This window comes from Deltaproteobacteria bacterium (assembly GCA_016874735.1).
In the GTDB taxonomy this organism is placed as follows: domain Bacteria; phylum Bdellovibrionota_B; class Oligoflexia; order Oligoflexales; family CAIYRB01; genus CAIYRB01.
Genome location: VGTI01000010.1, coordinates 1 through 84,803, shown reverse-complemented (window position 1 = coordinate 84,803; position 84,803 = coordinate 1). Strand labels below are relative to the sequence as shown.

The 84,803-nt window shown below is 53.2% G+C and carries 70 protein-coding genes; 41 read left to right on the top strand and 29 right to left on the bottom strand.

The annotated features are described in order from the left end of the window. The first annotated feature begins 167 nt into the window (after nt 1-167). Entirely contained in the window at nt 168-2,351 is a 2,184-nt protein-coding gene (locus tag FJ146_07335) for a hypothetical protein (protein MBM4251768.1), read from the top strand. 332 nt (nt 2,352-2,683) lie between these two features. Here the strand turns inward: FJ146_07335 and FJ146_07330 are convergent, their stop codons facing one another. After that, entirely contained in the window at nt 2,684-3,037 is a 354-nt protein-coding gene (locus tag FJ146_07330; GenBank protein MBM4251767.1) for a hypothetical protein, read from the bottom strand. 3 nt (nt 3,038-3,040) lie between these two features. After that, nucleotides 3,041-3,286 carry a toxin gene (locus FJ146_07325; GenBank protein MBM4251766.1) on the bottom strand — a complete coding sequence of 82 codons (246 nt, stop codon included), beginning with the start codon at nt 3,284-3,286 and terminating at the stop codon, nt 3,041-3,043. A 355-nt stretch (nt 3,287-3,641) separates the two neighbouring features. Here FJ146_07325 and FJ146_07320 point away from each other — a divergent pair, with 355 nt between their 5' ends. The 3 genes from FJ146_07320 to FJ146_07310 all read left to right on the top strand — a co-directional run bounded on the left by FJ146_07320 (nt 3,642) and on the right by FJ146_07310 (nt 8,597). Next, nucleotides 3,642-4,205, top strand: a complete 564-nt coding sequence (locus tag FJ146_07320) for a BspA family leucine-rich repeat surface protein (GenBank protein ID MBM4251765.1) — start codon at nt 3,642-3,644, stop codon at nt 4,203-4,205. A gap of 487 nt (nt 4,206-4,692) precedes the next feature. After that, entirely contained in the window at nt 4,693-5,691 is a 999-nt protein-coding gene (locus FJ146_07315; protein ID MBM4251764.1) for a c-type cytochrome, read from the top strand. A gap of 50 nt (nt 5,692-5,741) precedes the next feature. Beyond that, on the top strand, nt 5,742-8,597 hold the full coding sequence (locus tag FJ146_07310) for a copper oxidase (protein ID MBM4251763.1): 2,856 nt from the start codon (nt 5,742-5,744) through the stop codon (nt 8,595-8,597). Nucleotides 8,598-8,739: 142 nt separating this feature from the next. On the opposite strand, the gene FJ146_07305 is transcribed toward FJ146_07310, so the two are convergent. Continuing rightward, nucleotides 8,740-9,903 (bottom strand): ATP-binding protein, encoded by a 1,164-nt coding sequence (locus tag FJ146_07305; GenBank protein ID MBM4251762.1) that lies wholly within the window; start codon nt 9,901-9,903, stop codon nt 8,740-8,742. A 281-nt stretch (nt 9,904-10,184) separates the two neighbouring features. Between FJ146_07305 and FJ146_07300 the strand changes: the two genes are divergently transcribed. Beyond that, complete coding sequence (locus FJ146_07300) at nt 10,185-11,243, top strand: hypothetical protein (GenBank protein MBM4251761.1); 1,059 nt, start codon at nt 10,185-10,187, stop codon at nt 11,241-11,243. A gap of 40 nt (nt 11,244-11,283) precedes the next feature. Here the strand turns inward: FJ146_07300 and FJ146_07295 are convergent, their stop codons facing one another. Further along, a complete protein-coding gene (locus FJ146_07295; GenBank protein ID MBM4251760.1) occupies nt 11,284-12,000 on the bottom strand; it encodes a hypothetical protein in 717 nt (238 codons plus the stop codon). Nucleotides 12,001-12,074: 74 nt separating this feature from the next. On the opposite strand from FJ146_07295, the gene FJ146_07290 reads away from it, so the two are divergent. Beyond that, nucleotides 12,075-12,881 (top strand): hypothetical protein, encoded by an 807-nt coding sequence (locus FJ146_07290; GenBank protein MBM4251759.1) that lies wholly within the window; start codon nt 12,075-12,077, stop codon nt 12,879-12,881. Nucleotides 12,882-12,893: 12 nt separating this feature from the next. Here the strand turns inward: FJ146_07290 and FJ146_07285 are convergent, their stop codons facing one another. The 3 genes from FJ146_07285 to FJ146_07275 are packed head-to-tail and all read right to left on the bottom strand — an operon-like array spanning nt 12,894 to nt 17,510. Beyond that, nucleotides 12,894-14,882, bottom strand: a complete 1,989-nt coding sequence (locus FJ146_07285) for a ferritin-like domain-containing protein (protein ID MBM4251758.1) — start codon at nt 14,880-14,882, stop codon at nt 12,894-12,896. Nucleotides 14,883-14,911: 29 nt separating this feature from the next. Next, the gene (locus FJ146_07280; GenBank protein MBM4251757.1) at nt 14,912-15,331 is read right to left on the bottom strand and encodes a DUF393 domain-containing protein; all 420 of its coding nucleotides are present in this window, start codon (nt 15,329-15,331) and stop codon (nt 14,912-14,914) included. Nucleotides 15,332-15,353: 22 nt separating this feature from the next. Further along, a complete protein-coding gene (locus tag FJ146_07275) occupies nt 15,354-17,510 on the bottom strand; it encodes a tail-specific protease (GenBank protein ID MBM4251756.1) in 2,157 nt (718 codons plus the stop codon). Between the two features lie 262 nt (nt 17,511-17,772). On the opposite strand from FJ146_07275, the gene FJ146_07270 reads away from it, so the two are divergent. After that, on the top strand, nt 17,773-19,770 hold the full coding sequence (locus tag FJ146_07270; protein MBM4251755.1) for a hypothetical protein: 1,998 nt from the start codon (nt 17,773-17,775) through the stop codon (nt 19,768-19,770). Between the two features lie 16 nt (nt 19,771-19,786). Here FJ146_07270 and FJ146_07265 read toward each other — a convergent pair whose 3' ends face one another. Both FJ146_07265 and FJ146_07260 read right to left on the bottom strand, forming a co-directional pair. Further along, nucleotides 19,787-20,272, bottom strand: coding sequence for a transcriptional repressor (locus FJ146_07265; protein MBM4251754.1), 486 nt, complete (start codon nt 20,270-20,272; stop codon nt 19,787-19,789). Nucleotides 20,273-20,418: 146 nt separating this feature from the next. Continuing rightward, nucleotides 20,419-21,744 (bottom strand): hypothetical protein, encoded by a 1,326-nt coding sequence (locus FJ146_07260; protein MBM4251753.1) that lies wholly within the window; start codon nt 21,742-21,744, stop codon nt 20,419-20,421. A 140-nt stretch (nt 21,745-21,884) separates the two neighbouring features. On the opposite strand from FJ146_07260, the gene FJ146_07255 reads away from it, so the two are divergent. After that, nucleotides 21,885-23,306 (top strand): alpha/beta fold hydrolase, encoded by a 1,422-nt coding sequence (locus FJ146_07255; GenBank protein MBM4251752.1) that lies wholly within the window; start codon nt 21,885-21,887, stop codon nt 23,304-23,306. A gap of 19 nt (nt 23,307-23,325) precedes the next feature. Here FJ146_07255 and pyk read toward each other — a convergent pair whose 3' ends face one another. Together pyk and FJ146_07245 are read right to left on the bottom strand one after the other, a co-directional pair. After that, nucleotides 23,326-24,834, bottom strand: a complete 1,509-nt coding sequence (gene pyk / locus FJ146_07250) for a pyruvate kinase (protein ID MBM4251751.1) — start codon at nt 24,832-24,834, stop codon at nt 23,326-23,328. A gap of 96 nt (nt 24,835-24,930) precedes the next feature. Next, complete coding sequence (locus FJ146_07245; protein ID MBM4251750.1) at nt 24,931-25,590, bottom strand: hypothetical protein; 660 nt, start codon at nt 25,588-25,590, stop codon at nt 24,931-24,933. Between the two features lie 96 nt (nt 25,591-25,686). Here FJ146_07245 and FJ146_07240 point away from each other — a divergent pair, with 96 nt between their 5' ends. From FJ146_07240 to FJ146_07210, 7 genes are all read left to right on the top strand, one after another. Then, nucleotides 25,687-31,344, top strand: a complete 5,658-nt coding sequence (locus tag FJ146_07240; protein ID MBM4251749.1) for a hypothetical protein — start codon at nt 25,687-25,689, stop codon at nt 31,342-31,344. A 95-nt stretch (nt 31,345-31,439) separates the two neighbouring features. After that, nucleotides 31,440-31,661 (top strand): twin-arginine translocase TatA/TatE family subunit, encoded by a 222-nt coding sequence (locus FJ146_07235; GenBank protein ID MBM4251748.1) that lies wholly within the window; start codon nt 31,440-31,442, stop codon nt 31,659-31,661. Nucleotides 31,662-31,694: 33 nt separating this feature from the next. Then, nucleotides 31,695-32,603 (top strand): ArsA family ATPase, encoded by a 909-nt coding sequence (locus FJ146_07230; GenBank protein ID MBM4251747.1) that lies wholly within the window; start codon nt 31,695-31,697, stop codon nt 32,601-32,603. Next, nucleotides 32,600-33,709, top strand: coding sequence for an ArsA family ATPase (locus FJ146_07225; protein MBM4251746.1), 1,110 nt, complete (start codon nt 32,600-32,602; stop codon nt 33,707-33,709). Before FJ146_07230 ends, FJ146_07225 begins: the two co-directional genes overlap by 4 nt. 102 nt (nt 33,710-33,811) lie before the next feature. Then, the gene (locus FJ146_07220; protein MBM4251745.1) at nt 33,812-34,654 is read left to right on the top strand and encodes an ABC transporter permease; all 843 of its coding nucleotides are present in this window, start codon (nt 33,812-33,814) and stop codon (nt 34,652-34,654) included. Nucleotides 34,655-34,657: 3 nt separating this feature from the next. Beyond that, entirely contained in the window at nt 34,658-35,416 is a 759-nt protein-coding gene (locus FJ146_07215) for an ATP-binding cassette domain-containing protein (GenBank protein ID MBM4251744.1), read from the top strand. 121 nt (nt 35,417-35,537) lie between these two features. Next, complete coding sequence (locus tag FJ146_07210; protein MBM4251743.1) at nt 35,538-37,013, top strand: MCE family protein; 1,476 nt, start codon at nt 35,538-35,540, stop codon at nt 37,011-37,013. A gap of 5 nt (nt 37,014-37,018) precedes the next feature. On the opposite strand, the gene FJ146_07205 is transcribed toward FJ146_07210, so the two are convergent. From FJ146_07205 to FJ146_07195, 3 genes are all read right to left on the bottom strand, one after another. Then, nucleotides 37,019-37,681, bottom strand: a complete 663-nt coding sequence (locus FJ146_07205) for a fumarylacetoacetate hydrolase family protein (GenBank protein MBM4251742.1) — start codon at nt 37,679-37,681, stop codon at nt 37,019-37,021. A 70-nt stretch (nt 37,682-37,751) separates the two neighbouring features. Then, the gene (locus FJ146_07200) at nt 37,752-38,285 is read right to left on the bottom strand and encodes a hypothetical protein (GenBank protein ID MBM4251741.1); all 534 of its coding nucleotides are present in this window, start codon (nt 38,283-38,285) and stop codon (nt 37,752-37,754) included. Between the two features lie 48 nt (nt 38,286-38,333). Further along, on the bottom strand, nt 38,334-39,989 hold the full coding sequence (locus tag FJ146_07195; protein ID MBM4251740.1) for a hypothetical protein: 1,656 nt from the start codon (nt 39,987-39,989) through the stop codon (nt 38,334-38,336). Nucleotides 39,990-39,993: 4 nt separating this feature from the next. Between FJ146_07195 and FJ146_07190 the strand changes: the two genes are divergently transcribed. After that, nucleotides 39,994-40,848 (top strand): lipocalin family protein, encoded by an 855-nt coding sequence (locus tag FJ146_07190; protein ID MBM4251739.1) that lies wholly within the window; start codon nt 39,994-39,996, stop codon nt 40,846-40,848. On the opposite strand, the gene FJ146_07185 is transcribed toward FJ146_07190, so the two are convergent. Together FJ146_07185 and FJ146_07180 are read right to left on the bottom strand one after the other, a co-directional pair. Then, nucleotides 40,845-41,702, bottom strand: coding sequence for an NAD-dependent epimerase/dehydratase family protein (locus FJ146_07185; GenBank protein ID MBM4251738.1), 858 nt, complete (start codon nt 41,700-41,702; stop codon nt 40,845-40,847). The genes FJ146_07190 and FJ146_07185 overlap by 4 nt on opposite strands. Nucleotides 41,703-41,741: 39 nt before the next feature. Next, entirely contained in the window at nt 41,742-42,851 is a 1,110-nt protein-coding gene (locus FJ146_07180; GenBank protein MBM4251737.1) for a diguanylate cyclase, read from the bottom strand. Between the two features lie 365 nt (nt 42,852-43,216). Here FJ146_07180 and FJ146_07175 point away from each other — a divergent pair, with 365 nt between their 5' ends. Together FJ146_07175 and FJ146_07170 are read left to right on the top strand one after the other, a co-directional pair. Next, nucleotides 43,217-45,310: a PBP1A family penicillin-binding protein gene (locus tag FJ146_07175; protein MBM4251736.1), complete on the top strand. Its 2,094-nt coding sequence runs from the start codon at nt 43,217-43,219 to the stop codon at nt 45,308-45,310. Next, a complete protein-coding gene (locus FJ146_07170; protein MBM4251735.1) occupies nt 45,294-46,970 on the top strand; it encodes a hypothetical protein in 1,677 nt (558 codons plus the stop codon). Before FJ146_07175 ends, FJ146_07170 begins: the two co-directional genes overlap by 17 nt. 17 nt (nt 46,971-46,987) lie before the next feature. Here the strand turns inward: FJ146_07170 and FJ146_07165 are convergent, their stop codons facing one another. From FJ146_07165 to FJ146_07155, 3 genes are read right to left on the bottom strand one after another with little or no spacing between them, the layout of a single operon-like run. After that, entirely contained in the window at nt 46,988-47,692 is a 705-nt protein-coding gene (locus tag FJ146_07165) for a methyltransferase (protein ID MBM4251734.1), read from the bottom strand. A 23-nt stretch (nt 47,693-47,715) separates the two neighbouring features. Then, the gene (locus FJ146_07160; GenBank protein MBM4251733.1) at nt 47,716-48,570 is read right to left on the bottom strand and encodes a glutamate racemase; all 855 of its coding nucleotides are present in this window, start codon (nt 48,568-48,570) and stop codon (nt 47,716-47,718) included. Continuing rightward, entirely contained in the window at nt 48,567-49,433 is an 867-nt protein-coding gene (locus FJ146_07155) for a hypothetical protein (protein ID MBM4251732.1), read from the bottom strand. The genes FJ146_07160 and FJ146_07155 overlap by 4 nt, the downstream gene beginning before the upstream one ends. Before the next feature lie 26 nt (nt 49,434-49,459). Here FJ146_07155 and FJ146_07150 point away from each other — a divergent pair, with 26 nt between their 5' ends. The 11 genes from FJ146_07150 to FJ146_07100 all read left to right on the top strand — a co-directional run bounded on the left by FJ146_07150 (nt 49,460) and on the right by FJ146_07100 (nt 57,905). Next, nucleotides 49,460-50,569 carry a hypothetical protein gene (locus tag FJ146_07150; GenBank protein ID MBM4251731.1) on the top strand — a complete coding sequence of 370 codons (1,110 nt, stop codon included), beginning with the start codon at nt 49,460-49,462 and terminating at the stop codon, nt 50,567-50,569. Continuing rightward, on the top strand, nt 50,562-51,497 hold the full coding sequence (locus tag FJ146_07145) for a thiamine-monophosphate kinase (protein ID MBM4251730.1): 936 nt from the start codon (nt 50,562-50,564) through the stop codon (nt 51,495-51,497). Before FJ146_07150 ends, FJ146_07145 begins: the two co-directional genes overlap by 8 nt. Beyond that, the gene (locus FJ146_07140; protein MBM4251729.1) at nt 51,479-52,024 is read left to right on the top strand and encodes a fasciclin domain-containing protein; all 546 of its coding nucleotides are present in this window, start codon (nt 51,479-51,481) and stop codon (nt 52,022-52,024) included. The genes FJ146_07145 and FJ146_07140 overlap by 19 nt, the downstream gene beginning before the upstream one ends. Nucleotides 52,025-52,040: 16 nt before the next feature. Further along, nucleotides 52,041-52,298 (top strand): hypothetical protein, encoded by a 258-nt coding sequence (locus FJ146_07135; protein MBM4251728.1) that lies wholly within the window; start codon nt 52,041-52,043, stop codon nt 52,296-52,298. A 108-nt stretch (nt 52,299-52,406) separates the two neighbouring features. Then, the gene (locus tag FJ146_07130) at nt 52,407-52,958 is read left to right on the top strand and encodes a hypothetical protein (protein ID MBM4251727.1); all 552 of its coding nucleotides are present in this window, start codon (nt 52,407-52,409) and stop codon (nt 52,956-52,958) included. A 9-nt stretch (nt 52,959-52,967) separates the two neighbouring features. Next, a complete protein-coding gene (locus tag FJ146_07125) occupies nt 52,968-53,744 on the top strand; it encodes a hypothetical protein (protein MBM4251726.1) in 777 nt (258 codons plus the stop codon). Next, the gene (locus tag FJ146_07120; protein ID MBM4251725.1) at nt 53,698-54,357 is read left to right on the top strand and encodes a serine/threonine-protein phosphatase; all 660 of its coding nucleotides are present in this window, start codon (nt 53,698-53,700) and stop codon (nt 54,355-54,357) included. The genes FJ146_07125 and FJ146_07120 overlap by 47 nt, the downstream gene beginning before the upstream one ends. Before the next feature lie 111 nt (nt 54,358-54,468). Further along, nucleotides 54,469-54,930 carry an ATP-dependent zinc protease gene (locus tag FJ146_07115; GenBank protein ID MBM4251724.1) on the top strand — a complete coding sequence of 154 codons (462 nt, stop codon included), beginning with the start codon at nt 54,469-54,471 and terminating at the stop codon, nt 54,928-54,930. Continuing rightward, entirely contained in the window at nt 54,927-55,835 is a 909-nt protein-coding gene (rimK, locus tag FJ146_07110) for a 30S ribosomal protein S6--L-glutamate ligase (protein MBM4251723.1), read from the top strand. Before FJ146_07115 ends, rimK begins: the two co-directional genes overlap by 4 nt. Nucleotides 55,836-55,861: 26 nt before the next feature. Then, complete coding sequence (locus FJ146_07105) at nt 55,862-57,151, top strand: MFS transporter (protein MBM4251722.1); 1,290 nt, start codon at nt 55,862-55,864, stop codon at nt 57,149-57,151. Between the two features lie 76 nt (nt 57,152-57,227). Next, on the top strand, nt 57,228-57,905 hold the full coding sequence (locus FJ146_07100; GenBank protein MBM4251721.1) for a hypothetical protein: 678 nt from the start codon (nt 57,228-57,230) through the stop codon (nt 57,903-57,905). On the opposite strand, the gene FJ146_07095 is transcribed toward FJ146_07100, so the two are convergent. Beyond that, complete coding sequence (locus tag FJ146_07095; protein MBM4251720.1) at nt 57,886-65,076, bottom strand: hypothetical protein; 7,191 nt, start codon at nt 65,074-65,076, stop codon at nt 57,886-57,888. The genes FJ146_07100 and FJ146_07095 overlap by 20 nt on opposite strands. A 274-nt stretch (nt 65,077-65,350) precedes the next feature. On the opposite strand from FJ146_07095, the gene FJ146_07090 reads away from it, so the two are divergent. Next, on the top strand, nt 65,351-66,178 hold the full coding sequence (locus FJ146_07090) for a leucine-rich repeat domain-containing protein (GenBank protein MBM4251719.1): 828 nt from the start codon (nt 65,351-65,353) through the stop codon (nt 66,176-66,178). 20 nt (nt 66,179-66,198) lie between these two features. After that, nucleotides 66,199-67,212 carry a hypothetical protein gene (locus FJ146_07085; GenBank protein ID MBM4251718.1) on the top strand — a complete coding sequence of 338 codons (1,014 nt, stop codon included), beginning with the start codon at nt 66,199-66,201 and terminating at the stop codon, nt 67,210-67,212. A gap of 29 nt (nt 67,213-67,241) precedes the next feature. Here FJ146_07085 and FJ146_07080 read toward each other — a convergent pair whose 3' ends face one another. After that, a complete protein-coding gene (locus FJ146_07080; protein MBM4251717.1) occupies nt 67,242-67,727 on the bottom strand; it encodes a peptidylprolyl isomerase in 486 nt (161 codons plus the stop codon). Between the two features lie 245 nt (nt 67,728-67,972). Here FJ146_07080 and FJ146_07075 point away from each other — a divergent pair, with 245 nt between their 5' ends. The 8 genes from FJ146_07075 (at nt 67,973) to FJ146_07040 (ending at nt 74,615) form a co-directional block, all read left to right on the top strand. Next, the gene (locus FJ146_07075; protein MBM4251716.1) at nt 67,973-68,773 is read left to right on the top strand and encodes an rRNA methyltransferase; all 801 of its coding nucleotides are present in this window, start codon (nt 67,973-67,975) and stop codon (nt 68,771-68,773) included. Further along, entirely contained in the window at nt 68,770-69,699 is a 930-nt protein-coding gene (locus FJ146_07070; protein MBM4251715.1) for a hypothetical protein, read from the top strand. Before FJ146_07075 ends, FJ146_07070 begins: the two co-directional genes overlap by 4 nt. 76 nt (nt 69,700-69,775) lie before the next feature. Then, nucleotides 69,776-71,038: a hypothetical protein gene (locus FJ146_07065; GenBank protein MBM4251714.1), complete on the top strand. Its 1,263-nt coding sequence runs from the start codon at nt 69,776-69,778 to the stop codon at nt 71,036-71,038. 30 nt (nt 71,039-71,068) lie between these two features. After that, nucleotides 71,069-73,048, top strand: coding sequence for a hypothetical protein (locus FJ146_07060; protein MBM4251713.1), 1,980 nt, complete (start codon nt 71,069-71,071; stop codon nt 73,046-73,048). A gap of 32 nt (nt 73,049-73,080) precedes the next feature. Further along, complete coding sequence (locus tag FJ146_07055; GenBank protein ID MBM4251712.1) at nt 73,081-73,527, top strand: hypothetical protein; 447 nt, start codon at nt 73,081-73,083, stop codon at nt 73,525-73,527. Nucleotides 73,528-73,541: 14 nt separating this feature from the next. After that, a complete protein-coding gene (locus tag FJ146_07050; GenBank protein ID MBM4251711.1) occupies nt 73,542-73,925 on the top strand; it encodes a hypothetical protein in 384 nt (127 codons plus the stop codon). Next, entirely contained in the window at nt 73,922-74,281 is a 360-nt protein-coding gene (locus FJ146_07045) for a hypothetical protein (GenBank protein ID MBM4251710.1), read from the top strand. Before FJ146_07050 ends, FJ146_07045 begins: the two co-directional genes overlap by 4 nt. A 4-nt stretch (nt 74,282-74,285) precedes the next feature. After that, complete coding sequence (locus tag FJ146_07040) at nt 74,286-74,615, top strand: hypothetical protein (protein MBM4251709.1); 330 nt, start codon at nt 74,286-74,288, stop codon at nt 74,613-74,615. 237 nt (nt 74,616-74,852) lie between these two features. Here the strand turns inward: FJ146_07040 and FJ146_07035 are convergent, their stop codons facing one another. The 8 genes from FJ146_07035 to FJ146_07000 all read right to left on the bottom strand — a co-directional run bounded on the left by FJ146_07035 (nt 74,853) and on the right by FJ146_07000 (nt 82,283). Beyond that, nucleotides 74,853-75,236: a CoA-binding protein gene (locus tag FJ146_07035; protein MBM4251708.1), complete on the bottom strand. Its 384-nt coding sequence runs from the start codon at nt 75,234-75,236 to the stop codon at nt 74,853-74,855. A gap of 34 nt (nt 75,237-75,270) precedes the next feature. Continuing rightward, nucleotides 75,271-75,711, bottom strand: a complete 441-nt coding sequence (trxC, locus tag FJ146_07030; GenBank protein MBM4251707.1) for a thioredoxin TrxC — start codon at nt 75,709-75,711, stop codon at nt 75,271-75,273. Nucleotides 75,712-75,775: 64 nt separating this feature from the next. Beyond that, entirely contained in the window at nt 75,776-77,023 is a 1,248-nt protein-coding gene (locus tag FJ146_07025; protein ID MBM4251706.1) for a DUF1704 domain-containing protein, read from the bottom strand. After that, nucleotides 77,020-77,787 carry an amino acid ABC transporter ATP-binding protein gene (locus tag FJ146_07020; protein MBM4251705.1) on the bottom strand — a complete coding sequence of 256 codons (768 nt, stop codon included), beginning with the start codon at nt 77,785-77,787 and terminating at the stop codon, nt 77,020-77,022. Before FJ146_07020 ends, FJ146_07025 begins: the two co-directional genes overlap by 4 nt. 65 nt (nt 77,788-77,852) lie before the next feature. Further along, the gene (locus tag FJ146_07015; GenBank protein ID MBM4251704.1) at nt 77,853-78,461 is read right to left on the bottom strand and encodes an amino acid ABC transporter permease; all 609 of its coding nucleotides are present in this window, start codon (nt 78,459-78,461) and stop codon (nt 77,853-77,855) included. A 68-nt stretch (nt 78,462-78,529) separates the two neighbouring features. Next, the gene (locus FJ146_07010) at nt 78,530-79,318 is read right to left on the bottom strand and encodes an amino acid ABC transporter substrate-binding protein (GenBank protein ID MBM4251703.1); all 789 of its coding nucleotides are present in this window, start codon (nt 79,316-79,318) and stop codon (nt 78,530-78,532) included. Nucleotides 79,319-79,395: 77 nt separating this feature from the next. Then, nucleotides 79,396-81,375, bottom strand: a complete 1,980-nt coding sequence (locus tag FJ146_07005; protein ID MBM4251702.1) for a HEAT repeat domain-containing protein — start codon at nt 81,373-81,375, stop codon at nt 79,396-79,398. A 26-nt stretch (nt 81,376-81,401) separates the two neighbouring features. Beyond that, nucleotides 81,402-82,283, bottom strand: coding sequence for a type II and III secretion system protein (locus FJ146_07000; GenBank protein MBM4251701.1), 882 nt, complete (start codon nt 82,281-82,283; stop codon nt 81,402-81,404). 313 nt (nt 82,284-82,596) lie between these two features. Between FJ146_07000 and FJ146_06995 the strand changes: the two genes are divergently transcribed. Next, complete coding sequence (locus FJ146_06995; GenBank protein MBM4251700.1) at nt 82,597-83,409, top strand: hypothetical protein; 813 nt, start codon at nt 82,597-82,599, stop codon at nt 83,407-83,409. An 18-nt stretch (nt 83,410-83,427) separates the two neighbouring features. Further along, nucleotides 83,428-84,459 (top strand): trypsin-like serine protease, encoded by a 1,032-nt coding sequence (locus FJ146_06990; GenBank protein MBM4251699.1) that lies wholly within the window; start codon nt 83,428-83,430, stop codon nt 84,457-84,459. Nucleotides 84,460-84,803: the final 344 nt, after the last annotated feature.

The window sequence follows — 84,803 nt, the reverse complement described above, 5'->3', positions numbered from 1 at the left end:
TCTTTCGATTGGAACAACGGGAACATTCAATACACAACTGCGACCTGTGGCAACTTCGCTTTTACAAATATGCAGGAAGGCGCCAGCTACACACTGATCGTGAAATCAACCACACAGGGTACCTGCGTATTCACACAGACGGGGTTAACATTTAGGAGTCAAAGTGCATTGACGACTGCTACGGGTACTTACTCCATCTTCAACTTTATCGTCGCTGGTGGCGACGTCTTCGTACAGATCAAACGGGGGTTCTAATCGTGAAAAATATATTGTTTATATGTTTTTCACTATTTTCGAACCTAGCATTAGGCTTTGGTAGCGATCAATTCTTCGCAGGTGGATTGGAAATTCCGTCTTTCTCGCTAGCTGGCACATCAGGAAGCCTGAGTGCATTGGCAATTGATTCCGCGGGTAATCTCTACGCAGGAGGAAGTTTTACCAGCGCAGGAAGCATTGCAGTCAATAATGTTGCCAAGTGGAACGGCAGCTCCTGGTCAGCTTTGGGTTCGGGGTTGAATGGATCCGTTTACGCCCTCGCCGTCGATTCCGGTGGTAATCTTTACGCAGGTGGGAATTTTACTAGCGCAGGAGGCGTTGCTGCCAACTATGTTGCCAAGTGGAACGGCAGCACCTGGTCAACCTTGGGTTCGGGAATGAGTGGATACGTCTCCGCCCTCGCCTTCGATTCCTCGGGTAATCTCTACGCAGGAGGGAATTTTACTAGTGCAGGCGGTGTTGCTACCAAATATGTTGCCAAGTGGAACGGTAGCGCCTGGTCAGCCTTGGGTGCGGGCACTGGTGGCACCTACGCTAACGTCTACGCCCTCGCCATCGATTCCTCGGGTAATCTGTACGCAGCGGGGAATTTTACTGCGGCAGGCGGTGTTGCTGTCAACTATGTTGCCAAGTGGAACGGCAGCACTTGGTCAGCCTTAGGTTCGGGAATGGATAGTCCCCCACTCGCCCTTGCCCTCGACTCCTCGGACAATCTCTACGCAGGGGGGGCTTTTACCACTGCAGGAGGCGTTGCTGCCAACTATGTTGCCAAGTGGAACGGCAGCTCCTGGTCAGCCCTGGGTTCGGGAATGAGTAATTACGTCAGAGCTATCGCCGTCGATTCCTCGGGTAACCTCTACGCAGGGGGAAGTTTTACTTACGCTGGAGGCGTTGCCGCAAGAGTTGCCAAGTGGAATGGCAGCGCCTGGTCAGCCTTGGGTTCGGTTATGTCTAGTAACGTCCTCGCCCTCGGCTTCGATTCCTCGGGTAATCTATACGCAGGGGGGGATCTTACCAGTGCAGGAGGCATTGCTGCCAATTCTGTTGCCAAGTGGAACGGCAGCATTTGGTCAGCCCTGGGAATGGGAATGAATGGTGCCATCAGTGCCCTCACCTTAGATTCCTTGGGTAATCTCTACGCAGGGGGAAGTTTTACCAGCGCTGCAGGTGTTGCTGCCAGCTATGTTGCCAAGTGGAACGGCAGCACCTTAGCAGCCTTGGGTTCAGGAATGGATTATAACGTCTACGCCCTCGCCTGCAATTCCTCGGGTAATCTCTATGCAGGGGGATATTTTTCTACCGCAGGAGGCGTTTCTGCCAATTCTATTGCCAAGTGGAACGGCAGCGCCTGGTCAGACTTGGGTGCGGGAATGGGAATGTTTGGTTCCGTCAGTGCTCTCGCCTTCGATTCCTTGGGTAATCTTTATGCAGGGGGAAGTTTTACCAGCGCAGGGGGCATTGCAGTTAATAATGTTGCCAAGTGGAACGGCAGCGCCTGGTCAGCCTTGGGTGCGGGATTGAATGGATCCGTTTACGCCGTCGCCGTCGATTCCTCGGGCAATCTCTACGCAGGTGGAAATTTTACTAGCGCAGGAGGCGTTGCTGCCAACCTTGTTGCCAAGTGGAACGGCAGCACTTGGTCAGCCTTGGGTTCAGGAATGAATGGTGCCGTCAGATCCCTCGCCGTCGATTCCGCGGGTAACTTATACGCAGGGGGAGATTTCACTAGCGCAGGAGGCTCTGCTGCCAACTATGTTGCCAAATGGAACGGCAGCACTTGGTCAGCCTTAGGTTCGGGCATGAGTGGATACGTCTCCGCCCTCGCCTTCGATTCCTCAGGTCAGCTCTATGTAGGGGGGGATTTTACCAACGCAGGCGGCGTTGCTGCCAACAGGATTGCCAAGTGGAACGGCAGCGCCTGGTCCGCCTTGGGTTCGGGAATGAATAGGTTCGTCAATGCCCTCGCGTTCGATTCCTCGGGTAATCTCTTCGCAGGTGGTTACTTTGACCAAGCTGATAACATGGTGCGCCCCTTTATAGCGACCTGGCTGGCGTTAACGAAGACCTGGCTTTAAGAAATGGAGCGGGACTGTGCTGATCCAGCGTGGAGACGATTTTTCAAGATCACTGTGATAACCCATTTCAAGACCTTCGCTTCTAACACAGCGTATGTGGCACCCACAAGTCACACACAACAACGCGGGTTGGAGACACGGTGATGGAGACGATGGGGACAACTGCGGTGCTCGAAGTACAGACTAATGGGAACAAATCTTGGGTCATGAGTGCTTAGTATAGAAATTTTACTGCAGACCCGAATATCCGTCACCGAAGGTGGCAACGTGGGAATAGCTGTTCTTATCCACATTTAAGACGGCTGCTCAAGGTAAGCGGCACTAATCGGATATCAGCTATTACTAGCCTTGCGCTTTACAAAAATGCCTGCATCCACCATTTTCTTGACTTCCTGACTATTGATAAGTTGTCCCGTCACATAAAGATGAATGATGTGGTTAATAAGCGTTTGGTATGGCATTCCAGCCTGTTCGGCCATGATGCAAATAGCCTCAAGATCGTCTTCTCTCATCCGGATATTTGCCCGAGCAATTTTTAGCTCTCGTAACTTAGTCTTGGCGGCTACTCGCACTTTTTTTTGCTTTGCTGCCGAAGGACGCTTTAACTTTTTGTAGTCAATAGCATCCTCGATACTTTGCTCATAAGCATCAAGTTCGTTTTTCTTGAGTTTTTGATTCTTAACCATTAACTACCTCTTATACTTTCTGGATGGGAATACGGTGATGAGCCAATAAACTTCACCGCGAACTTCGTAGGGTATGACATGAGGGTAGCCATTAATTTCCACCACAAAAATTCTTTGGCCAGCATGCCCCGGATTACGGTCATCGAACATAAGTGGGTTGCTGGCTAGCGCCTCAACCACCTCCTCAAAACTTGGACGTCCTCGAGCAACGAGTTCGCGGTTTTTCTTTTTGTCCCATCGGAATTTCAAGCTAATTATCCACCGTGTACCAAAAATGGCCGATGACGCTGTATCAGTGTACAACGTACACAAAATTTACGATTATGTACACACAACTTTGAAGTGACGGCAGTTACCGGCACCAGGGATAAGGCAGGAAGTAGGACACGTCGGCACCGGCGACGCTCGACCCTACGAGTAACGTATTGTGCTGGTCACAAAAGGCATACCAGCAAAAGGTGTGGCGCACGCCATTTACCGTCATGTTGAGCTGTGTACCATCCCATTCCCATAGGGCATTGGGAGTAAATACTGATTTGACGGACATTCCCGAGTTTTTGCAATGTTTGCCGCGGGGATACCTTAGACCGAGAAGGTACGTAATATGTCAGGCATGTTCGGCTCGGCCGTAAACTTTAATCAGAATCTGAACAGTTGGAACACCCAGCTAGTTAGTAATATGTCCTCCATGTTCGACCGTGCCTACAATTTCAACGGCAACATCACGACTTGGAACACAGCTAATGTAACTTATATGAACTCAATGTTCTACGCCGCAAGGAACTTTAACCAAAACATCAACAACTGGAACACATCTAAAGTCACCAATACAGCTGCCATGTTCGTAGCCGCTACGATATTTAATCAGAGCCTTAACTCCTGGGACACGCGCCTCATCACCAATATGAGCTCCATGTTCGTAAACTCTTACTTATTTAACAGCAACCTAGCGAACTGGAACACTAGCCGCGTCACCACGACCCAAAATATGTTTGGCCTCGCCTTCTTATTCAACCAGGATATATCAAGCTGGGATACGCACTCGGTCACAGATATGAGCAATACGTTTAATGCCGGCACCAGTGTCTACACAGCCGCCAGCGCGTCTGCACGGGCCACACTCACCGGTGCAAAAGGCTGGACCATCACTGACGGTGGGACAATTTGAAATCCGTTTTGCGTAGATCCTAAACGCGGCACGGACCGGAACCCATAAATTCATGATTTTATCAGTTCCTTTCGTCACTTTAGTTCGCCGGGACTGACCAGCGCACATGCAAAATATCTAGCCAAAATCACTGCCTATATATAGACCCGGCGCGTCCAACTTGTAGACACCCCCTGGCCACCAACTAGTCACTGCGATGTAAACTTATGTGTTCCGGGTGGGTTAGCGACATCAAGCACCCGGCTCACAAACCATTAAGTTGTTTACAGGCTATGCGCTAGTACGTTCCAAGTCATACGCCGGCGAGCATGCCCGACCAAACAATACTCCATTGATTACTTAAACCTACCAAGCCCCTAATCCTGTGCCAGGACGTTGGAATGCGCCTTGCTTTATAGAACATATAGTTTCTTAAAAAAGGAACTAATTAGCTCCACCTGACCTGAACTGAACTAACTCCTACGCGAAAGGCTTGCCCATGAATCCGATGTCCCGTTTCCGCCCCTCACTCAAGTCCCTTAGCATCATCGCCGCACTACTAACAGCATCCGTGGCCGGTAGCGTCTCGCTAGCACGCATGGCAACGATGCGCCTAGCGACAACTAGTCCAGGTAACGACACCCAAAAGTTTATAGGTGCATCATACTTCCCCAATGTCGCGCTGACGAATCAGGATGGAGTGACCAGACACTTCTTCGACGACATGGTTGCGGGCAAGGTTGTCTTAATTAATTTTGTTTACACGACATGCAAACTATCGTGTCCCCTTGAGACAGCACGCCTCCGCAAAGTTTACGACCTTTTAAAGGATCGTATGGGTAAAGACATCTACTTTTACTCCATATCCATTGATCCTGACAACGACACTCCAGAGGTCCTTAAATCCTACCGTCAGCGTTTTAAAATCGGCGAGGGCTGGGACTTTCTCACAGGTGACGAGGAATCTGTGACACTGTTGCAGAAGAAGCTCGGCCTTTTTGTCGATCAGCTGAACCCCGCGTCAAAGGACTCTAAAGAAGGTCACAGCCTCAACTTGATTGTCGGCAATCAAGCAACCGGCCAATGGATTAAACGGTCTCATCTCGAGAACGCGCAGATTTTAGCCACGATCTTGCAACAACTGCATCCCCGTCAGGCACAGCCACTAGACCTGGCTAGTTACAGTAAAGCACCAGTGAAACTGACCGCGGTAAGTCCGGGCGAAAAACTGTTCTACAGTCGTTGTGCTGACTGCCACACCATAGGTCAGGGTGACAGTATCGGTCCCGATCTAAAAGACGTCTCGAAAAAGCGTGATGGCGCCTGGCTCAGACGCTGGATCAATGAGCCCGACGTCATGCTCCACGAAAAGGACCCAGTCGCCACGGAGTTACTAACTCGGTTCAACGGCATCAATATGCCGAATCTCAAGCTAGACGACGGCGCCATTGAGCAAATAATTCAATTCATTGACAGCGAAAGCAGCAGTGCTGCTCAGACCCGATAGACGCTGAGTTGTTCCCCTAAACCTGAATTTCCATGCAGAGGAGAAAAGACATGAAAACGAAACGACACCATCACAAATCCTGGCTCTTAGCCCTAATCACAACCCTTATCACCGGAGGCCTACTAAGTACAAACGCTCGCAGCGCGACAAATCTCGTCTTAAACTTGATTTGTCCCGGTGCGGAACCAGGCACCTGTGTGGCCTCCTTTACCGGCGGCTTTCTCACTGAGGCGCTAAAATTTCCAGTCGCTGCGAATCCGACAGATAAGTCACGTCTGACTGCAGGCGCCATCGGTGGCGACGCTGTCGATCTAGACGATGGATTTCACATCTACGAGGCCGCTATCGAAGGTGGAGCTACAGGGACCAGAGCCGACGTATCCCAGTCGCTGAAGTCGGGCACTCTGACGGGTGAGAATAGCTTCGACATCCCATCTGGGGGGTCTCCTAGTCCTCTCTTTGGTGCTCAGCCATTTACACAAAAGATGCTGAGGTTCGAGGAATTTGGCACAGAGGCCTTACAAGGATCAACGGCGACGAGCCAATTACCGCAGCCAGTGGCCACAACAAATCCAGGCAACCCCGAGCTTGGTCCAGTCGCCACGCAGAGTGTTCCAAGTGGCGCTGAGCTTGATAGCTTCCTTGGCACTGCGGGGCTCTACCCCTTTCCCTCGAGACTTGCCAATACCAACGCCCCCAATCCCTGGTGGAACCTCATCTGCGGTTACCTAGGTCGGACTGACTGCACCAAGGCCGGCCCCATCGAGGGGCGCCCCGAGGGTGATGGTTGGGCGCATCAACGGTGGAACGAGTTCTTCCCGGTTAAATCGTTTAAGACGGCGCAGGCTGGCGCTAGGGTCAACCTAGGCCTCCGTGACAAAAAACAAATGCACGGTTACGCCACCGGCGAATTTGCACCTGGCGGTCTCTACCATAACACCACAGGCCTAGCTGGTTTTAACGGCACAACGGCGGGCATTCGTCCGCAAATCCATCCGCTGATGCCCGTGCAAAACTATAAGAGTCTGTGGACTTTTGACGGCACGTTCCCACTCAAACTGTTGATGGTCCGCTACGGCGAACCGGTCTTGATGCGCCACTATAACGCTCTGCCCATCGACGTGTCGGCTAATGCCGGATTTGGTCTGCACACCCTATCTACGCATGAGCACAATGGTCATAACCCGGCCGAAAGCGACGGCTACGCAGGTGCCTTCTTCTTCCCGGGACAATTTTTTGACTACAGATGGCCGATCGCGCTAGCGGGACACGACACTATCAACCGTGATGCTACTGAGCCTCTTGCCGCCACGCCATGCAAAAAGGGTGAGATCATGCGGGTCCAGCGCAAGACGGGAGCACAGCTAGTTAGCTGTGACGTCAGCAAGGACCCCAAGGGCCTCCTGGGAACCATCCGCGTCCGCGGCGATTACCGTGAGACTATGTCCACGCATTGGTTTCACGATCACATGATCGACTTCACCTCGCAGAATGTCTACAAAGGCAACGCTGCCATGATGAACTACTACAGTGCCATCGACCGCGGCAACGAAAAGATCAACGACGGGGTAAACTTACGTCTGCCTAGTGGCTCCGGACTGCCATGGGGCAACCGTGACTACGACATCAACCTCGTCATTGGCGACAAAGCCTGGGATCGCGAGGGACAGTTATGGATGAACCCATTCAATGTGGACGGATTCCTCGGTGACAATCTATTGACCAATTTCCAGTATAAGCCACGATTCGAAGTTAGGGCGCGCCGCTATCGCTTCCGTATCCTCAATGGATCGGTGGCACGATACCTGAAGTTGGCGTTAGTTCGCGAAGTTCGCGGCACCAGCGGCGCCCTCAAGGGACCTGCCGGTAGCACTGTGTCCTACGAACGTGTGCCTTTTCACCTCGTGGCCAATGACGGCAATATCATGGAACATGCTGTAGCTCTCGATGGCACCTTGGGAACCGAACGGGGCGTTCTGCCCACACAGTCGATCGCTGAGCGCTATGACATTGTCGTCGACTTTGGCAAAAATAATATCCGCCCCGGTGATAAGCTCTATTTCGTAAACTTACTCGAGCATAAGAGTGGCCGCCGCCCGGAGAAGTACATCCCACTAGCTTCTGTACTGAATCAAAGGTACAAGGCAGTGCGCACGGCAACTAGGTGGCGTGACGGCGATCCCACAGTAGGTACATTCCTGCGCCTCGACGTGGTAGCCTGCAAGTCACCGACAGGCGTGACCACAGCTTGTGACGATCTCAGTATGGATCCAGCAAACTACGTCGCTGGTAACCGCAACGGACTGCGTGGCACTTCGCTCAAGATGTTGCCCATGCCCACCTTCACTGCACAAGAACTAGCAACTGCACGCCATCGTACTTTCGACTTTGCTCGCTCTTCAGGCACGGACGCAGCGCCGTGGACAGTCAAAACTGACGGTGCTTCCGCTTATATTGCAGATACACGCCGCATCTCGGCTGCGTCTAATCTCGGCGACCTGACTGATAATGGACAGGCTCGTGTTGAGATCTGGCACATCAAAGGTGGTGTTGGTGGTTGGAGCCATCCCGTCCATGTCCACTTTGAGGAGGGTAAAATACTGGACCGCGACGGCAAACGACCGCCAGTCTGGGAGCAGTTTGCACGCAAAGACATGTTCCGCATTGGTCACGAAGTGGACTCCTCGTCAGAAGTAAACGTTGCCTACCGGTTCCGTGAATTCTCAGGATCCTACGTCGAGCACTGCCACAACACCACCCACGAAGACCACGCTATGCTTGTACGCTGGGATCTGGAAAAGCCGGGTCAAGTGCTCCTCATGCCAAGCCCCATACCAACCTGGGACGGCGTAGGTTATGTCGATTCAGTCGCCGAAGCCACCTTCCGTACTGGTCAGGCCAAATAGTGTCCCGTCAAAGTGGTGGGGTTATGCTCCACCACTTGTTTCTCAAAATCAATATCCACGCTGATGTAGTTGTTCCAATAGAGGTCCCTGATCAGATGATAATCTTAGATTGTCCTACCATCAGCCATTACAGATTACTATCTCAAGAGAGCGTACCAGCCAGGATCTCCTGTATACCTTGCTGCCAAGGCAGGCAGTGGACGCCGTCAATGATTTTACAGATTGGATCCCGCGATATGAGTAACGACACTGAGTTTTTGAAGGATCCAGAAAGTTTGCGGAGAGCTTCAACATGCCCTTCGTGAGCCATGTCTGTGCTCTTAATTTCAACAAGAAAGGTTTTCATGCCGTTGCGCTCGATGATCAAATCAATTTCCATTTTCTCATCGATTCGCAGGAAGGACAGACGGAAGGATCGCTCGGCATACTTCAAAAGACGAAAAACTTCGTTCACAATAAACGATTCGAATAGCGACCCATATTCAAATGACTGCGGTCGTGCGGGATCATCAACAGTGCCCGCCAATGCCCGGCGCACACCTGTATCAAACCAGTAGAATTTAGGTGTCCTTTTCTGTCTCTTACGTATCGCCGTATCATATGGCTGGAGGCTGAATCCAAGCAGAGTTTCCTCCAGAATCGAGTAATAGTTGGAGACAATTTTCGGATCTACCAGGATATCGCGACCGATGTTGGTGAAACTTGTCACCTTCGTATCCTGACTTGCAGCGATTTCGAGAAAACGCCGAAACGGCGGCAGTTTGCGAATCAATTGTTCGACAAGAATTTCTTCCTTCAAATAGGTTTCAGCATAAGCTTTAAGAAAAAGCACTTTATCGCGGTGTGATGAAAATGAAAAAACCTTGGGCAAAGTTCCGTATGATAATGCGTCGCCCAGATCAAACTGGTCACCTATTTCCACGTGAGTCAGTGTAAATAGGTTAAACATGAAAGCTCGGCCGGCAAGCATATTGCTTGCGTTGCGTTTTAATTTTCGGGCACTCGATCCCGTGAGAACGAATTTCTGGCCCGTTGACTCGATCAGACGATGCACCTCGTCTAATAGCGCTGGAACCTTCTGAATCTCGTCGATGATGATCCATTGTTTCTTTTGCTTAGCAACGATGTCTGCCAATCGACTTGGTCTTGCCTCGAGCGCTGCCAGATCGACGTGACTGAGTAGATCGATTTGATGGGAGTCGATGTTGCTGAAGGACTGCTGCAGAAAGGTGGTCTTACCGGTGCCACGCGCCCCGAGTAGAAAAAAGCTCTGTGATTTAGATATGTTAATAATTCTCGTGAACATGATTCAAAATTATCGTCGAAATTTGAATCACAGTCAATCTTTGCATGATCTTGAGCAGACCGAAATAAATTCTTATTAAAATCAAATGGTTATATAAATTAGAGGACGACTTGCCCAGGCTGTAGTTAGCGCAGACCCGCTTGCATTGCCGTGAGGCATGCAAGCCTAGGGAATCCCGTTCGATTAGGGATGGGAGGACGTCAATTATTTCGTCATATTATAGAAAATCATCAAGTTTCCAAACGACTCCGCCGATCAGATGTGCAAGACAGGAGGTACCGATGCAAAAGCAAGAGACTTTGGCACCTGAGCCTGTGGCGCACCCAAGCTGGCGCTACCTGATCAGCACCGTTACGAAAGTGGCGATTACGAAAGTGACGATCGGCACCTTGGTGACCATGTTGCCGTTAACTACAATCAGCTGCGGTAATCCAGAGTCTTTTAATGCACTGAGTGCGGCGCAAGCCGCAAAAGCTCCGGAACAAGATAAAAAGGGGGCCACTGCCACCGATACCGCCGAGGACGCCACAGCAACACCGCCGCAAAGCGTAGCCGGACTGTATTTACTGTCTTGTGGTGACTATATCCCCGGCCCATCTGACAAAGATAAGAGTCCGTCCATAGGTTGCGATATCACCGATGATAAGGGCGGAGCGGTCAGTCTGAGCCACATGGAAGAGAAGCGATGGATCGTCAAAAATGCACAGGGTAAAGAACTCAAGCCTCTGATCGACGATACAGAAAGCGGCAGTATAACCGGCAAGAATGGCCGGTTCAGAATTCACGCCAAACACAACTCAGGCAGCCCCGACGACGTCAAGACCGTCGTATTCCACTACAGTATGAAAGGCGGACCCGCGGCAACACTAACATATACATTCAACGACCAACCCACGCAGTTGGCATTATCTGGATCGTGGGGTGTGAAGCGCATTGTCGTCAATCCTGCTGCAAGCACTGCCACAGTAAAAAACCCGGTGGTAGACGCTGGCAAGCTGGAGATCAAATTTAAAGCGGGGAGCTCGAACGCCTTCACGGCTGTTGTGACTGGGGATCGCCCTTTCTCGCTCGATTACGATGGTTATAATAGTTTCTGGACCGGATTAATCTCTAAATCAGCTGCTGTTGGCACCCAGATATTCGCTGGTTCGATTGAAGCGAATGCAAGTAGCGCTCAAGCATTACCTAACCCTTCGCAAAAGGTCCTACCGATCGATCTAAATCCGAGCCCTGGTTTAGAGATCATACGCAACGCAGACGGCACGATTGCCTCACTGCGCATGACCGTCATGCAGCCCAGTTACGGCGAAACCAGGTGGGAATTCATCAGGGCACAGTAACTGGACGGATGCGCACGCAGATTTGTCGGAAACGCGCCCTTCATTTGCATGCTAATTCCAAGAGCTCTTTCGTCAACTGAGAGCTCTCGTAAATATCACCATGCGAGGGGACCAGGAGCTTCGGGTTATATTCTTTAAAGAAATGACGAAGCCATGCGACGTAGCGATGTTTATCATCAATAGCTATCCACCCAAACATACGCGACACCTTGAGACCTGGGTAAGTGTTTACCATGCGAAAGAATTTATCGAGCAAAAACTTTTTACCTGGTCTCATATTGAAAAAGCAGTCGCAAACGGCCAGGATGCTCGGATTTTCACCATTAGTCTCGGTATGAATCCAAACCTCGCCTTGTTTCAGCCCTTCGGGAAAAGCCATATGAAGACCTTTGGGTAACACATCTTGCAACTCAATGACATCGGTAAACGATAGACTGGTTACTTTTTCCAATCGTGGTATTGCCCGCTCATGGGCGTACAACTTGGCAGATGGATACCTTCGGAGGAATGGTTTGAGACCTAAATTATGATAGTAATTGGGAGCTAGGAGTGCTGTTACTGGTCCAAAACTGTCTAGCGTAGCCATAGATATCTCATCCACATCAGGCACAGGACTCACGACGACGATCCCACCGTCCTTCAATTTAATGGCCAGCATCCTGAGGTCAAAAAAGGTTGCACTGCTGCTAGACCAAGTCCAGACATCTGGAGCATGACTAACCCGCAACCAACGACGGTCATCGTTCCAAGACATCATCGAGCTCCAAAAATACCAGTTTAGTAAACGTAAATCTGATTGTGATATCATATCAAAAAAATCTAGGACCTCCCATGATGCCAAGCCTCAAGCACCTACTACTTTTGACGCTAGCCACAACCGGCTGTAGACCCACCGCCCCCAAAGAGCCAGTAAGCCAGCCCATGGGCCTATTCGGCGTCGCATGTGCGCGCATGGAGACTGTGCGCTTTGAGTCTACCGACGACGATCGTCTCGCTCTCGTCGATACGCCGCCAAAGTCACGCATGCGCATCGACATAAGCGCTCAAGACTTGGCCAACGCCAAGTCCCTTTCTTGCAAGAAGGATGGGTTATGCGAGGCAATCTTAAATCGCCCAGTCTCCTTTGACGAGACCGTACCGGTTGCACTAAACACAAAGATTAGGCTTGCCTACGAACAAAAGCCCGACAAGGACGGCGACATTTGCTTGCGTGATATCAAAGTGGGCGGTCAGATCAGTCCTATGGCTCACTGCCTAGGCAAGCTGGTTTATGCCAATATTGATGTTGGGGTGAATGTCACACAGAATATCGACAAAGATACTAAAGATAGCTCATTTAGTGCCAAGCCTTACTGTAAAGCCAGCGTAGGATGCAATACACCATTTTTGTCGATTGGCATGAGTGCCGACGACAAGGGCATCGGGTTTAATGGCATCCTTTCGACAAAGGGTCTAACGGACAATCGTTTTTTGAAAAAGGTCTTTCCAACTAAAATTGCCAGCTCTAAAGTAAGCTACAAAGAACTCCCGGCTGCCATTCAGAAGTTGAAAGCGACTGTCGCCGTTGTAGCTGACGCCATCAAGGACCCAGACTTTACCTGGGACCAAATCGCTGAGAGCTGTGATCCCCGAACCTAGCGGACACAAGACTCAGACGATCTCGATCAATGTCAAGACAGCGCGAGCCGTCGCAGGATCATTGGTCGCAACGACTCCGCGCTCGATCAGTCCGTGCTTTAACAAGAGGGGATGACGCTCCTCTTTAGCCCGTAAAAAGGCGGGAAAGTCCGCGAATCCCTCTCGTTTGATTTGACTCAAAGTCCAGTGACGCCAATGCCCCCGAGCCTTGCGGTGCACACGCCTATCGAGCTCAAGAGCGATCCGGCCCATAGTATAGCGCGCGTTGATTTCGACGAGTGGTCGCAGCTTTATCCCGGCCGCATCCTCGTATAAAAAAGCATCGATACCGGCGGGTCCAAGGTAACCAGCCTGAGATAGCGCTTCGGCCACGCTTAACCCAATACGCTCCAGGGTCTCGGGCACGCCCAGCTCATGATAGGCCCGCACGGCTAAAGGGTCTAAGCCAGCGTGTTTGACACCAAGCACGTGCCCTAGGTAAGCACCACGCTGATCGGTGAGAAATCGCGTGATACCGAGCACCACTCCGCCGCTCTCTTGAACGTCGATCTGCACACTATAGTCGGCGATGCGCTTAACCCAAGACTCCACTACCAAGGAGCCTTGTTGCTTTAGGATACGCTCTGCCCAGACTAATTGCTTTCCTTCGATCTGATGACCCGAACGCACGCGCTGCATGTGGCGCCCCGAGCAACCAAGCGGCGCCTTGATCACAACATCACCGCGAGCACTCATTGCCGCGACCAGTTCACTCAGTCCGTCCACACTGTGACATACGCCCCCGCCGACCTCATCTACACCCAGCTTTTGCGCTAAGGACTTGGCCCAAGACTTGTTGAATACCGATGGCGGTGCTGTGACGGGTTGCTGCTGCCACTCCACGCCCAATGCTTTAGCTTCCCGCAGCGCCGCCGGACTCTGCCCCCACGGGTGCCAACGCTCAAAGAGGCGTCCTTTCAGTGCGTCGCGTTCCGATGGCGTGACAAACTGCGGGACGACAAAGCCGCAGCTTAAGAGCCGCTCCAATGTACTTGGCGATGGACGTTCAGCGACTAATACACAGTCGTCGTCCCCAGCTAAAAACTGCATCAGCGAGGCAAGATCATGCTGCCATGCCTCGATGGATTTTGGCGCTGTGTAGGAACCACCGAAGGCTAGCTCTTCTTCGACCTCCGGATTAAACCAGAAGAGCCGCGGTGGGCGCCCCTTCGAATGCCGGTAGAGACCTAACTCCCTCACAAATTCCGCCGATAGTCCGGCAGCCCGGCGCGCCTCAGACTGCAACTCCTGACCCTTAGCTCTGGCCGGTGTAAGCGGCAGCGGCAAAATGCGCTTATATGCCTGCCAATCCGACTCACCGGGATCACGCCATTGGTTGAACCACTTGACCCCGTGACCTACGTGACCAATCTCCTCGCGGTAGACTAGGTCCATCAGTGCAGCCGTTTCTTGATCACCCACTTTTTGAAACGCACGGAGAAAATACTGCGCAAAATCAAGATTGGCCTGCTCGAAGGTTAGGGCCATTTGCGTGACAAATACCAGCGGTGACGGTGTGGGTGCCATCACATCCCAGAAATAACTGTTAACGGGCACAGCACCGAAGGGGACACCGAGCTCACTCATCCGCTGCAGATAACGCCGCAGATGCGACTGCTCCTCCCGCATGACGCCGGCAATACCGCGGCGAAAAGCCGCAGGAGCGTCGGGGAATCTGAGGAGCGCCAGCGCCATAAGCTCTAAGGCCAGGAGCTCATGATTGGCAAAAAAATGAAGCACGATCCCACGTTGATCGTCACGCTCCATCTGGCTCAGCGTCGGAAAGGCCACTTTCTCCCTGCTGCGCTTAGCCAGCCAGCTGATAGCCGGATCTCGTCCCGGTGCGCGCGGCACGTTGCCGGGAGCTCCAGGCGCCTCATCCGTCAACACTTGAGGGCAAAGGAGCTTGGCTCCGAGGTCGGGCCCATGCAAGATGACCTCAGCCCAGTCACGCAGCTCCATCGGCAATAAGATCCAATATAGTCCCTAGGTTACTTGGAATCTGGCGACTTCCGTGCGGGGACCTGACAACGACCGTCGCTGTCACATTGCGGCTTAAAACCAGAAAAGGTCGGCCGTATGCGAGCAAATATCTGGTAGCCTATATCAGCCAGCGGCTTAAATGGCCACAACGCAGTCCACGACATCACCCACCCTAGTCCCGCGGCACGGTACATAGCCCTGATCGTGTCCATGCCACGAATGACATTGCCGCGTGCATCGATGGCATGGAGCGACCCTACGCACTGGGCCATGGTGAGGTTGAAGTCCTCGGCCCTAAATTCTGGCGCGGCGATATCCACGAGCCCAAGACGCCCCTGCCGGTCAAAACGCTTTAGCAAGTCCACCTCACGGCGACACACCGGACAGAGGCTGTCGTAGAGCACGGTGACTTCAGGCTGCGCAGTCATGGAGAAACCTCTACCTAAATCTTTATGGGTGAGCCTTTACGGTGTCACTCGGCTTCTTGTCTTCGGCAACGGTAACCTTATCGAGTTCAGGCAGTGAAACCTTAGCCAACGGCTTCTTGTTTAAAAGCTGCACGTAATCCGCAGCGACGCGCAGGGTCTCCTGCAGCATGAAGTCCTCACTTAGAGGCAACTTCTCAACGTCCTCGTCAGCCTCGGGATCCACTTTCTTAGCTTTCTTGTCGTCTTTTTTACGGTCTTTTTTATCCTGATCAGCTTTAGCTAATTTCTTGTCCTTCTCGGCCTCTTTGGCCTTAGCCTCGGCAGCAGCTTTACTTTCAGGCGTCTCCTCTTTGAGGCTCACCCGCGACCGCGCCTCTTCGCTGGTTTTGTACTCTTTAATCGCAGCGAACACCTTTTCAAATCCCTTGTCCTTCTGCACACGGTCCTTGCTGGAATCCCGGAGCTGCTTGACCATGTCCGAGGTCACCATCGAAAAATTGCGGAAGTCGGTAGCATTGATCTTTTCCCACGGCAGTGCATAGTCGTAGTGCTTCTCGCCAATTTCGTACTCGTCCATCACATCGGGGAGAATGATATCCGACTCGACGCCCTTGAGCTGCGTGCTTGATCCCGAGGGCCGATAAAATTTACTGATCGTGACTTTAACGGCACCAAGCTTATCGTCGATGTCGTTGAGATTCTGGACCGTACCCTTACCAAAAGTATGCGCATCGCCAACAATTAAGCCACGACCGTAGTCCTGAATGGCACCAGCAAAGATCTCGCTGGCACTGGCCGACTGCCGGTTGATCATCACGACTAGCGGACCATTGAAGACCTTACCCACGGAATCGCGCTGGACAAAGATGGACCCCTGTGTGTCTTTGATCTGCACAACAGGGCCTTTATCTACGAAGAAGCCCGCAATGTCGATCGATTCGTCAAGACTGCCGCCGCCATTAGAGCGCAGATCGACGACGATAGCGTCGACGTTCGCTTTTTTAAGTTTGGTAATCTCACCCAGCATGTCGACGGACGAACTCTTGTAGCCCTTCTCGTGATTCTGGCGTCCCTCGAAATCCATATAAAAGCTGGGCAGATCGATAACACCAACCTTGACCGTCCGCTCCGTCGCACCCTCTTTGAGCGATACCGGGAACACACTGGACTTCGCCGCGCGGTCTTTAAGCTGAATCTGTGCTCTGATGATCGGCACGACGACTTGCGTCGTTTTGCCGCCTTCTTCACGTACCAGCGTTAAGCGCACCTCCGTGGCTCGCGCGCCGCGGATCAGCTTGACGACTTCGCGTAAATCCATGTCGATGACATCGACTGGCGGCTCTTCCCCTTGCGCTACAGCGATAATCTTATCGTCAACCTTAACCTTCCCGGTGTTAGCGGCAGCACCGCCGGGTACCAGGCTCTGGATCGTCGTGAAGCCGTCCTCACTCCGGAGCACCGCACCTATACCCTCTAGAGAGAGGCGTGTGGAAATGCGGAAGTCCTCAAGCGTCTCGGTCGACATGTACTCAGAGTGCGGGTCGAGCGCTAAAGAAAATGAGTTTAGGAAGATGTTAAACATGTCATCCGATGACAACTCATTCTGGCGCTTTTCAGCCAAAGCATAGCGTTTGTGGAGTTTCTCGCGCGCTTTGTCCAGATCCTTCAAGGTGCCTTTGAGCTGCAAGAGCTGAAACTTAACACGCTCGCGCCAACGACTCGAAATCTCGTCGGTCGTCGCCGCATAATCAAGCTTCTTGCGATCGATCAGCATGTACTCGTCGACTTTGAAGTCGTGCTTGGCGTTGATCCAGTCTTTAATAACCTTTTGGCGCTCGGCAAAGCGTTTAGCAAAAAGTTTCGACACCTCGTCGACCGCGGCACAGTCGGCGTCCATGACCATGTCGTCGAGCTTAGTCGCGAACTTTTCCTCAAACTGCTTAATGTCAGATTTCAGGAAGTACACCTTACCCGGATCCCAGGCCTTGACGAAATTATCGAGCGTGCGGCGGCTTAGCTCGTCGTCAAACTCGTGATACGAGTAGTGCATCTTCAGGTAAACACCGACCAGTTGACGGACCTGTGGACAATTGAGCGCAAAGGAGTCACTCGCGAGACCCACAAAGGCTCCTACCACTAAAGCGCTCCACTGCCCGATACGCATAAACTTAGACGGCATGATCCGCACTCCTCAATCTTTGGAATCCCCACATCCACGAACCCGTACCCTCGGCTCGTCGTCACAGGTAGCCCCGGACTTGAGTCCGGAGCCTGCAAAGTATTGCATAAAAGCATTGATTTAACGAGTAAAACCGAGGGCCTACAGAGATACGACTAGCCAGCAAGCGGGTCTGAGCCTGCTACCCTTCGGTCGGTATTCTCAGCCCCGCACTTAACATTTTATACGTTAATGCCGATTAAGGCTCGAGGGAGGACATACTGTGAGTGCCAAAGTTAAGAGACAGCGCCTCTATTGGCTTAGCGCGCAAACGACGGCCGGCCTGCAGGACCGTGCCGATCTCCTGGCCACCAAGGGTTACGAGGTCAGCTTCTACCGCAGCGTCGAAGAACTTTACTCTTCGTTGGCACGCCGCCGCGCGGGGGTCGTCATCCTGAGCGACGACTTTGGCGACAAAGAGACCGAAGCTATCATCCGCTCCCTGATGAACACGCCGGAAATCGAAGGTGCCCGGATGGTGTTCGTCCGCTATGGGCACAACGAGTCCCTCAATACGCTAGCAGCCTGCGCCAACTTCCGTGACATCATCCCTGCCGAAATGGAGTCTAAGGAGTGGCTCAGCCGCTTCATCTTTGCCACCGGCGGCTCGCCCATCCCCTACGTGCAACCTGCAGGTCAGGTCACCCTCAACAACATCAGCGCCCTGCACTTACCAGCACGGATCACGCGCGTTAGCGACAGTCAGATTTACTTCGAATCACGCATCCGCCCACCGGTCGGTGCGACGATGCAACTCCGGGGACCCCTGGCGGCAGCGGGCGGACTCAACAGCATCAGCTTGACGGTGGTCGAGAATCAACGTCGTAACTTACTCTACCGTTTTTCCGACGGTGTCGTGGCCACTTGGCAAGTACCCAGTGCGGCTAAAGAGCGCTTCAGTGATCTGCTCACCCAGCTTAGTCAAGTCGATACCGGGCCTAAGTGCCGCGTGCTTTTAGCCGCCCAGTCGGCCAACGTGCGCTCGAAGGCTCTCAGTATTTTTCAAGGCAACCGCTTCGAAATTTCGGCCGCCATCCGCAAGCAGGGCATCATCGATTCGGCACGCTTTTTCACCCCGGATCTGGTGATCATCGAGAGCGACCTGGTACGTGAAGGGGCCGGCCAGCGCTTTCGTGAACTGATGGAAAGCTTGAGCGACGAGGCGACCGTCATGATCATCGGCATGCTGCCCGAATTTGCCAGTATCCAGGCAAGTTGGCCGCGACGCCATCTCATGTATGACACGGATCTGCCGTCTGATTTAGCCGTCAAAATCGCCAACCGTTACCTGCGCTCCAGCCCGGAATCTGTGGACACCAGCACGGAAAGAGTGGCATCCATTCCGAAGAAACACCCTTTCTCCCTAGCTGAAGTCAGTTTTCCCGTCCGACTGCACAGAATTCATTCCCAGGCCGTGCAGATTGCCATGCCTTTCCCGGTCGGTAACTTCGCCCTGGCCAGGCTCGAAACCCCCCTCCTGACGCGGACGCTCGGACGTAATCCCTACTTTAAGGTGACCGCCACCCACGAGGACACCCACCCGGGAGCAGCGCCCTTTAACCACCTGGCGGAGGGGTACTTTTCCGACCTGCGCACCGTCGAACAACGCCCCCTGGCTGACGCCTTGGTGCAGTTGGTGACGGCAAGCCTCAACCGGTTTGACCAACGCCCTGGTCTGGCCGGCGCTACGAGAGGGGGCTTTGCCGGACGGACTCCCGAGCTAGGCAGCGTCCGCCTCGTTGCCAACGTCCCGGGCCCCGCCGCGGGTCGCCTTCCACCACCAAGTTTTGATGGTAACTTGGCCGTGGCCATGTCGGTCGCTGACCAAAGGACCCTGAGCCTAGCCGTATCCGAGCACCAGGAAGCCATCGAGGGTATGCCTGCCGTCTCCCTCCCCTTGGATTTGCATGGGGAACTGGCCGATGTCGAGACGCCAGGCGCCGCCTCCAAGACGGAGCTTCCTACAACCCCCGTCAAAGACGCTGCCGCCGCCCAGGCGACACAAGCCGTGACGGACGACGACTTCAAGCCGCCAGTCGCCCGCAAGCCGCGCGTGCAATCGGCTCCGGTCGATATGAGTTCCGCGATCCGCGGCGCCCTGATTGCCCTGGTCACAGGCTATCTCCTGTTTAGCCTAGTACAATGGGCGCAGTCGCACGTCAGTAAATCGGGATCCAACTTTTCTAATCAACTAGAACGTTTCTCCCGCCCACAGGAGTGAGCGTGCAATTTCAGACTCAGTTACCAGGCCGTCGCTCGCAAGTTTGCCTTTGGCAGTGACCGAACAGGTCCAGCCTGTGACTGGTCAGCTTAAACTTATGCGCGGCGGCCACCTTCTCCTGCAGGCGTTCAATCTCATCGTTGGCAAATTCGATGACCACGCCACAATCAAGGCAGATCAGGTGATCATGGTGGCCTCCAGGCTGGGCAATCTCGTAGACGAAGCGCCCCTCACTGAACTGCTTTTGCTCCACTAATTTGGCCTCAACCAGCAGATTGAGCGTCCGATAGACCGTAGCTAGCCCAACATCGAGCCCCGCAGCCCGCGCCGCGGCATGGAGCTCCTCGGCCGAGACATGGGTGGCGGTGCCAAGAAAGACATCGATCAAGGCCTGACGCTGCTTGGTCTGCTTCAAGTTTTTACGCGCCAAGTATCTCTTGAGCTCATCTACGAACCAGCGGCGGGCGTCAATCGGAGCTGTAGCTGCTTTAGATTCTTTCATGTCCGTCCTAATTCGTGAAAAGGCCTGCCCAAATTCAGCATGGATCACCAACCAAGGTCAACTAAGAATCCCGGCGACGGCCTGCCTTTGGTGAGGCGCAGCTGTCGCCGGGACGGTGGAGCAGTGCTCCAGAGTAGCTAGAGAGGTTAGAAGCTAGAGATAAAGGAGAAGTTCGAGGTGCTCGATGCTGGAGCATGCGACAGCGGCGTGACCGCTGCGGAAACCTGCGAGACCACCGTTTTGGGGGCCTTGCTAGCATCGAACGTCAGGCTGTCCTCGCTGTCGATGAGCGCATCGGCTTCACCCTTAAAGTCGACGTTTGCAGCACGACGACGTAGGATCCAACCGACAAGCAGGAGGAAGAGGCCCGTACCACCGGCAATAAGGTGATTCTTGTAGAGGTCAAAGCGCGTCGGTGCCTGACCTTTGACTTGAATCGACACCATGCTGTCCCAGGCCGCTGCGTAGGCAGGGTCTTTTTCAGCGCCGAATTGGCTTGCCAGGTCGGTGTAGGTGAGGAGGAACTGCTTGTCTTTGCCCGAGACTAAGATGTGCATCTGCATCATCGGGAATTCACGGACAGTCATCGTCGAGTAAACAAGGAGACCGTCGTTGTTACCGTGGAAGTTGAAGAACTTGTGCTCACCCACTTTAAAGTCGCTTAGCGAGCCGTCACTGCCAAATTTACTCATCAATTCAGCTTTAAGCTCGGTGGCGCGCTTTTCGTCTATCGGTGAGGCTTTATGAATCGCCGCAATGGTGATGTTGCGCTGATACTTGGTCTCCCCAGGCTGCGCGTTGGCTACCGCAGGTTCACGCATGATCACAGACAAGGAACCATTCTGCGTCTGCACTTCCCAGCCTTTGGGGGGAGTGATCGACATGCCTAAGTTATCTAAATTCAGGGGACTACCATCGGCAACGGTCGCACCAGGGGTCGTCGTCGCCACAGGTGCTACGGCAGCGGGGGACGTGGTCTCTTGGGTGGCTACTTCAGGCTTGGCGTTGCTTTCCGGGTTCTTGGCTTCGGTCAGAGTTTTTTCGGGAGCTTGTTCGGGTACTTTTTCCGAAACTTTTTCAGGAGCCGTTGCCGGGGCTTCTTCAGCTACGACAGCTTTCTTGGCATGTTTGCGGCTCTTCTTTTTCGCTAACCGGTGACGTTTGGCTTTGGCCTTCTTGGCTGGTTTTGCGTCCTGAGACGCGCCGCCAGCTGCCTCGTCACTCGAGGCGCCGACCGAGTCGGTGCCTTCATTGGTAGCGACTTCAGCTTCAGTGCCAAACATGTCGCTATCGGCAGTCGTAGCGCCTTCAACATCGCTACCACCGACTTCGTCACTTGCGGTTACAGGTGATTCAAAACTGGACGATGCATCTTCCTGGCTCAGCGCAACCTGCGAGCTGAACCAACTGACGGCTCCTATCATGGCTGTGGGAATGAGGTGACGGACGAGAGGACTCGAGAGGTTCAACAAGGATTAACTCCAAAATCAAGGGGGTGCTCAAGGGATTCTCAGGGGATACAGGTGACAGCAGGAAAGGGGAATGTAGGGAGTCTCTTAACTGAAATCGGTGGGGGACACCGATAACCCGTTTATACAAAAACCATAAAATAATGTCAAATTTTAATGTTAAAAATTTAAATTTTAATAAAATATCCAGTCATTACAGCCCACCATACCCACCTTTTTTGACCGTGCAGCCTTCGGGGTTCTATAATTTTAAAAAGACCTCAACAAGGATGGTGACGGTGAACTTCCCGAAGTATTTTAGCGCCTTATCACTAATAGTCTTGAGTGCCACCACCGCCTGTAGGCCCATTCTGAGAGATCCCGTCAGTGCCGCTAAGTCCGACGATGCCACTGAGGCGCTTGAGGCAGCCTGGAACGACTATTTTGTCACCAATTTTGCCAAGCATTACCCCTACGAGGTGCAGGAAAACTGCCGGCCGGTATTCGCCAAAGCCTCACGTGACGTCCCCTATAAGGGAACAGCCATCTTCTTTCATGGCTACACGGCCTGCACGCAGCAGTTCTACGAAATGCGCGATAACCTGAATGCCCGCGGGTTTCATGTCTTAATCCCAACGCTTCCTGGACAAGGACGCGCCCCCGCGCAAGTCTCCGGTGATACGCCGGAGAGCCGGGCTCGCTACCATGAGTTCATCCCGCGGATCGAAAAGGACGGGGACGAAGTCTACCGTGACTTTGTCAATGCCATGAACGACATCGTACGCAAAGCACCCGGCGAACGTATGATCGGTGGACTGTCGGTCGGAGGGGCCCTGGCACTCGGTGCCGTCCTGCAAGCCCCAGGGCTCTACCAACGGGCATTACTACTCGCGCCGTTTTTCACCGTACCACCGGATAACTTCTGGCGCCCGGTGGAACCTGAGAACGATGGACTTAGGGCACGTTGGGGAGCCTTTTATGCCAACGCTAAATTAAAGATCGAAGGCGATCTCCGTCGCGCCATGATCACCCAAAAGACCGACTGGATTCCCAAAGACAAGCAAGAGCTGCGCTGGGGCAACGGCTGCTACAAACAAAATACCAATGGGCGTGCTGGCATCTGTGACACCACCTTGTTCCATATTGCCGCCGTGGTCAAATACAGCGACAGCATCCGCGCCCTTGCTAATAAAAAGGCGAATACGCGCAACTCAGTGGCACCGCAGACACAGATTCAAATCGCGACAGTTGAATTCGATGATGGCTCGGACACGCGGGCAACTAAAGGCGTTTACAAATCCGTACAAGATAACTTCAAGTTCAAGATGGACATGTGCTTTTACCGCGGGGTGCCGCATTCGTTCCTCTCCCGCTACGACCATCCCGGCATGGACATGACATGGCTGCCGCACTTCTACGACCGGGCTAACAAATTTTTCGTCGACGGCGAATTCTTCGACATCGACGGCGTCAGCAAGGAACTCATCAGAGACCCAGGTCTAATCGTACAGGCTGTAGGTGCCACCTTTCCTAAAAAAGATGGCAACGAAAACGCTGACGACTACTATCCATTATGTCGCAAGTGATACCAAAGGCCGAGCGGCACTAGGGAATCCGATTGATCTTGATCATGTTAGTCGGCTTCATATGGTTGATCGGAATACCGGCGGTGATGACAATTAAATCGCCGGTCTTAACCATACCCAGGCTCTTCAGTAACTGGGGTAAGTCTTGCAGCAGCACATCCGTATTGTAGAACAACGGATTCTGCATCGCATAGACGCCCCACACGTTGACCAAGCGCTGAACCACGTCGCGCCGCGGACTCATCGCAATCACGGGAGTATGTGGCCGCCACTTGGCAATGGATCTAGCGATCGCACCGGTAAGACTCAGACACACGATAGCTTTGGCATTCAACTCGTCAGCAGCTTCGCAAGCGGCACGCGCAATGGCCTCGTGCTCCTCCCAATGATCTTGCTGACCCAGAAAATTAGTTTGGTAACGCACCGGGCGCTTGAGCGTCCAGCCCTCGACCTCGTTGATGATGCCAGCCATCGTGCGTACGCACTGAACAGGATATTTACCGCTGGCCACCTCACCCGACAGCATCAGGCAATCAGCACCGTCGAGCACGCCGTTAGCAACGTCGGCCACCTCAGCCAAGGTCGCCTCAGGGTTTTCAATCATGGACTCAAGCATCTGTGTTGCGATGATCACCGGCTTGGCAAAACGAGCGGCAGATTCGATGATCCGCTTTTGAAAGCCCGGCACGCGCTCGACACTACCCTCAACGCCGAGGTCGCCACGCGCCACCATGAGACCATCGGAAACCTTACAAATTTCGTCTATCTCATCAATCGCCGATAACTTTTCAATTTTAGCGACAACCGGGATATCAGAGCCGAGGGCGGCAATCATCTTCTTGACCTGCAGGATGTCCTCAGGGCGCTGGACAAAAGACAAGGCCACAAAATCGACACCGTGACTGACACCAAAGAGCAAGTCACGGCTATCCTTTTCCGTCAGAGCTGGCAGCGACAGCTTAGCCTCGGGGAAGTTGACACCCTTGCGGCTCTTAAGCGTCCCACCGTCCAGGCAACTCACGATCACATTGGTGCCCTCGATCTTCTCGATCTTGAACGCCAAGAGTCCGTCGTCCATCAAAACCCGCTGCCCCACCTGCACATCGTGCACCAGCTCCCGGTAATCAATAGGTATGATCTCCGGCGTCGTCTGCTCGACACCGTAGGCTAGCGTATAGGTCTGACCCGAGACGACTTCAATCTTGTCACCCAAGATTTTACCTGTCCGAATCTTGGGACCCTGCAAGTCTTGGAGCAGAGAAACATGGCGCCCGCATTCACGCGAGATACGGCGCACCATCTCGATATTTTTACGATGAGTGTCGTGGGTGCCATGAGAAAAGTTGAGGCGTGCGATGTCCAGGCCAGCCTCGATCAATTCGCGGAGCGTCTGCTCGTTAGACGATGCTGGACCCAGAGTACCGACTATCTTGCAGTGCCGCACAGTGCGATGGTCACCTTTCAGGTCGCTCAAACCGACAGTATCAGGAACAAATCGTGGCGTCGTGGTATGGCCTAGCTCGCTCATAAACCCTCTCACAAACAGAATCAACGGGAGTGAACTGGAGTCATCCGGTCCGGACCACCATGGGTGACGGTCGTGACACACCCCAGCATACAGGCCTCACGGTATTTTGAAACCATGATATACAGCAATAATTCCGATAAATATGAAGGCCGTCGCTATAGCCAGCCGCAAAGACGCCAAAAGGCGCGGTTGCACGCTCTCGCGGCCACGGCGCACGAGACGCATCAGAAGCCAGAACCAAATGCCGTCGCCTAGCCCGATCCCCAGGAGAAAAGGCGCCAACTGCCACCCGACGACGGCCACGCCGGTTTGCCGCTCAATCTGATTGATGGCAAACACCCAAAAGGCCAAAAAGCCGGGATTTGCTCCGCACATGAGACTGCCAAGAAGAAACTCACTGAGAGGGCGGCCCGACGTCGTTTGCAGATCCCCGGTGATGGGGCCTGGGGATCGCCGCATGCGTTGCAGGATGCTCAAACCTCCCATCACGACGAGAAAGATGCCACCAGCAATGCTGAGCCATCCGGCAATAGGGCCTTCGTCAAAAAAGGCGTGGTAGCCCCACGCGGCCAAGACGGCATGCGCCCCGTCTGCCATGATGACACCGAGTAGATAGGACGTCAGGGCCACCTGACGACGGTCAAGGATCCGGTCGGTCACCCACAAGTTAATCGCCCCAAGCGGTGCTGACGAACAAAATCCGGCCACAGTGGCCAGCGAAGTCAGCATCATGGCCCCCGCAGCTGCGCTTGGCATGCACCCCCCTTAATGACTAAGTTTTCAAGGATAACAGATGTTTGGCATGCCTAACAGGGGGCTGGCGGCAATTCTTGCCGATAAAGTTTTGCCGCCTTGAGACCGAAACAACACGAGGACGCAAGGACCAATGAATTTGGCCAGGCAGCCAACGCCCTAGAGGAAGGCCTAAAATTGTCAAACAACACCCACAGATTAGTCGGTAAGCGTATCGCTGACCGCTACTGCATTACCGGTGAGATCGGTAAGGGCGGCATGGGTGTCGTTTTCAAAGCAATACCCTTCGACGACCCGTCTCACTCGGTGGCCATTAAGGTGATCCAGCGCTCGGGCAAACTGGGCTACGACGATCTCATGCGCTTCCAAAAAGAAGCCTCACTCATGAGTCAGTTGCATCACCCGAACATCGTGGTGTTCCACGAACTTGGTCTTTTCGGGCGCGATCCCGACGACGAGGACGACTTCGGTGCTGGCTACTACATAGTGATGGAGATTGCCGACGGAGCCAACCTCAAGCAAAGCCTGGCTAGAGATGGACGTAAGGATTTGGCCTACTTTTTCCAAGTGGGCCTGCAAGTGTCGACCGCGCTTGATTATACGCACGGTAAAAACATCATCCATCGCGACATCAAGCCTCACAACATCATCGTCGGCCAAGCGTGGCGCGACCAAAGGGGCGTGCTCGTCAAAGTGCTCGACTTCGGTATCGCCCAGTTGGCCGAAGCCATGAACACGGGCCGTGACAGTGACGGGAAAAACTTCGAAGAAGCAGCCGGTACGCCCCTCTACATGGCCCCAGAACAAACGTCGCTCATGCAAGCACCCGTCGATCACCGCGTCGATCTGTACTCGCTCGGTTGCGTGCTTTACGAGCTACTCGCGGGTAAACCGCCCTTTACGGCCAGTACGCGCGATAAGCTCGAGAAGCAACACGTGTTCGCCGAACCCGAACCGCTGACGGTCGTGCGCCCCGACGTCCCGGTGCAGATCGAGCGCATTGTCCACAAATTATTGGCCAAGCACCCGAACGACCGCTACCAAACCGCGTTCGCGCTACACGCCGATCTGATCCGCGCCAAGACCCTTTTCGAAAAGGGTAAGGGCATCAGTACCATTTCGTTCCCTCTTGGTCTGCGCGACCGATTCCAAGCCGTGTCAGCGCAGTTAACTATGGTTGGCCGCGACCGCGAACTCACCACGCTAATTAGTGAATACGATGGTGTTGCCAAAGACAAGGGTCGGAGTCGTCTCACTCTGGTCCGCGGGCCTGCAGGTATAGGCAAATCACGCCTCATGACAGAATTTCAGGCCCATTTGATCCGGCGCAAAGTGCGCTTTGTCAGTGGCCAATTTTCACAACATGAAAATGCCCTACCTTTCAATGCTCTGGCTAATGCCTTCAACGAATATCTGCACCGCGTGCTGAAGAACCACCCGCACGAGGCCGAAGAGCTACGCCGGCGTATCAAGACTACTTTAGGACCGGAAGCCCACCGTATTGCAGAAATCGTCCCAGGACTTAAACCCTATCTGGTTGGTGTCGCTGACAATGAAAACGACAACAATTCCAGTAATCAGGATCTGACGACCAATCCCGACGCATTCGCGACGTTTGCCAAGGCGTTTTCTGATTTCACTAAGTGCCTTGGTACCGACAATCAACCGATTGTATTCCTCTTTCACGATCTTCATTGGGCTGATGACAAAAGTCTGGATCTCATCGACTCGTTCTTTTCAAACGCCAATTCCCTGCGCTTTTATCTAGTCGTCAGCCAGCGCACTGGTATGCATCGCGTCAATGCCAGGTTCGTTCACTTTATCGAGAAATTCCGCAAGCTCAAGCGGCGCTTCAGTGAGATAGAGCTCGACCGCGTCAGTGCTGACAGTATCCGCGGCATCGTCAGCAACATGCTATCATCCCCCGAGAGTGTCAGCGACGAGCTGGTGGAGTATCTGGACGAGCAGTGCAAGGGCAACCCCATGCACCTGGTCGAACTCACGCGAACTTTGGTTGCACGCGACTTAATTTACCCTAGGTCGCAAGCTGGACTTTGGGAATACGACGTCAACACACTGCGCAGCGCCTCGCTGCCCTTAAATACGATTGACCTCATTCTCAGTCGTATTCAGGAGTACGGCGAATTCGAGCGGCACGTGCTCGGCATTGCCGCCACTGTGGGTTTAACCTTTCAGTTTGAAATCCTCCTGGTCGATGGTCGCGGCCAAAGTGTATCGGTGATGAAAGCTGTTCAGAGGGCCATGGATGACGGCCTCGTCGTGCGCATCACGGACGATCCGGAACTGCGCCACCTCGGCAAAACCTTCATGTTTGCCCACAAGAAGGCGCGCGACGCCATCTACGACGGGATCGAGCCAGAAACGCGCCGTAAGCTCCACAAGGCCATTGGCGAGAAGATTGAGGCCTCGGTACCCAATCCATCGGAAAAAATTCTCTTCGCTCTGGCTCACCACTTTAATTCAACCCTGAATCAAGGAGTGACCGAAGACCAGGGCGTAGCTGAGCGCTGCCTGAAATACGATAACTTAGCTGGTTCGGCCGCCTACCGCAGCGGATCTTGGCAGACAGCAGAACGCTACTATGAGAACGCCTGGCGCATCATGAATCAGTGGAAGGATGACATCTCCACTGCCGAGGAGCGCGCCCAAGTGCAGGAAACTTTGGCAGACTTAGCGGCAGTACAAAAGCGACATGGTCACGCACTTGCAGTTTATAGGGAGCTGCTCGGTCAACCACTAAGCCGCGACATCTACGCGGGTGTTGCATACAAAGTCGTCTACTTCCAGCTGGTTGGCGGTGTACTCAGCGAGACTGGAAAACTCATCGAGGCCACGCTCCGGCTGATACGGCAGCAGGTGCCCCGCGTCAATGTCTTTGCAATGGCGCGCCTTGTGATGTCGCTGATCACAGACCTTATGCCCATCAAATGGCAGAAAAAACGCATGCAGGCGATTCTGCGCTTTGCTCATCAACGCCGCAAAGAGGACGGTGATGTGCAGGACCGCAAATATCCTGCGATCAGACTCTTTATGATCGGGGCGCAACTTTATATGCGCGATCATAAACGCATGGCCCTGCTCTACCATGATGCGGCCTTACGCCTGGCGCTATCAGGACAGAGTAGCGCCGCTAGTGCTATAAAGATCGTCGCAGAACGTGCAGCGATACTCGGATATATCGGTTCGACACGGACTGCTTATCGGTTTCTCGACTTCGCTATGGAACTAGCGCGCAATGCTAACGAGGTCAGCGTCTATGGTTACGTCGCGTTACTGCGCGCCATGACTCTTGATTATATGAAGGGCCGCCATGAAGAGGTCAGTGCCAATCTCAAAGAAGCCATGGGCACCCTGCGACCTAACGAAGATCGGCTCATGTATGGACTCGGCCTCACATTCAAGGTGTTCCGAGAATTAATGAAATGTAATTTTGAAGCGGTCCTGCGCTACAGTATGCAGCTACCTGACGTTATTCCGACGCGCAACTGGTTATCACCCCGCTGCATATCATTTATGCTTTATGGCTTTTTGCTTCAGGGCTCACGGGACAGTATCGTCCGTCATGGACAGTCGTTTTTAAAGCGACGCCAACGGGTTTCTAGTCGGAGCCAAGATCCATTTATCAACATCATCCTGACGATAGTCTCGTTTGCGCGCGGCGAAACCGATCGCGTTCGTGATTATTACTTGATGTCGATGAATGATTTCAGTAGTGGCAACCGTGACAGTTTCCTCCTACCGTTTGAAGAAGACTTTATCGGTCTCTTTGCCTTCACCGTACCCATACTTTATGAACAGGAATATGGGCGCGCCCTCATGCGCAGCGCTGAGATGCATGTGTTACTCATGCGGCTCCGTAGCAGAATCTTAAGGATAAAGGGCCAAAATCGGCCTATCCCGCTGTTGCTTCGGGCAAGACTAGGTGAACTGACGGGCGAACCGAAAAACGTCCGCATGTTATACGATCTGTCTCTGAAAACGTCACAAAACAATAATTTGATCCAAGTTCTTGGCTATCTTTGGTTTGGTACGCATTTAGTTGAGCACGTCAACACCAAAAAAGTTGATTATTTGCGACGTGCACTCACAATCGCTCATAAGTCTGGTCTCACGACTATGGTTGAATATATCGCCAAACTCATGGAGAAGAAGCAGATTAACTTCCGCGATATTGATCCACGGCGCACTGTTAAATCCACCGCAGCAGAGGCAGCGACCCCACGAGATAATTTGAAGAGCCGGTTGTGTGCCGTTAATCTCAATCATCTGTGTGATGCTTTGGCATCGCGCACGCCACTCCTAGAGTCCTTAGCCGTCAGTACATCGCTCCTTTCAAAACACTATTCCTTTGCCCAGACCTTTTGCATCGTTACCGACCAAGCTGGACAAGCCCGGATCATTCACACGACTGCTAGTGGTCGCCCGCCTGAAGAGTTACTTGCTTATATCGAACCTTACTTAAACATTCGGTCGACATTATTTTTGCCCCTTACTGATGCTCCCTGGTCTAAAAATAATAATGATGATGATTTACCTGCGCTGCCACCTCCTCCGCGTGCACAAGACCCACAGATGGAACTTGGTGAGAGCACTCTCGGCAGTACGCCCCGTCTTAGTTCCGAGGATGACGAGGACTTCGAGGACTCGACCACGGTGATCATGGGCGCCGCTGGTGGGCGCAATTTCCGCGACCATACAGGGACGAGTAATTTTACGCGCACAAGACGCGCCACTAACGCTGGTGAGCCAGCCGCCCGGCGACGCACCGGCCCTGCTATGCGCATGAGCGCCCTGGTGCCACTGCGTTCGAACAACGGAAGTATTGGACTATTTTTTGTCGAAGACATCGCTCTCGGTCGCGATACTACCTCGTGCCGCATGGAACTCGATCAATTTGGTGCTCAGCTCGCACTGCTGTTTGAACGCCAGCTACCAGCACGTCTAACCAATGCATCTACTCGCAACACGGTTGGCACAGAGCGCATCGAGTATGCCTCGGCGACTATCAGCCTTGAACCAGTCCCTTGGTTGAGGGTATGGAACCACGGCCGCCTCAGGACGCAACGCGAAACTTCATGGTATCTGGGTCTCAATTTCGGTCCTAATAATTACGTGATTGCCTACTGTATGATTGCCGGCAGTGAAAATCTGCGTGACCACGTGGGCTCTATGATTTGGCATCACCTGATGGTGGTGCGCGCGATCTCGGTCGCCTCCGGACGAAACCGGTTTGAGGCTTCCGAGCTCCGCGAGGAGTTTTCCCTGCTCCTTGCGTCAATGCCCAATGCCGATCAGCTCGAGGGCATTACCTTAGCCTTCACGATATTTAATCGCGAAACCAAGACCGCCGCTAGTGGCCATTTCGGCTCGGCGCGACCTTTTGTCATCGGCACGGACAATGCCGTGTCACCGCAGAACGAAGTCGTCCTAACCTACGCACAAGGTCGCGACCTGCGGTACTGGGACATCAGTGCTAGCTTGAATGGACCGCACACGTACATTTTGAGCTACGACACAAGCAAGCTCGATGCCACACTTGAGGACGCCGCACAGCGCCGCGTTGCCAGCAATGTGGGACAGATTCAAACCGTTGATGAGCTCCACAGACTGCTCACCAGCGTGGTGATAGAGGCCAATCTTCCGCGCTACTACCTTGCGGCGGTCATGATCGAACACCGTGATGAGGAGCAACTCCCCCCGGAGCTCCCCTACCCCCCGCTTGATAAGGCTGAATGATGAATTGTTTCAGACGCTTACTTGGATTTTTTACGGTTTCACAGGAACGCAATTACGCGTATATTAGCCAGCACTGGTCCTAATAGGAGATAGCTATGCCCTTACTTGGAATTCCGTCTTTTTGGGAGCTCGTCATCATCTTTGCGGTCGTGTTTCTGCTGTTCGGTGGTAAAAAACTACCAGAACTCGGTGGAGCCATCGGTGAGAGCATCAAAAACTTCAAAAAGGGGCTTAAGGACGATGAGCCTGCCAAGAAGATTGCCGACAACACGCCACCGTCCAATCCAAATGACAAAGATCAGCCGCCGCAAGCTTGAGGGAGTCGCCTTTTAGCTGAGCTGAACCCGTTCATGGTGCCCGAGTTAACCATGCTTGAGCCGTCTGATCTATTTAGTCGCAAATTGCTACTGGTCACCGGCAAGGGTGGTATCGGCAAGACGCTGCTTACGGCTGCTCTTGGTCAGTTAGCGGCATCCCAGGGTAAGCGCGTACTGCTTGTCGAATATGTCGCCTGTGATCAGCTAGCCCCACTCTTTGGGGGGCAGCTACCTGGACATACGGAACGGACCGTGGCCCCCAGGATTGACTGCGTCAATATCGATCCGACGGAAAATTTTCGCGAGTACGTCACCAAATATTTGAAGCAAAAACGCCTCTACGACACGATTTTTAGTCACCGCGTCGTCAAAAGCTTCATTAACACGGTGCCGGGCCTGGCCGAGCTCATGCTGCTCGGACGCCTTTTCTATCACTGTGAACTGCAAGAGGCACGCCCCTACGACCTTGTGATTCTAGATGCATTTGCGTCTGGGCATTTTTTAAGCCTGATGACCACACCGGACGCCATACGCGACACCTCCATTGGCGGTCCTCTCAATAAAGAAACGGAGCGTGTCCGTAATTTTCTTCAGGATGCATCCAAGTGCGCGACAGTGTTCGTCACCATTCCCGAGCCCCTTGTCGTCAGCGAAACGCTCGACTTCCTACCGCTGCTGCGCGAGAAGTCCCCATCCAAGGTTGCGGCTTTAGTCGTTAATCGGATGCCACCTGACATCATGGGATTGCCCATGGAGGGACCGGCAACCGCCTACTTGCGACGCGCGCACACCGTCGCACAGGAAGCCCTGGCTACTCTCAAATCAGGCATTGCGGACACCAAACTACCACTCTGGACCCTACCCGAATTAGGTTTCGTCCCCACGCCATTACCGGGCGACTTTGCCGCCAGATTTTTCAGCCGGCACGGAGGCGAGCCGTGACCGAGCCTCTCCAGCTCCAAGCTGACACCACCAGCCCGCTCGCTGGTCTTATCGCCCCCAGTCGGATTATAGTCATGCTGGGCTCAGGCGGTGTGGGAAAGACGACAACGAGCATCATGACTGCCCTCATGGCTGCGCAGATGGGCCGTCGCGTTGCCCTTTTGAGTATCGACCCTGCGCGACGCCTTGCTGCGGCGCTTGGTATCCCGCTCAGTGATCGTCTACGACCAATTCTGATGCCGCCCGATGTGCGGCTACCTGGTAGCGTGGATGCCGCTATCTTGGATCAAAAGGCCGTATTTGATGCCATGGTCTCTAAGCACGCCCCGTCGATGGAGACAGCTGAGCGGATACTTGCTCATCCGGTTTACCAGGCCGCCTCAACCAATCTGGCAGGGCCTCTGGAGTATATGGCACTCGCTAAACTCGAAGAGCTTGCTAACAATCCCGACTATGACCTCCTTGTCCTGGACACGCCGCCTGATACCCAAGCCTTGGATTTTCTCACAAGACCAAATGTGCTTGCAGGCTTTATGGAAAATCGGGTGATAACCTGGTTGATTCGGCCATTTATCGCAGCAAGTCATTTTGGGCTGAGTCGCCTGTTCTCAGCCGGCGAGCGCATGATGGGCGGTATTGCCAAAGTCACAGGTATTAGCGCCCTCCAGAATATGGGTGAATTCCTACTGCTCATTCAGGAGGTTATTCAAGGCTTTCACAAATCTGGCGAGCACATTGTCGAGATGCTACATCGGGAGAGCACTGCTTTTACTCTCGTGACCGCTCCTACCGAAGCTGCGGTGCGCTCCTCGCGCGGCATCGTCGAAGAACTAGATAAGTCTTCGTATCTGCTAAAAGCAGTTATCTTTAACAGATGTTTACCAAAGCCGGTGATAGAGCAGGCACAGCTCCTAGCTACGCAACACCCCGCCTTAGCCATGCTGAGCGATCGCGCCAACGGCGAGCTACGTCTGATCAGTAACCTAAGAGAAGCCATAAACAAAAAATTACCAAATGTCGTTTACTCAAGTTTAGACGACGATCCTCAACCAATTGGCAATCTCAAAGCGATTCTAAGCCTTGGCGCTCGCCTGCAGAGACACTGACAAACATCTAGCGTCAAGGTACAATAGAGAAAAATAAGCCTTCCCCTCTCGCACGATACCACCTATCACTAATACACTGTAAATCTTTTGCACTGACCATGAGTGACTCCGTTCACTACGAGGCAGCCAAGCTTGACTGAGATCACACGCATTCAGATTCAGTTGCTACCCGTCCGGGTGCTAGAAACTTTTGGATCGTCTCTCATTAGCACAGGACGTGGCTTCTATGCGTTTGGTAAATATTTTCTTGAAACTGTCAGGTGGTGCTTCAAGCCACCTTATCGTTGGTCTCTCGTTTTTGCCCAAATGGAATTCATTGGCAACCAATCCCTCGTCGTATTGATTGGCGGCGCCTTTGCCATTGGTGCTGTTTTTGGACTCCAAATTGGCTCAGTATTTCGTGTCTTCCAGGCTGAAAGCATGCTAGGCGCCATCACAACTAAAGCACTCTGCGAGGAGATGGCGCCCTTTGTCACGACAGTCTTGATCACTGGTCGAGCCGGCGCAGCGATGACTGCTGAAATTGCCACCATGCGGGTCAATGAGCAAATCGATGCCATGGAGGCGATGGCGGTAGATCCTATAAGCTATCTCGTGATGCCGCGCTTCATTGCCGGTATGTTCGTCATGCCACTACTTTGTGCCGTTTGCATATTTGTCGGCGTCATTGGTTCCTACTCTGTCGGGAACCTTTTATTTGATATAGACGAGGGTACCTTCGTCGCGAAGATAGCCCAGCTGGTTGAACCCAAGGATTTATGGCGCGGCATCAGTAAGGCCTTTGCATTTTCTACGCTGGTCACCACGGTCTGCTGTCATTTTGGACTTACGGCGTCGGGCGGCGCTCGTGGCGTTGGCGAAGCAACGACCAAGGCTGTCGTTTCGTCCCTTCTGGCGACACTGTTTGTCGATGTCATTATGACCTACTTTCAAGTGATGTGGTGACCCATGACGCCCATCATTGAATTCAAAGATGTCACAAAAACATTCGGCAAGAGCCGTGTGCTTAATCATTTGAATTTAGCGATACCTCGCGGGCGCATCAACTTCATCATCGGTAAATCCGGTGAAGGCAAATCGGTAACCATCAAACACATCATGGGTCTTTTGAAACCCGATAGCGGACAAATCTTTGTCGATGGCGAAGATATCACTAAGTACGATATCGATCAGTTGCGCGAGTACCGCAAGAATTTCGGCATGCTCTTTCAAAATGCAGCTTTATTCGACAGCATCTCAGTGGGCGAGAATGTCTTATTCCCCCTAGCCGAACATAAGCGTCAAAAAATGAGTGTCATGCTCGACCGCGTTGAGGAGGTCCTGACACAGGTTGGGCTCCCTAATATGCAGCACAAATATCCTGCCGAGCTTTCTACCGGTCAACGTAAACGCGTTGGTTTAGCACGGGCGCTTGTAACCAAACCGCGCGTCATTCTCTACGATGAACCGACCACTGGCATGGACCCACTCGTATCAGAAATGATCGATCAGTTGATCGTCCAGCTCAGTCGGGAGGAAAAAGATCTCACGTCTATCGTCATCTCTCATGATCTGAAGGCGGCCCTGGCTACTGGCGAGAACCTCATGTTCCTTTACAAGGGCAAGCTAGCACTTCATGGCTCAGCCGCGGATTTTAAAACGTCCTCTGATCTGGTTGTGCGGCAGTTTTTTTCCGGCAAGGTCGAGGGACCTATGGAATTTCTTTGACCTCTTCTCTTCTTAACCAAATCTCAATCATCAATTTAAATAACCCAATTATAAAGTATTCCTATTTGATTCCGATGGTTTTTCTGAGACGCTAATAGTTAGACATGAGGCAGACACCGTCATGCTAAAACAGCTCGGTTCAGAGTTAAGAGTGGGTATCTTTGCTATCGTCGCATTGATAGCACTGGGATACATGTTCTTTGTTTTGAGCCCCGAGACCTTTCAGAACCGCGCTTATGTCCCCTACTACTCTAATCTCGAAAACGCTGCCGGCATCGTACCAAAAACTCAGGTAAAAACTGCAGGTGTGACGGTCGGTAAAGTGAAATCCGTGAGACTCGAAGACGGTAAGACACGTGTGGAATTTGAAGTCGATCGCAATCTCAAAATTACCGATGGTTCGAAAATCGAGATCCGCAGCGTTGGGCTACTCGGCGATAAACATCTGGAGATTTTACGGCCAGCGGTTGATACGGAGCTACTACCTCCTGGATCCCTTGTTCCGCAATCAAAGCAGGGCAAAGATCTTGAGAGTATGATCACGGTGTTGAGTGATATCTCGGTGGATATCAAACAAATTACTGGCAGCATGGCTGGCGTCATAGGTGGTGACAAGGGCCAACGCTCGATACAAAAAATACTCGATAACATCGAGGCCATGAGTGACGACTTCCGGGTAACCTCAAATGTGATCCGACGCGTAGTTGGTGACAGGGAAAAAGACTTTGGATCGATCGTCTCTGACGTGCGTGATACTTTGCGCGACCTACGCGAGGCGTCAAGAGTTGTTCGCGGCATAGCTAGCGAGGAAAATCGTGACCGCATCAATCACGTGCTCGCTCAGTTTGACCAGGTGATGGGCGATGTTCAAGGGTCCGTTCGAAACATTAACCTCATCGCGGAAAAAGTCGAAAAAGGCGAGGGCACCGTCGGCAAACTCATAAATGACGACGAAATGATCGAGGATCTTCAGGGCGCTATTAAAGACATGCGGCGTATCCTTGCTCCTGCCACCAAACTGACCATAGATGTGGACGTCCGTGGCGAGGTTAGACGCGACAAAACCACCCAGTACTGGGCCAATATCCTACTCCGAACCCGCCCAGATCGCTATTATCTAGTTGGATTGAGTGACCGTCGCTTTGACACCAAAGATCGCCGCGAGACCGTGATTACCGGATCCAACGGCGAGACCAGGACTATTGAGAGCGAGCGCAAACAGAGCGCCCTGCGCTTTGATCTGCAGATTGCCAAGCGCTGGTATTGGCTCACACTGCGTGGCGGTCTCTTTCAAACCACTGGTGGCGCTGGCGTCGATGCCCACTTCTTCAACGACAACTTGAAGCTCACTACGGAGGTCTTTGACATCGATCCCAACGACAGCTCCGTCCGGAAGAATGCTCTCGTCAAAGTATGGGCAAGCGCCCTCTTCTACAACCACATCTACGCCATGGCTGGGCTTAACGACATCACGCAGGTCGATCCCAAGACAGGCAAGCAAAGAAGCCTGCTCGAAAGCTCTTTCTTCGGTGGTGGACTCACCTATAACGACGAAGACTTACGGGCAGTATTTGGCACTGTCGCTCTGATGCGGTAAGAGACCTAGAGTTGACCAGCAAACTTAAGATGAAGTTGGCCGAACTCGAGGACGAAGCTGTCACCGCGACGGATAGGACCCACCCCGGCGGGTGTCCCAGTGTAGACGATGTCACCCGCATTTAGCGGTTGAGACGACGCAAGATGGGTTAAAAGCTGCGGCACATCGTTCAGCATCAACCGGGTGTCACCGCTCTGCCTCGGCGTGCCCGCCACCGATAAGGAAAACTCGATATGATTCGGATCAGTGAATCGATTCTTAGGGACAAACGGGGACAGCACACCAGAGCCGGCAAAGCTCTTGGCCTCGGTCCACGGCAGTCCTTTGGCCTTGAGTTGATTCTGCACTTCACGCCTAGTCAAATCTAGTCCCAGTCCGAGGGCGGAGACCACCTCCCAACCAGCACCACCGTGCAGCGGTACATGAGCACCCACCAGTATCACCAGCTCAGCCTCGTGATGGAAACTCTCATCACTATGAGCCATGGGGACCGGATCTAAGCCGCGCAAACTTGCAGTTGATTTCAGAAAGACCACCGGAGACGATGGCACCTCGTTGCCCAACTCCCGCGCATGCTCAGCATAGTTGCGACCTATGCAATAGACGTTGCGCACCGCATGGCGTCGGTCACTATCAACAAAGGTGAGTTCAAATCCTTCTATTGCCATAGCTACGAGTCCTCGCCATAGGGTTCCGGGCGACAACTCATACTAGCGCCGACGCGGCGCCAAAGACTAGTTAAAAACTGAGTGCCAAATGCCGAATCCCAAGGTCTTCGTCTCGCTCGTCCCCTGATGGAGAGCTCGCCATCGCCGTACTACCGTCTGGACGGACGAGAAGGAAGATCGTGGCCTTATCCAGCGGTAAACTTGCGCCGCAAAAAACCGCCCGCACATCTGTTGCCAATGTGGCCGTCCCTGCCCCACATCGGGTGTCTTTGACGGCGGCAGCTAAATCAGTCGATTTGTAGCGAGCCACAGCCGTCCCGTCAGCACCTGGGCCCAGCAGCACCAGCTCGAAGTCTTCGTCAAACGAGAGGTTACGCCCTCCGACTGATAGCTGGAGGGTTGCATGGGGATAAGTCTCGTCCATCGGTCTCACGGCGTCTGCTTTAACGGGATAGACGACCACAGTGACACCGACGGGGAAATCGATCTTCCCTATACGTCCACCACAGGCAAAAGCACCGGCCACGACACACAGCACGGTCAACCAACTCATGGTCCTGTGTGACTTGGGAGGTTGTGCATTTTGTGAGGTCAGTTCGCTCATATGGTACCTTTTGTTATTTCAATCGCCTCAGTTCTTGATCGGGATTGCTTATTGTTGCCCCGAGAACACAAATTCGCGCGTCTTGCTAAACACTAAAACACCGGCCTCCGAAGGTTTCACCTGAATCCGCACCTCATCGAATGCTCCTGATTTACAACCTTCGGTTTGCGACAAGTCGATGTCGACACCAGCATCCGGCACATTTGCGATGGGCTGCAGCGGCACTTCCGCTGTGCCTTTCGTGGTGCACGCCACAGCCAGCGTTAAACCCTTCCACACCGCCGGTGTCCCCGGTAGTTCCTTCCACTTGAGGCGCGGAAACTTGATGGCTTTCCCAGCTTGAAACCCAGAGGCTTTGGTGAGATCCAGAGTTCGTGATTCTTCACGAGCAGCAGACATGGAGCCGGTGAAGTCTGTGTACATGTATGCGTCGCCATCGACTTCTTTAATTTTGGTGATGTTTATCCCTTTGGTCCGGTCTTTGGGCTCTTTCATGCTGAACATGTACAATGCGGATTTGCCGTTGGCTGTGCCGCGATGCAGACCCAGAACGCGACCATCGTTTAGCGAGCTGAGTGGTCCTATCTTCTGGGGCACACCTGTCGCTACATCTACCGGCAAAGTCACCGTTGAAGCTACATCGCCGCATGTGGGTAAGTCTTTGAAACAGCGATCGTTAGTGACATGTATGACGCCACTAGTGTAGAGCGACACAAACACGTTGCCCGACAAGGGCTCGTGAGCCATGGTGTAGACGCGAGCTGACGAGTCGTTAACGATATCCCCGTTGGTAGTGATCCCCATGGCATAGGAGCCACCCGCCTCTCCTAACTTTTGAAAGTTGAACCCATTAGCAGCGTTCGCTGGTCCGGTCATTTTATGACCCGCGTTCGGCGGTGACACCACCGTCATAGTGGTGCCCTTACTCGTCAAATCCACACCTATCAGGCCACCGCCCGTCGATACGCTCTTTGAGTAAAAATAGTTTCTCTTCGGGTCATAGGCACAGCTGTAGCCCCAGTCGCCGCCCTCGTTGACAGCCAGTATTTGCTGCTTGCTCGTATCTACTAAACCAGGTTTGGTAATATCGATCGGTGCTCGGTAGAATTTTCGTTTGTAACCGTTCTCTGCGGTATAGGACGCGCCAAGGTAATCGATGCCATTAATGGTGTAAACGATCACGCAAATACGACTAGCGTATGTTGCTGGCGGCCCTTCAGTCCCAGTCTTCCTGATTGCATCGTCACTTGTCAGGGTGTTTAGGTCGACTGCTACGGTTGCCTTGCCACCCTCTGTAATGTTTCGCGGTACGTAGTATATTTTTCCAGTCGTTGCATCTGCGCCCGCCGTCGTCCCAACGAACAAACCGTACTTTGTCGCAAAGGTACGGTGACCACCAGGACCGAGTCCCGAAAATGTGACCATCGGGTAATCTTTCTGTGCATCGAGCGAAATCTTGTAACCTATACCAGCTGAGTTCACCACCCATGCTGCGTTTTCGCTCTGAGACGTACTGAGCGCCTCGGCGAGACTAAAGGTCGGCGGCGCACCGAACGCGCCGTCCGTGCCACCGGCGCCCTTATCTCCTCCACCACCACCTGCAGTTGCGGAGCCGTTGGAATCGGCTTTCTTGGTCGCGGTCTGGGACAGGAATTTAGCCTTATTACAGGCAGTTAAGGTGCTACAGACGGCAAGGGCCAACACCCCAATGCCCCGTATCAGGCCGCGCCACTCATTTGCGAATTTGCCGCTATTTACCATCGATTCAGCCCTTTATACACCAACCTCATGCTCTAGCACGGTCAGGGACTTTCCTCTGGAGACGCGCCGCAGGAGCCACATCTATCTTGTCGGATTAGATTGCCAAAAACTTAAGTCACCGCAAATATCTCGATATTTATCAGAGTGTTGCATAACTTCTTTGACCCGCAAAATAATAATTGTTTGGTACAACCAGACACAAACGCTCGTTTTTCGTGGTATACGGTGGGGGTGCAAACAACAAAGGAGCACCCTCATGATCGCCAATCGCGCCATTCGTCAGATCCTCGCTATGTGTTTTGCCACCGTGACATCCACTGCCATGGCTCAAGACAAAATCGACGCCATGACCGTGCCGTACGTCGACCTGGACCGCTTCATGGGCCCTTGGTATGTCCAAGGACACACCCCCTTAGTGATCGATGACCATTCATCCAATCAGATTGAAAGCTATGAGTTGAAAGAAGACGGCACCATCGCCACTACATTTACTTTTGAGCGGTTTGGCCGGACCATCACTCTCAATCCCAAGGGCTGGGTCGCCAACAAGGACACCAACGCCCATTGGAAGATGCAGTTCCTATGGCCGCTATCAAGCGACTACCTCATCGTCCGACTTGATCCCGATTACGGCACCACTGTGATCAGCGTACCTGGTAAAAATCTGATTTGGATCATGTCCCGGTCGGCGACTATGAGCGACGAGTCCTATCAGGCAATCGTCGAAGATTTGGCTGGCGACGGTTATTCAGTCGAAAAAATCCGTCGCGTACCGCAAAAGACAGCGGACGCGGCAACCTAGGGAAGCGACGGTGCCACGGCCGACGTCTCTGGTAGCAGTGTTGCATACCCCTCACGGAATGTTGGGTAAATGAATTGGTAGCCATAGCTGAGCAAACGCTGGCTACTGACTCTTTTGTTGCCACGTAGAAAGTGACTCTCTTCAGTATCATCAATAGTCTTAATTGCCACACCGAGCCTATCTGCTAGCCACTGCGCCACGGTCGCACGTGTGGCTGACTCGGTATCTACGCCGTTGAAGACAGATGGTGGGTGCTCTAATCCAGAGCAGAACTTGAGGACCCTAGCCGCATCGTCGCGGTGGATCCGATTTGTATAGGCGCTCGATGCAGGATTCACTACCAGAGCGCCAGATTGCACGGCCCTTATAAAACTGACCCGACCTGGGCCATAAATCCCTCCGAAACGCACGCTTGTATCCCCCGGCCGTAATAAAGACTCGCCCTGGGCGATGGTCCTTGCTGTCGGGCTTGTAGGATCCGTGGGGGTATCCTCGGTGACGACTTCGCCCAAGCTCTGCCCGTAGACGGAGGTGCTTGAAGTCAATAGGAGACGTGAACCATAAGCCCCAGTGCGCTCCATGAGGTTTAAAAAACGCTGTAAGCCATGCCCATAAATTTTGGTGTAGGCATCCACACTGGCATCATCCGGCGCTGCACAGTAAAAAATTCGGTCCAGCGACCTCGGTAACTTGGACAAATCACCGTCAACCAAATCCAGAGCTATGTCTGTCACCCTCGTTACATTCGCGGCGCCGGAACGCGATAGGGCAAAAACCTCATGGTCGGAATCCTCAACCAGGAGTTCAGCCAATCGGCGCCCTACGTAGCCACAACCAACAATAAGTATACGCATGAGCCACGCTCCAGATAACCGATCAAGGCCCCACTAGTATCATTCTCCGACGATTTTAGCGAGTCTAGGTCGTAGTGAAATATCGTCTTGGTGACCACCGTCCATCATGACACCATCGTCGCGCCACTGACTGCCACGGCGCGCAAGACGGCGCGCAAGCTCCATATCGAGATTGACAGGGTAAGTGAGCACCATGGCACTGACACGATTACGCCCGAGGTTTTTGCTACGGTAGAGCATTAAATCGGCTGCTTTAATCAAATCCTGCGGATTACCTCTAAATCCCTTGTCCACCCAGGCTAACCCTATACTAACGGTCAAATTGATGCTGTAACCATCGCAATGGAAGGTTTGCTTACTCAACGTCTCTCTGACTGTCTCAGCCTGAAATTTTGCCGCTTCGAAATCATTTGCTGTCAGCGCCATAATGAATTCATCGCCACCGAATCTGGCCAAAATATCCTTATCTTTAAATATCCCTGACTGACGTAGCCGTCCGCCAACTTCACTGATTACGTAACTACCAACCAGATGGTTTGTTTCATCGTTCACTGATTTGAAGCGATCTAAATCCATCATCATAATTGCAGCAGGGGTGGCACCCATCTGACATGACGCCATCAGATCACTGTACTTTCCGTCAAAGCCCCGCATGTTACTCAGACCTGTCAATTCGTCCGTCAACGACTGTTGCTCGAGCCGATGATTGGCGTGGCGTAGGCGATCCGTCATCGATTTCAGTCTAAGTACACTCATGATCCTAGCTACCACCTCGGCACTCGTGTAGCCCGACCTCAAATAGTCGTCTGCCCCAGCCTCGAGGCAGATCACACTGCGCGCGGCATCGTCGGTATCTTTGGTACTGGCAAAGATGATACCGGTGTGTCTCGTTTCTTCGGTTGCTCTGATTGCACGAATAATTTCCATCCCAGCATGGAAAAAATCCGACCCTTGCATAAACACCAAATCGGGGTGCTCTCGTTTGAAAGCTAGCATAGCTTCGGCAACTCCACTGGCCACGCTGATACGCATCCCGCCGGGATGTCTGGTCTGTTTGATAGTGGTAATAGCAGCGCCGCGTCCAGCGGTGTCAGGGTCTACTACCAAGACATGCATGGCTCTGAAACTTGTTTGCGCCTGCCAGTTCACCGATTCATTCTCCTCTAGGTCAGCCTGATCGTCTCTCTACGGCAATTCCTACACTGCCGCTGTTGCCGGGCTATCGGAACAAATTCATATAAGTTTACCTGAATGTTTTTTTAAACAATAAAACACCGATATAATTTAAAAAAAGCCTGCACCCAAAGGACCATACTTTGGCCACCCACCAAAATCCGGCAACTTCCGGAATCGATTTCGGGCACTGCATGTGCTGCTATTTCCTCGTCAGATCAGGCAGGTACCCCTCGCGCAAGGGAGGACTCAAGATCGAGCCGCAGGCTGCCGATGAAGCGTATACAAATAGAAGTATCATCCTCGGCCGCGTTTAAGACGTCGGAATCATTTCAGGAGATATGGCCCCCCAAATGTCGTGGCGCACTAAACAATTTATAAATAGATCGAGACTGTGGCACTCCGTCATGCGGATCACTGCCGCTGTGTCGACGACCGTTTTTATTGGTATATTGGTCGGTACGTACCTTTGGTTAGATACGTTGCAGGTTTTCGATATCAAGGACGATCAAGTCTCGACGATTGTCGAGTACAAGGGTCAGGATAATACGCTTATTTTGGCCCGCAACGGCGAGAAGATTGGCGAACTGTTCAGTAAGTATCACGTACATGTTCCCTATAAAAAAATACCCAAGGGCATGGTCGATGCCGTCATCGCCATTGAAGACCGAAGCTTCTGGCAGCATCACGGATTCGATCCCAAGGGGATACTCCGGGCCACGATGGTGCGCCTTAAGGGTGGGAACAGCCATCAAGGGGCGAGTACGCTGACGCAGCAAGTTGTGCGGAATTTCCTCCTCTCCAATGAAAGGTCGCTTCAACGCAAGATCCAGGAGATCGGACTTGCTGTGCAACTGGAAAAACGCCTGAGCAAAGAGCGTATTCTTGAAATTTATTTGAACACGATGTTTTTAGGCAACGGAGCCTACGGTGTCGGAGCTGCCGCACAACGTTATTTCGGCAGAGATTTGGCCGATCTAGACGTGCACGAATACGCGCTGATTGCCGGTTTGTTCCAATCACCGAGTCGGTTCAATCCTGCGCGTTATCCGGAACGAGCAAAAAAGCGGCAACTCCAGGTGTTGAGCGCCATGGTTCAGGCGCGGATGATTAACCAGCGTGACATGAATCAGCTTGGTAGAGCTCAACTCATTTACAAAGAATACCATCCAATTAACGAGGAGTTCGCACCTTACTTCATCGATTTTGTCCGCGAAGAAGCGCAGAAACTCATTCCGGGCCGTAATACGATAAACGGACAAGGTTTGAGGATCCATACGACCCTCGATATCGAACTACAGCGCCTTGCAGAGCGCGGCCTTGCCTCATCAGGCAAGATCCTTGACGACGCGGCGAAGAAAGTCGGGGTTGTCACTTTAAAGGACGGCACACCAAGCAAAGCGAGGCTCGAGGCGTCTTTACTATCGGTAGATCCCACAACCGGCGAAATTCTAGCGATGGTAGGGGGCCGCAACTACTCCCAGAGCAAATTTAACCGCACCACTCAGGCACTCCGTTCGCCGGGATCAGCTTTCAAACCGGTCGTCTATGCTGAAGCATTGACGCAAGGATTTAAGTGGAGTGACGTCATTTTCGTGTCGCCCATCACCATAGATAGCTACCGACCACGCACACCAGACGAAGATTTTGGCAAGGAGACCACGTTACTTCGTGCATTTTATCGTTCGATGAACACGCCCACGATCGAGATCGGTCAAAAAATCGGCCTGGCTCCGGTGACTACGCTCGCCAAGCAGCTTGGGATTCGCTCACCGCTCAAAGATGAGTTTGGGACGATGCTCGGGAGTTCCGATGTAACGATGATGGATTTATCGAGGATGTATGCAACTTTTGCCAATTATGGTAGGTTAGTGGAACACATCGCCATTACGAAAATTACCACTCGCGACGGTAAAGTGCTCTACGCTGCACCTAAAGTCGCAGCGCGTAGCTCTGCGCCTCTCACGCCGCAGATCGCCTTTCTCATGACTGAGGGTATGCGGACAGTACTGCAGTTTGGTACTGGTTTTACCGCCGGGCACCTAGCCAATTTCGCCGTGGGTAAGACGGGGACCTCAAATGAATCCACGGATAACTGGTTTTGCGGCTATGCGTCGAATATTTCTACCGTTGTTTGGGTCGGCACAGACGAGCATGTGCGCATTTCCGGCAACGTTACAGGCGGCAAATTGGCACTGCCAATTTGGGAAAAGTTCATGTCCAGTGCCTTTAAAGTGAGGCCTCCGAGCTACATAAGTCCGCCGGACAATGTCGTAGCAGCAGTAGTCAATCCCCATTTCGGGACCCGCACGGATAGTGGTGTTAGAATGTACTTCATTAAGGGTAACGAGCCTCCAGCTGAATCAGCCAGCGCAGCGCTGGAGGCACTGTCGGCAACAAGTGCTGCAGGATATCGCGATGTATTTAGAAACTAGAGCTAATGCTAAAACTTGGTACCGCACCATCTTAGCCGTTGCGATCAGCTTGGGTCTAACGGCCTGCATCACCAGTTCACGCCGTGCATCCGCCTCAAGGCGCCCAGCTACCAGCGGCTCGGAGATCGCTATTGAACGTCCGTACGGCCTCCCCCCTGGAGCACCAGGAACAGGAACCATACCCGGCATGGAGCTTAGTGCTGATCAGAAATGGCCTGCTCCATCCGCACCCAACACCGCTGCCAACGGAATCCAAGCTGAAATTGCGCGTTGCCGCGAAATAGTCCAAAGATTTTCCCCACCCTATAAAGAGCTCTACGATGCTCTGAAGTCACAGAATCTTATGGGTTTAAAGATTGCGAGCGAGAAACTGGCATTTGCTTCGGCCGCGACTTGTGACCAAGCTCCTGCAAGGCAGGACCTCGTGCAGAGCGCCCTAACCACTATCAACACCCATTCTGGCCGCATCGGTCTCATTCTCCCGCTCACGGGTCCAAATGCTAAGTTATCCAACTACGTCATCAGTGGGATGCGTGCGTCGTTTCGCGATGCCGGTAAATCTTTCGAGCAAGAAGTCATCCTAAAGGATAGCGGTGGCAGCACGGCAGGCATGATCCGCGGACTTGCCGAATTGATCGTTAGGGATCAAGTGGGAGTCGTCATTGGCGGCTTCAACCATAGCGAAGCCGAAATACTGGCCAAATGGAGCGACAAGTTATTTTTGCCAGTGGTCCTTCTAAATCGTGACCGTGACCTCACGAAGGCATCCCGCTATGCGTTCATGGTTTACCCTGATGAACTGCGCCTTGCTGATGCCTTGGTGCAAGGCATGGCTGAGAGACGCCTGAAACGTGTTGCTATCCTAAAACCGACCTCGGGCAAAGCTGATAAAGTGGTCGAATACTTCAAACAAAGTATGGTAGCTGCCGGCGGCGAAATAGTCACCGAACTGCCTTATACGCAGGGTAGCTTCGAAACCATGCAAGAAGCGGCCTTCAAGCTCTTCAAGATGAGCATGACGGGGCGTGAAGAAGAATTCAAAGCTACCTATAAGAAAATTCAAGAAGAGGCCGAGGCGAACGGCGAGGCATTTAATCCTAAGATGGTTTACCTAAAGCCTATCACAGATTTTGATGCCGTATTTATTCCGGACGATTTTCGCACGATTCGCTATTTCATCAAGATCTTCCGCTATAATCGCGTTGAACGACTCACCATGATCGGCAATCACGAGTGGCGTTCACCAGCATTGATTGAGCCTTACGATGACTTCCTAAGCGGCAGTATCTTTGCTGATTTTATTGGGAGTTATGCCAAAATACCGCCGTCAATTCCTGCTCCTATGCTGAATAATCAGTATTTTGTCGATCCACAAAGCGTGGCTTCGATAGACTTCCAGCTTGTCGGGTTCCGTAGTGCGCAGGTGGCGAGAGCTGCCATCAACCAACAGGCCGGCCGCCGCCAGATCGCTACAGCCATGGCCAAGGTAACGACTGATCAGGTAGGCTTCCCCGGCAATGTACGCCTGTTCGACGACACGCGACATGCAGCTTGGCCAACCTACCTCTTCACGATCCGCAAGCAGGGTCTTTTTCTCGAATCCAGTAACCCCAAGGGGTTGTCGTTTGGTAGTCCAGCGCCTGGCGCGCGGCGTGGCTGAATCAGGCACTCGATGCTTCATTTAGGTTGGTTGCTACGTTTGATGCGATACACCGTACCAGGCACGTCGCGCCCTCGACTCTTATCAACCTCGATCTGCGTCATCTCAAAAACAAACCCACTTTTGCTCAGTGCGCGGCGAAAGGCCTCGCTATGCGCTCTATTTTGATCAGCAACGAGCACTGTACCCTGAGGCGCCAACATCGCGTCAAAACTGGCTACTAAAGGCTCGACGTTACGTGCCTCATAGGTAAGGTCCGAAGCCAAGATGACTTCAAAAGTCTGGCCGAGCGGGGTACGCCAGTCGACAAGTTCCGTCTTTAAGGTGGTGAATCCATTTAGAGCCGCATTAGCCTCGACAAACTTAAGTGCCGTTGCATCGTAGTCAGTAAAGAGCACTTGTAATCCGCGCTTCAGACCCGCGAGTCCAGGTAACCCTAGCCCACAACCAAGCTCTATCGCTTGAGTGCCAGCTGGCCACTGATGTTTCAGCACCTCCTCTGTAAGGTACTTTGCCACCGGCCATAATGTTGCCCAGTAAGGCATATATTCATCGTCTGCATAGGCATCGGCAACAGCCGCCAGGTCGAGTAGGCGCTCTGGCACCGCTGGCCGCATGAGTTTGAAAGATTCCGTACCACAACGGAATTCCTCGACAGTGACAGGACCAATGTCGGCCTCCGTTACGGCTGCCATTTTGTAATTTGTCTTTTGCTTAGTCATAGCCTGCTTGATCGTTTTAAAACTTATGCCCTGAGGGGCAGATGTTCAATGTTGGTGAATCCATATGGTAGCAGCGCCGGAAGCAGCGCTTCCGTGTCGGCCAAACTTGTGGCCAGGAACAGATGATCGCTTGCCTCTGTAGCCCGCTCTTGCGTCGTGGCTGTAGCCCCAAGTACATGGGTGACGCGCGCCGCTACTGGCGCACCAGAGTCAATCCATGCCACCGGCCACGGTGCGGCCGCCTTCAGTTCATCAATGAGCAAGGGAAAATGGGTGCAACCCAGAACCACCGCATCCACTTTTTGTGAAGGCCCTGATGCGGTGCCTGCGCAGTTGAAGAGTGGCATAATTTCAGCACGCACATCATCCAACGCCACACTCTGACCGCGCAGCTTGCGCTCAGCCAGCTCGACCAAGCGCCGCGAGCCGACGCACACCACTGCGGTATGAGCAGCGTGCTTACTAATGAGTTCCCTGGTGTATGCTCCGGCGATCGTCGTCGGTGTGGCTAAAATACCTATGCACCCGGTTTTCGTCGTTGCTGCGGCGGGTTTTACCGCAGGTACTACACCCACAAAAGGGACGGAAAACTGCTCACGCAATGCCGTTAGAGCTGCTGTACTGGCGGTGTTACACGCAATCACAACGACATCAAGATGCGCTCTCTGGAGCATCGACCGCACAGTTGCCGCGGTTAATTTAATGACCTCTTCACGACTGCGCGTACCATAAGGAAAGTGAGCATTATCTGCCGCATAAGTGAATTGAGCCTGGGGCACCTGTGATTTCACCGCCGCCAGGATACTGAGGCCACCGACTCCAGAATCAAAGACACCGATCCGCGGCGACACTTGTGTTTGCCCAGCGTGCAAGGTCAACGCCCTCGAACCCGACCACCTAGCGTTCCACTGCGGGCCACCAGACGGGCTGGCTTAGCGGAAACCGCTGGGTTAGCTTTAGGCCGCACCACAGGCCTTGGCGGCGGTACTAAAGCGATGTGGCGGAGTATCCGCACCACTTTACCGCTCACCCGGCTTAGGTCTGCATCGCGTAACACCTCAACGCCCCCCACTTCGCCGTGTTTGAAGGACCGATTGACATGAATGACATCACCTCTGGCAGGACCAGTCCTAGCAAGAAGCAACACGACATGACTGTGCTGCAGCAGCAGATCTCCCGGCAGGGCCTTATGCAAATCACGCCCGATATCGACTAGATTTAGCGCCCTAAGTGCCTGACGCGGCATGTGGCGCAGCTTTTCTGTAGCCATATAGGGATAGCGGAGTCCAGCGTCATTCATGATACGGTGCACAAAATGACTGCAATCCATGCCGCACTGCTCACAGGCCGTGCAAACTGCCGCACTGCGCGCTGACGGCAGGTGCGAGGTCTCCTCCCGGCAGGCGCGACACTGCTCACATTGCTGCCGCGCTCCAATGGTGTCACCGCCCCACACGTAAGGTACGTAGGTGAGCTCGCCCATTCTTTCAGCTGCACGCAGTAGACCGAGCCGTAAACTCTCAATTTTGTCGTTAGCATTGGGAACGACAGCAGGAGATTGCACCTCTGCTGCCCTGTCCACTACCGAAGCCAAGTTAGGTAAGGGCTCGCGCTTGCTCGAGCTGGTGACCACTGCCCCGGGCTCGGCACCATAGGCCTGCGGGCAACCAGCGGCGAACATCGCCGTGACCACCAAGAGACCTGCTGTTTGAACGATGCCGCGAACCAGACCTGACCTCAAAATCGAGACTCACAGGGAGTCAATATATGACTCATAAACATTATTATGCCCCTGATATCATGACTAAGGACTCATTGGAAACCCAAGGATTCCGTTTTAAAGACTTTATCCCCTGTATTCAGTCATTTAAGATGGAGTTAAGACGGGCGAATAAGCGCTCCCAAGGAGCTTCCTACGGGCAAATCATGAACACGCAGGCCGAACCACACACGCAACCTCATCAAACTTGGGTCACTCGTTTTGCCCCAAGCCCGACGGGTTTTTTACACCTAGGCCACGTAGCATCTCTGATTTTCGTGAGCGGCGTAGCAAAGGCGCTGCAAGCCAGGGTGATCTTGCGGATGGAAGATCACGACCGGGGACGCTGCCGCCCTGAATTTGAACTTGCAACGTTTGAGGACTTAGCATGGCTCGGCTATCGCTTTGACAACCAGGAATTCAACCCTCACGATCCATCCCCTTACAGGCAGAGCGACAATCTAAAAGTCTACGAACGCGCACTGCGACAACTGGATAGCAGTGGACTCATTTATGGCTGCAAATGTTCGCGCCTCGCGATCACCAAACGCACGGGCCAAGTGGGCGGCGACGAGCTCCACTACGACGGCCATTGCCGCAACCTGGGACTACCATACGACGCTCCCGATTCTGGGGTACGGCTACGTCTCAATGATAGCCGCGAGCAATTTTTTGATGCTAATTTAGGCCCACAGTTGCAGTTTCCAATGCAGCAATGTGGGGATCTCCTCCTGCGCGACCGGCACGGTTACTACACCTATAACTTTGCCGTAGTCGTCGATGACCTCCGGCAGGGCATCAATCTCGTGGTCCGTGGTAACGATGTACTACACGCCACAGGGCGTCAGATGTATTTGGCGCGCCATCTCGGACAAAATGTCAGCAATACTTATTTCCATCACAGGCTGCTAGTCGATGCGGCTGGCGCTAAACTAAGCAAACGCACATTCGCCGCAGCAATTGCCAAGCGCCGCAGCGCCGGAGAAGAGCCAGGGCAACTACTAGGTGATGCCGCTTTTGCGATGGGATTAATTACGACGCCAAGATCTATCACTTGGGACGAGTTAAACACACTCATCGTGTTCCCTCATTTGCTCAAGGAGCATCGCCATGGCTGAGTTCGATTTCATTCGTTGGCTTGCCCAAAAGTTGGCAACGTCCCATCCGAGTAACGATGCGCTACTCATTCCCCCTGGTGACGACACGGCGCTGCTGCCGCCTCACACAAGCGGGGTGCTGTTTGCCGCCGATATGCTAATGGACGGTGTCCATTTTGACCTGGCCTCGACCTTACCTAAACTGATCGGCCGTAAAGCACTTGCCGTTAATTTGAGCGATATCGCCGCAATGGCAGGACGACCCAGCAGTGTGACGGTTTGTTTAGCGCTGCCTAAATCGCTTCCGGAGAGAGGGGGCGAGACCTTAGCGCGTGAACTCATGAGCGGTATGCTACCTCTGGCGAGTGAGTATGATGTAGCTATTGCTGGAGGCGACACCAACTCTTGGAACGGCCCCCTCGTCATCAGCGTCGCTATCACAGGTGTGCCACACCATGACGGAAGCGTCCTCAGGAGCGGTACTAATTTAGGCGACTGGATCTTCGTGACGGGTGAGCTAGGTGGTAGCATTACCGGTAAGCACCTGAGCTTCACGCCCCGCATCAACGAAGCCTCAATGCTCCACGAAAAGTACGGCCTTACAGCTATGCTAGATTTGAGCGACGGGCTCGGCTCGGACCTCCGTCATATACTTGATGCGAGCGGGTTTGGCGCCACGCTGGATCCAAGTCGCATTCCCATCAGTGCAGCAGCGCGTCAAGCCGCCAAAAAAAGCGGTAAAGATCCACTCCATCACGCCCTAGGCGACGGCGAAGACTTTGAGTTATGTTTTACACTGCCGCCAGAAAAAGGTGCTATGCTGCTAGCACAACAGCCATTTGCCCCGAATCTACTCGTCCACCATATTGGGACCATCACGCAAAAGCGTGGTTTATATTGGTCTGATGGTACGGAAGTCACCACGATGGGCTGGGTACATGGATTTTGAGGGAGACGCACGTGAAGTCACTACATCAAATATCAACGCTCGCCATCGCAATCTTAGCTTTATTTTCGCCGTTTGCTGGCGCCAATGCCTCGTCCGCGGCTTTGGCAGACGACTCTAACGCGCTGGCACCGACGGTCTTAGACCTGATCAGCGTTGATCCCAAGCTCTTGACGTTTAAAAAGGCATTGGACCGCACGGGAATTAGCCGGGATCTCATGCAAGGCACCAACGTCACGGTATTCGCACCGACAAACGCGGCATTCGACGAATGGCCTGCCGATGAACTTGCGAAACTCTTTGCGCAACCAGCAGCTCTCAGTTCCCTGGTTGAAATTCATTTGGTCGACGGCTATGTCACCTTAAGCGATCTTGAATCACGCCAATATCTCATCACCCGTCTCGGGCGGCTCGTATCCGTGATGCATGATACCCCGTACATCCTGATCAATGATGCGAGGGTTGTCGGCGGGGATTTAAGAGGCGTCAACGGTTTAGTTCACATCATAGATACGGTGCTAGAGCCTTAATGGAGTTTTTTGGCAGATGACATTCATCCCTAAATTCATACGCCCCATCTTAGCTGTTGCTGTTTCCGTGTTCAGCACGCAAGGCTATGCACAGCTTCCCCCAATTATGAATCCCCCCAATGCCCAGTGGTATCTTTGGACCTGTTACGGTAAATCGGCAGCCAACAATCAAGATGTGATTTGTGGCCAAGCTTACGGATACAACGATTACTGGGCACGCTATGCTTGCGGGGCGACGTTTTCTGATGTGCGCTGCTGGCCCACCTCCCTATAATTACTGGTAAATATTTATTTGTTTTCCAGAGCCTCAAGGTTTGCGGTGGGTTAGCCGAAAACATTCCCAGTTGGTACAAAACGGTACCAGCTTGGAGGCCAACCTTTCATGACTGCACCGAATGAACTTTTGCGCCAAGTCTTGCGCAATGTGTCCTTCTGCCATGCGCTCCCTGCCGGTGCGCTGGAACCGCAGCTCATGCAGCAGGTCACTGAGATCACAGGACTCGACAAAGAACTGATTATACGCCTAGGCCGTCTCGTTGCCACCAATGGCAGCTTACTCCCCGTGCAACTACTGATTAAAAACGGCCATATCCCCAAGGCCCCCGGGCTACGCTACCGCATCCGGGTTCATTCTAAACTTGGCGGTATTGGGTTTACTAAACAAGCTGCTCGCCAAGGGCTGACTTTAGTCGTCGCCTCGCATCGAGGACGGATCACTTTAACCATGGCAGTTAGTCTGAGTCGCGCAACCAGCGACCTTAGTAATGAGCAGAGAATGGCGCGCGTCAAATGGGTCTGGGTGATCGAAACGCCCCAGCAACGGCAGGTGAGGCGCCACAGTATTGTCATTGGTGGATCGGCGCCCAGTGGTCGCAAAACTGCTCAGAAAAAACTTCATCCACGGCTGTCTTGGCATCCACAATTAAGAACATGAATCCGTTACATGATCACTAAAATCCGATTTAAGATAAAAAATATTTTATTTAGGCAAGATCTTGATGATCTGTCCAATGAGCAAATCGTTTATCTCAACCAGCATCGAGAACGTGAATTAGCAAGGGGTGTGGGATACTACAATAAGCTTGGCCTTTTTGGATATGTGTTAGGCACAGCCGCCGTTTATTTTGTTGGTCATCCTAAGCTCAAACTAATTGCCATGCTTTGGACCTCAACCCTTGCACTCGAGTGCCTCATTTGGATCTTCGCAGAGCGATTCGTAAAACCCCACAAACGTGAACTCATGGTGACGCTACGGGGATCTTTTATAATCATATCTTGCCTTGTGTGCTGCGCCTCCTTTTTCGACTCTGTGTTCAAAGATCCTCAGTTTACTCCAGACTATTACGTCATGGCAGGATTGATCCTTGAAATTATCGGCTGGGGGATTGGGGCGGCTACGTTGCTTTACGGTCATCTGGTCGTCATGTTTTTATGTGTACTACCCTTAATCACTCTCCTGCCCTCTGTCAGCGAACGATCGAGTAATCAAGTTGGATTGTTTATACTGGCACTTCTACCAAACGTTTGTATCGGGGGTTATTTTTTCGTTGAAACAAAAATACGACGTAGGCTCGCTCTCGTGGAATTCAACGCTCAGCAACTCTCGATGCAAAACGAGTTGTTGAAGCGCCAGACTATTGAGCGTGAACTCGAAATTGCGCGCGCCGTCCAGGATGCCTTTCAGTCACCGGTTGGAACCAAAAAAATCCGGAAATCATGAGATTGATTTTTTCCATGTCCCTTACGGCATTTTGGGCGGTGACTGGCTGGCGGAACGTGAACTGCCTGACGGACGCCAGGTAGTGGTAGTTGCCGATGTCACCGGCAAAGGAATTCCTGCCGCCATGGTCGTCCAATGTGTCCAGTCACTCTGGGCAGCAAGCTTGGCGGAACCACAGTTTGATGCGGACAAGTGGTTGCAGAGTTTAAATCAAGCGCTGTGCACGTTAGGCCGTACCCAGGGTACTCACTCGGTATCCATGGGGGTCATGGTACTCGCAGGAAGCCACTGTACTTACTTCTCCGCTGGGCATGTGCCGATGTACTTCGCCCGCGACATCCACGATCACCGAAGTATTGTACCCATCAATGCGCGCGGCTCAGTGCTTGGCCTAGATCCCTTAGTGACGTTCCAGCCCGAAATCATTGCCTTACCAGTCGGAGAGCCGTACATTCTGATGCTCGGCACCGATGGGATCTTGGATTGGCAGACACGGCGCAGCGGTCGCGCGGTGCAGCGTATCATCCGCGGAGCTCTCGATGAAGGTATGAGCGCAATCGCCAAACATCCTGTCAGCGACGACAAGATTATGATCATCATCCGCGCTGCTTGAAGCCGGCAAAAATTGCCGGATTTCAACAGGTCTGGATTTGGATAAACTAGGACAGAGTCCCCTTCCTACCCATTCTCCCGAGGCCCCCTCGTGACCGAGGTTGAAAGTAAAATTAAAGCCTTAAAGGTGGTCGGCTGGCGCGAGTACGTTGGCCTACCTGATCTAGGGTTGGGACTAGTCAAAGCCAAGGTGGACACTGGCGCCAGGACTTCGGCGCTTCATGCCATAAATATCAGATATACAGTTAAGGCAGGGAAAACATGGGTGAAATTTGATGTTCACCCGCTTCAAAGGACGACGAAACAGGTTGTCGTATGTGAGGCTCCCTTGATAGAGGAACGGTTCGTTCGGGATTCCGGTGGCAAGACTTCGCTCCGTCCAGTGATCGAGACCACAGTCGTGATCAAGGGGCGGGCTATATGCGTCGAACTGACTCTGATTGCACGCAGCTCGATGGGCTTTCGCATGTTAATCGGACGGCAAGCGCTGCGTGGCCATTTCATGGTGGATGCAGGAAGGTCGTACCTGGGCGGCAGAAAGAAGTTACTGAGAACTAAGGCAAAGGCAACATGAAGATCGCTGTACTTTCACGCAAACCCTCTCTCTACTCGACCACCCGCCTTGTTGAGGCGGCCCGTGACCGTGGCCATTCGGTGGAAGTGATCGACTATCTGCGCTGCTTTATGAATATCACCTCGCATAAGCCGCAAATATTCTTCAAAGGGCGATCATTAGCTGATTTCGATGCCGTGATTCCGAGAATCGGCGCCTCGCACACCTTTTACGGCACCGCTGTTGTGCGTCAATTTGAAATGATGGGTACCTACACGCTTAATCGATCCCTTGCCATATCACGCTCGCGCGACAAACTGCGCAGCCTTCAGATTATGGCCAAGCAGGGTATCGGTCTGCCGGTCACGGGCTGCGCCCACTCCACGCGCGACGTAGATGGTCTGATTAACTCGGTCGGCGGCGCTCCTTTAGTAGTGAAGCTACTGGAAGGCACGCAGGGCATCGGTGTGGTACTTGCAGAAAACCGGAACGCGGCAGAAAGTGTCATAGAGGCTTTCCGTGGCCTAAAAGCAAATATCATCGTGCAGGAGTTTATCAAAGAGGCGCGGGGCAACGACATTCGCTGCTTTGTGATTGGTGACAAAGTGTTTGCCGCCATGATGCGTAAAGCTCCCGAGGGCGAGTTTAGATCAAACCTCCATCGCGGTGGCGTCGCCACGCGCGTCAAAATCACACCAGCCGAGCGTGCTACTGCAGTTAAGGCAGCGAAGGCCATGGGCTTGCAGGTTGCTGGTGTCGACATTCTCCGCTCGGCTCATGGCCCCGTCGTGATGGAAGTCAACTCGTCCCCGGGCCTTGAGGGTATCGAGAAATCGACGCAAAAGGACGTAGCCGGAGCGATTATCGATTTCATCGAAAAACACCGTGGTCTTAAACAAAAGAAAATGGATCGCAATTTGGGTTGATGAACCTCACACGATAAACCTCACCTTTGACCAGCAAAACCACCAACATCAGCACGTCCAGCAAGAAGAACATGGTGCTCAGCTGCGCCGATGGCAGCGCCTATAGCATGATGGTGGGCTGCGGTGAGACCTATATCGCTGCCTTTGCTTTGGCGGTTGGTCTCGGTCAGGTGACTGCTGGCCTGGTTGGTACTGTGCCCCTACTGATCGGCGGCCTACTCCAGCTTATGGGGCCAAGGGGGGCCGTATGGTGCGGCTCCTATCGCCGCTGGGTGGTTGGATGCGCCTTACTGCAAGGTCTGGCCTTTCTGCCCCTAGCCTACGGGGCATGGCACGCCAACATCAGTGTTTACACGCTGTTTGCTACCTGCGCCGTCTACTGGGGCTTCGGCATGGCTGCGGGCCCGGCCTGGAATAGTTGGATTGACCGTTTAATACCCAAAGATGCTCTGAGACCATTCTTTACCGTACGCGCGCGGCTGACGCAGCTGGCAGCGTTCCTGGCTTTCCTCGGTGCAGGATATGTGCTGGTTGCTTTTCAAACTAAGGGTGAGACGCTGACAGGTTTTGCGACTCTATTCGTCACCGCAACCGGGTGGCGCCTTCTGTCTTGCCTCTGTCTTGGGCTGCAAAGTGATACGCCACTGCGCACCAACGCTGGACCTAAACCAAATTTCATCATCATTGCGCGACGCCTTTACACGGCCCAATCAAGTCGCTTCCTGGTGTTTCTACTGGCATCACAAGTCGGTGTCCATATCGGCGGCGCCTTTTTTGCCTCCTATATGCTGGCCGAAGCGGGCTTTCCCTACTACCAGTACGTGGCCTTGGTCGGGATGTGCTACCTCGCCAAAATCGTTACGCTACCCATACTTTCGACGCAGATTCATCGCTTCGGCTCCTACCGCAGTTTAGTTGTTGCTGCCTTGGGTATCTCTCCCCTACCACTCACTTGGTTGCTGGCCCCGCAGTTTCCCGTGCTCCTTGTTATTCAGTTTTTCGCCGGAGTCGCATGGGCAGCTTTCGAGTTAGCATCGACCCTGCTGATTTTTGAGCGGATAGCTGGCGAGGAGCGCCTATCGATGCTGACCGTCTTCAATTTGCTGAACGCCGCCGCCGTTGTCACCGGCTCCCTTATCGGTGGCGCCGGCATCAAACTACTACCGACGGCCTATGCTTACCCAATAATATTCGCCGTATCCACCGTCGCTAGATTTGCTGCCGGTGCGCTTCTATGGCGACCGCGCCGTATGCACCTAGCCGTGCAATCTACCGATGCCACCGCGGCGGAAAAGCCCGCGGCGCGCGCTGCTTGAGCTCGCGGTTAGCGGTGATTTACGCTATAACCAAACTAGTAGTGAGCGGTGCAGACGCAGAGGAGCAGCAATGGGGATGCAGGTTGCAAGAGCCGTAGTTGGGGTTGAGGGCGCCGCAGTAAAATATGCGATGACACGACCCGGTGAGAGCACGCCTGCCTATGAGGCGCAAGCACGCTCAGGACTGATTGATGGCATCGGTAGCATGACCACGAGATATGTTCAGGGGACGCGTTTGGCCGGCGTTGAGACTTGGACCTACGTGCCTAAACTTTTGACCACTGTGAGCTACCAGTGCGAGAACTTTCTCACTGGTGAGTTTAGTGAGGTCAAAGTCATCGGACGCAAGGCTAAGGTCATCTATCGCCCGGATGCCAGTGAGGAGCAGAGTACTAAAGAGATCGATTGGGGTGAGACCACTTTTGCCGGCAATGCCTTACCCGTGTTTATCGTCAAGCATTGGGACCAGATTAAATCTGGGGCATCGATCGATTTCAGTCTCTACGTACCATTTCGGCTAGAGGCCATTGGCTTTAAGTTGACACCGCAATTTGGCAGCGCCCCGCACACGATCAAGGTGCAAGCGGAGGCGCGTAACTGGCTCATTCGACAGTTCGCGCCGACCATCACATTTACTTTTGTCGACGGCCCCGAGCCGGTCATGACGGCTTATGAAGGTCCCGCGCAGCTGGCCATAAATGGGGACAAGCTAGCGCGGGTCAAGATTGACTTCACTACCGCCCAAGACCGGTAAACAGTCTGACGGCTCGTGCATCGCCATCATTGGAATAAACATGTCCGGACCAAGGATCAATAGCAAGACGGCCAAATTCAAATTCAGCGTCAGCTGGTGCCAATGGGCCAATAGGGGTACCGAGCGCCCAAGTGTTGGATGGGCCGTTACCACCTGCGCCAGTTCCGGCTAGCCAGTAGGCGTGGCCAAGGGCCCTACTATTGCTACACGGAGCGTAGGCCGTCTGATTGCATATCACCCAAATGCGCGGGTTGAGTGCTGTTTGTACCAGGACATCACCGGAGTTAGTTACGGCAATGCCGCTAGGTTTCCCCAGGTCTACGCTATTCTTGGTGGTGTTATCGCCTAGATTGGTGTCCGAACCTCCCGAACCGGCCCACCGATAGAGCGAGCCTGCGGTTGAGCCCGAGCAATTGCCAGTGTCATTCAGACACAGCAACCTAATGCGGTTGGCCCCGTGATCTGCGAGTACTAAATTGCCGTCAGGTAGTCGCGCCATTTGCGAGATTTTTCCGATGGCAACGTTAGTTGCTGTGCCGTCGGTGCCGTCGTCAACTATCCCTGTCCCTGCAACGTGATAAAGGGTCCCGCTGCTGCGTCCACCGCCACAGGCTCCGTTAGTGTTGAAACATGCGAGGTATACCTTATTATTCTGAATGTCGTAGACGAACACGTTGCCGTTGGTATCTGTGACTAGCGGGCCCGGTTTACCTACTGAACTCGCCAAAGAGCCACTGATATCACCAGAACTACTGGCAAGTCCCGTGGTCGACCCATTACCAATTAAGCGGTAAACGGTATCCTGAGTGTTTGCTGCCGTGCAATGGACACCCCCCGTTGCCGTGCAGATGATGTAAACATAGCTACTACCGCCCGTAGCAACGAGTAGGTTACCGCCTGGCTCGAAGGCGAGCGAAGTCATCGGTGGCAAATTGGCTGATGCGCGGGTGGTCCCGTCACCTTGGAAACTCGCTGCCAGAGCACCGGACCCAGCAAAAAGCATGCGATGACCTCGAGGCGCACCTATGCACGGCGCAACATCATTACGGAGACACTGCACATAGATCCGTCGCCTTTCGGGATCACCAATAAACAAATTACCATTACTATCGACTGCCGTTGAGAATTGACGGCTGTATAGCGGCGTATTGATACCACGCTCAGATGGTTGGTCCATCGGGGCCATCATGCCAGACCCAGCAAGCACATAGGACTTAAAGCTCGTCTTGGCATCGCACGCCCTACTCGAATCAAAACATAGTGCCCGCAGTTTTTGCCGTTGCTTATCAGCCAGTATGACGTTGCCACTATTATCTACGGCCATCCCGGCTATGGTTCCAACTTGGGTCGCAGCGATGTCGACACCATTTGCGCTGTCTCCATCACCACTGAGACCAACTGGTGCAATGGAGAATGTCGCTTTGTTTTTGCAGGATTCGCTCGCATAGGTAGACTGGCAAACCGCACGCAACGACTTGTTTAAGGAATCGTAAACGTAGAGATTATTGCCGCGGTCAAAGTAGAGGTACTCTGGTTTCCCTACCGCACCAGCACCAGTCGCAGTGCCGTCGCCAGCAAATTTAAGTAGGGTTCCAGGCCCTTTACCCACGCAGGGATGTCCGGTGGCATACCAATTACCTGAGCCGCAGACCACGAGCAACTTGAAGTACGAGGTGTCTCCGATATAGATAGCATCACCCTCACCTACGGCTAGGCCGGCGACGTTACCGATAGGTGCCGTTTCTGCAGGAGTCCCCTGAGATGCGGAGCTGACGGAGTCACCGACGGTGCCGGTGCCTGCTAACCCGTAAATGCGTCCGCCTGATCGTCCAGTTTGACTACACACAGGCCCCATGGTGCCTTGGCACCTAACAAAGACCCTGGGCTGCCCCGCCTGCGCAAATATGACGTTGCCGTTAAAATCCACAGCCAGCTGCGTAACATCCCCGATAGGGGTCGCTGTTGCCTCAACATCAAGTGTAGGCACACCGCTGCTACCATTGCCGGCCACTAAGACCAAGGACCCTTTGGCCTGATTGACACACACGCCAGCTCCAGGTATCACAACGTTACACACCGCTAGAATTTGGTGGTAGCCACTGTCAGCGATGTAGATGTTGTAATACTGATCGACGTAAAGAGCACTAACCTCACCGATCGCTTGCCATGGATTCCAAGGTGCCTGAGGGCGCCAAGCGGTTGAGTTACCCGGAATCATTTTCCCGTCTGCTCCCGCTAATGTATAGACCCGCTTGACCATCCGACCACGGCAATAAGGCACCTCTGAAGTGTCTTGACACCAGACATTCACGGTACCGTCGCTAGAGGCGAAAATGGTGTTACCAAATCTATCGGACGTCACTGCAGTAGGCGCGCCGATATGGATTTTTTCTAGTTCTTCGCCAATAAATCTATTGCGTCCTAAAATCTTATGGTGAGTCGAAACGCCCACATTAAGGGAAGCATCTCGCACGCTGTAGCTGGCTTCGGACGGACCGATAAGCGCTTTAATGCGGACCGCGATACTAAATAAGGTGTCGGTTATGAAGTCGGCAGCCTGGGTGTTTTCATAAAAGGATCGACCCGACTCATTGAGATTGAAGGCGGCATAACTTGTACCGATTCCCGTATAAGAATTAAAATATGACAACTGAGCGTTAGCCGATTCTTTGTGGGGTTGGATACTGTACGCCACGGCGGAAGTCCCAGATGCGTGTCCAGAGTAAGGCGCTGTCAAAAACAGGTCTTGCAGGCCAGCAAAATGGCTGCGAATCCGTTGCGCGGTTGTGCTCCCCTTCGATAGGTACCCCGATCCGACTAAACCTTGCGTCCTGACGAGCACCGTGTAGAAGTACTGCTTGGTAAACTCGGCTTGTTCGTGGACGAAAGAATTGGAGTCACTAATCCTATGGACATGTCCCCACTTGGTGTCTTGACCAGGGGCGATATTGTCAAAGTCTGACGGCATCTCGGTGGACGGTGGATTTTCACTCACGAGATACATGTATTCGAGGCTGCCGGTAAACGTGCTTGCTACGTTCACAACAATACGCTCATCTTGACTATCATCGGTGGTCACAGTTAAGTTTTCCCACACGCGGATTGCTAGCTCAATCGGTGGATGATTCCCCGCAGATAGCGTGGGAGTGATCGTGTATGTGGTGAGTCCTTTGGCCTTGGAGGCTGTACCGGTAATCGCACAAGTAGTGGTATTGAAACTCAATCCATCTGGAAGAGTTCCATTAAACGCGCAGCTTGCGATAGAACCACCTGTCACTGTAGGCGTTAAGTTTACGGACTGCCCGACGCTGTAGGACCGCATGCGATTGCCATAACCAATCGTGGCCCCAGGCGTGGATCCCACTGTGACTTGGCCAGTGGTGCCACCCGCAAAGAAGTCAGGCTGCCCGTAGATGGTCCGGTAGGCATAAACTTTATAGGAGTAGTTGTCGCCAAGTGTTAGACCCGTGTGAGTGACACTATTGGTGACCGGATTACCGACGTGGATATCGCCAGCCGCAGTAGTCGGCGCAGGTGTGATGGAACTAAAGTCACTCAAATTCGTCTGCACAGGGCCATCTTTGCGCGCAAGAACCACGTAACCGTCAGCTCCATCAGCAGCCGGCCACGATATGCTTACTGCCGTTGAGGTCGTGGATGTCGCGGTAATGCTTAGGGGACCGTCCACGCTGAGCACGAGATCGAGCGGCGTATAGTTGCCTGCACCTGTTGGTGTGATCGTGTAATTGCGCAAGCCTGACGGTACCGTCGCAGCACCGGTGATTTTGCAGTCGTTCTGTAGAGTCAGGCCCGTTGGAAGCAGTGGGGATGATGTACAACCACTCAGCGTGGTAGCCGAGAAGAACACAGGCTGTTTGTTAACCGTCTCACCGACATTGAGTCTCAGTTCTCTTGGCTGATAATAGCCAAAAACCGTGGGAATACCCACATTCACCATATGACGCCAACCTACGGCAATATAATTGTAAGACGCATCATAGGCCATGACTTGGTAGTTGTAGTTTGATCCTTGGGTCAAGCCACCATGAGTCACGGACAACGTAGTTCCGCTAGCATTTACCGTTGCAACGATGATATCGGCTGGGTCCCGTAGTGTTGCCGCCGTGACTTGTTCACCATTTTGCGGAAAGGTGCGCACGTTGGATCCCTGATGAGCCAAAACTATGTAGCCCGTGGCACCCTCAACCGGCGACCAAGATAGCGACACGCTGCTGTTCGTAACGCTTTCCGTCAGGTTGATGCCAAACATGGAACTCAAATAGACTTTAACTGGCTTGCCGATCGCAGCAGAACCTGGATAAACGGTGAGTTCACGAGCAGAAAACGGTGCCGTAATGGTCCCCGAAATTTTACAGTCACTGGCTAAAGTCAGCTCGGCCGGTAACTCGCCAACCTTAACGCAGGTCGAGGGTTGGGGACTCCCGTGATAATCCGGGACCATATCTTGATACTGCCCCACAATGAAAAGGCCGTGCTGTCCATTCTGGTAATCGAAAGCATAGGTATAAAAATTTGCTCCGATCAGCACTTTAGATGTGCTTTGCGATACGCCACCAACTTTGACATCAACAGCATATTTGGTGGCGGTGGTATTGGCTGCCAAGGAACCGCTGATCTCGCAGGTTGAAGTATTTAACTGGAGACTGGCAGGCAGAGAGGGAGACACAGAGCAGACTGCGCCTGGCGGCAACGTGGCAACTGTCTTGATACTAACGCTTTTGGGAGCCCCCGTAATCCCGTCGTAGCGGTACTCGGGACTGTCGTAAATGGAAAACGCGGGCACTAAGGTCAATGTGATATTGACGGGAGTACCGAGAGCAGCGCCCTTTTTAGGGGTGATGACGTAGGGCAACCTGTACTTAAAGCCATACTTTGGTCCGTCGTCTCCGCCCACTGACGGCATCGCAGGGGTACCGTCCAAATTGAGAACGCTCAGGCCCTGAGGATGGAAGTCACTAGCCTGAGCGAAGTCGATGGTCCCAGAGATGGAGCAATTCGGACCGAGTGTAATGCCAGGCGGCATCGGTTGGCTGGAGGCACACGAATCAAAGGCGCCTCCGAGAATTTGGGGGACTACCGTAAAGGGTGCGGCCTCACCTAGAAATTCATAATCGGTCTGCGCATAGGCTACCGAGGGTGCATCTGAGATCACTTTGATGGTGATGGCCGCAGGCAAACCACCGCTGGGGGTCATGGTATATTTCTGCGCCGGCGCAAGAGCTAATGGTGTGCCGGATAGAGTACAGTCCTGCGACAGCACCAGGCCGTATGGAAGTGGTGGGCTGACAGAGCAGTTGGTAAATGTCCCCGTTTTTGTCGGGACCAATGTGGACATCACCGCATTGATCGGCAGGGTTAGCTCGCTCACGGAGTACTTGACTGTCGGAGGTACCACGGCAGCAACCTGGGCATTAACAGCAGCGAGCTCACTTGCACTGAATGTGCTTGTGGCCTGCAGGCTACCAACTGTCGCGGCAGCCGCTTGAGACGAGCTATTGATCGCGGCGACAGCAGCATTCTCGTCGGCTTTGCCTGCAGACGTTAATGCTGTTAGTCCGGCCGTGACGCCACTCATCACGTTGCTCACTAGGTTAGCTATATTGCTGGCACCACTCACGTTTAGCGAGTCGATACCCTTTACCGCACTCGAAACTACCTTTTGTGAAGCTGTCGACAGGGCGTCGCCACTAAACCCTGCGGTGGCAAGAGCTGAAGTTGCGCTAGTCGTAATCGCCTTCAGTGTATCAGCGCTAGACTGTGCGTCCTGGGCGATGCCGAGACTGCCGAGGTTGGCCATAGTGGAGCTGATCACAGACCCCATGACGCTCGTCTTGGTCGACTCTGAACCAAGGTTAGCCAAAGCCTCCACAGATTTGCCAACTACGTTGGTCACGGCAGTGGACTTCTCGGCGTTGCTCAGCGCTGCTGAACTAGCCAAAGACGCCATAGTCCCGGCGATGATACTCTCTGTGGCCGCTGCTGACACGACAGCATCACTCGACACGGCGCTTAGGCCCGTTATGGCGCCTGCAGCCAGTGCCGCGGCGCCAGACGTAACGAGTGTGTTACCGAGGCCGGATTGTTCGCTGACAGTTTGCACTGCAGCGACGCTCGCAGCGGCAATAGACTTCACCGCTGGTCCGAGGTATGCGCTCTCAATTTTGGCCGCGGACAGCGCTTCGACGGCGCTCGTTGAAATTTCTTTCATCGTGCCGACTAGAGTAGCCTGATCTAAACTCTTAAAGACGCTCAGCGATTCGACACTGGCCGCCGCAAGTGATCCGGCGAGCGTTACAGTGGCACTCGCGTCTAGACCAGTCGCGGTGATCGAGGCCACCGCACCTTCTGTTGCTCCAGCGACTGCTGCAGCCACGTTTTCGGCTGGGAGATTAATTGCGGCCAGCTGCTGTACAGCCCCAGTAACGACGGCTTTGGCAACACTTGCCACGACGTCAGTCGCAATGCCCGCGGCTTGGAGATTGGCAATACTCCCGGCAGTCACCGATTTAGTCGCATCACCTACCGCGTCTGCTGCGAATCCCGCCTCCGTCAACTTCGAAACCGCACCTCCTGCCATCGTAGTCGCAAGATTTTCCAATGTAGCGGCCGGAAGACCGTCTGTGTTGCCGCTGAGAGCTTTGAACGAGGTACCTACAATGGCCTGGACTGCATTGGTTTTGAGGCTGGTTTCACTTGCCCCAAGTAAGGCCAGCCCGGCGACGGCACCACGCACGACCGAGGGCGCTGCGTATTCAACCGGAAGACCGACCATGTTCACATTCAGGTTTAAATTACCAGTTTGAATCGCTACGACACCTGCCTTGAGCTCCGTGCGGGCTGCCTCTTGGACCCCAGCGATCTGCGCTTCGGTAAGACCCAGCTCGCGAAGCGAAATTGCCAGGTCAGCAATCATTGTCTCGCCAATAGCGAGAGTGCCTGACACTGCTTGCTGGTCGGGGCCGGCACTGGTGGCTCCTGATAGCATAGAATTGATCTTGCCAAACACACCACGTACGCCGCCGGTCGGTGCGTTGAAACATCCAGTCAACACACTAAATAGACTAAACAGACTAATGCTAACAGCCGCGCTAAATCTGTCCAGACAGCGCCTGCTACATTTGTGAGCCTTCTGTGGTCGATGAGTTGTCATTCGTGCATGCCCTCGCACCTTAGCCCCTGCCAGGTCAGGGGATCGACATACATACCTCGGACGCACCCCTAAAAAACTTAACGAACCAATATTTTCTTAATTAAATTTCGCCACCTTAGGCCGATAATTTATACTAACAATCGCAATTCTTTGCCGCTCGGACTTAAGCCTAATGACGGATTCCACCGATGACCGTTGGGGACCAATGTGGCCAAGTAAGGCGGAAGTCAACTAGGGCAACCGCTTTACAAACCAGCTGGCGGAGCGTGCAACTTTGAAGGCGAACTTAAGGTCAGTCGTATCCTTCGTTCTTGGTGTTATGCTGGCATCGTGTCACATCAAAGCAGCACACCCGGTGGGCGAGGTCGTAAACCCGCAGTCGAGCAACATGCTACCGACCGATTTTTGCCGCGATTTTCAGCTAAATCCTAATTCTGATTTGGCTCACACCATCCGCGTACTAAACAAATCTTTATCTAAAGACGAATGTGAGCCGATGTTGCAATCCTTAATGACGACGCGACACCTCGATCTCGCGAACCGCAATATCGCCGACATCACACCACTGCAATTTGCGACATCTCTGGCATCCCTTGATTTAAGTCAGAATCTCATAACAGATCTGAGGCCAATCGCGGGTCTAAGTTCACTCAAGAGGCTCTACGTAGCGAGCAACAAATTGACTGCGCTCCCCTCGCCCAACAAATGGACCGAAATGCTCGACCTCAACGTATCGTCAAATTATATTGGCGATATTTCAGCCTTGATTTCCATGGTGTCCCTACAGTCCTTCGATGTCAGTCGGAACAGAATCAGGTCCGCACAACCACTGCACCATGCTAGGTCCCTAAAAGTTCTCTACGCTGAGGGAAACGGCATCGAGGACATAACGCCCATCGCATCCATTGTCGGTCTCCAACAACTACATATCGCCAAAAATGCCGTATTTGACATCCGCCCTCTCGCCGACCTTGCCGCATTGAATCACACTAACTATTTAGATTTACGCGAGAACCCAATAAACCGTAGCGGCTGTCCTATACACGGCGAGAGTCTTGCTGTTACGAGCTTCTGTCAGAGCATATTTTTTGATCGCAATTGAATTTTGAGTGGAGCGTTGTGATGTTTTCTCGACAAGACGTAAGAACCGCGATGCTTGGTCTATGCACCTTGCTAACAGCTTGCCGTGGCACGAATCCCTCCACCTCTGAGCCTAGGTCCATGGTCGGGCTTCCAATAACTCTTGCCATCGCTGAAACTCTACTCGGCGAACTCATGCAAATCGGCCTTGAGCTCCAATGGAAAACTATTTCGTCTCAGTTGAATCATGCGGAACAGCAGCTTGGTGAGATAAATGCACACGACGTTGCGGACACGGCAAAAAAACTACGGGTTGAAAGCGACTCCAAATTTCGTGACGAGTTAAAGATCAAACTGAACTCGTTGCAAGACACGATGAGTCGGGACTACGTAGCCGGCAGTCCAGATAGTCACCAACTCATGGCCATCATGATTGACAAGGCTAATGACCTGCGCAATGCGCTTGAGGCACAAGCCACCCGTACTGACGACCCTAATCATACCAATGCGCTGGCTACCTACTCTTCTTATTTACTGGTGAGTTCACTCAGTCTCGCCATATTGACTGAGCGCGCTAGTCAGGCAGAAATCACCCCCAATGTCGACTCTGCTGTGCGGCACAAGCTCTGGGAGGCTGTAGCTAACTTAAGCAGAGACTGTGAGCGTTACATTCTGAAACTAAATGGCTCCATGTTCGCCCACTATGCCAAGACCAGACTGCTTAGCTATGACTACGAAACGCTACCAGGCAAGGTTGATTTCGGCTTTGCAGCGGATTTACGCATAAGATTATGTATGACTGACACAGCAGGAAGCAAATTCTGCAGCGTGCCAAGTCAAACAGTGTGTAAATCCGAGCTTCAGGCTGAATGCCTGTCAAAAGCGCGGACGGAAGCGGCAGCAGCACTTGCAAAAAGTGGCGAGGAGGATGCCGTGGTGGAAAAGGCAAGAGAGCGATTCTTTGCTGTGAATTTAGAAAGGTTTGCAGCTCGCGTCGTCGCCAACGCCAAACAACGCCAACAAAAAGCGTCAGCCCCAGGATCTTCTGGGCACTGACGCTTGCGTAAGCAGCTTACTCAGGAGGCTCAGTGATGGTGATGACCATCGGGGCCGTGAGCGTGGCCGTGCTCGAGCTCTTCTTTGGTCGCCTCGCGAATACCAACGATCTCCACATCAAAGTGCAGCGTCTCACCAGCGAGTGGGTGGTTACCATCTAGGACAACGAGGTCGCCTTCCAGGCCGATAACAGTGAAGATGATTGGATTACCTTGCCCGTCATCAGCTGCGAAACGCATACCAACCTCGAGCTCAGCATCGGGCGGAAACTGGTTGCGCTTGGCCTCAGTACGGAGAGCATCCACGACTTCGCCGTAGCCTTCTTCGGGACTAACAACGACCTGTTTACGCGAACCAACCAGGGCCCCGCTAAGCGCCTTCTCGAGGCCAGGCACGATCTGACCTGCACCGTGTAAGTAGGTAAACGGCTCGTCCTTGTCAGCGCGATCTATTTCCTCCCCCTCAGCGTTGGTGAGTCGGTAGGTCATGCTGACCACGGTGCCTTGCTTAATCATGGATCATCCTTCGCAGTTTTTAGGCCAAGTCGCCCCTGGGGGCTGAGTAAAGCCCCCACACTAGTGGAGTGAGGATAAAAAAGCCAAGCAAAATTCTGGTATTCCTGGGACCTTGGAGCCAAGCCGCCTTATCATGCAACCAATGTACTCACCCAACCAGCGGTGATTTCAAGAGAATATTGATTTATAAGGAAATTATATTGAAATCATGGCATATGACCGGCCGCCGTGACAGAGGTTAAGCCATGAATGAGAGCCCCATCCGCGCCCGAGGCGCTAGTAGTAACCCAAACGAGATGCGCGTCTATGGCGTCAATGCCTGCACTGCCCTTTGGCAGGCGCGTGCGGCATCGATCATCCGCGTCTATGTGACCAAGGATATGATGGCTCCGTTTAGCCCACTACTAAAGTGGTGCGCTAAACACAAGAAGGCTTACCACGTCGTCGATGACGATGCGCTCGCAAAGGTTGCCCAGTCGGTGCATCACGAGGGCGTCCTCATCTTAGCGCAGGCCCAGCAGCCAATCAGCGACAACGAATGCCTCGACATCCTTGGCGCGCGTCGCGGTCCGACCGTCGTTCTGTATCTCGACGGCGTTCAGAATCCTCACAACGTCGGTGCCATAGTGCGTCTAGCGGCACATTTCGATGTCCCTATGATCCTCGGGGCCGACGGTGAGCTACCGCGGCTGACTCCAGCCGCCGCACGCATTGCCGAAGGCGGGATGGAGCATGTCCAGCTTGGGATTTTAAAAAAACCTAAAGCCGTCATCACTGAGCTCAAAGCTCTCGGCTTCAAACTCATTGGCACCTCGAGTCACGTCAAGGACTCGATCTACACTTCCCCCCTACCAGATCGCTGCATTCTAGTGATCGGCGGCGAAGTCGAGGGTGCCTCGGGACGACTCCTGGCCTTCTGCGACGAAGTGCGTGCCATCCCTGGAACAGGTCATGTCGAAAGTCTCAATGTCGCAGCAGCGACCGGCATCTTTCTCGCTGAATTTTGGCGCGGTCATCGCGAGGCTGGAGGCACAGCTAAGCTGTGACCAACCCACCTCACACTACGGGCTACCTGGCGGCGCCGGGCTTTGTTGCTCAGCTCGTTGGCGAACTTCGTGGTGTCAGAGAAGTTCACGACCATTTGGTGCTTACCGATGGCCCACCGCAAGAGAGCAGCTGGGCCGAGAATATTTGGTACGATCCCCAAATCATCCAGGTGGCCTCCATCGGCGACGCCGCCAAAGCGCTAAAGTCTATCCAGCGGAATTGGTGGCCCTACGCCTGGCAACTACATAGGCGGCACGCCCTCATCCAGGAAAAGCTCCCCCATGTCGGGGCCAAGCCGTTGCGATTTCCTGAGCTCCCGCCCGTAGCACCGCTCGGATCATTCACTCTACTTGGGCCCACGACCTTACTTGCTTCGCCCGTCTGCCGCTCACCATTCCCCAACGGTGTACCGACCTTTGCTGAGGACACGAACGGCCCGCCTAGTCGGGCTTACCTCAAACTTTGGGAAGCTCTCACCCTACTCAAACGCTGGCCTACTCCCGGCGAGCGCTGCCTGGATCTCGGAGCCTCGCCAGGTGGCTGGACCTGGGTTCTTGCTAAGCTCGGAGCATCTGTCGTCGCTTATGATCGGGCAGAGCTGGCGCCCAATGTCGCCGCAATGAAAGGTGTCAGCGCGGTTAAAGGTGACGCCTTTGCCGCCACACCAGACAAGGTCGGGCAGGTGGACTGGCTCTGTTCAGATGTTATCTGCTACCCAGAGAAGCTTCGCGATTTTGTCCATCTGTGGCTCGACTCAGGCAAATGCAAAAACTTTGTTTGCACACTCAAGTTCCAGGGTGACTCGCACTACGGCGTCATCAAAGATATGCGCAAGATACCTGGCAGTACTGTTCTTCATCTCCATCACAACAAGCACGAAGTCACCTGGATGCTTTGCTCCGACGCCTTCACTAAAGCTGATTAATCCAGTATAGTTAGCTAAAATGCGATTCTATACAATTAATTACATTTAGCTTAAATCTGCCGGTAAGAGAGAGCCGATGATTCAAAGACTTCGTCTTCATGGATGGATCGCCGTATTTAGTTCGTGTGCGATTACTTCATGCTTGGCAAAACAGGCAAACATTGGCGCGCGCCAATCACGCTTATCCACATTTATGATTGGCGAGTTTAAACCGCAAAGCGGCGACCCAGCCTGGGACCGCTTAGAGGTTTCGCTCAAAAAATCAGGCGCGACAGCGCCGACAGCTATTCAAACATTTATGCTGCAGGACTTTACGAGTGGTACAGCCACCAACGTATCACTGACGATACCACAAGGAACCTATGCCATAGCGATGGACTACGCTGCTGCTGACGGGAAGCAACTCTACTCAGTGTGCACCAAAGATAAAGACAAGCTGTACGAAATATACACGCCGCAATTCACAACCTCACTACCGATATGCCGCATCGACGCCCCACAACCGTCTGGTACCGTGGATGTCACACCATCGAGTAACGTTACCATCACACCGGTAGTCGGTGATTCAAGGCCACTACCCAGTGCTCAGTCGCAGCAGCTGCCCCCGGTCGCCCAACAGAGCAGTCCAGGCTGCTCGGCGACTAGTCCTGAAACTGGCATGAAAACCGTAAACGTCAATGTGAACGGCGCCAATCGAACCATGATCCGCGTCGTCAGTCCGACCTATAAGAGTTCTCACGCCTACGCTCTTGTTATTGGATTTCACGGATTGGGCCTAGACGGCAACTCGCCTCGCAACCACCATAAATGGCCTATCATCGAAGATCTCGGTAAGAACGATGCCATCTTTATCTACCCTAATGCCGCCGGAGGTAGCTGGAGCCCGTACCCTGGGAGCCCCGATTTCGCCTTTTTCGATGCTATCGTCAAAACCGTAGGAGATGAGTACTGCCTCAACAAAAACCGTGTCTTCGTCCATGGCTTCAGCAACGGTAGCTACTTTGTCAATGCTCTCGCTTCTGCTCGATCAAGCGCTATCCGTGGAGTGATCTCGGTCTCTGGCGGCGGCACAGGCTCGAAAAAGCCAGCTATGGTCATCCACGGACAGTCAGACGGAACCGTTGGCTTCTATCAAGCGCCGGGACTCGTCAGCTCTTATGCCTCAGCTAATGGCTGTAAGACGCCAGTAAATACATCTGAGATAAATAATGAAAGCTGTCGGCTTTTAACGGGGTGCCCGGCTGATCTACCAGTCTGGTTCTGTCCATGGGGTGGCGGACACCACTGGCCTGAATATTCACTGCCCTTTGTTTGGAGATTTATCTCGTCATTACAATAAGGCCTATTTAGCCTAAGCGGGAGAAAGTAGATGAAACACCAAGGTATCATGCTAGTCGCCTCCATTGCTGTGATACTCGCCTTGGGATGTCGCTCAACCGGAAAAGACTCATCATTCAAAGACGGCGGAGAATTTAACCTCGCAATCGAAAAAGATAAACTGCGCAAGGCCATTGATCTTATAGTTAAAGAAGAAGAGCGACTCGCTCTAACCATCAAGAACTATCCGCCTCGGTCAGAAGACGATATCTCTGGGTCATTCCGCACCTACCAGGATCAGATGAATGCGTTAGCAGAGACTAGCCTTTTTTATCCCGATGACACAGATCGAGGTGCCGCCTTTAAGGAGGTATGGCAAAGCTATCCTATTCAGGTGCGGGACACTCTGCTACTCCACTCATTGGAGTATGGATCCAGCCCGGGTGACAAGATCTACCTGAGCGCTATTCTAGCAAATCCCTTTAACTACGATGTTTATTTTACAGAAGATGACCTATTAAATGCAGCACGACGCCTTGGTGGGGTACTCAACGGAGTCAGCTGGAATGGATCAACTGAACGCTTTGACTACGCAGACCCAAAGACCAAATTAGATGTGCTGATCCTTGCCTCAAAACTCAGCACAGATACCCTTAGCACCATCAATTTGCTTGAGAGAAATAATCTCATCACTCCACTGCGCGTCAACCGGCATACCGCTGATCCTGCGACACGTGCCGAGCTGTTTGATCTGGTCCAGGGACAGCTCACTGCCAATGTGTTTCACCGAATTCTTGGTTCCGAGGGCAACCGTATTGCTGTGACCAAGGCTGTGCACAGAAAACTTTATAAAGACCTCAAAATGACGCCGCAACTAGACGACAGAGCCTCTGATTATCAGGATATCTACGTCACTAGCGTCCCAGGCAGAGAATCTCAGCGGCAGCTCCTTACAGCATGCACTAATCTCCGTGTTGAAGGGAACGAAGGAACCACCTCGGTTTACCCCTCTACCGCCTATATCTCATTTGGTGAGCTATCATTGCTCAATCTCTATCCACAACAACCTCTCAAAATAACCTGCGACGACGACACCTATACATTTGCCATTGAAAAGCTGAAGGCAGAGGCTCTGTCATTGCCGCCGGAATATGATATCCGCAACTACAGCAATAACGGCGAAATTAATGTCCTTTTGACCTACGCCTTTAGCAACGAGACCGATGCTAAACTATTAAGTGGTATCGTCACCTACCTAGCGACCAAGGGCTTCTTTATGAACCCAGCTACAGATATCAAACGAGGCGTCCCCACTCTTGATGCATTCAAGGCAGCTTTCAATGAGTCGGATATTTATATTCCCGCAGCGCATTTGCTTGACTTGAACACCTTTGAGCTAGGGACCGATAAATCAACAGTGATGACCTTTACCAAGAAATTTAAGCATAAAAGTGGCGTCACCTTGAGGGCCAAAGTGACAGGATTTTTCCCCGAAAAAAATTCTGGTCAAACCAAGCGACTCAATCGCGCCGACCTTGCTCAACTACTGGCAGCCCGCCGGACCGTGAATCCAGACTCGCTATTCGTACTGACCACATCATGCCGCGCTACCGACGCCATCAGCACGTGGACGAGTGCTTATAGGCAATCGCTTGAACTCGACATAGCCGCCGGCAAACTTAAAGAGGTAGGACAGGCCAAGGACCTGATCCATGCAATTGCGCCGGAGGGTAGTTTCCCAACTGGGTCTCCTAGCGAGCTGCTTTTGGACTTTATTGGACCTATTGAATCGCTCAAAATCATTTTTGAAGGCGGAAAACCCGAAGATGTTTATGTGTACCTGCAAAAACCCATCAATCCAGATCGATTTGTGAAATTCATCCAGCGCGTCGAACGACTGGTATCGGGTAGAAAGGGTCACATTGAGCCAGTGCATTTTTTCCCGAAATATAACCTCAGTGAAAAAGAACTATTGGACCAAAAAGGTTTCGACTATAAACTAACAAAAGTCAGCCCCACACCAGCTAACTAAGTTCCTCTAGGTTCTCTCTTTGGAGGCAGGATATGTTGCAGATAATTAAACAGGCAACGATATTAGGGCTTGTTATCCCGCTGAGCTTCGTCCTGCACGGTTGTGCTGTGTTACATAAGGCGCAACTGGGTGATATTGATGGCCGCTCAAGCAAGAACGGTACCCCCATCAGTATTAAGGTTAGTGAGACTACGGTGGATTTTGGCGAGGCTGCAAGAATTGCGCGCAATCTCGGTGGTAGTAAATCCGGCGCCAACGTATTAGGCAATGCCGCCTCGACTTACGAGTCATATTTCCAATACGGTCCCCGTACGGGCACACCGGTATTTAATGAGCTGTACGCACGGTCGGTACCCAATGAGTTGGCCGAAAAGTGTCCCGGCGGTCGGATTACAGATATGATTTCTATCCGTGAGACCAGAGCCTATCCTGTGGTCAAGGGCGAAATAGTTCGCGTCGACGCGGTCTGCATCAAATAATTGGAGTTCCCGTGATGTCAAAAATAAAAATGGGCGTCATCAGTACTGTGATCGGCGCAATGCTCATAACCTCGGGATGTACTTACACGCGTGCCATATCTCAAACTAATGTTCCAAGCGAACGCGGCAAGGTCGTCGAGGCCAGTGTAGAGCGGATGATGTTCCTTGGGATCGCTTTTGACAACGACGACGTCCCAAAGCTCGTGGAAAAGCTGAGAGACAAGTGTCCCAATGGCGCAATCCGCGGCATTCTGACCAAGGATTTGAGCACCAGCTACCTCATCGTCATAGTGCGCAAGACTATTGCTCAGGGTTACTGCATCAAAGAAAACTTGGCTGCCGATGACGCTGATACCAACTTAAAGGCGGCCGAGCTTGAGACGGAGGCAAAAATATGAAGACATTGCTACGACTAACGTTAGCGACCCTCGCTGCGACGACCCTCTCTAGCTGTGTGACGGTTAAGTCAGTAAGCATCAGTCAAATTCCCGAAACGAGCCAGCGCAAGCAAGTTGTTAAGGCAAGCGCCACATCGCCTGTGGTCTTCTTGATTCCATTTAATACGGATTATATCGAAGAGGCCCGTGCCGACCTCCTACAGGCATGCCCAAACGGTCATATTGAAGGCCTCCTCAGCAAGCACGAGGACACCAACTACTTTATCGGCTTGGTGTACATGCAGAAAGTTAATTTCACTGGTTACTGCCTCCCCAAGATTGCCATGACACGGGCTAAAGCTAAGAGAAAGGGCTAGGAGCATGATTAAGAGGACCCAGTCTATCGTGAAACTTCTGCTCGTCTCAATTTTAAGTATGGCCAGCGCGTGCTCCTATTCCATCCACCAGCAATACATAGGATCCATGGATCCAAACGCCAGTTACGGCAAAGGCAAATGGGTTGAAGCGACCAGCTCTGATTTTGTGATCCTGAGCTTTGCCATGCAGTCTAATTACGTCGAAGATGCCTACCGACAATTAGAGAACCAATGCAAAGGCCGGATCGCCCAGGTCACAACAGAGCACCTAACAGCGTACAAGTTTCTGTCTTATGAGCAGAAATTAGTGCTAAAAGGCCTGTGTCAAAGCTGAGACGCTACGCGTATTCTTTGCAAAAACTGAGTCAGCCGGTGCATGAGTACTATGCGACCATTTTTTCCGGCGTGTAATAAAAAATAAAAATTATCAGCGCTGTTTAAGTTCGGTTAGTGACTGTCCAACTATGTCATGACGGTGCCAAGGTGCGCCACACGCGTAACTGCGAGCAAAGATACCGGGACGGACTAATTAATGAGTACAGCGGTAGTAAGACTTCTCCGTGGTGGCCAATCAAAATTGCTCACTAGCTAGTAGTACCAAGGTGCAAGCTTCCTCAACTTGGATACCCGCAGCCTTTGCTTTTGCTGCCAATGAGGGATTTTCAGCACCAGGATTCAAAATAATCCGTTTTGGCTTAGCGGCTAAAACCTGGTCGATCATGCCATCCATGATTTTAGGACCGACATAAACCGTAATGGTATCGATCGGAACTGGTATGTCAGCTAAAGCAGCTACTGTCTTGATACCCGCGACCCCAGGTTTAGCAGGATTGACGCCTAGAATATCACTAAACCCCGCGGCTAATAGTCGCTGTCCTGCCTTAAAACTGTAGCGTTCAGGATTATTGGAAAAACCGAGGATAACGATACGAGCTGAAGTCTTAGTCTTTTGCATAAGGTTATTTACTCCCAATACATATATAAACAGACTAAACTTTTTTCGTAAACCCACCTATCCATCCGGCAAAACTCCGCGCATCCATAGCCCCCGACCTTCGCGCAACTTCTTGGCCGTTGCTAAATATCATCACCGTCGGGATTCCGCGTACACCAAGTCGCGCTGAAGGAGCTGGATGATTCTCAGTATTTAGTTTTAAAAAAACCGCATGTCCGGCGTTGGTGGTAGCCACTTGGGCAAAAGTGGGCGCAAACGCAAGGCAAGGTCCACACCAAGGCGCCCAAAAATCGACGATCACTGGCACCGGACTCCTCGCAATGAACTCACCCAACTTGCCGTCATCTACATCGACAGTTGGTCCTTGTATTGCCAAAGGTTTTTTACAATGCGCACATACTGCCGTACTAGCACGCTCAGTATCGAAGCGATTAATTTTGTTGCAATATCCACAAATCGTATAAGACTTACTCATAACTCATGACCCCTGCGTGGCCCCGCCCATTCAGAGACACTCCCAACAAATATGGGTCGCAAAATTAGTTTGGCAAGCCCAGCATGACTTTGGGGCTCAATAGCAGCCTCAAATCTGGCTCCAAGTGAGCATCGGACCTTTGGATCAGAGCCCGCGCCCATGGTGGCACGAAGCGGGGCGGAGCGATGAGACCAGAGACGATGAATTCTTTCAGCGCTTTCAGATCTGCGAGCGCCATCCGCCCAAGAAATAGATCTTCCAGGTCGGTAAACTGACGTTGACGGAACGATGAAACTAGAAAGTTATGGACCTCAATAAGTCCCTTCAAATAAACAACATCCTTGGTAAAGACGTGGCGCCCCCGTACATCACCACCTCGAAAGACCCGTGCCGTCGACTGGAAGCTCTCGCGTTCGGACTGCCCAGACTCGAGAAAAAAGCGAAACACATCGATAAAATCGCCACCATCTAGGGCCATGGCGATTGCCTTAATGCGCATGGCGATGCGACGCAGGCGCCCCATGTCCATCGTGGCCGTGATTAGCTCGGCATAGGTAGCAAGCCCCTCTTGTGTCGTGACTGTGCGTGGAGCACCGAGGGCTAAACTCTTAAGATATGGCTGCTCACGACCATTAAGACGGGTTGCCGAGTGCACATAGAGTTCGTGCTCACGCAGCTGATCGACTTCCGCACGAGTGAATGTGGTCATCCCGCGAATGCGAATTCGTTCGGCACCTGCGGCTGCTTTGGCTGTAATGGTCTGATCAACTACGACAGAAACTTTGTGAGGACGAAAAAACTCCGCGGCAACTTGTCCCAGCTCTGCAGCCACTTGCTCCGGCGACAGTGTAGGCTCTGAGCTCGAGGTATCGCTATCGGCAGCCTGGGCACTGAGTTGTAGAAACTCATCGGCAAGGCTGAGGTTAGACGTCGGACCATTGAACTCGTGCGGCGTCCCGTAAAGTGACTGGGATAGGAGACTAAAATCGGGGGTACCGACGTGCTCGAGCATCCGGGCGGCAGCGATGTAACTTTGTGCCGTCGCCGCAATATAGTCGCCAATAGGGTGTCCGGTCCCTGCTGCCTTGACAACGTCCTCGAGGGCAAAACAGCGCTCCGCTAAGTTTAGGCGCGGGTAGTCGACATTTGGCAGCCGTGGATGTCCCTGCCCCCAGGCCGTAATAAATTCCTGGTAGGCCGTGGTCGGCCAGGCCAGACAGCTGAGGACCTTGATCGCCGATGCAGCAGCGACGAGCTTAGCATCTAGCTCGCGAAAATAGGCAAGATCTCGCGCTGGTGACGTCAGTGTCATTGCGGTACTTTACTCAGGAATTCCCTCGTACGCTGATGCTTGGGTGCGGCAAAAAACTGCTCCGGCTCACCCTCTTCAACAATGAGTCCACCGTCCATAAACACCACCCGATGGGCTACCTGACGCGCAAAAGCCATCTCATGCGTGACGACCACCATGGTCATGCCGAGCTGCGCGAGATCTCTCATCACAGCCAGAACCTCTCCCACTAGCTCAGGGTCAAGGGCCGACGTCGCCTCGTCGAAAAGTATAAGCGCAGGCTCCATAGCCAATGCCCTCGCGATCGCCACGCGTTGCTGTTGCCCACCTGATAGTTTGGCCGGGTACATTTCAGCCTTATCCGCTAATCCGACTCGATTTAAGAGCTGCCTGCCTGCTGATTCCGCAGCGTCACGACTTAGTCCTTTGACCCACATCGGTGCCGCCGTCACATTGCCCAGTGCCGTCAGATGCGGAAACAAATTAAAGCGCTGAAAAACCATTCCGATCTGTGATCGTTGGGCGTTCAGCTCGCGCTCAGCCAAAGGCATAAAGCCGCGCTCACCCACCGTGCCGAATGCCGGCTGACCCCGAAAGCTTATACTTCCGCTGGTCGGGTATTCGAGTGCATTCAGGCAGCGGAGCAAGGTCGATTTGCCGCTGCCGCTCGGACCAATAATCGCGACGACCTCGCGCTCGCGCACGGTCAGGTCGATGCCGCGCAGAATGGTGGCGTCACCAAATTTTTTGGTCAGGCCCTTAACATTTAATAGCACGCCGCCCATGCGATCACTTGGAGCCCCGGGATCACGCTGATCCTGGGAAAGCCGGGGCACCTGGGGAACCTGATTCATACACCCCTCACTGCCAAACGGCGTTCAATCCGACCAGCTAAGGTTGCCAGCGACCATACGATCAGCAGATAGCCTAAGGCTGCCCAGCCGTACACTTCCCACGGCCTAAAGTACTTAGCACCCAGTCGCTGCGTGACGTATAGCATCTCGCTCAGTGCTATCACCGATACCAGCGACGTATCCTTAGCCAAGGCCGCTAGCTCGTTGACCACTGGTGGAATCATCCGCTTAACCGCTTGCGGCAGGATGATACGCGTCATAGCCAGGCCGTGACTCATGCCCAGCGCCCGTGCAGCCTCCATCTGGCCACGATCGATGGACTCTATACCTGCACGAAAAATCTCCGCCAGATAAGCTCCGGCATTTAGTGACAGAGCCAGGATACCCGCCGGCATGGCGTCGAGTCTGATGTCGGCCAGAGGTGGCAGCGCAAAGTAGATAAATAGTATTTGCAGCAGTAACGGAGTGCCCCGAAAGAGCGTGACGTAAGCCATCACCGGCCACCTGAGAAACCGGTGCCGTGACAACCTGGCAAAAGCCAACAGAAGGCCTAGAAACATACCCAGTACACCGGCCGCGATGGTGAGTTCCACCGTCAGCGTCATACCATCGAACAGCTGAGGGAGGACTTCCTGCAGCGAGAACTGCCAAAACGACTGTGACTCGTCCATGCTCAGCCGCCCACTTCCTTGCCGAACCATTTGAGGTGCAGCTTCTTCATGGTGCCGTCGCGACGCATATTGGCGATCATCTGGGTCACCTCAGCGCTGAGATCTTTGGCATCCTTGCGGAGTGCCACGCCAATCGGCTCTGGCGCTATGGCGCGGCCGCTAACAATCAAATGTTTGGGATCTTGCTTGACGAAATATAATCCCACTGGCTCATCGATCACAATCACGTCAGCCTGCTTGGCCCGCAGTGCTGAGAGGGCATCGGTGGCCATCTTGAAGCCCTTGATACCGGCAATCGCTAGACCGTTTTTTTTAGCCTTCTCGACGTAGGCCGCTGACGTCGTGTCGACTTGTACAGCCACCACCTTACCAGCAAGATCGGCCTCTTTGACGACAGGCTTGTCGTTAGGCGTCACGAACACCTGCGACACTTGCATATATTCGATGATGTCGAGCTGTTTCAGGCGCTCGGGCGTGATGTTCATCGCCGAGCAAATCATGTCGTAGCGCTTGGCCATGAGACCGGCGATGATCCCGTCCCAGCTCATCACAACGAACTCAACCGGCACGCCCAAACGCTGGGCAAACTCTTTGGCCAAATCGATATCGAAGCCGTCAGGATTACCCTTGGCATCGGTGGTCTCCATCGGGGGATAGGTGACGTCGATGGCCACCCTAAACTTACCGGCCTTTTTAATGGCGTCGATGGTAGGGGCGGCTGCGGCCATGGCTGATCCGGCCAGCGACGCCCACAGCAAGAAAATACTCAAAAATCCCGATACCATACGCATGGCGAGTTCCTATTGGACTAGGGGTCGTAAGTATACAGGAGTAACAAAATTTTGCCGGTGCAGCAGCTAAATTTCTGCTAGTGAGCAAGCCCACGACGTAACTCTGTCAGCTGCTCCCTAGTGGCTGGGTCGGATGCATGCTGAGAGAGACTCTCGAGCAGCTTTGTCACTTGGCTTTGATTGCCACTGTCCTGAGCCCGAGCCAAGGCACCCCCGAGCGCCATCGCATCACCCGAGGCGAGTGACTTCCCAGCCAAGTCAGATACGACGCGGAACCAAGCCTCATCCGGTGGGCGTGCAGCCAGAGCACGGACTACCGCCGCTTGGTCCTTGGCGGCATCAGGTCCGGTGGCTCCCTCGTAGGAGCGGCGTAGGAACTCAACCACGCCGCTGTCTCTCGCCGCACGTAGGGCAAAATAGGCCTCCTCTCGCACCGCTGCCGACGAGCTGTCACTTAGGTGCTTCATGATCGGTGCCAGCTGTTGTGGCCCAAGGTTGCCCAGTGCCGCCAAGGCATCATAGCGCTCGTTGTCAGAGGCCGCAGACGCCAGCCATTGATCCATCGTAGACTCAAGATCGGCGGCTCGCGTCTGGTCCATCGCCGCGTCTGATTGCCGGAGATGGCTGCCCATGATCCCAGCGGCAAGTTTGGCGCGCTGCACTAGCTGTTGGTCGCCATGCTCTCCGGCAAAGGCTACCACCGCTCGCGTCGCCTCCACACTCGGATGCGCGACAAATCCTAAGGTCGTCAGCACGCGTGAGGTAAAATCGGTGTTCGCTGCATGCTCGCGCGCCATGGTCACCAAGGTTTCTTGAGCCAAGTCGGAGCCCACGGCTCCCAGCGCTTTGACAAACCCGCGTACGCGCGCATCATCCAGCGGATAATCAGCCATCGACTGCCTAAGACGCGCTATCGACGAAGGGTGCAGCGCCAGCCAAGATTTTAGCTGCAGGTACTGATCCTGTGTCAGAGGATCACGCCCCCCTTGCTGGCGCAAAACGGCTAGTAGTTGTGATTCGTCAAGATCACCAACCTGGGCCGTATCGATAGCATGATCCATAGTCAGCATCGAATCGCTGGTTCCTTGGTCAGGTGTCCTTTGGTTCATAAGTTCACTATTTAATGCGGCAACAGTTTTATTGGATGCGTCGACAAGGTGCAGAGTCAAATTTGTCTCACCGATGAGACGGCGATCAGAGCGACTAAAAGCCTCAGATTCACGCAGCTCTAGATGCGCCAAACCACCGCAATGGGGGACTAGCTCACCTTTGGCGCGGCCATCTATGATTCTCGCCCCATCGACCTGAGAATCCCTTGTCGCACTATGCCATGATTTTTCGAAGGCAATAGGCGCATCACCGAGGCTCTGACAACTGCCACTATAGCCGTACCGTGCCGTTACTTTGACATCAGATCTGGTCTCTTGATGCTGCAAATCATTCTGCTGCGATGCGGGGAAAGCCACGGTGAGCCGCTCGCCCAGCGCCCGCCAGAACACCAGCGCTGTATGCGTTTGATTGGATGCACCCAGTCCGTGTCGCTTTAACTCTGCCGCATCTGGCACAGAGAAACCGAAACCCGCGGTGTTCAAGAGCACGTAGGTGCCAGCTTGTAACTCCGGCATGACGGCCGTCATGGCGTCGGGTACATTTTGAGCGGTAAGTCGCACCCATCCTACTTGAGGGCCTACTTGAGGGCCTACTTGAGGGCCTACTTGAGGACCTACTTGAGGGCCTACTTGAGGACCTTGGAGATCGCCGCTCGTAAGCACTGCTAACGTAAAATTGCCAGAAAGTAAGTAACGGCTTTCGCCGATGCGACCACCGTAACTGATGTCGTAGCTAAGCACCGTGCCTGGCGCGATGAGGTCTGCCCGCTTGGATGGCTCGTGTGATCGCTGCTTGGTGGGTTGCGACTCCGGTGTCAGAGTCGCAAGGCTGGCGGTTTGGTCGCCACTATCTTTATCGCTGACGCTCTCATGTGAGACCGAGAAGTAGAGACCAGAGAGAGCCGCCGCAGTCGCGCAAACCGTCAATATGAAATAACGCTGCTTCATGCGGAAGCCCTCGGCTCTCTATCTACTTACTTGCGTGCAAGCTTCTTGTCGCTCTTTGCAGGCACGGCTGGAAGATCGGCAATCTTGCCGCTCTCTGCATACATTTTGCGGTTGACGTTGTAGCCCTGCCAATCAACTAGGGTCTTGCTGTATTCCTTCTCGTCTTTGCCAAGGCGCGCCGCGAGCTTACCCGTGACTGACCCTTGCAGAGCTTCGAGCTCGATATCGCCGACGGCATCAAATTTGATACTGGGTTGCTCTGCATTCGGAGAGAAGTGTACGCCAATCGCATTGCGCAGAGCAGTATCGGCTAAAAGTAGCTGACCCTTAGCGGCACCGTAAACAATCTCTAAATCAACATTGGACTGAACGTAGCCTGTTGCGTGGACGCGCGGCGTTGCCGCTAGCTCGACTCCAAAATTACGCGCCCCTGCATCAACGGCAAGTTCGGCATTACCTTGGATCCCATAACGCACAGGCACCGGGACGGGACCGATTTGAATGGTTGTCGTTTGCGCCAAGTCGATATCATGGTCTGGCCTAAACGTGTGACGGTATACCGTACCGACATCGAGATCCTGGTGCGCAATCTCATAACCCAGCACCAAGGCGCTAGCACGCAGGTGGGAGCCGGCCGCGGTGGTGTCGGCAGCAACCTTGCCGTTAATCAGATCGGCTTTGACACCAAAAAATCCAGCCTCGACACCTCCCGTAGCTTCGGCCAGAAAGCTACTGCAATCATAGCGGAGGGTGATCAGATTACTGACGCTCAGCTTACCGACCTTTTCCACAATAGGCTGGCTATAGGGAATGGTCTTCTCGTAAGAGCTATCACAGGCGGTTGCACTCGCAGTCCCCTGCCAAACTAAACCCAAGGCGAATCCGCTCACCATCAGTGGACGTAGCATCTCAGCACTCCTTACTTGATTGATGTTTAGCTGCATAGCCGACCTAGCCGGCCCAAGTGTTCTTATTATTTCTTCACCAAACTAGGACCAATTCATCAACAAAGCTAGAGCTAAGTGCACCGTGAAAATGAGAAACCACCGATTTTTTCCCAAGTCGCCAAAGGCACGCCTAAACCGCAACGTTATGACCTCTTAAAAATCAATGATTTCGGTATTTTAGGCAACCCCCACCAGAACACTCAACAAAACATTAAAGTTTTAACCAAAAAATACCGATAAGCGGGATGAAGTTTAGAGTTTAACGAGGTCTCACATGCAACTAGCCACTAGAGTTATCTGGCTTTCCAGTTTTGCGTACATGTTCACCCTACCAGCGGGCTGCGGCGCCGCCGGTACTAAACGGGCATCCACGGCGGCAAGCGCCGACGAATCAGAAATCGAAGAAGGCGCCGATGCAAAGAAGGCTCTCACCGAAACCAAAAAGCCTTGCGGCACCACAACGGGCACGGTGACAACGAACATCACAGCGACCCCGGGACCTGTGCAGCTACTAGAAACAGCCCCGCCTCCCCTACCGGCACCGGCACCGGCGCCAGCGGCAACGCCAACGGCGACCGCTGCTTCAGATAAGAACTGCACGCCAGCGACAACGCCTCCACCTGCGACGGCCAACGGCGCAGGCACAGGGACCACTCCTCCGCTCGTGCCACCGCCCGCTGGCAACGGCGCGGGCACTCCTACAACGCCGACGCCGCCGGCAGGCCTACTATTCACCGGTAAAACCCTCGAGCAATGCAACGCCGAAGGCAAGGCCTGGGTACCGGGCTCTGGCGGCGCTGCTACCTGTGGCGACGCACTCGTCAGTTGGTGCTGCAGCTTGCCTGAAGCGTCGAATCAGTTCCCAAGTCTTGCAGCGCAGCTTGGTGCGACGATCGGCAACAACGAAAAAAATGGCCTGAAGCTATACAACTGCTCTTACGCTAACAGTAAGTTCACGATGCACTTCGTGAAATCAGACACGACTGGCATGCGTTTTAGCACCAGCTATTGGGACAAAGTCACCCCGACCCCCAAAGCAGCGCCAACCAGCTGTCCGCTGCCCAAAGCGGCTAGCCTTGGCCTCTAAGCTTAGGTGACACTTTAAATGACTCACAAATGCCCAGGATACTTTAGGCATAATTGTAATCTGAGCGCCTTGCGGCTGAGCCTCTTAGCCGTGGCGGCGCTCGCAGTCACCCACTGCCAAACGGTGAGACCGAAGCCCAGTGAGCTGCGGATCGCCGGTGGCTCAGTCGTCGGATCCGACCGCTTCCACGAAGTGATCGAACTGCGTAGTGAAAATGGCTCGCTATTTAGTGAGCAATGCACTGGGACCTTTATCGCTCCGCGCGTGATCTTGACCGCAGCGCATTGTGTGTGGAAGCAGCCTGACGCACGCCTAGGCCTCGTCGGCTTCGGCGATGATTTCAGCGATTTCGAAGACCGCCCTCGCAAACGAGTGCCCAATCCCTATGCGGATGACATAGCCGAGTTGGAAGCGAATCCCGGCTCGCAGCGCATCTCGTTTGGCCTCCCCGGTGATAGCGGCGCCAACCGCAGTACCAAATGCTACCGTGTCGCCTCTGGATGGGTCGTCGGTGCCGGAGGTCCTGGATCAGGACACGATTATGCGCTAGTCATCGTGGACGAAAAAGACGCCGCGATCACTATCGCCAAACTGGCAGTGCAGTCGCCCACAATCGGTGCAGCAGCAACCTACGTGGGATTCGGCTGGGATAAACAAATGGGCGTTGATCACGGCATTAAGCGTGAGGGCGTTAATCAAGTGCGCGAGGTCAAAGAAGACGGTGTGATATTGAGTTATACAGAGGGCAATCTAGCACCCATCGTGCGCGAGGGTGATTCAGGCGGTCCACTCTTTGTGAATCACGAGCTAGCCGGCGTAGCCTCAGCCTTACAGTACGCCATGCCCCGTCAAGTTTGTGATCAAGGCACCTGTCGTGACATCAATGCGGACGTTGGGTTTCATGTTGACATCAACCACCAGCGCAACCGGGACTTCATCAACAAAGTTCTGCAACAAGTTGCCAGCGGTGAAATTGATCCTAGTTCCGCCAAAGGGTGTGCCCCTCGCAACAAGGTGGAGCATTTGCGGTTTTTGCAGAAGGGCGGTTGAGGCATAGGCTCTACACAGGCACCCCTGCAGCCGTAACCACCCGGATTTATGAGTTTATAAACACAAACTCATCACCCAACTCAAGATTATTGCTGGCAGTCCGAAAATCAATGCACAGTGCGACGCAATGGGTGGCAAAAACTTACCTTTATCCCTTGTGCCGTAAAACTCCGTCGTTCACGGCGGAGATATAAGGCACGCGCCCGAGCGAGTACGCAGTATCTCGCGAGTCCTGCTTAGTTGGGGTCCTCTGTAAGGCTGTTAGTCAAGCAGAAAAGTTGTCTGCCGTCTTCCATGTCACTCGAAAGGACCAGTGTCACCTGCTATAAAGTGCACTTCCATCT

What these genes read in the sequence shown, in the direction of transcription:
- FJ146_07330 (MBM4251767.1), bottom strand. Translation starts at nt 3,037, where the DNA reads ATGGTTAAGAATCAAAAACTCAAGAAAAACGAACTTGATGCTTATGAG.
- FJ146_07320 (MBM4251765.1), top strand. Translation starts at nt 3,642, where the DNA reads ATGTCAGGCATGTTCGGCTCGGCCGTAAACTTTAATCAGAATCTGAAC.
- FJ146_07315 (MBM4251764.1), top strand. Translation starts at nt 4,693, where the DNA reads ATGTCCCGTTTCCGCCCCTCACTCAAGTCCCTTAGCATCATCGCCGCA.
- FJ146_07310 (MBM4251763.1), top strand. Translation starts at nt 5,742, where the DNA reads ATGAAAACGAAACGACACCATCACAAATCCTGGCTCTTAGCCCTAATC.
- FJ146_07305 (MBM4251762.1), bottom strand. Translation starts at nt 9,903, where the DNA reads ATGTTCACGAGAATTATTAACATATCTAAATCACAGAGCTTTTTTCTA.
- FJ146_07300 (MBM4251761.1), top strand. Translation starts at nt 10,185, where the DNA reads ATGCAAAAGCAAGAGACTTTGGCACCTGAGCCTGTGGCGCACCCAAGC.
- FJ146_07295 (MBM4251760.1), bottom strand. Translation starts at nt 12,000, where the DNA reads ATGATGTCTTGGAACGATGACCGTCGTTGGTTGCGGGTTAGTCATGCT.
- FJ146_07290 (MBM4251759.1), top strand. Translation starts at nt 12,075, where the DNA reads ATGATGCCAAGCCTCAAGCACCTACTACTTTTGACGCTAGCCACAACC.
- FJ146_07285 (MBM4251758.1), bottom strand. Translation starts at nt 14,882, where the DNA reads ATGGAGCTGCGTGACTGGGCTGAGGTCATCTTGCATGGGCCCGACCTC.
- FJ146_07280 (MBM4251757.1), bottom strand. Translation starts at nt 15,331, where the DNA reads ATGACTGCGCAGCCTGAAGTCACCGTGCTCTACGACAGCCTCTGTCCG.
- FJ146_07275 (MBM4251756.1), bottom strand. Translation starts at nt 17,510, where the DNA reads ATGCCGTCTAAGTTTATGCGTATCGGGCAGTGGAGCGCTTTAGTGGTA.
- FJ146_07265 (MBM4251754.1), bottom strand. Translation starts at nt 20,272, where the DNA reads ATGAAAGAATCTAAAGCAGCTACAGCTCCGATTGACGCCCGCCGCTGG.
- FJ146_07255 (MBM4251752.1), top strand. Translation starts at nt 21,885, where the DNA reads ATGTCAAATTTTAATGTTAAAAATTTAAATTTTAATAAAATATCCAGT.
- pyk (MBM4251751.1), bottom strand. Translation starts at nt 24,834, where the DNA reads ATGAGCGAGCTAGGCCATACCACGACGCCACGATTTGTTCCTGATACT.
- FJ146_07245 (MBM4251750.1), bottom strand. Translation starts at nt 25,590, where the DNA reads ATGCCAAGCGCAGCTGCGGGGGCCATGATGCTGACTTCGCTGGCCACT.
- FJ146_07235 (MBM4251748.1), top strand. Translation starts at nt 31,440, where the DNA reads ATGCCCTTACTTGGAATTCCGTCTTTTTGGGAGCTCGTCATCATCTTT.
- FJ146_07230 (MBM4251747.1), top strand. Translation starts at nt 31,695, where the DNA reads ATGGTGCCCGAGTTAACCATGCTTGAGCCGTCTGATCTATTTAGTCGC.
- FJ146_07215 (MBM4251744.1), top strand. Translation starts at nt 34,658, where the DNA reads ATGACGCCCATCATTGAATTCAAAGATGTCACAAAAACATTCGGCAAG.
- FJ146_07210 (MBM4251743.1), top strand. Translation starts at nt 35,538, where the DNA reads ATGCTAAAACAGCTCGGTTCAGAGTTAAGAGTGGGTATCTTTGCTATC.
- FJ146_07205 (MBM4251742.1), bottom strand. Translation starts at nt 37,681, where the DNA reads ATGGCAATAGAAGGATTTGAACTCACCTTTGTTGATAGTGACCGACGC.
- FJ146_07200 (MBM4251741.1), bottom strand. Translation starts at nt 38,285, where the DNA reads ATGAGCGAACTGACCTCACAAAATGCACAACCTCCCAAGTCACACAGG.
- FJ146_07190 (MBM4251739.1), top strand. Translation starts at nt 39,994, where the DNA reads ATGCCCCGTATCAGGCCGCGCCACTCATTTGCGAATTTGCCGCTATTT.
- FJ146_07185 (MBM4251738.1), bottom strand. Translation starts at nt 41,702, where the DNA reads ATGCGTATACTTATTGTTGGTTGTGGCTACGTAGGGCGCCGATTGGCT.
- FJ146_07175 (MBM4251736.1), top strand. Translation starts at nt 43,217, where the DNA reads ATGGCCCCCCAAATGTCGTGGCGCACTAAACAATTTATAAATAGATCG.
- FJ146_07170 (MBM4251735.1), top strand. Translation starts at nt 45,294, where the DNA reads ATGTATTTAGAAACTAGAGCTAATGCTAAAACTTGGTACCGCACCATC.
- FJ146_07165 (MBM4251734.1), bottom strand. Translation starts at nt 47,692, where the DNA reads ATGACTAAGCAAAAGACAAATTACAAAATGGCAGCCGTAACGGAGGCC.
- FJ146_07150 (MBM4251731.1), top strand. Translation starts at nt 49,460, where the DNA reads ATGACTCATAAACATTATTATGCCCCTGATATCATGACTAAGGACTCA.
- FJ146_07145 (MBM4251730.1), top strand. Translation starts at nt 50,562, where the DNA reads ATGGCTGAGTTCGATTTCATTCGTTGGCTTGCCCAAAAGTTGGCAACG.
- FJ146_07135 (MBM4251728.1), top strand. Translation starts at nt 52,041, where the DNA reads ATGACATTCATCCCTAAATTCATACGCCCCATCTTAGCTGTTGCTGTT.
- FJ146_07130 (MBM4251727.1), top strand. Translation starts at nt 52,407, where the DNA reads ATGACTGCACCGAATGAACTTTTGCGCCAAGTCTTGCGCAATGTGTCC.
- FJ146_07125 (MBM4251726.1), top strand. Translation starts at nt 52,968, where the DNA reads ATGATCACTAAAATCCGATTTAAGATAAAAAATATTTTATTTAGGCAA.
- FJ146_07120 (MBM4251725.1), top strand. Translation starts at nt 53,698, where the DNA reads ATGCCTTTCAGTCACCGGTTGGAACCAAAAAAATCCGGAAATCATGAG.
- rimK (MBM4251723.1), top strand. Translation starts at nt 54,927, where the DNA reads ATGAAGATCGCTGTACTTTCACGCAAACCCTCTCTCTACTCGACCACC.
- FJ146_07100 (MBM4251721.1), top strand. Translation starts at nt 57,228, where the DNA reads ATGCAGGTTGCAAGAGCCGTAGTTGGGGTTGAGGGCGCCGCAGTAAAA.
- FJ146_07095 (MBM4251720.1), bottom strand. Translation starts at nt 65,076, where the DNA reads ATGACAACTCATCGACCACAGAAGGCTCACAAATGTAGCAGGCGCTGT.
- FJ146_07085 (MBM4251718.1), top strand. Translation starts at nt 66,199, where the DNA reads ATGTTTTCTCGACAAGACGTAAGAACCGCGATGCTTGGTCTATGCACC.
- FJ146_07080 (MBM4251717.1), bottom strand. Translation starts at nt 67,727, where the DNA reads ATGATTAAGCAAGGCACCGTGGTCAGCATGACCTACCGACTCACCAAC.
- FJ146_07075 (MBM4251716.1), top strand. Translation starts at nt 67,973, where the DNA reads ATGAATGAGAGCCCCATCCGCGCCCGAGGCGCTAGTAGTAACCCAAAC.
- FJ146_07065 (MBM4251714.1), top strand. Translation starts at nt 69,776, where the DNA reads ATGATTCAAAGACTTCGTCTTCATGGATGGATCGCCGTATTTAGTTCG.
- FJ146_07060 (MBM4251713.1), top strand. Translation starts at nt 71,069, where the DNA reads ATGAAACACCAAGGTATCATGCTAGTCGCCTCCATTGCTGTGATACTC.
- FJ146_07055 (MBM4251712.1), top strand. Translation starts at nt 73,081, where the DNA reads ATGTTGCAGATAATTAAACAGGCAACGATATTAGGGCTTGTTATCCCG.
- FJ146_07050 (MBM4251711.1), top strand. Translation starts at nt 73,542, where the DNA reads ATGTCAAAAATAAAAATGGGCGTCATCAGTACTGTGATCGGCGCAATG.
- FJ146_07045 (MBM4251710.1), top strand. Translation starts at nt 73,922, where the DNA reads ATGAAGACATTGCTACGACTAACGTTAGCGACCCTCGCTGCGACGACC.
- FJ146_07040 (MBM4251709.1), top strand. Translation starts at nt 74,286, where the DNA reads ATGATTAAGAGGACCCAGTCTATCGTGAAACTTCTGCTCGTCTCAATT.
- FJ146_07035 (MBM4251708.1), bottom strand. Translation starts at nt 75,236, where the DNA reads ATGCAAAAGACTAAGACTTCAGCTCGTATCGTTATCCTCGGTTTTTCC.
- trxC (MBM4251707.1), bottom strand. Translation starts at nt 75,711, where the DNA reads ATGAGTAAGTCTTATACGATTTGTGGATATTGCAACAAAATTAATCGC.
- FJ146_07025 (MBM4251706.1), bottom strand. Translation starts at nt 77,023, where the DNA reads ATGACACTGACGTCACCAGCGCGAGATCTTGCCTATTTTCGCGAGCTA.
- FJ146_07020 (MBM4251705.1), bottom strand. Translation starts at nt 77,787, where the DNA reads ATGGGCGGCGTGCTATTAAATGTTAAGGGCCTGACCAAAAAATTTGGT.
- FJ146_07015 (MBM4251704.1), bottom strand. Translation starts at nt 78,461, where the DNA reads ATGACGCTGACGGTGGAACTCACCATCGCGGCCGGTGTACTGGGTATG.
- FJ146_07010 (MBM4251703.1), bottom strand. Translation starts at nt 79,318, where the DNA reads ATGCGTATGGTATCGGGATTTTTGAGTATTTTCTTGCTGTGGGCGTCG.
- FJ146_07005 (MBM4251702.1), bottom strand. Translation starts at nt 81,375, where the DNA reads ATGAAGCAGCGTTATTTCATATTGACGGTTTGCGCGACTGCGGCGGCT.
- FJ146_07000 (MBM4251701.1), bottom strand. Translation starts at nt 82,283, where the DNA reads ATGCTACGTCCACTGATGGTGAGCGGATTCGCCTTGGGTTTAGTTTGG.
- FJ146_06995 (MBM4251700.1), top strand. Translation starts at nt 82,597, where the DNA reads ATGCAACTAGCCACTAGAGTTATCTGGCTTTCCAGTTTTGCGTACATG.
- FJ146_06990 (MBM4251699.1), top strand. Translation starts at nt 83,428, where the DNA reads ATGACTCACAAATGCCCAGGATACTTTAGGCATAATTGTAATCTGAGC.